This window comes from Rhodococcus sp. BH5 (genome assembly GCF_027583855.1).
GTDB lineage: Bacteria > Actinomycetota > Actinomycetes > Mycobacteriales > Mycobacteriaceae > Rhodococcus_F > Rhodococcus_F qingshengii.
The window spans coordinates 802,255-917,597 of record NZ_JAJHVW010000001.1 but is presented as its reverse complement, the minus strand read 5'-3'; the positions used below and the strand labels follow the sequence as shown (position 1 = coordinate 917,597).

Annotated in this window: 106 protein-coding genes, 2 tRNA genes and 1 pseudogene (2 of these 109 only partly in view); 73 read left to right on the top strand and 36 right to left on the bottom strand. The window is 63.4% G+C overall.

Features of this window, described 5'->3' with window-relative positions; genetic code table 11:
- Positions 1-911, bottom strand: partial view of an alpha/beta fold hydrolase gene (locus RhoBH5_RS04180; RefSeq protein ID WP_270007971.1) — the 5' end (the start) only. 1,624 nt of this gene lie to the left of the window's left edge; only the first 911 of its 2,535 coding nucleotides appear in the window; the start codon lies at positions 909-911; its stop codon lies off the left edge, out of view.
- A gap of 178 nt (positions 912-1,089) precedes the next feature.
- Here RhoBH5_RS04180 and RhoBH5_RS04175 point away from each other — a divergent pair, with 178 nt between their 5' ends.
- The 3 genes from RhoBH5_RS04175 (at position 1,090) to bluB (ending at position 3,452) form a co-directional block, all read left to right on the top strand.
- Positions 1,090-1,692: a lipocalin family protein gene (locus tag RhoBH5_RS04175; RefSeq protein ID WP_007731307.1), complete on the top strand. Its 603-nt coding sequence runs from the start codon at positions 1,090-1,092 to the stop codon at positions 1,690-1,692.
- Positions 1,693-1,773: 81 nt separating this feature from the next.
- On the top strand, positions 1,774-2,826 hold the full coding sequence (locus tag RhoBH5_RS04170) for a CobW family GTP-binding protein (RefSeq protein ID WP_064112641.1): 1,053 nt from the start codon (positions 1,774-1,776) through the stop codon (positions 2,824-2,826).
- A complete protein-coding gene (gene bluB, locus RhoBH5_RS04165) occupies positions 2,823-3,452 on the top strand; it encodes a 5,6-dimethylbenzimidazole synthase (RefSeq protein WP_270007970.1) in 630 nt (209 codons plus the stop codon). The genes RhoBH5_RS04170 and bluB overlap by 4 nt, the downstream gene beginning before the upstream one ends.
- Before the next feature lie 40 nt (positions 3,453-3,492).
- On the opposite strand, the gene RhoBH5_RS04160 is transcribed toward bluB, so the two are convergent.
- The 4 genes from RhoBH5_RS04160 to RhoBH5_RS04145 form a co-directional block, all read right to left on the bottom strand.
- Positions 3,493-4,932 (bottom strand): DEAD/DEAH box helicase, encoded by a 1,440-nt coding sequence (locus RhoBH5_RS04160; protein WP_042450056.1) that lies wholly within the window; start codon positions 4,930-4,932, stop codon positions 3,493-3,495.
- 228 nt (positions 4,933-5,160) lie between these two features.
- On the bottom strand, positions 5,161-5,574 hold the full coding sequence (locus RhoBH5_RS04155) for a molybdenum cofactor biosynthesis protein MoaE (protein WP_003944730.1): 414 nt from the start codon (positions 5,572-5,574) through the stop codon (positions 5,161-5,163).
- Positions 5,567-6,553 carry a bifunctional molybdenum cofactor biosynthesis protein MoaC/MoaB gene (moaCB, locus tag RhoBH5_RS04150; RefSeq protein ID WP_165638280.1) on the bottom strand — a complete coding sequence of 329 codons (987 nt, stop codon included), beginning with the start codon at positions 6,551-6,553 and terminating at the stop codon, positions 5,567-5,569. The genes RhoBH5_RS04155 and moaCB overlap by 8 nt, the downstream gene beginning before the upstream one ends.
- Before the next feature lie 28 nt (positions 6,554-6,581).
- Positions 6,582-7,784: a molybdopterin molybdotransferase MoeA gene (locus tag RhoBH5_RS04145; protein ID WP_003944714.1), complete on the bottom strand. Its 1,203-nt coding sequence runs from the start codon at positions 7,782-7,784 to the stop codon at positions 6,582-6,584.
- A gap of 111 nt (positions 7,785-7,895) precedes the next feature.
- Between RhoBH5_RS04145 and moaA the strand changes: the two genes are divergently transcribed.
- The 3 genes from moaA to RhoBH5_RS04130 all read left to right on the top strand — a co-directional run bounded on the left by moaA (position 7,896) and on the right by RhoBH5_RS04130 (position 10,273).
- A complete protein-coding gene (gene moaA, locus RhoBH5_RS04140) occupies positions 7,896-8,954 on the top strand; it encodes a GTP 3',8-cyclase MoaA (protein WP_047271625.1) in 1,059 nt (352 codons plus the stop codon).
- Positions 8,947-9,204: a MoaD/ThiS family protein gene (locus tag RhoBH5_RS04135; RefSeq protein ID WP_003944706.1), complete on the top strand. Its 258-nt coding sequence runs from the start codon at positions 8,947-8,949 to the stop codon at positions 9,202-9,204. Before moaA ends, RhoBH5_RS04135 begins: the two co-directional genes overlap by 8 nt.
- A 313-nt stretch (positions 9,205-9,517) precedes the next feature.
- Positions 9,518-10,273 (top strand): hypothetical protein, encoded by a 756-nt coding sequence (locus RhoBH5_RS04130; RefSeq protein WP_270007969.1) that lies wholly within the window; start codon positions 9,518-9,520, stop codon positions 10,271-10,273.
- Between the two features lie 25 nt (positions 10,274-10,298).
- Here RhoBH5_RS04130 and nadE read toward each other — a convergent pair whose 3' ends face one another.
- Positions 10,299-11,123 carry an ammonia-dependent NAD(+) synthetase gene (gene nadE / locus RhoBH5_RS04125; RefSeq protein WP_003944695.1) on the bottom strand — a complete coding sequence of 275 codons (825 nt, stop codon included), beginning with the start codon at positions 11,121-11,123 and terminating at the stop codon, positions 10,299-10,301.
- 68 nt (positions 11,124-11,191) lie between these two features.
- Here nadE and RhoBH5_RS04120 point away from each other — a divergent pair, with 68 nt between their 5' ends.
- A complete protein-coding gene (locus tag RhoBH5_RS04120) occupies positions 11,192-11,746 on the top strand; it encodes a nucleosidase (protein ID WP_030534959.1) in 555 nt (184 codons plus the stop codon).
- Between the two features lie 19 nt (positions 11,747-11,765).
- On the opposite strand, the gene RhoBH5_RS04115 is transcribed toward RhoBH5_RS04120, so the two are convergent.
- A complete protein-coding gene (locus RhoBH5_RS04115; RefSeq protein WP_007736061.1) occupies positions 11,766-12,545 on the bottom strand; it encodes an META domain-containing protein in 780 nt (259 codons plus the stop codon).
- Between the two features lie 35 nt (positions 12,546-12,580).
- The gene (locus tag RhoBH5_RS04110) at positions 12,581-13,180 is read right to left on the bottom strand and encodes a TetR/AcrR family transcriptional regulator (protein WP_003944690.1); all 600 of its coding nucleotides are present in this window, start codon (positions 13,178-13,180) and stop codon (positions 12,581-12,583) included.
- A gap of 106 nt (positions 13,181-13,286) precedes the next feature.
- On the opposite strand from RhoBH5_RS04110, the gene RhoBH5_RS04105 reads away from it, so the two are divergent.
- Positions 13,287-13,853 (top strand): NAD(P)H-dependent oxidoreductase, encoded by a 567-nt coding sequence (locus RhoBH5_RS04105; RefSeq protein WP_030534957.1) that lies wholly within the window; start codon positions 13,287-13,289, stop codon positions 13,851-13,853.
- Between the two features lie 55 nt (positions 13,854-13,908).
- Here the strand turns inward: RhoBH5_RS04105 and RhoBH5_RS04100 are convergent, their stop codons facing one another.
- A complete protein-coding gene (locus tag RhoBH5_RS04100; RefSeq protein WP_042450048.1) occupies positions 13,909-14,736 on the bottom strand; it encodes a siderophore-interacting protein in 828 nt (275 codons plus the stop codon).
- 291 nt (positions 14,737-15,027) lie between these two features.
- On the opposite strand from RhoBH5_RS04100, the gene nrdH reads away from it, so the two are divergent.
- From nrdH to nrdE, 3 genes are all read left to right on the top strand, one after another.
- Positions 15,028-15,258 (top strand): glutaredoxin-like protein NrdH, encoded by a 231-nt coding sequence (gene nrdH / locus RhoBH5_RS04095; RefSeq protein WP_003944717.1) that lies wholly within the window; start codon positions 15,028-15,030, stop codon positions 15,256-15,258.
- An 82-nt stretch (positions 15,259-15,340) separates the two neighbouring features.
- The gene (gene nrdI / locus RhoBH5_RS04090; RefSeq protein WP_042450045.1) at positions 15,341-15,820 is read left to right on the top strand and encodes a class Ib ribonucleoside-diphosphate reductase assembly flavoprotein NrdI; all 480 of its coding nucleotides are present in this window, start codon (positions 15,341-15,343) and stop codon (positions 15,818-15,820) included.
- A complete protein-coding gene (gene nrdE, locus RhoBH5_RS04085) occupies positions 15,778-17,961 on the top strand; it encodes a class 1b ribonucleoside-diphosphate reductase subunit alpha (protein ID WP_003944756.1) in 2,184 nt (727 codons plus the stop codon). The genes nrdI and nrdE overlap by 43 nt, the downstream gene beginning before the upstream one ends.
- 61 nt (positions 17,962-18,022) lie before the next feature.
- On the opposite strand, the gene RhoBH5_RS04080 is transcribed toward nrdE, so the two are convergent.
- Both RhoBH5_RS04080 and RhoBH5_RS04075 read right to left on the bottom strand, forming a co-directional pair.
- Positions 18,023-18,235 carry a hypothetical protein gene (locus RhoBH5_RS04080; RefSeq protein ID WP_003944723.1) on the bottom strand — a complete coding sequence of 71 codons (213 nt, stop codon included), beginning with the start codon at positions 18,233-18,235 and terminating at the stop codon, positions 18,023-18,025.
- Between the two features lie 12 nt (positions 18,236-18,247).
- Entirely contained in the window at positions 18,248-19,165 is a 918-nt protein-coding gene (locus tag RhoBH5_RS04075) for an SPFH domain-containing protein (RefSeq protein ID WP_003944699.1), read from the bottom strand.
- A gap of 170 nt (positions 19,166-19,335) precedes the next feature.
- Here RhoBH5_RS04075 and nrdF point away from each other — a divergent pair, with 170 nt between their 5' ends.
- Positions 19,336-20,301 carry a class 1b ribonucleoside-diphosphate reductase subunit beta gene (nrdF, locus tag RhoBH5_RS04070; protein WP_270007968.1) on the top strand — a complete coding sequence of 322 codons (966 nt, stop codon included), beginning with the start codon at positions 19,336-19,338 and terminating at the stop codon, positions 20,299-20,301.
- Between the two features lie 75 nt (positions 20,302-20,376).
- On the opposite strand, the gene RhoBH5_RS04065 is transcribed toward nrdF, so the two are convergent.
- The 3 genes from RhoBH5_RS04065 to RhoBH5_RS04055 all read right to left on the bottom strand — a co-directional run bounded on the left by RhoBH5_RS04065 (position 20,377) and on the right by RhoBH5_RS04055 (position 23,056).
- Positions 20,377-20,850 carry an NUDIX hydrolase gene (locus RhoBH5_RS04065; RefSeq protein WP_083059848.1) on the bottom strand — a complete coding sequence of 158 codons (474 nt, stop codon included), beginning with the start codon at positions 20,848-20,850 and terminating at the stop codon, positions 20,377-20,379.
- A 66-nt stretch (positions 20,851-20,916) separates the two neighbouring features.
- Positions 20,917-22,011, bottom strand: coding sequence for an iron-siderophore ABC transporter substrate-binding protein (locus tag RhoBH5_RS04060; RefSeq protein ID WP_270007967.1), 1,095 nt, complete (start codon positions 22,009-22,011; stop codon positions 20,917-20,919).
- A 49-nt stretch (positions 22,012-22,060) separates the two neighbouring features.
- Positions 22,061-23,056 carry an ABC transporter substrate-binding protein gene (locus RhoBH5_RS04055; protein ID WP_019747891.1) on the bottom strand — a complete coding sequence of 332 codons (996 nt, stop codon included), beginning with the start codon at positions 23,054-23,056 and terminating at the stop codon, positions 22,061-22,063.
- A gap of 350 nt (positions 23,057-23,406) precedes the next feature.
- Here RhoBH5_RS04055 and ctaD point away from each other — a divergent pair, with 350 nt between their 5' ends.
- The 4 genes from ctaD to yczE all read left to right on the top strand — a co-directional run bounded on the left by ctaD (position 23,407) and on the right by yczE (position 28,148).
- On the top strand, positions 23,407-25,197 hold the full coding sequence (ctaD, locus tag RhoBH5_RS04050) for an aa3-type cytochrome oxidase subunit I (protein WP_020907234.1): 1,791 nt from the start codon (positions 23,407-23,409) through the stop codon (positions 25,195-25,197).
- 116 nt (positions 25,198-25,313) lie between these two features.
- Positions 25,314-26,534, top strand: coding sequence for a phosphoserine phosphatase SerB (gene serB / locus RhoBH5_RS04045; RefSeq protein WP_042926136.1), 1,221 nt, complete (start codon positions 25,314-25,316; stop codon positions 26,532-26,534).
- On the top strand, positions 26,531-27,316 hold the full coding sequence (locus tag RhoBH5_RS04040) for a peptidyl-tRNA hydrolase (RefSeq protein WP_082661439.1): 786 nt from the start codon (positions 26,531-26,533) through the stop codon (positions 27,314-27,316). The genes serB and RhoBH5_RS04040 overlap by 4 nt, the downstream gene beginning before the upstream one ends.
- 37 nt (positions 27,317-27,353) lie before the next feature.
- Entirely contained in the window at positions 27,354-28,148 is a 795-nt protein-coding gene (gene yczE, locus RhoBH5_RS04035) for a membrane protein YczE (RefSeq protein ID WP_306673537.1), read from the top strand.
- Here the strand turns inward: yczE and glgX are convergent.
- Positions 28,061-30,103 (bottom strand): annotated as a pseudogene (gene glgX, locus RhoBH5_RS04030) (glycogen debranching protein GlgX); the annotation flags it as partial. The gene yczE and the pseudogene glgX sit on opposite strands and share 88 nt — an antisense overlap.
- Before the next feature lie 51 nt (positions 30,104-30,154).
- On the opposite strand from glgX, the gene RhoBH5_RS04025 reads away from it, so the two are divergent.
- Genes RhoBH5_RS04025 through RhoBH5_RS04005 form a run of 5 tightly spaced genes read left to right on the top strand, consistent with a single transcriptional unit; the run spans position 30,155 to position 34,870 of the window.
- Positions 30,155-30,976: an ABC transporter ATP-binding protein gene (locus RhoBH5_RS04025; RefSeq protein WP_003944728.1), complete on the top strand. Its 822-nt coding sequence runs from the start codon at positions 30,155-30,157 to the stop codon at positions 30,974-30,976.
- A gap of 56 nt (positions 30,977-31,032) precedes the next feature.
- Positions 31,033-31,851, top strand: a complete 819-nt coding sequence (locus tag RhoBH5_RS04020) for an NUDIX hydrolase (protein WP_029255094.1) — start codon at positions 31,033-31,035, stop codon at positions 31,849-31,851.
- Between the two features lie 10 nt (positions 31,852-31,861).
- Positions 31,862-32,641: an enoyl-CoA hydratase/isomerase family protein gene (locus RhoBH5_RS04015; RefSeq protein ID WP_003944701.1), complete on the top strand. Its 780-nt coding sequence runs from the start codon at positions 31,862-31,864 to the stop codon at positions 32,639-32,641.
- A gap of 53 nt (positions 32,642-32,694) precedes the next feature.
- A complete protein-coding gene (locus RhoBH5_RS04010; RefSeq protein ID WP_270007966.1) occupies positions 32,695-33,711 on the top strand; it encodes a class I SAM-dependent methyltransferase in 1,017 nt (338 codons plus the stop codon).
- A gap of 1 nt (position 33,712) precedes the next feature.
- The gene (locus tag RhoBH5_RS04005) at positions 33,713-34,870 is read left to right on the top strand and encodes a THUMP-like domain-containing protein (RefSeq protein WP_030535400.1); all 1,158 of its coding nucleotides are present in this window, start codon (positions 33,713-33,715) and stop codon (positions 34,868-34,870) included.
- A 1-nt stretch (position 34,871) separates the two neighbouring features.
- Here the strand turns inward: RhoBH5_RS04005 and RhoBH5_RS04000 are convergent, their stop codons facing one another.
- Positions 34,872-36,179, bottom strand: a complete 1,308-nt coding sequence (locus tag RhoBH5_RS04000) for an outer membrane protein assembly factor BamB family protein (protein WP_030535401.1) — start codon at positions 36,177-36,179, stop codon at positions 34,872-34,874.
- 137 nt (positions 36,180-36,316) lie between these two features.
- Here RhoBH5_RS04000 and RhoBH5_RS03995 point away from each other — a divergent pair, with 137 nt between their 5' ends.
- Entirely contained in the window at positions 36,317-37,081 is a 765-nt protein-coding gene (locus tag RhoBH5_RS03995) for an acyltransferase (protein ID WP_003944741.1), read from the top strand.
- 97 nt (positions 37,082-37,178) lie between these two features.
- Positions 37,179-37,814 (top strand): maleylpyruvate isomerase family mycothiol-dependent enzyme, encoded by a 636-nt coding sequence (locus tag RhoBH5_RS03990; protein ID WP_065455553.1) that lies wholly within the window; start codon positions 37,179-37,181, stop codon positions 37,812-37,814.
- Between the two features lie 10 nt (positions 37,815-37,824).
- Here RhoBH5_RS03990 and RhoBH5_RS03985 read toward each other — a convergent pair whose 3' ends face one another.
- The 3 genes from RhoBH5_RS03985 to RhoBH5_RS03975 are packed head-to-tail and all read right to left on the bottom strand — an operon-like array spanning position 37,825 to position 41,401.
- Entirely contained in the window at positions 37,825-39,069 is a 1,245-nt protein-coding gene (locus RhoBH5_RS03985) for a glycosyltransferase family 4 protein (RefSeq protein ID WP_003944732.1), read from the bottom strand.
- Entirely contained in the window at positions 39,066-40,592 is a 1,527-nt protein-coding gene (locus RhoBH5_RS03980; RefSeq protein ID WP_065455790.1) for a 1,4-alpha-glucan branching protein domain-containing protein, read from the bottom strand. Before RhoBH5_RS03980 ends, RhoBH5_RS03985 begins: the two co-directional genes overlap by 4 nt.
- 29 nt (positions 40,593-40,621) lie before the next feature.
- Entirely contained in the window at positions 40,622-41,401 is a 780-nt protein-coding gene (locus RhoBH5_RS03975) for a class I SAM-dependent methyltransferase (RefSeq protein WP_042451468.1), read from the bottom strand.
- Positions 41,402-41,672: 271 nt separating this feature from the next.
- On the opposite strand from RhoBH5_RS03975, the gene RhoBH5_RS03970 reads away from it, so the two are divergent.
- The 9 genes from RhoBH5_RS03970 to RhoBH5_RS03930 all read left to right on the top strand — a co-directional run bounded on the left by RhoBH5_RS03970 (position 41,673) and on the right by RhoBH5_RS03930 (position 51,461).
- Positions 41,673-42,473: an electron transfer flavoprotein subunit beta/FixA family protein gene (locus RhoBH5_RS03970; RefSeq protein ID WP_003944754.1), complete on the top strand. Its 801-nt coding sequence runs from the start codon at positions 41,673-41,675 to the stop codon at positions 42,471-42,473.
- 48 nt (positions 42,474-42,521) lie between these two features.
- Entirely contained in the window at positions 42,522-43,478 is a 957-nt protein-coding gene (locus RhoBH5_RS03965; protein WP_003944698.1) for an electron transfer flavoprotein subunit alpha/FixB family protein, read from the top strand.
- Between the two features lie 135 nt (positions 43,479-43,613).
- Positions 43,614-44,450: a GNAT family N-acetyltransferase gene (locus RhoBH5_RS03960; RefSeq protein WP_064075199.1), complete on the top strand. Its 837-nt coding sequence runs from the start codon at positions 43,614-43,616 to the stop codon at positions 44,448-44,450.
- Positions 44,450-45,349 (top strand): lysophospholipid acyltransferase family protein, encoded by a 900-nt coding sequence (locus RhoBH5_RS03955; RefSeq protein ID WP_054827837.1) that lies wholly within the window; start codon positions 44,450-44,452, stop codon positions 45,347-45,349. Before RhoBH5_RS03960 ends, RhoBH5_RS03955 begins: the two co-directional genes overlap by 1 nt.
- A gap of 52 nt (positions 45,350-45,401) precedes the next feature.
- Positions 45,402-46,631, top strand: coding sequence for a cysteine desulfurase family protein (locus RhoBH5_RS03950; protein WP_058038603.1), 1,230 nt, complete (start codon positions 45,402-45,404; stop codon positions 46,629-46,631).
- Positions 46,631-47,743 (top strand): tRNA 2-thiouridine(34) synthase MnmA, encoded by a 1,113-nt coding sequence (gene mnmA / locus RhoBH5_RS03945; protein ID WP_042447455.1) that lies wholly within the window; start codon positions 46,631-46,633, stop codon positions 47,741-47,743. The genes RhoBH5_RS03950 and mnmA overlap by 1 nt, the downstream gene beginning before the upstream one ends.
- Positions 47,740-48,762: a methionine synthase gene (locus tag RhoBH5_RS03940; protein ID WP_118602671.1), complete on the top strand. Its 1,023-nt coding sequence runs from the start codon at positions 47,740-47,742 to the stop codon at positions 48,760-48,762. Before mnmA ends, RhoBH5_RS03940 begins: the two co-directional genes overlap by 4 nt.
- A gap of 81 nt (positions 48,763-48,843) precedes the next feature.
- A complete protein-coding gene (ligA, locus tag RhoBH5_RS03935) occupies positions 48,844-50,925 on the top strand; it encodes an NAD-dependent DNA ligase LigA (RefSeq protein WP_442972450.1) in 2,082 nt (693 codons plus the stop codon).
- A 47-nt stretch (positions 50,926-50,972) separates the two neighbouring features.
- Positions 50,973-51,461, top strand: coding sequence for a GNAT family N-acetyltransferase (locus tag RhoBH5_RS03930; RefSeq protein WP_054828365.1), 489 nt, complete (start codon positions 50,973-50,975; stop codon positions 51,459-51,461).
- Positions 51,462-51,474: 13 nt separating this feature from the next.
- Here RhoBH5_RS03930 and RhoBH5_RS03925 read toward each other — a convergent pair whose 3' ends face one another.
- The gene (locus RhoBH5_RS03925; protein ID WP_003944719.1) at positions 51,475-52,125 is read right to left on the bottom strand and encodes an amino acid-binding protein; all 651 of its coding nucleotides are present in this window, start codon (positions 52,123-52,125) and stop codon (positions 51,475-51,477) included.
- Positions 52,126-52,405: 280 nt separating this feature from the next.
- Here RhoBH5_RS03925 and gatC point away from each other — a divergent pair, with 280 nt between their 5' ends.
- Both gatC and gatA read left to right on the top strand, forming a co-directional pair.
- Positions 52,406-52,705 (top strand): Asp-tRNA(Asn)/Glu-tRNA(Gln) amidotransferase subunit GatC, encoded by a 300-nt coding sequence (gene gatC / locus RhoBH5_RS03920; RefSeq protein ID WP_003944747.1) that lies wholly within the window; start codon positions 52,406-52,408, stop codon positions 52,703-52,705.
- Positions 52,702-54,180, top strand: coding sequence for an Asp-tRNA(Asn)/Glu-tRNA(Gln) amidotransferase subunit GatA (gatA, locus tag RhoBH5_RS03915; protein WP_030535403.1), 1,479 nt, complete (start codon positions 52,702-52,704; stop codon positions 54,178-54,180). The genes gatC and gatA overlap by 4 nt, the downstream gene beginning before the upstream one ends.
- 57 nt (positions 54,181-54,237) lie before the next feature.
- Here gatA and RhoBH5_RS03910 read toward each other — a convergent pair whose 3' ends face one another.
- Together RhoBH5_RS03910 and RhoBH5_RS03905 are read right to left on the bottom strand one after the other, a co-directional pair.
- Complete coding sequence (locus tag RhoBH5_RS03910; RefSeq protein ID WP_047271263.1) at positions 54,238-55,626, bottom strand: alpha/beta-hydrolase family protein; 1,389 nt, start codon at positions 55,624-55,626, stop codon at positions 54,238-54,240.
- On the bottom strand, positions 55,623-56,297 hold the full coding sequence (locus RhoBH5_RS03905; RefSeq protein WP_204855695.1) for a hypothetical protein: 675 nt from the start codon (positions 56,295-56,297) through the stop codon (positions 55,623-55,625). The genes RhoBH5_RS03910 and RhoBH5_RS03905 overlap by 4 nt, the downstream gene beginning before the upstream one ends.
- A gap of 164 nt (positions 56,298-56,461) precedes the next feature.
- Between RhoBH5_RS03905 and RhoBH5_RS03900 the strand changes: the two genes are divergently transcribed.
- The 4 genes from RhoBH5_RS03900 to gatB all read left to right on the top strand — a co-directional run bounded on the left by RhoBH5_RS03900 (position 56,462) and on the right by gatB (position 61,092).
- Positions 56,462-57,736, top strand: coding sequence for a sensor histidine kinase (locus RhoBH5_RS03900; RefSeq protein WP_270007964.1), 1,275 nt, complete (start codon positions 56,462-56,464; stop codon positions 57,734-57,736).
- Between the two features lie 9 nt (positions 57,737-57,745).
- Complete coding sequence (locus RhoBH5_RS03895) at positions 57,746-58,408, top strand: response regulator (RefSeq protein WP_003944694.1); 663 nt, start codon at positions 57,746-57,748, stop codon at positions 58,406-58,408.
- 115 nt (positions 58,409-58,523) lie between these two features.
- The gene (locus RhoBH5_RS03890) at positions 58,524-59,555 is read left to right on the top strand and encodes an ATP-dependent 6-phosphofructokinase (RefSeq protein ID WP_019747919.1); all 1,032 of its coding nucleotides are present in this window, start codon (positions 58,524-58,526) and stop codon (positions 59,553-59,555) included.
- Positions 59,556-59,580: 25 nt separating this feature from the next.
- A complete protein-coding gene (gatB, locus tag RhoBH5_RS03885) occupies positions 59,581-61,092 on the top strand; it encodes an Asp-tRNA(Asn)/Glu-tRNA(Gln) amidotransferase subunit GatB (protein ID WP_007729370.1) in 1,512 nt (503 codons plus the stop codon).
- Between the two features lie 88 nt (positions 61,093-61,180).
- On the opposite strand, the gene RhoBH5_RS03880 is transcribed toward gatB, so the two are convergent.
- The gene (locus RhoBH5_RS03880; RefSeq protein WP_270007963.1) at positions 61,181-62,227 is read right to left on the bottom strand and encodes an NAD(P)-dependent alcohol dehydrogenase; all 1,047 of its coding nucleotides are present in this window, start codon (positions 62,225-62,227) and stop codon (positions 61,181-61,183) included.
- A 127-nt stretch (positions 62,228-62,354) separates the two neighbouring features.
- Positions 62,355-63,485 (bottom strand): PQQ-dependent sugar dehydrogenase, encoded by a 1,131-nt coding sequence (locus RhoBH5_RS03875; protein WP_003944688.1) that lies wholly within the window; start codon positions 63,483-63,485, stop codon positions 62,355-62,357.
- A 90-nt stretch (positions 63,486-63,575) separates the two neighbouring features.
- Between RhoBH5_RS03875 and RhoBH5_RS03870 the strand changes: the two genes are divergently transcribed.
- Positions 63,576-64,403, top strand: coding sequence for a DoxX family protein (locus tag RhoBH5_RS03870; RefSeq protein ID WP_003944742.1), 828 nt, complete (start codon positions 63,576-63,578; stop codon positions 64,401-64,403).
- 68 nt (positions 64,404-64,471) lie between these two features.
- Here RhoBH5_RS03870 and RhoBH5_RS03865 read toward each other — a convergent pair whose 3' ends face one another.
- The 3 genes from RhoBH5_RS03865 to RhoBH5_RS03855 all read right to left on the bottom strand — a co-directional run bounded on the left by RhoBH5_RS03865 (position 64,472) and on the right by RhoBH5_RS03855 (position 69,210).
- Positions 64,472-66,007, bottom strand: coding sequence for an amino acid permease (locus RhoBH5_RS03865; RefSeq protein WP_003944693.1), 1,536 nt, complete (start codon positions 66,005-66,007; stop codon positions 64,472-64,474).
- 767 nt (positions 66,008-66,774) lie between these two features.
- Positions 66,775-68,616: a dihydroxy-acid dehydratase gene (gene ilvD / locus RhoBH5_RS03860; protein WP_007729361.1), complete on the bottom strand. Its 1,842-nt coding sequence runs from the start codon at positions 68,614-68,616 to the stop codon at positions 66,775-66,777.
- 72 nt (positions 68,617-68,688) lie between these two features.
- The gene (locus RhoBH5_RS03855; protein WP_039973093.1) at positions 68,689-69,210 is read right to left on the bottom strand and encodes a PH domain-containing protein; all 522 of its coding nucleotides are present in this window, start codon (positions 69,208-69,210) and stop codon (positions 68,689-68,691) included.
- 266 nt (positions 69,211-69,476) lie between these two features.
- On the opposite strand from RhoBH5_RS03855, the gene RhoBH5_RS03850 reads away from it, so the two are divergent.
- The 10 genes from RhoBH5_RS03850 (at position 69,477) to RhoBH5_RS03805 (ending at position 80,258) form a co-directional block, all read left to right on the top strand.
- A complete protein-coding gene (locus RhoBH5_RS03850; protein ID WP_030535411.1) occupies positions 69,477-71,417 on the top strand; it encodes an acetolactate synthase large subunit in 1,941 nt (646 codons plus the stop codon).
- Complete coding sequence (gene ilvN, locus RhoBH5_RS03845) at positions 71,414-71,917, top strand: acetolactate synthase small subunit (protein ID WP_003944718.1); 504 nt, start codon at positions 71,414-71,416, stop codon at positions 71,915-71,917. Before RhoBH5_RS03850 ends, ilvN begins: the two co-directional genes overlap by 4 nt.
- Positions 71,918-71,970: 53 nt before the next feature.
- The gene (ilvC, locus tag RhoBH5_RS03840) at positions 71,971-72,972 is read left to right on the top strand and encodes a ketol-acid reductoisomerase (protein WP_030535412.1); all 1,002 of its coding nucleotides are present in this window, start codon (positions 71,971-71,973) and stop codon (positions 72,970-72,972) included.
- A gap of 250 nt (positions 72,973-73,222) precedes the next feature.
- On the top strand, positions 73,223-74,815 hold the full coding sequence (gene serA / locus RhoBH5_RS03835; protein WP_003944758.1) for a phosphoglycerate dehydrogenase: 1,593 nt from the start codon (positions 73,223-73,225) through the stop codon (positions 74,813-74,815).
- A gap of 74 nt (positions 74,816-74,889) precedes the next feature.
- Positions 74,890-75,903 (top strand): 3-isopropylmalate dehydrogenase, encoded by a 1,014-nt coding sequence (locus tag RhoBH5_RS03830; protein WP_003944691.1) that lies wholly within the window; start codon positions 74,890-74,892, stop codon positions 75,901-75,903.
- Between the two features lie 84 nt (positions 75,904-75,987).
- Complete coding sequence (locus RhoBH5_RS03825) at positions 75,988-76,761, top strand: fumarylacetoacetate hydrolase family protein (RefSeq protein WP_003944722.1); 774 nt, start codon at positions 75,988-75,990, stop codon at positions 76,759-76,761.
- Positions 76,762-77,151: 390 nt separating this feature from the next.
- Positions 77,152-78,312 carry an alkane 1-monooxygenase gene (locus tag RhoBH5_RS03820; RefSeq protein WP_030535413.1) on the top strand — a complete coding sequence of 387 codons (1,161 nt, stop codon included), beginning with the start codon at positions 77,152-77,154 and terminating at the stop codon, positions 78,310-78,312.
- 73 nt (positions 78,313-78,385) lie between these two features.
- On the top strand, positions 78,386-79,861 hold the full coding sequence (gene gltX / locus RhoBH5_RS03815) for a glutamate--tRNA ligase (RefSeq protein ID WP_047271269.1): 1,476 nt from the start codon (positions 78,386-78,388) through the stop codon (positions 79,859-79,861).
- Positions 79,862-80,017: 156 nt separating this feature from the next.
- Positions 80,018-80,089: transfer RNA gene (locus RhoBH5_RS03810), tRNA-Gln, on the top strand.
- 96 nt (positions 80,090-80,185) lie between these two features.
- Positions 80,186-80,258: transfer RNA gene (locus tag RhoBH5_RS03805), tRNA-Glu, on the top strand.
- A 139-nt stretch (positions 80,259-80,397) separates the two neighbouring features.
- Here the strand turns inward: RhoBH5_RS03805 and RhoBH5_RS03800 are convergent.
- From RhoBH5_RS03800 to RhoBH5_RS03790, 3 genes are all read right to left on the bottom strand, one after another.
- Positions 80,398-80,595: a DUF5302 domain-containing protein gene (locus RhoBH5_RS03800; RefSeq protein ID WP_007729345.1), complete on the bottom strand. Its 198-nt coding sequence runs from the start codon at positions 80,593-80,595 to the stop codon at positions 80,398-80,400.
- Positions 80,596-80,678: 83 nt separating this feature from the next.
- A complete protein-coding gene (locus tag RhoBH5_RS03795) occupies positions 80,679-81,182 on the bottom strand; it encodes a pyridoxamine 5'-phosphate oxidase family protein (RefSeq protein ID WP_070162237.1) in 504 nt (167 codons plus the stop codon).
- A gap of 55 nt (positions 81,183-81,237) precedes the next feature.
- A complete protein-coding gene (locus RhoBH5_RS03790) occupies positions 81,238-81,939 on the bottom strand; it encodes an IclR family transcriptional regulator (protein WP_007729342.1) in 702 nt (233 codons plus the stop codon).
- A gap of 158 nt (positions 81,940-82,097) precedes the next feature.
- Here RhoBH5_RS03790 and leuC point away from each other — a divergent pair, with 158 nt between their 5' ends.
- From leuC to RhoBH5_RS03775, 3 genes are all read left to right on the top strand, one after another.
- Positions 82,098-83,519, top strand: coding sequence for a 3-isopropylmalate dehydratase large subunit (gene leuC / locus RhoBH5_RS03785; protein WP_003944727.1), 1,422 nt, complete (start codon positions 82,098-82,100; stop codon positions 83,517-83,519).
- Positions 83,520-83,547: 28 nt separating this feature from the next.
- Positions 83,548-84,156: a 3-isopropylmalate dehydratase small subunit gene (gene leuD / locus RhoBH5_RS03780; RefSeq protein WP_003944724.1), complete on the top strand. Its 609-nt coding sequence runs from the start codon at positions 83,548-83,550 to the stop codon at positions 84,154-84,156.
- 157 nt (positions 84,157-84,313) lie between these two features.
- Positions 84,314-85,015: an HU family DNA-binding protein gene (locus tag RhoBH5_RS03775; RefSeq protein ID WP_270007962.1), complete on the top strand. Its 702-nt coding sequence runs from the start codon at positions 84,314-84,316 to the stop codon at positions 85,013-85,015.
- A gap of 166 nt (positions 85,016-85,181) precedes the next feature.
- Here RhoBH5_RS03775 and RhoBH5_RS03770 read toward each other — a convergent pair whose 3' ends face one another.
- The 3 genes from RhoBH5_RS03770 to cofC are packed head-to-tail and all read right to left on the bottom strand — an operon-like array spanning position 85,182 to position 89,170.
- A complete protein-coding gene (locus RhoBH5_RS03770; RefSeq protein ID WP_270007961.1) occupies positions 85,182-86,108 on the bottom strand; it encodes a bifunctional NUDIX hydrolase/histidine phosphatase family protein in 927 nt (308 codons plus the stop codon).
- 17 nt (positions 86,109-86,125) lie between these two features.
- A complete protein-coding gene (locus tag RhoBH5_RS03765; protein WP_270007960.1) occupies positions 86,126-88,369 on the bottom strand; it encodes an RNA degradosome polyphosphate kinase in 2,244 nt (747 codons plus the stop codon).
- Positions 88,370-88,420: 51 nt separating this feature from the next.
- Entirely contained in the window at positions 88,421-89,170 is a 750-nt protein-coding gene (gene cofC / locus RhoBH5_RS03760) for a 2-phospho-L-lactate guanylyltransferase (protein WP_080552786.1), read from the bottom strand.
- A 126-nt stretch (positions 89,171-89,296) separates the two neighbouring features.
- Here cofC and RhoBH5_RS03755 point away from each other — a divergent pair, with 126 nt between their 5' ends.
- From RhoBH5_RS03755 to RhoBH5_RS03745, 3 genes are all read left to right on the top strand, one after another.
- Positions 89,297-90,295 carry an NAD(P)H-dependent glycerol-3-phosphate dehydrogenase gene (locus tag RhoBH5_RS03755; RefSeq protein ID WP_030535420.1) on the top strand — a complete coding sequence of 333 codons (999 nt, stop codon included), beginning with the start codon at positions 89,297-89,299 and terminating at the stop codon, positions 90,293-90,295.
- Entirely contained in the window at positions 90,292-91,443 is a 1,152-nt protein-coding gene (locus tag RhoBH5_RS03750; protein ID WP_270007959.1) for a cystathionine gamma-lyase, read from the top strand. Before RhoBH5_RS03755 ends, RhoBH5_RS03750 begins: the two co-directional genes overlap by 4 nt.
- A gap of 71 nt (positions 91,444-91,514) precedes the next feature.
- On the top strand, positions 91,515-92,621 hold the full coding sequence (locus RhoBH5_RS03745) for a D-alanine--D-alanine ligase family protein (RefSeq protein ID WP_042450837.1): 1,107 nt from the start codon (positions 91,515-91,517) through the stop codon (positions 92,619-92,621).
- On the opposite strand, the gene RhoBH5_RS03740 is transcribed toward RhoBH5_RS03745, so the two are convergent.
- Positions 92,622-93,314: a DUF3515 domain-containing protein gene (locus tag RhoBH5_RS03740; RefSeq protein WP_003942765.1), complete on the bottom strand. Its 693-nt coding sequence runs from the start codon at positions 93,312-93,314 to the stop codon at positions 92,622-92,624.
- A 77-nt stretch (positions 93,315-93,391) separates the two neighbouring features.
- On the opposite strand from RhoBH5_RS03740, the gene RhoBH5_RS03735 reads away from it, so the two are divergent.
- Genes RhoBH5_RS03735 through RhoBH5_RS03725 form a run of 3 tightly spaced genes read left to right on the top strand, consistent with a single transcriptional unit; the run spans position 93,392 to position 95,643 of the window.
- Positions 93,392-94,441 carry a thiamine-phosphate kinase gene (locus RhoBH5_RS03735; protein ID WP_211920394.1) on the top strand — a complete coding sequence of 350 codons (1,050 nt, stop codon included), beginning with the start codon at positions 93,392-93,394 and terminating at the stop codon, positions 94,439-94,441.
- Between the two features lie 9 nt (positions 94,442-94,450).
- Positions 94,451-94,972 (top strand): gamma carbonic anhydrase family protein, encoded by a 522-nt coding sequence (locus RhoBH5_RS03730; RefSeq protein ID WP_042450835.1) that lies wholly within the window; start codon positions 94,451-94,453, stop codon positions 94,970-94,972.
- Positions 94,972-95,643 (top strand): uracil-DNA glycosylase, encoded by a 672-nt coding sequence (locus RhoBH5_RS03725; protein WP_042450832.1) that lies wholly within the window; start codon positions 94,972-94,974, stop codon positions 95,641-95,643. The genes RhoBH5_RS03730 and RhoBH5_RS03725 overlap by 1 nt, the downstream gene beginning before the upstream one ends.
- A 66-nt stretch (positions 95,644-95,709) precedes the next feature.
- Here the strand turns inward: RhoBH5_RS03725 and RhoBH5_RS03720 are convergent, their stop codons facing one another.
- Together RhoBH5_RS03720 and rpmB are read right to left on the bottom strand one after the other, a co-directional pair.
- Entirely contained in the window at positions 95,710-96,504 is a 795-nt protein-coding gene (locus RhoBH5_RS03720; protein ID WP_042450830.1) for an enoyl-CoA hydratase-related protein, read from the bottom strand.
- A gap of 159 nt (positions 96,505-96,663) precedes the next feature.
- Positions 96,664-96,855, bottom strand: coding sequence for a 50S ribosomal protein L28 (gene rpmB / locus RhoBH5_RS03715; RefSeq protein WP_003942669.1), 192 nt, complete (start codon positions 96,853-96,855; stop codon positions 96,664-96,666).
- A gap of 333 nt (positions 96,856-97,188) precedes the next feature.
- Between rpmB and RhoBH5_RS03710 the strand changes: the two genes are divergently transcribed.
- From RhoBH5_RS03710 to ftsY, 15 genes are all read left to right on the top strand, one after another.
- On the top strand, positions 97,189-98,898 hold the full coding sequence (locus tag RhoBH5_RS03710; protein ID WP_054187765.1) for a DAK2 domain-containing protein: 1,710 nt from the start codon (positions 97,189-97,191) through the stop codon (positions 98,896-98,898).
- 73 nt (positions 98,899-98,971) lie between these two features.
- Positions 98,972-101,233 (top strand): ATP-dependent DNA helicase RecG, encoded by a 2,262-nt coding sequence (gene recG / locus RhoBH5_RS03705; protein WP_003942757.1) that lies wholly within the window; start codon positions 98,972-98,974, stop codon positions 101,231-101,233.
- 120 nt (positions 101,234-101,353) lie between these two features.
- Positions 101,354-104,758, top strand: coding sequence for a pyruvate carboxylase (locus tag RhoBH5_RS03700; protein ID WP_270007958.1), 3,405 nt, complete (start codon positions 101,354-101,356; stop codon positions 104,756-104,758).
- Positions 104,755-105,321 carry a 16S rRNA (guanine(966)-N(2))-methyltransferase RsmD gene (gene rsmD, locus RhoBH5_RS03695; RefSeq protein WP_030535425.1) on the top strand — a complete coding sequence of 189 codons (567 nt, stop codon included), beginning with the start codon at positions 104,755-104,757 and terminating at the stop codon, positions 105,319-105,321. The genes RhoBH5_RS03700 and rsmD overlap by 4 nt, the downstream gene beginning before the upstream one ends.
- Positions 105,318-105,812 carry a pantetheine-phosphate adenylyltransferase gene (gene coaD / locus RhoBH5_RS03690; RefSeq protein WP_003942776.1) on the top strand — a complete coding sequence of 165 codons (495 nt, stop codon included), beginning with the start codon at positions 105,318-105,320 and terminating at the stop codon, positions 105,810-105,812. Before rsmD ends, coaD begins: the two co-directional genes overlap by 4 nt.
- 131 nt (positions 105,813-105,943) lie before the next feature.
- Entirely contained in the window at positions 105,944-106,705 is a 762-nt protein-coding gene (locus RhoBH5_RS03685) for a DivIVA domain-containing protein (protein WP_003942696.1), read from the top strand.
- A gap of 189 nt (positions 106,706-106,894) precedes the next feature.
- Positions 106,895-107,455, top strand: a complete 561-nt coding sequence (locus RhoBH5_RS03680; protein ID WP_007729319.1) for a YceD family protein — start codon at positions 106,895-106,897, stop codon at positions 107,453-107,455.
- A 2-nt stretch (positions 107,456-107,457) separates the two neighbouring features.
- On the top strand, positions 107,458-107,640 hold the full coding sequence (gene rpmF / locus RhoBH5_RS03675) for a 50S ribosomal protein L32 (protein WP_007729318.1): 183 nt from the start codon (positions 107,458-107,460) through the stop codon (positions 107,638-107,640).
- Between the two features lie 19 nt (positions 107,641-107,659).
- Entirely contained in the window at positions 107,660-108,433 is a 774-nt protein-coding gene (gene rnc, locus RhoBH5_RS03670) for a ribonuclease III (protein WP_003942759.1), read from the top strand.
- Positions 108,434-108,441: 8 nt separating this feature from the next.
- Positions 108,442-109,311, top strand: coding sequence for a bifunctional DNA-formamidopyrimidine glycosylase/DNA-(apurinic or apyrimidinic site) lyase (gene mutM, locus RhoBH5_RS03665; protein WP_003942752.1), 870 nt, complete (start codon positions 108,442-108,444; stop codon positions 109,309-109,311).
- Positions 109,312-109,353: 42 nt separating this feature from the next.
- Positions 109,354-109,806, top strand: a complete 453-nt coding sequence (locus RhoBH5_RS03660) for an OsmC family protein (RefSeq protein WP_003942740.1) — start codon at positions 109,354-109,356, stop codon at positions 109,804-109,806.
- Positions 109,806-110,729, top strand: coding sequence for an SMP-30/gluconolactonase/LRE family protein (locus RhoBH5_RS03655; protein ID WP_064444395.1), 924 nt, complete (start codon positions 109,806-109,808; stop codon positions 110,727-110,729). The genes RhoBH5_RS03660 and RhoBH5_RS03655 overlap by 1 nt, the downstream gene beginning before the upstream one ends.
- 5 nt (positions 110,730-110,734) lie before the next feature.
- A complete protein-coding gene (locus RhoBH5_RS03650) occupies positions 110,735-111,019 on the top strand; it encodes an acylphosphatase (RefSeq protein ID WP_054187763.1) in 285 nt (94 codons plus the stop codon).
- Positions 111,020-111,045: 26 nt separating this feature from the next.
- Positions 111,046-114,633 carry a chromosome segregation protein SMC gene (gene smc / locus RhoBH5_RS03645; RefSeq protein WP_270007957.1) on the top strand — a complete coding sequence of 1,196 codons (3,588 nt, stop codon included), beginning with the start codon at positions 111,046-111,048 and terminating at the stop codon, positions 114,631-114,633.
- A 42-nt stretch (positions 114,634-114,675) separates the two neighbouring features.
- On the top strand, positions 114,676-115,343 hold the start of the coding sequence (gene ftsY / locus RhoBH5_RS03640; protein WP_030535428.1) for a signal recognition particle-docking protein FtsY. Its footprint extends 760 nt past the window's final position; only the first 668 of its 1,428 coding nucleotides appear in the window; its start codon is at positions 114,676-114,678; the stop codon falls past the right edge of the window.

Sequence of the window (115,343 nt, the reverse complement as noted above, 5' to 3'; positions counted from 1 at the left end):
TACGCGACGACACCGGTCTCGGTGGTGGCCAGCCAGTTGACGTACGTGACGCGAGCGAAGCCGTGACTGCGATGGCGCGCGTAGTCCTCGCCGTGAACTGCTTCCCCGTACGTTACGACGACGCGTAGGGAACCGATCGAATCATCATTTGCTGCACCGCAATCGAGATCTGACCACGCCCGCAGAAAAGACGGCGCACAGTGCGTGGTCGTGATCGAATTCTCGATCAGCCAGTCGTCGATTCCCGAGACGCCGTCGATACGTGGATCCCAGCAGTAGACCGTGACTCCGTTCATAAGCCCCATGATCAGGGCCGTGATTCCGGCTCCGAAACTGACGGGCAACAGGTTCCCGATGTGATCGTCGGGTCGCAGGTCGATTGCTGCGGCGAGTTCGTCGGCCTTGTTCAGGCACATGGAGTGGCTCAACACGACTCCCTTGGGTGCCCCGCTGGTGCCTGACGTGAACGCGATCATGGCAGGGTCGGAACTCGATGGTTCCAACGCGCTGTCGAATCTGAAGCCCGTCGCAGCAGACTCGTCGAGTATCGACTGCAGCGGGACTGCACCCGAGGTGCTCATGATGTGCGCTCGGCGGGCCTCGGGGAGTTGTGGGTCGATCATGACCAAGGGCCGACCGGAAATCAGAGTGGCGAGGATGGCGGGCACCGACTCGGCCGTTGGTTCGAGATCGACCGCAACCGGGCGTGCCCCGTGTGACCCACGTAGGCGAAGTTCGCGGACCAATGCGTCGGTCCGGAGTTCGAGTTCGGCGAAAGTGATCCGGTCGCGCGGAGTCACGACGGCAACGGCGTCGTGCTGCATAGAGGTGACTCGGCGCCACCTCGACTCGATCGTCTCGTCGATGACTGCATAGCGAGTGCGTTCTAGACCTAAGTCGACAACCTTCATCACAGTAGCTCCGTCCGACTTTCAGCTATCTTTTAGCAAAGACTACATAAGGTTTGTGAAGTAGGTCCATAACAAACCAAAAGTAGTTTTACATACCTCCCCATCCTCCAGTCCGTCAGCTCCGAATGTCTTGAGGAACCAATGCCGATCGAGCGTTGTACAGACGAGGAGCAGTGACATGAAGTGGTCGGGGCGAAGTGCGATTGCGATTGCGGGAGTGTGCGCCGCAGCGACGATGTTTTCGGGAACCGCGCAGGCGAGCCCAATCTGGGAACCCTTGCAGCCGGTGGCGAACCTGGACGTCGCGCGCTACGTAGGGGAATGGAACCAGGTGGCGGCGATTCCTCAGCCCTTCAACCTCGCGTGCGCGAAGGACACCCGGGCGAGTTACGGGATTGTCGATTCCACGAACGTGAGCGTGAAGAACACGTGTACGACGTGGACCGGTCAAGCCAACGAGATCGTCGGGAATGCCCGAGTTACCGATCCAGCAACGGGTGCCCAGTTGCATGTGAGCTTCCCCGGGGTGCCCTCACAGGAAAGCTTGGACGGCCCACCCAACTACATCGTCACCTACATTGCCGACGACTATTCGTGGGCACTGGTGGGCGATCCGCTCAGGCTTTCCGGGTTCGTGCTCTCACGGTCGGCGGTCATCGACGCGGCAGGCTGGAGTGAGATCCGCCGGGTCGCCGAATCCCGTGGATACAACGCATGCACGATCCTGACGTCACCGACCACCGAGGGCACGTCGGACATCCGTCCGCTCTGCACGGTGTGAGTCTGCTGTCAGCGTGAACCTTCCGGAGCCACACTCCACTACGATCACTGATCGGTACGTGTGGTTTCGGAAGGTTGTGTGGTGGCGAAGAAGCAGATTCCCGTAATAGTCGTCGCAGGCTTTCTCGGTTCGGGCAAGACGACGCTGCTCAACCATCTTCTGCGTAACAACGACGGTGTACGCATCGGCGTGATCGTCAACGACTTCGGCTCCGTCAACATCGACTCGATGATGGTCGCCGGTCAGGTCGATTCGATGGTCTCTCTCAGCAACGGCTGTTTGTGCTGCGCTGTCGACGTCTCGGACATGGACGAGATGCTGAACAAGTTGGCGCACCGGCAGTCCGGGATCGACGTGATCGTCATCGAGGCCAGCGGGCTTGCCGAGCCGCGGAACATGATTCGACTCGTCCTCGGAAGTGAGAACCCGTCTGTCGTCTACGGCGGCCTGGTAGTCCTGGTCGACGGAGCCAATTTCTCCACCGTTCGCCGCGAACATCCCGAGCTCGATCAACATGTCCGCCTGGCAGACCTGGTGGTAGTCAACAAGATCGACAGCGTTCCGGTCGCCGAACGCGAGCGATTCACGGCCGAAATTCGTGAGTTGAATCCGCGAGCGCCGATGGTGGAAACCTCGCACTCGCGGATAGACCCCGCTCTGTTGTTCGATACCGGCGAGGTGACCCCTCCGGCTCCGGGCGATCAACTGAGCCTCGACGAGCTCCTGCGCGACGGGCACGACGACGATCACGAGGACGGCTCGTGTCATCACGATCACCTGCACCATCGCTACGAATCGGTTGATTTCGCATCGGAGACGCCTCTCGATGCCAGGGCTCTGACGCACTTTCTCGAGAATCAGCCGTCGGGTGTTTACCGCATCAAGGGCTTCGTGAACTTCGAGATTCCGGGCCACACAGGAAAATTCGAGATCCAATCGGTGGGTGATCATGTCCGGATCACGCCGCTGCGATGGAAGTCGGGCGAACCTCGAACCACGCAACTGGTCGTGATCGGTACCGGGATGGATTCGGGGGCGGTCGGCAGCGCGCTCCGCGCCTGCGTGCGCGAAGAAACGGTCGAACCGCACCCCGACGCCATGCTGGGATTGCACCGCTATACCGTCGGGGCGTGAGTGAATCAGCTGTATCCGTGTACGAAGCGATTCGGCGACGGCGAGACGTTCGCGCCGAGTTCTCGGGAGAGATCGTCCCCGACGAAACTCTGATGCGCATTCTCGACGCCGCCCATCGCGCGCCGAGCGTGGGAAACACGCAACCGTGGGATTTTGTCGTCATTCGTAATCCGGAGACGCTCGACACCTTCGCGGCACACGTCGCCGATGCCCGGGTGAAATTCGCGCAGTCCTTGCCCGAGGATCGCCGCTCGACGTTCGACCCCATCAAGATCGAGGGAATCGCCGAGAGTGGTACCGGCATCGTCGTCACTTACGACCCGTCGCGCGGTGGCCCGAACATCCTCGGCCGTCATACCGTCGACGACACCGGGCTGTTCTCGGCGGTACTGGCAATTCAGAATTTGTGGCTCGCCGCGGTAGCCGAGGAGATCGGCATCGGCTGGGTTTCGTTCTACGACGAGAAGTACCTCACCGAACTCATGGGCATTCCGTCACCCGTTCGCCCCATTGCGTGGCTGTGCGTCGGCAAGGTGACCGAGTTTCAACAGGTTCCGGATCTCGAACGCTTCGGATGGCGACAGCGCCGGCCACTGGCCGACGCTGTCCATTACGAAACCTATTGAGTTGTACCGGGCGGTGTTGCGCGCGGGGCGGCGGTGTGGCCTAGCGTGCGGGACGGCCACCGGTGGAGCCTGCGGTGCGAGCGCCGCCGCCGGTGCGGGGACGGCGAGCGCCACCACCGGCATGTTCCTGACGGGCAGCTCCGCCGGTGCGAGCACCGCGTGACTGACCGCCCTGTCCGGAGCGAGCCTGACCCGAACGTGCTGCGCCGCCGCGTCCACCCTGGCCGGCGGGACGCTGCCCGCGTCCACCGTTCGGCTGGGCAGGAGCCTTCGGAGCCGGCGTGACGTGCGGTGCGATGTCGCCGACCAACTTGACGACGTGCTCGGAATTGGCAGTCGAACGGACCGGGGTCACCTTGATGGCTGCCTTGCGCATGAGGATCGCAAGATCCTTACGCTGCTCGGGCAGAACCACGGTGACCACGTCGCCGGCGCTGCCTGCGCGAGCGGTGCGACCACTGCGGTGCAGGTAAGCCTTGTGCTCGGCCGGCGGATCGACGTGGACGACCAACTCGACGTCGTCGACGTGGACGCCACGCGCTGCGACGTCGGTGGCGACGAGGACGCGCGCTTCACCGGCGGAGAATGCCGCCAGGTTACGGTCGCGAGCAGCCTGCGAGAGGTTGCCGTGAAGGTCAACGGACGGGATGCCCGACTCGGTGAGCTGGCGAGCCAACTTGCGAGCCTGGTGCTTGGTGCGCATGAACAGGATGCGACGACCGGTACCGGAAGCGAGCTTCTCGACCAGAGCCTTCTTGGCTTCGACGCCGTCGACGTCGAACACGTGGTGCGTCATTGCGGCGACGGGGGAGTTGGCCTCGTCGACCGAATGCATGACCTCGTTCTTGAGGAAACGCTTGACGAGCTTGTCGACGCCGTTGTCCAGCGTTGCCGAGAACAGTAGACGCTGCCCGTCCTGCGGGGTGGACGAGAGGATGCGGGTAACGACGGGCAGGAAGCCGAGGTCGGCCATGTGGTCGGCCTCGTCGAGCACGGTGATCTCGACGGCGTCGAGACTTACGAACTTCTGCTTCATGAGGTCTTCGAGGCGACCGGGGCAGGCGACGACGATGTCGACTCCGGCCTTGAGAGCCTGAACCTGGCGGTGCTGCGAGACACCACCGAAGATCGTGGTCACGCGCAAGTCGTATGCGGCGGCCAACGGTTCGAGGGTTGCGGTGATCTGGGTGGCGAGCTCACGCGTGGGTGCGAGCACCAGGCCGAGCGGTCGACCCGGACGACGCTTTCCTCCGGACAGTTCGCCGGCGAGGCGGGAGACCATGGGGATGGAGAACGCGAGGGTCTTGCCGCTTCCGGTCTTTCCGCGGCCCAGTACGTCGCGCCCCGAGAGAGTGTCGGGGAGGGTGTCGATCTGGATCGGGAACGGAGAAGTGATTCCGCCGTCTTCGAGAGCTTTCACCAGCGGTGCGCGCACACCGAGGGCTGCGAAGGTGGTAGCGGGCGTAGAGATGTCAGACAAGTGTGTTCAGAGCCTTTCGGGCACGTGTTCGTGCCCGGATGCCGACACGGGAATTAACCGGTCGAACAATCAAGCACAGTGGTGGCGGCGCTGCCGGTCGGCAGGCTTCTTCGCCGTAAGAAGAGCGGGTGCATTGAGCACTCAGCAAGAAAATTTGCGTTCTACGACGCTGGATGCCCGATTTCAGGCACCTAGTGATCGCAACTCTACCTTCCCGGAGCGTTCGACCTACAACCCGACCCATTCGGAGACGCCGTTCGCGAAGTGTTGCCGCTTCCAGATCGGTACCTCGTGCTTGATGCGCTCCACCAGTTCGGCGCACGCGGCAAACGCCTCCGCTCGATGCGGCGCGGCGACGGCGGCGACCAGTGCGAGATCACCGATCTCGAGGTGACCGACGCGATGGATCGCAGCAACCGGCAGGCCGGTCGAGGCCGCAACCTCTTGGCAGCACGTCTCGAGGAAGCGTTCGGCATCCGGATGCGCTTGGTACTCCAACGCCGAAACCGCTTGACCTCCATCGTGATTGCGCACCGTTCCCGTGAACACCACAACAGCGCCGTTCTTCGGACCGGCAACGGCGGCGTCGACGGTGTCTGCGTGAATCGGTTGCTCGGAGATCCGAGCCAATAGCTCACTCATCGTGCGCTCCTCCGCCTGCGACCTGCGCGAGCAGGTGATCGATGATGGGTCCGAGGACGGCGAGACCGTCCTTCACTCCACCGGGAGAACCCGGAAGATTGACGACGACCGTCGTACCTGTGAGACCTGCCACACCACGGCTCAGCGACGCGTGTGGTGTCTTCTCGAGGCCCTTGGTCCGGATCGCTTCTGCGACGCCGGGCAACTCACGGGTCAAGACTGCCCGGGTAGCTTCCGGGGTGGCATCCGTGGGGGAAGCCCCGGTGCCGCCGGTACTGATGACGAGTGACGGGGAGCCCTCCTTGGCGTCAGCGATGCCCGCCGCGATGTCTGCGTCGGCGTACACAAGCGGTCCACGTACCTCGAAGTCCCGTTCACGTAGCCAGGTCGCGATCGTGGGTCCGGTGGTGTCGGGTCTGGTGCCGTTCGCACCGCCGGTGGAAGCCACGAGGACGGTCGCGGACCGTGCCGAGGTGAAGGTGTGCGCCGGAGCTGTCTGTGCGTTCTGAGTGTCGCGGGTCCAATGTCCGCGCTTACCACCGTCTTTGGTGAGCAGACGAACACCGTTCATGGTAGCTCCGGGGTCCACCGCTTTGACCATGTCGTGCAAGGTCAGGCCGGCTACCGCGACGGCGGTGAGTGCTTCCATCTCGACGCCGGTCTGTCCGCGAGTCTTCGCCGTCGCCTCGACGGTGATCGATGTTTCGGTGAACCCGAATTCCACCTTGACCGACGAGAGCGCGAGTTGATGACACAGCGGGATCAGTTCGGAGGTCTTCTTCGCACCGGCGATTCCGGCGATGCGCGCGGTTGTGAGGACATCAGCCTTGGGCATGCCGTCGGCGCGGACGAGGCGAACTACCTCGGCGGTCGTGACGAGTTCGCCGGCAGCGACGGCGATACGCGTCGTCTCGGCCTTGGCGCTGACGTCGACCATGCGCGCTCGGCCCTCGCTGTCGACGTGTGTCAATTCGGTCATCAGTGTCCTTTGAATCAGATCGAGTGAATCAGATCGAGGAAGTCGAGAGCGGGACGACGTCGACGAGATCGCCCGCGCCGAGCTCGGTCACGGCGGCGGGGATGTCGATCAGGACGTCGGCCCACGCCATGGCTGCAACAAGGTGCGATCCGGGTCCGGCAACGAGTTCGATTCCGTCCGCAGTTCTGCGTGCCCGCAGGAACTGCCGCTTGCCGTCCACCGAACGCAGCGGTGCAGTCAACGGGAGTCGCTCGCGTGGGATCTCGGGCAGGCCCGCGGCCCGGCGCAGTTCGCCCCGTGCGAAGACCTCGAAGGAGACCATCGTGCTCACCGGGTTGCCCGGGAAGCTCAGTACCGGCACTTCGTTCACCACTGCAGTGCCTTGCGGACCGCCCGGCTGCATTGCGACGTGGCCGAAGTGTGCTCCCAGAGGCGTGAGAGTTTCCTTCACCACCTCGAAGTCGCCCATGGACACTCCGCCGGAGGTGAACACCAGATCAGCGACCGAGGTTGCGTACGAGAGCAATTCGCGGAACTCGGCGGGGTCGTCGCTGCTTCGGGCGACGGATACGACATCGGCGCCGTTGGCTTCGGCCAATGTTGCCAAAGCTGGACCGTTGGAATCGTAGATCTCACCGGGTTCGAGAGTTGTTCCGGCACTTTTCAGTTCGGCGCCCGTCGTAATTATCGCGACCCGTGGCTTCGTGTAGGTGTCGAGCGAGGCCAGGCCCACAGCACTCAGCGCGGCGATATGGCGAGGTTCCAAGTGCGTTCCGGCCGTGACCAGTAGCATTCCGGCGGTGATGTCGCTGCCACGTTCGCGTACGAATTCGCCTACCGACCTGCCCCGTTCGATCGTGACGACGTGCTCGGTGACACCCGTTGTGTCCTCGACCGGAACAACGGCGTCGGCACCCTCGGGGAGCGGAGCACCGGTCATGATGCGAAATGCCGATCCTGGAAGGTGTTTCGGTGGTTTTCCGCTTCCAGCGGCGATCACGCCTCGAACCGTCAGTGTGGTCGGAACCGAGGCCACAGAAGCAGCATCGACGGCATACCCGTCCATCTGCGAGTTGCGGAAGAGTGGCAGGTCTACCGGCGATGCGATATCCGAGCAAGTTATGCGCCCCAACGCTTCTGCCGTCGGAACTGCCGTCGGAGAGAGGGTGTGCAGGCCGGTGAGCAATCCGGAGATGTGCGACGCGTGTTCCTCGACCGAACGCGCGCTCATGACAGTAACCTCGACAACCTCGACATGTTTTGATCCTAGGCGGTGTGGTCCGTCCGACACACGGAGTACGGCTTTCGGTCATACTGGAGCAATACGGAAGTTGGTGAAGTGATGACAGTGGTCTCGATGGGAATTCCCACCGTGCGGTTCGACGCTGCCTCCCTCGCCGGTCGTCCCGAGACGGATCTCCTGGTCGACAGGTTCGGGCGTGTTGCCAGAGATCTGCGAGTCTCGATCACCGAGAAGTGTTCACTTCGTTGCACGTATTGCATGCCGGAGGAAGGCTTGCCGGCCATCGCTGCGGAAGATCTTCTGAGTGCCGACGAGATCATTCGAGTAGTCGGAATCGGCGTCGAACGAGTCGGTATTCGCGAGGTGAGATTCACCGGCGGCGAACCGCTGATGCGTAGTGACCTCGAAAAGATCATCGGGGGGTGCGCCGCGCGCGTGCCAGGAATTCCACTTTCCATGACTACCAACGCCGTTGGGCTCGAACATCGTGCCGCAAAGCTGGCTGCAGCTGGTTTGACTCGCGTGAATGTTTCCCTGGATTCGGTTGATCGCGCCCATTTCGCTGAATTGACGCGTCGAGACAGGTTGCCGTCCGTTCTCGCGGGAATTCGAGCGGCAGCTGCGGCCGGGCTCGCGCCACTGAAGATCAATGCGGTGCTGATGCGTGAAACGCTCCACGGCGCGGCGGATCTTTTGCAGTGGTGCCTCGAAGCCGGCGTCGAATTGCGCTTTATCGAGCAAATGCCTCTGGACGCAGACCATGCATGGGCACGCGAGAACATGGTGACCGCGGCTGAATTATTGTCCGTTTTGGGAAGCCGTTTCGAATTGGAAGCAATCGGCCGTGAAGATCCGTCGGCTCCTGCCGAAGAATGGCGTGTCGACGGGACCACGATGACGGTAGGGATCATCGCTTCCGTGACCCGCTCGTTCTGCAGTGAATGCGATCGGACGCGAATGACCGCAGAGGGAACAATTCGGTCATGTCTGTTCAGTGACCGTGAAGTTGATCTGCGTGCCGCGCTCAGGGCCGGAGCAAGTGACGACGAACTAGCGGATTTGTGGCGCGGTGCGATGTGGAACAAGTGGGCTGGGCACGGCATCGACGCCGCGGACTTCGTTCCGCCGGAAAGAAGTATGGGAGCGATTGGTGGCTGATCCGCATTCGATCTCGGTTCGTTACTTTGCTGCTGCAGCGGATGTATCCGGTTGCCGTAGCGAGGTAGTCGCCATCTCGCCTGACAACACACTTGCCGAGTTGGTGGCGGTGCTGGTCGGGCGATACGGACCGGAGATGGAGCGAGTGCTGTCGGTCTCGGCTTTCCTCGTCGGTGACGAGTTGACCCGCGACGTCTCTCGAGCCTCCGGTAGCGCTGTCGATATTCTTCCGCCTTTCGCTGGAGGCTAGTCCGAGAATTGCCGGCGTAGCTATTTGTGGGCTGCCGACGTATTATCCTTTTTCGGTTTGCCGGTCCAAATATTCATATCTTGATCACTCCAGCTCAAGTGGCATCTATCTCCGTTTTCTCCATTGTTGGTCAATTGCCCAGCATTGGTCGTTTTGTTTAGTTTCTCCTACTTTTGGGGGAGCGAATGCACTTCGAATTGCCAAGGTGAATTGTCATCTGTTTGGATGACAAAAGAAATACCTTCGCTGTTGGTAATTGTCGACATGTGTTAATTTGGCGCAATTCCACTCGGGATATGTGAAAGGTATTTCAATGTCGATTAATTCCACGCGCCGTGTCGGAGTCGTCGTAGCGCTCCTCGGGGCAGCTGCACTCACCGCTCCGGCAATTGCTACTGCGCTTCCGTCCACCGGTTCTCTCGGCTCGTCTGCGCCGGAAGCCTCGTGCTCGACCCTGTCCACCGCAGCGACGCCGAACGGGTGGGGCATCCCGTTCACCGACGAGAAGGATCAGACCGCGTCGTACTCGGCCGACAACGTTCTCGACAAGGACGGTTCACTGAAGCTGGCCGTCGACGGTACCGGCGATCGTTCGGTTTCCTACCATTCGGCCGGCGGTATCAAGTTGTCCGACGCAGTCGACAAGGCGATCGGCTTTGCCGAGCGCGCCGCCACGCCGACTGCGGCGTTCCAGCTCCGCCTCACCGGAACGACCGGCGGAAAGTTCGAGAACGGATTCACCACCCTGGTGTGGGTCCCGGGACCCGACGCCACGCCGACGGCTGACGGCGGCGTTCACGCGGATCTCCAGAAGGGCGTGTGGTGGAGCACTCAGAACATCGACGGCGCCAAGGACCGCGTGTCAGTGCCTTTGGCTGACATCGTCGCCGCGAACCCGAACGCGGTAGTCGACCACTACGGCGTCAGCGTGGGCACCGGTTCCGCCGCCACGTCGACGCTGGTCGATGCAGTGCAGTTCAACGGATGCACCACCAACTTCGCGAAGAAGGATCCGGCTTCGGGAACGGGTTCGCTGGGCGACGTCTTCGGCAGCCTGTTCGGTAGCTAGTCGCTTGTAAGAGCTCTGGTAGGAGTTACTTCCACCAGTCATCGAGGGGTGTGACCGGCACCGTGCGCTTGTGACGAGTGTTGGTGAACATCTTCTCGAGCTTCTCGGCTACCTCGGAGGAAACGTCCTTTCCTTCGAGGTAGTCGTCTATCTGTGAGTACGTGACGCCGAGGGCAACTTCGTCGGGTAGCGCGGGTCGGTCGTCCTCGAGGTCGGCGGTCGGCACCTTGCGCCACGTGCTCTCGGGTGCGCCCAATTCCTGCAGCAATGCAGCGCCCTGGCGTTTGCTCAAGCCGGTGAGCGGCGTGATGTCGACACCGCCGTCACCGAATTTCGTGAAGAAGCCGGTAATCGCTTCTGCGGCGTGGTCGGTACCGATCACGAGGTAGCCGAGCTGACCGGCAATCGCATACTGGATGACCATTCGTTCGCGCGCCTTGATGTTGCCGCGGACGAAGTCGCGTAGTTCGCCGTTTCCCAGCGCCTCGGAGGCCTCACGGGCCGTGGCGTCGGCGCCAGGCTTGACGTTGACCGTGAGAGAGCGGTCCGGCTTGATGAAGCCGAGCGCGATCTGAGCGTCGGATTCGTCGGCCTGCGCGCCGTAGGGGAGTCGAACGGCGACGAACTCGGCCTCGTGGCCTTCTTCACGAAGTTCCGTGACCGCGCGTTGGGCGAGGGCTCCGGCGAGCGTGCTGTCCTGACCGCCGCTGATTCCCAGAACGAACCCTTTGGCGGGGGTCGAGCGCACGTAGTCCTTCAGGAACTGGACTCGCGCGCGAACCTCCGCTGCGGCGTCGATTGTCGGCTTTGTGCCGAGTTCTTCGATGATGCTTTCACGCAGTGTGGCCATGAATGGACTCTAGCGATGTGAGCAGGCGCGTGCAGTGCCACCGTATCCAGGGCGGTACGGTCGCGCACATGAGTGCGAACAACGTTCTGGTGGTCAGTGCGACGAAGTCGGAAGCGGCATACGTGCCGCAAGGATACGAACTGCTGATCACGGGGATTGGAAAGGTCAGTGCTGCAACAGCAGTCGCCTCTGCTCTCGCGCGGTACGAGCGGGATGATCTGCCGCTGGTCGTCAACATCGGGACAGCCGGTGCGCTGCACGCGCACCACGGCGGCCTCTATATTCCCGGCGTCGTCATCAATCACGACATCAGCAGCACCGCGATCCGAGCGCTGGGGCACGACGTCGCGGACCGTTTGGAGCTCGCCGGCGGTGACGACTCGGTGTTGGCGACCGGCGACGCATTCATCGCCGACGCTGCAACCCGGGACGCCCTTGCGCAGCGAGCCGATCTGGTCGACATGGAGGGGTTTGCCATCGCATTCGCCGCACAAGCTGCGGGTGCTACCTGCCGACTCGTCAAACATGTCAGCGATCACGCGGACGACTCGGCCTTGGACTGGCCCGCGATGATCGATGCCAGCGCCCGCGAATTGGGGCGCTGGCTGCTCGACAACGTCTGATCGAGCCTGCAGCGTCTGGTCAAGCCTGCGCAGTCAGTATCAATCCGGTGTCGTCGGGCTTGCGCAGGGTCAGCGTGTCGGCGTCGACGGTGTAGCTCACTTCGCCGTCGAGCACCGCCAGGATCTGGCGCTCGATGTCCATGTTCTCCTCGGGGCAAGCCATACGCGTGGTTGCCATCGGCGTGAACGTGACTGTGGTGTCGGACGTCTGGGCGCTTCCGGTCATGCGATTGCATCCGGTGCTCCCGCTGACCGAACCGTCTGCGGCAATCGTCAGTTCGGGAGCTGACGTCTCCAGAGCCAGGCTCGTACTGATCGCATCGGGACTGATGAGGGACGTGACAGTCCACGTCGTGCCCTGCAGCGGTCGATCCGGCGTGACGATTTTCTTGTCCTGCAGGGTGACTGTGGCGTCCTTCGATGTCAGGACGAGGGTGTCGCCATCGAGGCTCCACGCCGGCGCGGCGGTCAGCAATGTTGTTGTCCAGGAGTCGGACTCGGCGATGCCGGGAGGGCAGCCCATCATGGTCGACGCCATGGTGCCGGTGGTCAGCGTGCCGTCGTTGAACTCGACCGAACCGTTTGCCGTGTTGCATCCGGCGCTCGCGGACACTCGACCGGCCTGGCTGAAGTCGAGAGTCAGCGGGCCGCCGCCGGGAATTTGTGTTCCATCCACGGAGGTCGAGATGAACACACGACCGGAGGGATCCGTCTTGTCCTCGGGGGAGTCGGACGAAGCGGAGCAACCACTTACCGCGGCGATGGTCAGGAGGCCGATGACGGCTGCAGCGATGCGCATGGGCTCACATTAAGTGGTGGGACGGATCTGGGGAGTCAACATCGAGTAACGCGCCGGGCAAGGTCTTCCCAGCCGGCCGCCAGGCGCTCGGTGGTCATCCCGAGATCGCGCACCTGATGAAGGACGAGCGACGCTTCGAGCGGTGCCAACAGTGCTGAAGCGAGCAGATCGAGGTCGCCCTCGACGCCGGCTCCTCGAAGAAGCCCGATGACGTGAGCGATGCCGAGAGCCCGGGCCGGACCGCCGAAGCGGTATTCAGGAGCGTTTTCCGCCGCTCGGAGGACTTCGCCCTGTACTTCCACCATGGCAATCCGGGCTCGTCCGAACGCGATGAGGCGCTCGATCGGCGGCGCGCCCGGACCCAACGGTGGGGGGCCGAACATGAATGCCTGCTGCAGTTCTCGCTCGGTGTGATCGAGCAGTGCCTGCATCAGTCCCGATCGATTGCCGAAGCGCCGAAAAACTGTGCCCTTGCCCACACCGGCCCGGCACGCGACAGCATCCATCGTCACCGCGTCGACACCTCGCTCGGCAACGAGGAGGGCTGCGGCGTCGAGCAGAAGTACGCGGTTACGTGCTGCGTCACCGCGCTCGACCGGCGCGGCGCCGATCTGGGGGAGGGGGATTGCGCTCACGGGATCAGGTTACAGGGCCGGGGAATGTAAGTGGACCGCGGTCCGTTTAGTTGATATAACTTTCAACCGGAGCCACCAACCGCACCACTCTCGAAGGAAACTCGCTATGTCACAGACCAATGTTCTCGTTCTCGTCGGCAGCCTGCGCGCCGGATCCGTCAACCGCCAGCTTGCCGAGACGGCTGTGTCCGCCGCACCCGAGGGTGCCACGCTGACGGTCTTCGAAGGCCTCGCCGACGTCCCCTTCTACAACGAAGACATCGACGTCGAGGGTGCTTCCATCCCCGCTGTCGACGCACTGCGCTCCGCTGCGAGCGACGCGGACGCGTTCCTGCTCGTCACCCCCGAGTACAACGGCACCATTCCCGCAGTTCTGAAGAACGCCATCGACTGGATCTCGCGTCCGTACGGTGTCGGTGCAGTCAAGGACAAGGCTGTCGCAGTCATCAGCGCTTCGCCCAGCGGCAACGGCGCCAAGTGGGCACACGAAGACACCACCAAGGCGGTCCGTATCGCCGGCGGCAAGGTCGTCGAGGACACTGCACTGAGCATCGGTGGAACCGGCGCACTGTTCGGTGAGCTGCACCCGCGTGAGAACGCAGAGGTGCTCGCTCAGGTCTCCAAGGTCGTCTCCGACCTCGTCGACGCCGGCAAGCAGCTCGTCAACGCGTAATCCGTTTCACGAATGAGGGCCATGCCGGAAGGTGTGGTCCTCACTCGTATGCGCGCTAGAGCCCTTCGCGTTCCATCGCGTCGTCGACCGCGTCGCGAACCGACTCGAAATCCTTGCCGGCCATCATCGCTTCGCCCATCGCAGCATCGATACGGTCGGCGACGGCGGCGTACCGACGCTCCCAGTTCTCCTTGTCCTCCCGCCAGTAACCCATGACGTGCATGCGGTTTGCCGGGATTTCCCATGTTCGACGCAGGTGGGTGCGGATGCGTCTGGCGGCCGCGGCCTCGACTGCACACCAGATGTAGCCCTCGCCGGGAGGCAGGGCAGCGCCGGCCAATTCGGCGAGCAGCGAGTCCGATTCCTCGATCCATCGGTAGTGAGCGTCGGCGCGCGTCGTGAACGTCTGCTGTTCGCTCGGCGCGGGTACCTGCGTGATGACGTGGATCGGTAGACCGTCGGGTGCTTCTTCGAGAATTCGCCCGATCGCGGGCAGAGCGGCGTGATCGGCGACCATCAGCAGCCAGTCGCAACCTGCCGGCGGCGTGAACCACCCGGTCGCCGTCGAGAGGTGAACGGTCTCGCCCGGTTGCGCAGTCGCGGCCCAGAGTGCCGCGCCGCCGTGGCCGTGGAGAACGAAGTCGATCTCCAGTTCGTTCTTCGACGGCTGCCAGCGCCGGACCGTGTAACTGCGGGCGTGAGGGGGAATGAGAGGGAATCTGACGAGCACCCGTTCGTCCGGGCTACCACTCGTCTCGAAGTCGCTCAGACCCTCCCCACCGAAGGTGATTCTGCGCATCAACGGTGTCACCTGCTGTGTTCTCGTCACGGTTGCCTGGTGGCGTGGAGCCTCGTCCTTCGGGGGTGTTTCCACGACGCTCATGGTAGGTCCGTGGCGCGGCTCCGAGAGGCCGGCGAGCAAAAAAATAGACTGTGACGCGCGACACGCCGACGCGCCGGGAAATGAAGGCGCTGAACAGGGGCGACCTGGGAATTCCAACGATGTGACTCACAACATCTCGCGTTATGTGTTTCTGTCGGCCACTAGGTGTAGTGTCTTGAGCACTGAGAGACCACAACGCGGAACGCTTCGAGCGAGACTCCGGCAATCGGTCGTATCGGTGCTGAACATCACTACATCGGCCTTTGTTGGCTAAGCGAAAGAGGGACTCTCATGAGCATCACCGTCTACACCAAGCCCGCTTGCGTTCAGTGCAATGCCACCTACCGCGCCCTGGACAAGGCCGGTCTCGAATACAACGTCATCGACATCACCGAGGATGCCGAAGCCCGCGACTACGTCATGGCTCTCGGGTACCTCCAGGCACCCATCGTGGTTGCCGGTGAAGATCACTGGTCGGGCTTCCGTCCCGATCGCATCAAGACCCTGACCGTCGCTGCTTGAAGCGCCGCAGTGTCGGCGGTGGACACCTCCGCCGACACATCTGAGTAGTTCCGGGCACCGTACAAGAAAATGGTGACAACCGATGACTTCGCTGGTCTACTTTTCCAGCGTGTCGGAGAACACCCACCGATTCGTTCAACGTCTCGGCCTGCCTGCGACACGTATACCTATCCATGACCGTGACGGCTCATTTCGTGTACACGAGCCCTATGTGCTGATTCTGCCCACCTATGGTGGCGGGGTCACCGTGACAGGGCGCGACACCAGTTATGTACCGAAGCCGGTCATTCGTTTTTTGAACAATCCACACAACAGGTCGTTGATCAGAGCAGTGATCGCGGCGGGAAACACCAATTTCGGTGAGTCCTTTTGCTATGCAGGAAACATCATTTCCCAGAAATGCCACGTTCCTTTTCTGTACCGGTTCGAACTCATGGGCACTGCCGAGGACGTCGACCGGGTACGAGAAGGCTTGGGGGAGTTCTGGAATCATCTCGAAACAGAGAAGGAGCACGGGCAGTGGCGCCAACCATCACTGACACGATCGCGGCAGGAAGCGTAGAGCGTGATGCGCGCGGCGGCGATTCCACCAACGGTCTCGACTACCACGCACTCAACGCCATGCTCAACCTGTACGGCGCCAACGGTGAGATCCAGTTCGAGATGGATGTCGCTGCAGCCCGTCAGTACTTCTTGCAGCACGTCAACCAGAACACCGTGTTCTTCCACAACCTCGACGAGAAGCTGGACTACCTCGTCGAGGAAAACTATTACGAGCCCGAGGTTCTCGATCAGTACTCACGTACTTTCGTGAAGTTCCTGATCGATCACGCGTACGCCAAGAAGTTCCGCTTCCCGACGTTCCTGGGTGCATTCAAGTACTACACCTCCTACACGCTCAAGACCTTCGACGGTAAGCGCTACCTGGAGCGTTTCGAAGATCGTGTCTGCATGGTTGCGCTCACCCTGGCCGCAGGCAACGAAGACCTGGCCGTCGAACTCGTCGACGAGATCATCGCCGGACGCTTCCAGCCCGCCACCCCGACGTTCCTGAACTCGGGCAAGAAGCAGCGCGGTGAGCCCGTGTCCTGCTTCCTGCTTCGTATCGAAGACAACATGGAGTCCATCGGTCGCTCCATCAACTCGGCACTGCAGCTGTCCAAGCGCGGTGGCGGAGTTGCCTTGCTGCTCACCAACGTTCGTGAGCACGGCGCACCGATCAAGAAGATCGAGAACCAGAGTTCGGGTGTCATCCCGATCATGAAGCTTCTCGAGGACTCGTTCTCCTACGCCAACCAGTTGGGTGCGCGTCAGGGCGCCGGTGCTGTGTACCTGCATGCGCACCACCCCGACATCTACCGGTTCCTCGACACCAAGCGTGAGAACGCCGACGAGAAGATCCGTATCAAGACGCTCTCACTCGGCGTCGTGATCCCGGACATCACGTTCGAACTGGCGAAGAAGAACGAGGACATGTACTTGTTCTCGCCGTACGACGTCGAGCGCATCTACGGAGTTCCGTTCTCCGACATCAACGTCTCCGAGAAGTACTACGAGATGGTCGACGACAAGCGAATTCGCAAGTCCAAGATCAAAGCTCGCGAGTTCTTCCAGACCGTCGCCGAATTGCAGTTCGAATCGGGCTACCCCTACATCATGTTCGAGGACACGGTGAACCGGGCAAACCCGATCGAGGGCAAGATCACGCACTCGAACCTGTGCTCGGAGATCCTGCAGGTTTCGACGCCTTCACTGTTCAACGACGACCTGTCCTACTCGAAGGTCGGCAAGGACATCTCCTGCAACCTGGGTTCGCTGAACATCGCGAAGACCATGGACTCGCCCGACTTCGCCAAGACCATCGAAGTGTCGATCCGCGGATTGACGGCGGTGTCCGATCAGACGCACATCTACTCGGTGCCGTCGATCGAGCAGGGCAACAACGACTCTCACGCCATCGGCCTCGGTCAGATGAACCTGCACGGATACCTTGCTCGTGAGCGGATCTTCTACGGCAGCGAAGAAGGCATCGACTTCACGAACATCTACTTCTACACCGTGCTCTTCCACGCACTGCGTGCGTCGAACAAGATCGCCATCGAGCGCGGCTCGTACTTCAAGGGTTTCCCGGAGTCGAAGTACGCCTCGGGTGAATTCTTCGACAAGTACACCGACCAGGCCTGGGAGCCTGCAACCGACAAGGTTCGCGGACTCTTCGCCGATGCGAAGCTGCACATCCCCACCCAGGACGACTGGCGTGAGCTGAAGGCTTCGGTTCAGAAGCACGGTATCTACAACCAGAACCTTCAGGCCGTCCCGCCGACCGGCTCGATCTCGTACATCAACTACTCCACCAGCTCCATCCACCCGGTGGCGTCGAAGATCGAGATCCGCAAGGAAGGCAAGATCGGCCGCGTCTACTACCCGGCGCCCTACCTGACCAACGACAACCTGGAGTACTACCAGGATGCCTACGAAATCGGGTACGAGAAGATCGTCGACACCTATGCTGCCGCAACGCAACACGTCGACCAGGGCCTGTCGCTGACGCTGTTCTTCAAGGACACCGCAACCACCCGCGACATCAACAAGGCGCAGATCTACGCGTGGCGTAAGGGCATCAAGACGCTGTACTACATCCGTCTGCGTCAGATGGCACTCGAAGGCACCGAGGTCGAGGGCTGCGTTTCCTGCATGCTGTAGAGGGCTCCGCCCCCGTGCGCCTTTTCGGTAGTGGTTACTACCAAAAAGGCGCACAGGGGTATCAGGCCGGCGGACGGCCGGGACCGTGCATCTTGCCGGCATTCTTCGGCATTCGACCGTGCTCGGTGAGTGCGCGCCGAAGGAGAAACTCGATCTGGGCGTTGGTACTTCGGAGATCGTCGGCGGCCCAGCGGGCGAGGGCGTCGTGTACCGCTGGGTCCAACCGAAGAAGGATCTTCTTACGCTCGGATCGCGGAGCTGGATCCGTGGCCATGTGGCCTTTCCTTTACTGGTAGAGCGAACCGGTGTTGAGCACCGGTTGTGCGTCGCGGTCGCCGCACAGCACGACCAGAAGGTTACTGATCATCGTGGCCTTGCGTTCCTCGTCGAGTTCGACGACGTGCTTTTCCTCGAGCTGCTTGAGTGCCATGTCGACCATGGACACCGCGCCTTCGACGATTTGCTTGCGGGCGGCTATCACAGCACCCGCTTGCTGGCGCCGAAGCATCGCGCTGGCGATCTCCGGTGCATACGAGAGCCTGTTGATGCGTGTCTCGATAACTTCGACACCCGCCGCACGCACGCGGGCGTGAACCTCCTCCGACAAGGTGGTGGTGATGATATCGGCGTTCTCGCGCAACGAGACTCGGCCTTCGGCGTCGTACGGGTAGCTACCGGCGATATGGCGGACGGCCGCCTCGGTCTGTACGGAGACGAACTCCTCGTAATCGTCCACCTGGAACGAGGCGAGCGCTGTGTCGGCCACCTGCCAGACGACCACCGCCGAGATCTCGATGGGATTGCCGTCGGCGTCGTTCACTTTCGCCTGACCGGTCTCATGGTTTCGGATGCGCGTCGAGATCGATCGACGGACCGTCAGCGGATTTGTCCATCGCAGTCCCGGCGTGCGCAAGGTGCCGCTGTACGAGCTTCCGAGAAGTTGCAGAACTCGGGCTTGATTCGGTTGCACCAAGGTCAGGCCCATCAGGAGGGGGAGTGACGCGATGAACAGCACCACTCCGACCGGAATCAGGGCGAAGAGTCCCAGAACTCCGCCAACGACGGACAGCGCGATTCCGGCCAGGAAGAGAAGGACGCCGCCGAGGAGCATCCAGCTGCCGGACAGGTCCCAGCCTGGGCGTTCGGCGATCGTTGTGGTGGCGACACCGGTCGGTTTCTCGGCCACGGTGGGTGTGCTGGTCATGCGAGACTCGCTTTCCATCGGTAAGTGATATTTAATTGATATCACATTTTTTGTACTCGTGGAGGGGCGCGTGCGACACATGTTGTTGTGTTGGCATCGCGGACCCGACACAACGGGTAGTGTTCAGGCAAGCCAACATTCGGCAGTATCTCTCTCGCTAGGTAGGAATTATGGTCAAGCTGGTCAGTCGCGTTTCCGCCATCAACTGGAATCGCGTCCAGGACGAGAAGGACGCCGAGGTATGGGATCGCCTCGTCAGCAACTTCTGGCTGCCCGAAAAGGTGCCGGTCTCCAACGACATCCCGTCCTGGGGAACGCTGACCGCGCAGGAGCAGCAGCTCACCATGCGCGTCTTCACGGGCCTGACGCTGCTCGACACCGTCCAGGGAACCGTCGGCGCCGTCAGCCTCATCCCGGACGCGATCACTCCCCACGAAGAAGCGGTGTACACCAACATCGCCTTCATGGAATCGGTGCACGCGAAGAGCTACAGCTCTATCTTCTCGACGCTGTGCTCCACCCCCGACATCGACGACGCGTTCCGCTGGTCGGAGGAGAACCCCAACCTGCAGCGCAAGGCGCAGATCGTTCTCGACTACTACAACGGCGAGTCGCCGCTCAAGCGCAAGGTCGCATCGACGCTCCTCGAGAGCTTCCTCTTCTACTCCGGCTTCTACCTGCCGATGTACTGGTCCTCGCGAGCCAAGCTCACCAACACCGCAGACCTCATCCGCCTCATCATCCGCGACGAGGCCGTGCACGGGTACTACATCGGCTACAAGTACCAGAAGGGCCTCGAACAGCTCACCGAGGCCGAGCGTGAAGAGCTCAAGAACTACACGTTCGAGTTGCTCTTCGAGCTCTACGAGAACGAGGTCGACTACACCCAGGACCTCTACGACGGCGTCGGTCTGACCGAGGATGTCAAGAAGTTCCTGCGCTACAACGCCAACAAGGCGCTCAACAATCTCGGCTACGAAGGCCTCTTCCCGAAGGACGAGACGGACGTCAATCCGGCTATCCTGTCGGCACTTTCACCGAATGCGGACGAGAATCACGACTTCTTCTCCGGCTCGGGTAGCTCCTACGTCATCGGCAAGGCAGTCAACACCGAAGACGACGACTGGGATTTCTAGAGCGACCCTGCACCCAACGAGGCCCGACTCCTGCACACGCGGGAATCGGGCTTCGGTCGTCGATGGGGGAGTGGGTCAGCGCTGAAACCACGCTTCCGGCTTGTCCAGCAATGCTTTTGCGAGGCGCAGACGCGAGGTTTCCGTCATGTCCGAAGGCAATCCGCTCGGCGCGAACCACGCGACCTCGAGGTTTTCGTCGTCCGCCACGTGTGCATCTCCGCCGGTCCACCTGGCCAGGAAGCAGACGTCGAGGTACTGAGTCACGTCACCATTGGGGTACGTAATGGGTTCTGTGACATCGACACTCGTGATCCGAATCAATTCGGCGTCGACGCCGGTTTCTTCCTTCGCCTCCCGCACCGCCGCCGCCGACGGTTCCTCTCCGGGCTCGAGAACGCCGGACACGACGGCCCACTGACCGTTGTCGGCGCGGCGGGTGAGAAGGACCCGGCCGTCGTCGTCGCGGATCACGACGCTCACGCCGGACAGCCAGAGCGGCGCATGACCGACCTTCTCGCGCAAAGCGACAATGAATTCCGGGATCGGCATGATCAGAACCCGACCGTCACAGTTGTGGCGAGCCGCCTCGAATGTGGGAGTAGTGGTTCGTTCCAGTCAGCTCGCATATCCGTTCAAGGTTCCCTCCAAGTCCGCCAATACGGCACGGGCGGCAGTCATCCCGTTTCCGTTCCAGATTTCGTCTTCAGCGACGAACACACGCCGGTCGGTGGCGGCGGCGAGGTCCTGCCACTGGTCGCTCTTCATGATCTCGGTGCCGTAGGTACGGCCGTTCGGCCCGTCGAAGAGGACGTAGATCAAGTCCCCTTCGGCGGCGCTGAGATCGTCGGCCGGAATCGGTGCCGTGGTCGCATCGGTCAATCGCTGCGCCGGTGGGCGCCGGACGCCGACGTCGCTGAGGATCTGTCCGGCGAAGGATGCAGGGCCCTCGATCTGCAGGTCCTTCGAACCGAACCGAACCACTGATGCCTGCGTCTGCGATGCATTCAATGCGTCGCCGAGCTGCACGACGTCCTGCTGGTAGCGGTCCAGCTCCGTTGCAGCCGCGGACGAACGGCCCAGTGCCTGGCCGGCGAGGGCGAACTGCGCTTTCCAGTACACGGGATCCGAGCCCGCGAACACGGTGGGGGCGATGGCGTCGAGTTGCCCGTACAAGCCGTCGGACGCCGGACTGGACCCGAGGATCAAGTCCGGCGCGGCGGCCTTCACGGCGTTGACGTCAGGTGCGCTCACGGGGCCGACACTCGGAATCTCCGAGATGCCGAAACCCAGGTACGACGGTTGAGGTGAGTCGACACCGGTCGCGGCGCCCACTACCCGCTCCCACAGGCCGAGGGCGCACACGGCGTCCATCGAGACGCTGTCGAGGACCACGATCCGTTGGGGATCGGAAGGAACCTCGGTTTCACCCGCAGTGTGTACGACTCGACGCTTCACCCCGGGGCCCGCTCCCGGGTCGGCTTGCGTCGGCGTCGGGCACGCGGTGGCGGTGTCGCGTTCGATACCCATCACGCCGGCACCGGCGATCGACGTAGTGGTCCGGACGATGGTGCTCGCGGGATCGTCCGACGAGTCGGACGAGCAACCACCGAGGACGAGCATCGTGGCGGCGATCCCCAGGATCGAGACACGACGAACGGACGTGCGGGCGGTCGTGCGTGAGAGAACAGACGTGCGTGAGAGAACAGACAAGTCGACGGCTTCCTGTGTGAGCGGGCGCCGTTCAGGTTAGCTGTTCGACTCAGCTGTTCTGCTTGTCCACCTCGAACGTGTCCGAGAGGTCGTCGAGGATCATGTGGGCGCCCTGGATGCTGACCGGCGACATCCAACGTGAATCGTCCACGTCGACCTTGCGTCCTCGAAGGGTCTGCCACAGCGGGCTCTCGAGGAACGGCTTCGCAGCTTCGGCGCTCTTGCCCTCGGCGTCTTGCCAGGTGCTGATGAAGATGACGTCCGCGTCGGCTTCGTTGATCAGCTCGGGGCTGATCTTCATCATGATGTTTCCGGCATCGGCGGGGTCAGGTCCCTGGTTGTCCGGGCGCTTCAATCCGGCGTCCTGAAGGACGATGCCGCTGAACGAGGTGGTGCGGTAGAGGCGTGCCGTCGGTTCACCGGCGAATCGGACTACCGAGATGACCGGGTTGTTCGCCTTCTCGTTGATTTCCTTGCCGACGGTGGCTGCGCGGGTTTCGTACTCGGTGATCTTCGCCTCGGCCAGTGACTCCTTGCCCAGCGCTTGACCGACCAGGCGGATGTTGTCCTTCCACGTCGGGCCGGTCGTCTGAGTGAAGACGGTGGGTGCGATTGCGGAGAGCTGCTCGTAGTTCTTCCCGTCGCGGACCTCGGCGGAGATGATGAGGTCTGGCTGCAGTGCGGCGATCTTCTCGAGGCTTGCACTGCTGACCGTGCCGACCGAGACGGCGTCCGCGGCGAATTCCTCCCGCGAGGATCCGAGGTAGTCGGGAAGACCGGGCTCGCGGTAGTCGACGTAGCCGACGAGCGGGGATTCGAGGAGAAGGACGGCGTCGGTGAAGCTGTTGTCGAGCGCGACGATCCGCTGGGGTGCTGCCGGGATTTCGGTGCTTCCACGGAAGTGTTCGATCGTGCGGGGGAATGCGCCCGACTCGGTCGAGGTGGTGGTTGCAGCGGGCTCGTCGTTACTCGAGCAGGCTGGAACGACCAAGGCGATCGAGGCTGCGACGGCTACCAGCGCGGCGCGGCGGGGAAAGAATTTCACTGATTGGCTCCTGAGATGAGTTAGGCGAGGGTGACCTTATCAGTGGAGGGGTTGGCCGAAAACGGACACCGACCGAATTCTTCGACGCGCACGACACGCCGATTCGGAAGTGGGTTCGGACTCCCGGGGGAACATAAACCGCAGGTCGTTCGTTCGGTGCCGTGAAAAACGGATGCTCGAGTACGACGCAGAGTAGGACCGGGTCGCGGTGCCTCGGAGTCACGGTCTACGATTCGATGAGCGCAAGCCAGAAGCCGTTGTCCGCAGCCCGGGCGACGGACCCTGCGGGCGCAACCAAGGGCTCTTTGACGGAGTCTGCGGAGCGACCAAAGGCACATTCAGGAGGATCAGTGACTGCCGTAGCGCCCCAGCCAGTCCCCACGATAGCGCCGGCCAGGCCTTACCCGCCGCGGCAGGGACCCAAGGGCTCATTCATTTTCAAGATGATCACGACCACCGATCCCAAGGTGCTCGGAATCATGTACTTGGCGACTTCCATCGCCTTCTTCCTCATCGGTGGCCTCATGGCACTGATGATGCGTGCCGAACTTGCTGTACCCGGCATGCAGTTCCTTTCCAACGAACAGTTCAACCAGCTGTTCACCATGCACGGCACGATCATGCTGCTGCTGTACGCGACCCCGATCGTCTTCGGCTTCGCGAACTACATTCTTCCGCTCCAGATCGGTGCACCCGACGTCGCGTTCCCGCGCCTGAACGCGTTCAGCTACTGGCTGTACCTGTTCGGTGCGATCATCACGACGGCCGGATTCGTCACGCCCGGTGGCGCAGCAGACTTCGGTTGGACGGCATACACGCCGCTGACCAGCGCGCTGCACAGCCCCGGCGTCGGCGCCGACCTGTGGGTCTTGGGTCTGGCCGTCGCCGGCCTCGGCACCATCCTCGGTGGCGTCAACATGGTCACCACCGTGATCTGCCTGCGCGCACCCGGTATGACCATGTTCCGCATGCCGATCTTCACCTGGAACATCTTCATCACCAGCATCCTGATCCTGCTGGCGTTCCCGCTGCTGACCGCTGCATTCATGGGCTTGTTCGTCGACCGCCATCTCGGTGGGCACATCTTCGACCCGGCAACGGGCGGTGTGCTCCTGTGGCAGCACCTGTTCTGGTTCTTCGGTCACCCCGAGGTGTACATCATCGCGCTGCCGTTCTTCGGCATCGTCTCGGAGATCTTCCCGGTCTTCAGCCGTAAGCCGATCTTCGGCTACAGCGGCCTGGTGTACGCAACGTTGGCCATCGCCGCTCTGTCGATCGCAGTGTGGGCCCACCACATGTACGCAACCGGCGCTGTTCTCCTGCCGTACTTCTCGTTCATGACGTTCCTGATCGCTGTGCCGACAGGTGTGAAGATCTTCAACTGGATCGGCACGATGTGGAAGGGGCAGTTGACCTTCGAATCGCCGATGTTGTTCTCGATCGGCTTCCTGATCACCTTCCTTTTCGGTGGTCTGTCGGGTGTCATCCTCGCGAGCCCGCCGCTCGACTTCCACGTCACCGACAGCTACTTCGTCGTCGCCCACTTCCACTACGTGGTCTTCGGCACGGTCGTGTTCGCCACGTACGCCGGTATCTACTTCTGGTTCCCGAAGATGACCGGTCGCATGATGGACGAGCGTCTCGGCAAGTGGCACTTCTGGACCACGTTCGTCGGTTTCCACGGCACGTTCCTCGTTCAGCACTGGCTCGGTGCCGAAGGTATGCCGCGTCGTTACGCCGACTACCTGCCCTCGGACGGGTTCACGGTTCTGAACTCGGTGTCCACGATCTTTGCCTTCGTACTCGGTGCCTCGACGCTTCCGTTCATCTGGAACGTCTTCAAGAGCTACCGCTACGGCGAGGTGGTCACCGTCGACGATCCGTGGGGTTACGGAAACTCGCTGGAGTGGGCAACCACCTGCCCGCCGCCGCGTCACAACTTCACCGAGTTGCCGCGCATCCGCAGCGAGCGTCCGGCGTTCGAGCTGCACTACCCGCACATGGTGGAGCGGATGCGCGCGGAAGCGCACGTCGGCCCCGGCCACGGCGGGAAGAACGCCAGCACCGTGCTCGAAGATGCTCGTCACGAGCCGCTCACGGTCGGGGACGAAGGCGACCCCGGAACCGACAGCCGCTCCTGAGCGAAGTAACACACTGAAGTAATCAGCGAAGGCCCCGCCCGAGTAACGGGTGGGGCCTTTCGCTTGGCACAATAGTGACGATCAAGACGCGAACGAAGAAACGATCGGAGTTTTCGGTGGGTGCCTCTGACACCACTGTTCTGGTGACTGTGACCGGGCCGGACCGCCCTGGCGTCACCTCGGTACTGTTTGCGGCGCTGTCGCGGCACGATGTGCGTCTACTCGACGTGGAGCAGGTGGTGATTCGAGGTCGACTGACACTCGGTGTCATGGTTGCCTGCCCGAACGATCCCGAAGCGCTTCAGGAAGAACTCGAACAGGCGATGGCGACGGTCGGAATGAACGTCGACATCGAAATCGGTGCCGATCCCGGACGGCCCGCGGTGTCCACCCACGCGGTCGTTGTTCTCGGTAGCCCGGTCAATGCTCGCGCAATGCGATCGGTGGCACGCGAACTCGCGAAGCAGGGCGCAAACATCGATTCCATCCGTGGTGTCGCCGACTATCCGGTCACCGGCCTCGAACTCAGCGTCAGCGCGGCCGATACGACCGACGGCGACGCGAAGCTGCGCACCGGACTCGCCGAGGTCGCCGCACTCGAAAACGTCGACATCGCGGTCGAGCGCGCAGGTCTCGCTCGACGGGCCAAGCGTCTGATCGTGTTCGACGTGGACTCGACGCTCGTCCAGGGCGAGGTCATCGAGATGCTGGCCGCGAAGGCCGGCGTCGAGGACGAGGTCCGCGCCGTCACCGAAGCTGCGATGCGCGGCGAGATCGACTTCACCGAATCACTGCACCAGCGTGTGGCGACACTCGCCGGTCTCGACGCCTCCGTCATCGACGAGGTGGCAGAGAGCATCGAACTGACGCCGGGTGCGCGAACCACGATTCGCACCCTGCGCCGTCTCGGATTCCACTGCGGCGTGGTGTCGGGTGGCTTCCGGCAGGTCATCGAAGGCCTCGCACACGAACTCGAACTGGACTTCGTGCACGCCAACACCCTCGAAATCGTCGACGGCAAGCTGACCGGACGTGTGATCGGTGAAATCGTCGACCGCGCCGCGAAGGCCGTTGCGCTGCGCAAGTTCGCCGATCAGGTCGGTGTGCCGATGGAACAGACCGTCGCCGTCGGTGACGGTGCCAACGACATCGACATGCTCAACGCCGCGGGCCTGGGCGTGGCGTTCAACGCCAAGCCTGCGTTGCGGGAGGTCGCAGATGCTGCGTTGTCGCATCCCTTCCTCGACGCTGTGCTGTTCATTCTCGGTGTGACCCGCGACGAGGTCGAGGCTGCGGACGCCGTCGACGGTGGCGTGCGACGCGTACCGATTCCATGAGTTCCGATCCAGCATTCAGTTCCGATCCAGCTGTGATGTCCGGCCCCGATTCGCGCTGGCGCGAGCGCCACGCGGTGCTGGCTGCTGGGTACGGAGGGCGAGACGATCCCGCGGATCCGGCGCTGGTGTTGGCGATGCCGATCGTTCTGCACATTCCGAAGGCAGACCCGCCCAAGCGCACCGCACTGCTCGAGGCTGCGGCAACGGCGGCTGTGGCGCTGTGTCTGGACGAACGCGTCGGGTTCACCGAAGACGGGGAACCCGGCCCCTGGCACGAGGACTATTCGGCGTGGGTGGGTGCCCGGATTCGGAAGGTGTCTCGTCGAGCGCGAGGAGCGCAGTGGCTCGCCGCGCAGGAGGTACCGGGAATCACCGTCGATGTGGATGGCGCGCAGGCGCGGGCTCTGGTTCCCGGGCCGGTCGGAGAACTGGACCCGCGAATCAAGAAGTTGCAGATCGGTGGGACCGATCTCGAGCACGACGAGCCTGGCCCGCCGGAGCCTGGTCTTCCGGTGCTGTGGATCGACTCGGCGCTCGAGATGACGGTTGGCAAGGCTTCGGCACAGGTCGGGCATGCCTCGATGTTGTTGGCGGCGGCCATGTCCGAGAAACAGTGCTGGGCCTGGACGCAGAACGACTTTCGCTGCTCGGTGCGCGACGCGAGCCCGGAACAGTGGGCCGAAGCAGTAGTTCGGCTGAAGAAGTCGGAGGCCGTCGCGGTTCGTGACGCTGGTTTCACGGAAGTGGCACCAGGCTCCATGACAGTCATCGCGGTTCCGTAGAGACGCAACCGACCAGTCCAGTATCGGTAACTTGGCTATGGATGAACAGTCCAGTGGCCATCAAGATGGTCGAGTGTTGATACGGAGATTCGCCTCGCTGTTCGTTGGTCTGTGGTTGTACGGCTTCTCGATGGCCATGATGATCACAGCCGGTCTTGGTCTGGATCCCTGGGACGTTTTTCATCAGGGTGTGGCCGAGCACGTTTCGCTCAGTTTCGGCGTGATCACTGCGATTACCGGTGCGGTGGTACTGCTGCTCTGGATTCCGATCCGTCAGCGGCCGGGATTCGGAACGGTCGCCAATGTCGTTGTCATTGCCATCTCGGTGGATACCTCACTGGCCTTCTTGCCCGTCTTTGATTCCATGCCAGTTCGAGCCGTGATCATGGTCGCGGGAATCCTCCTCAACGGACTGGCCAGCGTTCTCTACATCGGCGCGGGCATGGGGCCGGGCCCCCGCGACGGATTGATGACCGGACTGGTCGCTCGCACAGGTCTGTCGGTCAGGCTCGTGCGTACCAGCATCGAGATCGCGGTCCTCGCTACCGGATGGCTCCTCGGTGGAACGGTTGGCATCGGAACCGTGTTGTACGCCTTCGGGATCGGGCCGACCATTCAATTCCTGATCAAGTTGCTGCCGGATTCCATGACAGCAGCGGTTACCGGAGGACGTGTCACGGAACGTAAGGCCAAGACCGTGGGTCCGGTCAGTGAAATCTCGGTGCCGACGGGAACTTCGGCCGTGGAGGCAGGTTCGCCGGTCGGTGACGCCGAATCGAACGATGCAGTCAAGGTGCCGTCGAACCATTCCGGAGTGCCGACGGTGACCTGAACCGGTCCACCGGAATGCAGGATCAGGAGCCAACTGTCGTCACCGAGTGGGCGCCCGGTTCGAGTGTGAGACCGAACGTCGGCTCCGTCGATCCAGGCCTGCAGCGTTCGGTGACTCTCGTCGTACCATGCGGTGTCGTCGAACTCGACGCCGGCAGCGTCGAACCAGACGAGGTCCGGGTGCTCCAGTCTTCTTCTGCCTTCGAAGAATTCGGGCTGACGCAACGCCGGTGCTGCTCGGCGTAGTCCGAACGCTCGGGAGACGAACTGCATCAACGACTGATCGGCCGTAGTCCAGTCCAGTGCCCACGACTCGGCTGGGGAGGCAACTGCTGGAACACAATACGCGTTGTTGTTCCCGCCGAGGCTGTGGCCGAACTCGTCACCGGCGGTGATCATCGGGGTACCTGTCGACAGCACGAGTGTGGCCAGTAGCGCCCGTACGTGACGTGCCCTGGCGTCCTGAATCTCGGGATCGGTGCTCGGGCCTTCGATTCCGTGGTTGAACGAATCGTTGTGATCGGCGCCGTCACGATTGTCTTCACCGTTGGCCTCGTTGTGTTTGCGGTTGTATGCCACGAGATCGGCGGCGGTGAACCCGTCGTGCGCTGTGACGAAGTTGATCGACGCCCAGGGGCGACGGCCGCTGCCGGCAAAGATGTCCTCGGAACCGGCGAGGCGCGACGCGACCTTCCGGACGCTGGATCCGCCGTTCCAGAACTGGCGAATGGTGCTGCGGTACTTGTCGTTCCATTCGGACCACTGGAGTCCGAAGTTTCCGACCTGGTAACCGTCGGCAGTGGCATCCCACGGTTCGGCGATGAGCTTGCACCGAGTCAGTACCGGATCGGAGGAGATGGCGGACAGGATGGACGCCCGCTGGTCGAAGCCTCCGCCGCGCGGCCTACCCAACGCGCTCGCAAGATCGAATCGGAAGCCGTCGACACCCATTTCGGTGGCCCAGTAACGGAGGCTGTCGGTGATCATGCGGACGGCGATGGGGGAGCAGGCGTCGACCGTGTTGCCGCACCCGGTCAGGTCGATGTCGCGGCCGTCGCCGTCGAGAAGGTAATAGCCGGGGCCGTCCAAACCTCGCCAGCTGACACTGATTCCGTCGACACTCTGCTCGCAGGTGTGGTTGTAGACGACGTCGAGGACGACCTCGATGCCTGCCGCGTGTAGTGCGTCGACCATGATCCGGAACTCGGTGACTTCGCCGCCCGGAGTTGCCGCGTATCCGGGATGCGGGGCGAAGTACGACGCCGTCGAGTATCCCCAGTGGTTGCGCATCCCTCGCTCGCGGACGCTGTGTTCGGTCAGAAATGCCTGTACGGGAAGCAGTTCCACGGCAGTGACGCCGAGTGAGACGAGGTGATCGATCACGGCCGGTGCCGTCAGGCCGAGGTACGTTCCGCGGTGGGCGGCGGGTACTCCTGGATGACTGGCGGTGTACGCGCCCACATGCAGTTCGTAGATGACGCTTTCCTCCCACGGCGTCTCGAGGCGGGCTCCGGCGGGCGCGAGGCCGGGAGTCACCACGGACAGCGGCACGTGGCCGAGCGAGTCGACCGTCGACGGGTCGCCGAAGGGATCGTCGGCGTACGACAGGAGGGCACGGTGATCACCGAGATCCCCCTCGATGCGGCGCGCCCACGGATCGACGAGCAGCTTGTGTGGATTAAGTCTCAGCCCGGCGCGCGGATTCCACGGGCCGGACGCCCGAATTCCGTAACGCTGCCCCGCACCGATCCCGGAGATGATTCCATGCCAGATTCCGTACGTGTGTTGCCGAAGTTCGACGCGATCTTCGTTTCCGTCCTGGTCGATCAGGCAGATGTGGACGCTCGACGCAGCTGGGGCGTGGACCGCGAACTGGGTTCCGGAGTCCACGATGTTGGCGCCGAGTGGGAACGGAGACCCTGGCGTCGGGGTGTGAGTTTCGATGAGAGGCGACACGCAAGATGATCCTGCCGTGAACGGCCGGAGAATGTGCGGGAAGATGTTCGGGTGCCGCTACCTGATCCAGATCTGCTCATCGATTTCGACAACGTACTCATCCGTCGGGGAGGGTCCACTCTCGTGGGGCCCGTCACCTGGAAAGTGGAGCTGGACGAGCGATGGGTGGTGCTCGGACCCAATGGTGCCGGCAAGACCTCGCTGCTGCGCATCGCGGCCGGTGAGACTTTCCCGACCAGTGGTTCTGCCCACCTCCTTGGCGAAGTTCTCGGCAAGGTCGACGTCAACGAGTTGCGCCCGCGAATCGGTTTGTCCTCGTCGTCGTTGGCGAACCGCGTGCCCGGCGACGAGAAGGTCAGCGACCTCGTCGTGTCGGCGGGCTACGCCGTTCTCGGTCGGTGGCGCGAGGAGTACGAATCCATGGACACCTCGCGCGCTGTGGAGATGCTCGAAAGCCTCGGCGCCGAGCACCTGGCGGATCGGACGTACGGGACGCTTTCCGAAGGCGAGCGCAAGCGCGTCCTCATCGCGCGAGCCTTGATGACCGATCCCGAACTTCTTCTCCTGGACGAGCCCGCCGCCGGGCTCGACCTCGGTGGCCGTGAGGAACTTGTGGCCAGACTCGCCGAACTGGCTGCCGATCCGGACGCCCCGGCAACCGTCCTGATCACCCATCACGTCGAGGAAATCCCGCCGGGATTCACCCACGCACTCCTTCTCAAGGAAGGGGAGGTCGTCTCCCAGGGGCTTCTGGACGACGTCATCACCGCCGAAAATCTGAGCGCGGCATTCAGCCAGTCCATCAGCCTCGACAAGGCGGACGGCCGATACTTCGCGCGCCGCGCGAGACCGTCCGGAGCTCATCGCGCGTGAGCTTCAGTGGGACCTGAAATGCGTCCCAGATCACAGATCGCGTAGGTTCGCGAAGCATGGCTAACGAGAATACAAACGCTGTCCCCGAGCCCAAGGATGCGTCGACCGTCATCTTGGTGCGCGATGCCGAATCCGGGATCGAGATCTTCCTGCTTCAACGAGTACAGGGGATGGCGTTTGCCGGGGGCATGACGGTCTTCCCCGGCGGCGGCGTCGACAAGTCCGATGCGACGGCCGAGGTCGAGTGGGCCGGACCGTCGGTCGAGTGGTGGGCCGAGCGGTTCAGCACGGATGTTGCTCGGGCGAAGGCTCTCGTCTTGGCTGCGGTGCGGGAAACTTTCGAGGAGTGCGGTGTCCTGCTGGCCGGCCCCACGGCTGACACGGTCGTCGCGGACACGGCCGGCTATGCACAGGACCGAGTAGCTCTCGAAAAGCACGAGCTGTCGTTCAGCGATTTCCTGAAGAAGGAGAACCTGGTCCTGCGCACGGATCTGCTGCGGCCGTGGGCGAACTGGATCACGCCGGTGGGCGAGACCCGCCGCTACGACACGCGCTTCTTCGTCGCAGCGTCACCGACCGGACAGATCGCGGACGGGGTCACCTCCGAGGCCGCCGAGGTGCGTTGGCAGAGCCCGCAGGACGCGCTCGCGCATTGGCGGGAGGGTGGCAGCATCCTGTTGCCGCCGACGTGGAGTCAGCTGACCGAATTGGCCAAGTTCAGTTCGGTGGCGGAGATACTCGCAGCCGAGCCGGAGATTCCCGTCATCCTGCCTACGTTGATCACCGACGAGGAAACGCTGCGCGTCGAGTTCCCGAACCAGGACGGTTACTACGTCGCCGGGCCGCATCCGTGGTCGGTCAAGGCGGCAAAGTAACCTCTCGACCATGGCTGAATTTGTGACTCTCGAGGTTTCCGAAGGCATCGGCACCATCCGTCTGGCGCGTCCGCCCATGAACGCTCTGAACCGTCAGGTTCAGGACGAGTTGGCTGCTGCCGCACACGCTGCGACCGTCGACAAGGCAGTCAAGGCCGTCATCGTCTACGGCGGCGAGAAAGTCTTCGCAGCCGGTGCCGACGTCAAGGAAATGGCCGAGATGGACTACGGCCAGATCCGTGACGCGATCGGCGGCATGCAGGCCGGACTCGGCGCCGTGGCGTCCATCCCGAAGCCGACCGTTGCCGCGATCACCGGATACGCACTCGGTGGTGGACTCGAAGTTGCACTCTCGGCCGATCGCCGGATCGTCGGAGACAACGCCAAGCTCGGAGTTCCGGAGATTCTGCTCGGAATCATTCCCGGTGGCGGCGGAACGCAGCGCCTGGCTCGCCTGATCGGTCCGGCCAAGGCCAAGGATTTGGTCTTCACCGGCCGTTTCGTCGGGGCTGACGAGGCGTTGGCCATCGGTTTGGTCGACGAGGTCGTCGCTCCCGACGACGTGTACACCGCGGCCCGGACATGGGCCTCGCAGTTCGTCGGGGGAGCGTCACGTGCGTTGGCTGCTGCCAAGGCGGCCATCGACGAGGGTCTGAACACCGACCTGGAATCCGGGCTCAAGATCGAGCAGCATCTGTTCGCCGGATTGTTCGCGACCAAGGATCAGGCGATCGGCATGGAGTCGTTCATCGCCAACGGTCCGGGCAAGGCCGAGTTCACGGGCGAGTAGGCTCCCCTAAACTAGAACTTGTTCATCTCTTACCAGCGAGTAGGATAGCCGCCATGACAGCCAGCCCGAATGACGACGCAACCGTCACGCCGCCCGCCGCTACCGACACCTCGGTAGTCGACCCCGCGCCGCGGCCGCACGCCACGGCCGAAGAGGTCGAGGCCGCTCGTAAGGACACCAAGCTCGCCCAGGTGCTCTACCACGACTGGGAAGCCGAAACCTACGACGACAAGTGGTCCATCTCGTACGACGAGCGCTGCATCGACTACGCACGTGGTCGTTTCGACGCCGTCGCGGGCGATCAGCCGCTCCCGTACGAGCGCGCGCTCGAACTCGGTTGCGGCACCGGATTCTTCCTCCTGAACCTGATGCAGGGTGGAGTCGCCAAGACCGGTTCGGTCACCGACCTCTCGCCCGGCATGGTCAAGGTCGCACTGCGCAATGCCGAAAGCCTCGGCCTTCCGGTCGACGGCCGTGTTGCCGATGCCGAGACCATTCCGTACGAGGACAACACCTTCGACCTGGTGGTCGGCCACGCCGTGCTGCACCACATTCCGGACGTCGAGAAGTCGCTGCGTGAGGTCCTTCGTGTCCTCAAGCCCGGCGGACGTTTCGTCTTCGCCGGTGAGCCCACCACTGTCGGCAACTTCTACGCCCGCTGGCTCGGCCGCGCGACGTGGGAAGCAACCACACGCGTGACCAAGCTGCCGTTCCTCGCAGACTGGCGTCGTCCGCAAGAGGAACTCGACGAGTCTTCTCGTGCAGCAGCTCTCGAAGCTGTCGTCGACATCCACACGTTCGACCCCACCGACCTCGAGAACATGGCGAAGTCTGCGGGCGCCGATCAGGTCCACGCTGTCACCGAGGAATTCGCCGCGGCGCTTCTCGGCTGGCCTGTCCGTACCTTCGAAGCGGCTGTTCCGCCGGAGAAGCTCGGTTGGGGCTGGGGGCGTTTCGCTTTCGGTGGTTGGAAGACACTCAGCTGGGTCGACGAGAAGGTGCTCCGCCACGTCGTTCCTCGCGGATTCTTCTACAACGTCATGATCACCGGCGTGAAGCCCGGCAACTGAATTGGGTTATGACTTCACCCTCGGCGACGTCGACTATCTCGGAAGTGATTCCGGCGTAGCTGCCTTGGCCGAGGTGGATCAGCTCGAACTGTCCACGCGTACGCGTCTGGCCGACATCGGCCGGGCGCGTACGCGTTTCGGTGATCACATGCCTGCGCTCGTGGACACCGTCCTGCTTCGACGTAAAGCCGCCGCCAAACTGCCGGGCAGTGAGCAATGGTTGTTCACGGACGACGCGATGCAACAAGCCACTCCCGGCGTTGTCGCGGCCCACCGCGCGCAGCGTCTGATCGGGCGCGACGTCCACGACGTGACGTGCTCCATCGGCGCCGAACTGCATGCCTTGACCGGAGTTGCGCATCGCGTGATCGGCAGCGACATCGATTCCGTTCGCCTGGCGATGGCGCAGCGCAATGTGCCGAGCGCAGCGTTGCTGCGGGCCGACGCGCTCCGCCCGACGACACGCGACACCGTCGTACTGGCAGACCCCGCACGGCGATCGGGCGGTCGCCGCACTCACGATCCGGCAGCGTTGATGCCACCGTTGCCGGACCTCATCGAGGCGTACTCCGGCCGTGATCTCGCGGTGAAGTGCGCTCCGGGACTCGATTTCGACAAGCTGGGCTGGGACGGGGAAGTCGAGGTCGTCTCGCTCGACGGCGGCGTCAAGGAAGCCTGCCTGTGGTCGACGGGGCTGGCCGAGTCCGGCGTCACGCGTCGAGCTTCGGTGCTTCGCTCCGACGGGAGCGGGTGGGCGATCACCGACGCCGAGGACGACGTGATTCCGGAGCAAGCGCCGGGGGAGTGGATCATCGACCCGGACGGAGCGGTAGTGCGCGCGGGCCTCGTGCGCCACTACGCGGCCAGACATGGCCTCTGGCAGCTCGATCCACGCATCGCTTATCTGACCGGTGACAGCGTCCCTGAGGGAGTTCGCGGATTCCGGATCCTCGAGCAGATCAAGTACTCCGAGAAACTGCTCAAACAGACACTGTCCAAGCGGGACTGCGGTGTGGCCGAAATCCTGGTGCGAGGAGTCGACGTGGACCCGGCAGTGCTGCGTCCACGGCTCAAGCTCAAGGGCTCGCTTGCGCTGAGCGTCGTGATCGTACGGATCGGGCGATCGGCGTCGGCCTTCATCTGTGAGGCATCCCGCTAGCTCACTTGAAGACGAACAGCTCACCGATTGCGCTGGGCGTCAACACTTCGCCCTTGGGGCCGATCGAGGTGCCGACGGTGAAGCCGACTGCTCCCGGCAACGTGTCCTGATCCACCGTCTCACCGGTTTCGGTGTCGAAGGTGATCAGGCTCAGTCCGTTCTCACCCTCGCGTACGACGGTGTATCCGGTGTTGCCGGCGGTCTGCGCCGGAACGCCCAGTTGCAGAAGGTCTTTACGTTCCCAGGCCAGTTCGGCGTGATCTCCCTCGTCGCGCACGGCAAGGAGGTGGCCCTTGTCGCCGCCGGCGGGAATGATCAAACCGTCGTCGGACGTCGAGGCACTACCGGCCGAGTTGAAGCCGATGTCGTAACTCCACCTGGTGTCACCGGTTTCAGCGTTCACTGCCCAGAGAGATCCGTTGTTGTCGGTGGCGTAGACGGTCTTGCCGTCCTTCGACAGGTCCGGGCTCGACGCCGTTCCACCGGGAAGCGCGTCGGTGGACCACTCGCGGGTGATGGACGGATTGTCGCCGCCCGTGTACTTCATGGCGACCAGATCGGCTGCCCGAGAACTGGGTCCGTAGAAGGTGAAGTAGAACTTGCCGGTGCCCAGGTCCACTGCCGGGGTATTGGCCACCGGGCAGCCGGACGTGCCGAGGAAGCACTCGTTCAAACCCTTGTTGTCGGGAATGAGTTCTGCATTCGCGCCCTGGTCGATCGACGGCGGTGGGATCAGGTCGAACGACGGAACCACTTTTGCGCCGGTCTGCGGGTTGAGCACGTTGATCTGACCCAATTGGGTGATGAACAACAGGTTTCCGTCGCCGGTGAACTGTGACGAGAGAGGAGTGCCCACAACGAGCGTGCGCCAACGCAATTGACCAGTCTCGGTGAAGGACATCATCGCGCCGCTCTCGCCGACGTAGACATTGGTGGCAGTGTCGACGATGGGCGTCGAGGCGACTACTCCGTCGTTGAGTCGAGCGCACCACTTCTTGCGACCCGAATCCATCTGGAACGAGAAGAGATTGCAGCCGTTCTCGGTGCGGGCGGTGACGAAGCTCTGGCCGTTCGCGGCCACCGAGGCGTACGCGGCAACCGGACCGCCGAGAGGGCGTGACCATGCGAACTCGACATTGCGTGATCCGGTGACCGGGCTCGTGTCGCTGTTGCGGGCGTCGGCATGCATGGCCGGCCAACCCGCCGACGCGTACCGGTCCACCCGTCCGTCGTCGCTGCCGCAACCGGCGATCAGGGCCGCAGCGATCGCCGTCGACACCATCACGGACGACCGTAGGACCCGCCGCATCACAATCTCCCTGCCTTCACTTGATCAAGAGCCCTCGGTAACTGCACAAGCCCGGACCAGAGACTATCCCGACCGGGGCAACGTGACGGGGCACACCCCGAGGGTCGGTGAGTCGGCCCCACGTAGGCTGAACACTCATGACGAGCATGTGGGGCGCACCGTTGCGCACTCGATGGCGGGGATCACGCCGAGGCGACAGCGATCAGGCCAAGTTCTTGACGGTCGATTCCCTCAAATGGGTTCTGGCGAACAAGGCGTACACACCCTGGTATCTGGTGCGGTACTACCGTCTCGCCAAGTTCAAGATGGCCAACCCGCACGTGATCCTGCGCGGCATGGTGTTCCTCGGCAAGAACGTCGAAATCCATTCCACCCCCGACCTGTCCCGCCTCGAGATCGGGCGCTGGGTGCACATCGGTGACGGCAACGCGATCCGCTGCCACGAAGGCTCGCTGCGCATCGGCGACAAGGTCGTCTTCGGCAAGGACAACGTCGTCAACACGTACCTCGACATCGAAATCGGTGCGTCGACGCTCGTAGCCGACTGGTGCTACATCTGCGACTTCGACCACCGCATGGACGACATCAACACACCGATCAAGGACCAGGGCATCGTCAAGGGCCCCGTCCGTATCGGCCCGGACACGTGGGTGGCAGCGAAGGTCACCGTGCTGCGAAATACCCGCGTCGGACGCGGTTGTGTCCTCGGGGCGCACGCCGTCGTCAAAGGCGACATCCCGGACTACAGCATCGCGGTCGGCTCGCCCGCGAAGGCGGTCAAGAACCGCAAGTCCGATTGGGAAGCCGGCGCTGCCGATCGCGCGAAGTACATCGCGGCGCTCGAAGACATCGCGCGCAAGAAGGCCGCCGCAGACGCTGCCGACGCGTCGTCGACGTCGTAGCTCACTTTTTGGCAGAACCAGCGATTACTTTCGGCGCCGCAACCGGTCTGTATCGGTATCGGCGCCGAAAGTCTGCGCCGGTGAAAGGAGTGCCGACATGAGCGAACAGACACCCGAATGGGTCGTGGCGCAGCGCCGCGAACTGGTGGGATTTCTCGAAGGCCTGAGCACGGAGCAGTGGAACGCGCCGACCCTGTGCGAGGGGTGGCGGGTCCGCGAAGTGATCGCGCACATCACCATGCCCTACCGATACTCGGCGCCGCGATTCGTCGTGGAAATGGTCAAGTCACGCGGAAACTTCAACAAGATGTCGAACCGGCGAGCGCTCGCCGATGCGTCCGAAGTCGGTGAGCGACAACTGCTTGCCTCGCTTCGCGACAACGTTGCACACCCGTGGAAGCCTCCAGGCGGCGGCTTCGAGGGTGCGCTCTCGCACGACGTGATCCACGGTCAGGACATTCGCGTGGCACTCGGCGACGACTACGTGGTGCCCGAAGACCGGCTCACTCGCGTGCTCAGCGGACTCTCGCCCAAAACCCTGAAGTATTTCGGGACGGACCTCGACGGCGCTCGGCTGCGCGCCGACGACCGAGACTGGACGTACGGTGCCGGCGCCGAGGTTCACGGGGCGGCGCAGGATCTCCTGCTCGTGCTGTGCGGCCGGATGATGCCACCAGGCCATCTGCTCGGGGATGCGAGTTCTCGTTTCACCGCGCCCCTCCCGACCCGCTGAGGTCAGCGCGTCAGCGACCAGGGAGCGGCCGCTCGGGAATCTGTGGCCGTGCCAACGGCTGCCGCACCCGACGCTTCGCGCCCGCGTAGACGTGAGCAGTCTCCTCGGCGACCTGATGCCAGTCGAAGTCCGATGTCAGGCGTGCGCGGGCGGCCACTGCCCGTTCCTGCGCCCCGGCGGGATCGTCGAGTACCTCGCGGACAGCCGAGGTGAGCCCGGCGATGTCGCCCGGTTGGAAGGACATCCCCGTCACCCCGTCGACGACGGCTTCGCCCAGTCCGCCTGCGGTGGACGTGATCAGCGGAGTGCCGGCCGCCGCCGCTTCGAGGGCGATGATTCCGAACGGCTCGTAGCGCGACGGCAGGACGATGGCGTCCGCTCCGTGCAGCCAGCTGAGCAGTTCCGTGTGATCGAGGTTGCCGAGAAAGTCCACCGCTCGCGCGACGCGATGCGTGCGTGCCTGTTGGTAGAGCCAGGTGAACTGGGTGCCTTCGCCCGCGATCGCGAGGGTCGTGCCGGGGTGGCTACGACGGATTCGGGGGAGTGCTGCGATGGCGTCCTGCACGCCCTTCTCGTATTCCAGGCGGCCGACAAAGAGGAGTTTCGGCGGTCCGGATCGCGGTCCACGTTCGCGAAAGTTCCACGTGGTCACGTCGATTCCGTTGCGGATGACGGTGATCGGCGGCAGCGTCGGGCCGTAGAGCTCGGTCACTTCTTCCTGCATGGACGCCGAACAAGTTATGAGAGAGTCGGATTCGTTTGCCAGCCACCACTCGACGGAGTGGACCTGGCGGTTGATGCGTCCGGAGATCCAGCCGCTGTGGCGACCCGCCTCGGTGGCGTGAAGTGTGGAAACCAGTGGGACGTCATAGAATTCGGCCAGGGCGATCGCCGGATGTGCGACCAGCCAGTCGTGCGCGTGCACGACGTCGGGCTGCCAGCCCTCGCCCACTCCTGGCTTGTGCAGCGCCATCCCGGCACGGACCATCGCGTGACCCATCGCGAGGGTCCACGCGAGCATGTCCTCGCCGAAGACGAAGTGCGCGGGGTCCTCGGCCACTGCGACGACAAGGACGCCCTCGGAAATGTGCGTGATCGTCGGGTGCGTCGACGCATCCGTGCCGGAGGGGCGACGCGAGAGAACAACGACCTCGTGGCCTGCAGCCGCCAACTCGGTGGCGAGATGGTGGACGTGTCGGCCGAGGCCGCCGACGACGACCGGTGGGTACTCCCACGAGACGATGAGAATTTTCACGACGGACTCAGTTCTGTGTCAGGTAGACGGCGAGCATCCAGTCCCGGGAACAACCCGTCGGCGCGATTCCAGCCTTCGGCGAGTCGCTCGGCGACGGCATCGCGGCCGGAAACGAGCGCTTCGGAGATTTCCCTGGTCGCGTGGGCGTGCTTGTGTGCGCGTTCGCGGGCGTACCCCGCGGCCGAATCCTTGCTCACCATGAATGCCCAATCGCTCGAAACTGTCATCAGTGTCTCGCGAAGTACCTGATCGTTGACCCGGTTTCGCAGTTCCGGTCGTCCGGGTGCGTTGTTGCGTCCGCGAGACTTGTCCACGGTGCCGAGCGCGGTCTCCACCACTTCGGAGTTCAGTTGCACCAGGTCGGACACCTGATCGCCAGCCCAGACACGCCAGTCCTTACCCGATCCCCAGGACGAATCCTCGAGTTGAACGGGTTCGCCGACGTATCCCGATGCCTTGGCGTCGGCGAGGGTGCCGACGCGAATTCCGGCCTCGGGAAGCGCGCGCAGGAGTTTTTCGAGCCACTGCGGACCTTCGTGCCACCAGTGCCCGAACAGTTCGGTGTCGAAAGCTGCGACCACGAGGGCGTCGCGGCCGATGCGGGTGGATTCACTGCGCAGACGCGCGCGAACGGTTTCGACGAAGTCGGCAACATGCTTGTCGACGGCGGCCGCAGCGAGTTCGGGGTCGTACGGCAACTTGTCGGCGGAGTCGACGGTCCGTCCGGTGACTCGCGACGGCTTGAGACCCGTCTCGTGGTCGTAGGTGTGGAAGTCGCGGTAGGCGGCGTGACCCGGATATCCGGACTTGGGGGACCAGACGCGGTAGCTGACCTGCAGGTCGCGGCCGAATGCAACTACGTCGGATTCTCGAACCGGGCGGCCGAGGGACGTGTCGCCGCGCAAGGCGGGGCCGTCGACCATGAAGTGGGTGACGCCCGCTTCGGCGTACCCGCGCTCCATGCCCGGGGTGTACCCGCACTCGGGTCCCCAGATCCCGGTCGGAGTGTGATTCCACCGGGCATGCGCATCGGCGAGACCTTCGCGGAGGGAGAACGCCCGCAAGCGAGGATCGAGCAGCGGTTGGAACGGGTGGGCCAGCGGCCCGCCGAGAAGCTCGAAGGCCTCGCGATCGATGAGGTCGCGGAACACCGGTGAGGCGCCGTGCTGCCAGTGAGTCTCGAAATCTGCGAGAGCGGCAGCTGACGCCCGGTGTTCGCGCGCGCCGAGTTCGCGGTGCGCCGCGTCCGGCATGCCGGCAGCCTCGTGGGCGCGGATCTGCCAGTTGCCGAGCCAGTGATGCATCCCGGCGAGGCAGTGGGGATCGTCCAACTGGGCCGCGAGTACGGGCGTGATTCCCAGCGTCAGCAGGTGCGATCGGCCCTCGTCGGCCAGGCGTCGTAGCGCGGCGGCGAGCGGAATGTACGACGCAGCCCAGGACTGGTAGATCCATTCCTCGCCGACTGGCCATCTGCCGTGGTTGGCGAGCCACGGCAGATGGGAGTGCAGAACCAGGGCGAACATCCCCGGTTCGGTGACGGGTGTTGCGTTACTCACTCGCCGGTTTCCTTCACGGCAATAGCGACGAGGTCGAGGCTGTCGTCGATGTCGGGTTCGCTGATGCTGAAGTCGTCGACGGTGATGCCCTCGACGTCGCGGGTGAGATCTTCCGGCCAGGGCTCGCCGGCCAACGCGCGGTCGATCTGCGCATTGATGAACGATCCGCCGTGCTTGGCGTCGAGTTCCTTCAGGCGCGAACCGTGGTGGACGCCGGTCATCAACTGAACGCGGAATCCGGCGTCTTCGAGCAATTCGGTCATTTCGGAGGCGTTGAGCTCACGAGTGTGGAAAGGGTTGAGCGGCGTGTCGCGGCCGGGGGAGAAGGTGATCCGGTTGGGGGTGCTGATGAGAAGTTCACCGCCGGGAGCGAGAACTCGGAAGCATTCGCGCAGGAACTGACCCTGATCCCACAGGTGCTCGATCACCTGGAAATTGACGACGACGTCAACCGAGTTGTCCGCCAGTGGAAGCTCGGCGAGGTTGCCGTGGAGCATCTCGACGCGGGGGTAGCGGGCACGGACGTGCTCGACCGCGGAGATGTCGTAGTCGAGGCCGGTAACCTTTGTTGCGACGTCCGCAATCATGTTGGCGCCGTAGCCTTCTCCGGAACCGGCCTCGAGGACTCGGCGGTCCGTGCAGCGCTCCAGAAGTGCGCGGTACACCACTTCGTGGCGTCGGAACCAGTAGTTCTCCTCGGGGATTCCTGGCACGGTTCGTTCGCCCGTCAAGGGCAGGGGTGCGTCCTCGTGGTTGCTGACACTCGTTTCACTCACCCGTGCGAGATTAGTGCCATCCGAGTAGAACGTGTTCGCCGTGGTCCAGATCACTGCTGTCAATTCCTGTTCGTGCCGTTATGGTGGACGAGGTTCCACGTTAAGTTACCCACCGGTAACTTAACGTGGGGTAATCTAACGCACAGCCGACGTGAACCGAGAAATTCGCCCGTAGGGAGACCTGTCGGACTCTCTTATCGGACGCTCGGACTGCGCGAGCACCACAGACGATTTATCAGGTGAATTACACACAGGAGGTCGACGAAGACCCATGACGAATATCGTTGTTTTGATCAAGCAGGTCCCCGACACATGGTCCGAGCGCAAGCTGACCGACGGCGACTACACGCTTGACCGTGAAGCCGCCGACGCAGTCCTCGACGAGATCAACGAGCGCTCCGTCGAAGAAGCACTCCTTATCAAGGAAGCTCAGGGCGGTGAGGTAACGGTGCTGTCCGCAGGTCCCGACCGCGCCACCGACGCGATCCGCAAGGCTCTCTCGATGGGCGCCGACAAGGCCGTCCACATCAACGACCCGGCACTGCACGGCTCCGACGCGATCCAGACCGCATGGACGCTCGCTGCTGCTCTCGGACAGATCACCTTCGAGAACGACGAGCCTGCCGACCTGATCATCGCCGGCAACGAGGCCACCGACGGCCGCGTCGGCGCTGTTCCGGCCATCATCGCCGAGTATCTGGGCATCCCGCAGCTCACGCAGCTGCGCAAGGTCGTCGTCGCCGACGGCAAGATCACCGGTGAGCGCGAGACCGACGAGGGCGTCTTCGGCCTCGAGGCTTCGCTGCCCGCGATCGTCTCGGTCACCGAGAAGATCAACGAGCCGCGCTTCCCGTCCTTCAAGGGCATCATGGCCGCGAAGAAGAAGGAAGTTCTCGTCTACACGCTGGCCGACCTCGGAGTCGACCCGGAGACCGTCGGAGTTGCCAACGCCGGCACCACCGTGACGTCCTCCACCCCCAAGCCCCCCCGTACCGCTGGTGAGCGCATCGTCGACGAGGGAGACGGTGGCACCAAGATTGCCGCGTACCTCGTCAGCAACAAGGTCATCTGATCGCGCCCTTCTAGACATCCAGCAGAAGAACTCAGGGAGAGTTAAGTCATGGCAGAAGTACTTGTGCTCGTAGAGCACGCAGAGGGTGCGCTGAAGAAGGTCAGCACCGAACTCATCACCGCTGCACGCGCACTCGGTGAGCCGTCGGCAGTTGTCGCCGGCCCCGCGGGCACCGCAGCAAAGCTCGCCGACGCTCTGGCAGCAGCCGGCGCCGAGAAGATCTACGTCGCCGAGTCCGACGACATCGACGGCTACCTCGTCACCCCCAAGGTCGACGTTCTCGCCGCTCTGGTCGAGTCCACCAGCCCGGCAGCAGTCATCACCGCAGCCGGCACCGAGGGCAAAGAGGTTGCCGGTCGTCTGGCTGCACGTCTGGGCTCCGGATTGCTGACCGACGTCATCGAGATCAAGGCTGACGGCACCGGCGTCCACTCCATCTTCGGTGGCGCGTTCACCGTCGAGGCCAAGGCCAACGGCGACGTTCCCGTCTACTCGGTTCGTCCGGGCGCAGTCGAGGCTGCTCCGCAGGCCGGCGCAGGCGAGCAGATCACCGTCGAGGTTCCGGCCCAGGACGAGAGTGCCGTCAAGGTCACCTCGCGTGAGCCCATCGTCGGCGGCGACCGCCCCGAGCTCACCGAGGCGTCGGTTGTCGTCTCCGGTGGACGTGGTGTCGGCAGCGCGGACAAGTTCTCCGTCGTAGAAGAGCTGGCCGACTCCCTCGGCGCTGCAGTCGGTGCTTCGCGTGCCGCTGTGGACTCGGGTTACTACCCCGGACAGTTCCAGGTCGGTCAGACCGGTAAGACGGTCTCGCCGCAGCTGTACATCGCGCTCGGCATTTCCGGTGCCATCCAGCACCGTGCCGGCATGCAGACGTCCAAGACCATCGTCGCGGTCAACAAGGACGAAGAGGCACCCATCTTCGAGATCGCCGACTTCGGCATCGTGGGCGACCTGTTCAACGTCGCACCGCAGCTCACCGAAGCTGTGAAGTCCCACAAGGGCTGAAAAGCACAAACTGCTGTGCGCCTTTATCAACCCCCCGCGGTTGATAAAGGCGCACAGTGCTTTATTCACCCGGCCTGCATCGGCATGTCACTTCGTCGATACCGAGACGCCGTTCGCGCTCGATAAACCTTGCGCATGACAATTACGTCAGTCCTTCGCTCCGCGAGTGACAATCTCGGCCGTGAGGTCGCCCAGCCGAGATATTCCCTGATCGTCTCCTCCGACCGCGAGCATCGTGTCGCTGCGCAGCGCCTTCGATACCGAGTGTTCGCCTCCGAGCCAGGCTTCTCCCTCCCCGCTTCGGCCGGGGTGTTCGAACTCGACGCCGACGCCTTCGACGAATTCTGTGATCATCTACTCGTTCGTGACAACATCACCGAGGAGTACGTCGGCTGCTACCGAATGCTGCCGCCGGATTCCGCCGCGGCGGCGGGTGGGTATTACACCGCAACCGAATTCGACATCTCCGCGCTCGATCCGGTGTCGAACAGGATCGTCGAAATGGGTCGCGCGTGCGTCGATCCCGCGCACCGCACCGGATCCGTCCTGAGCCTGATGTGGTCGGGCATCCTGCACTATCTCGAATTGACCGGATACGAGTGGGTGATGGGCTGCGTCTCCGTGCCCGTCTTGCCGAGCCCCGATTCAATCGCCGGCGCCGATGTCCGCGGCGTCCGTGACTTCGTGATGAACAAGCACGCCAGTCCGGGGTCGCGGCGGGTGATCCCACGAAACCCGGTGGTCCTCGGGGGTCTGACGCTCGACGAGATCGCCGCACCGGAACGCGTGACGATGCCGCCGTTGCTCCGTGGTTACTTGCGGATGGGCGCGATGATCTGCGGGGAGCCCGCCCACGATCCCGAGTTCGGTGTGGCCGATTTTGTTGCGCTGCAAGGCCTTCACTCCGCCAACAAGCGGTACCTCGAACGGCTGCGATCGGCGGCCGCCGCACACGAGTCGGGGATCGGCTGATGACCGCGGCGGTGCCGTACTGGGTGCCGACGAGCCCCTGCGGCGACGGGTGCCTACCCGCGGACGCACCCGGTGTGTCGAGTATCACCGTGATGGCCCGCGGGGTCATGGTCGGTGCCGCACTGTTGACTGCGCCTGTGCTTTCGGCCGGCTGGCTGCTCCCGCGCACCTGGCGTACTGAGATGCAACGCGGATACTCGCGCGCGTTGCTTCGTTGTCTGGGGATGAAGCTGACGGTCGACGATCAGCGGTTGGGGCGCGCGGAACCTGACGGGGTCATGGTTGTCGCCGGTCACGTGTCCTGGACCGACGTCCTCGTCGCGAGCGCCGTTGCTCCGGCCAACTTCGTCGCCCGCGCCGACCTGCTCGACTGGGCAGTGCTCGGCGGTCTCGCGCGCCGGATGCGCGTCGTCCCCATCGACCGCGCTCGCCTGCGTGAACTCCCCGGAACCGTCGACGTCGTTCGCGAACGCCTGCAGCGAGGTGTCCGGGTGATGGTGTTTCCCGAGGGGACGACCTGGTGCGGGCGGGCGTACGGCGGTTTTCGTCCGGCGATGTTCCAAGCAGCCGTCGACGCCGAATGCCCGGTTCAGCCGATGGCGATCCGCTACGAGAACGCCGACGGTTCCCTGTGCACCGGACCCTGCTTTGTCGGCACCGAAACGATCGGTCAGTCCATCCGTCGGATCCTGCGTCAGAAGAACGTCGAGGTGAAGGTCAGGCTGGCTCCGCTCGAGGAGGCAGGGGAGTGTCGAGCCGATCTCGCGCAGCGATGCGAGAGCGCCGTACGCGGCGTCGACATCATCGATCTGGCAGCTCACGACATCTTCGACCCCGCACCGGAACTCGTGACACAAGCCATGGGACAAATCGATCCTTCCCCGGCGATGAGCGCTTAGCCTGCTGAGCGAGGCTGGTCGAACTCTCGTGCTGGGCTATCCTTGTCAAGCCATGACTCTGCCTGCACACAGTGCCCACGCCGGATTTCCGGTGTACCTCGATCATGCCGCCACGACTCCGATGTCGGCAGCCGCTATCGAGGCGATGACCGATACCTTCAAAACCGTGGGCAACGCGTCCTCGCTGCACGGCTCCGGCCGTGCGGCCCGGCGCCGCGTCGAGGAATCGCGCGAATCGATCGCCGCCAGCCTGGGTGCGCGGCCGTCGGAGGTCATCTTCACCTCCGGAGGCACCGAGAGCGATAATCTCGCGGTCAAGGGCATCTACTGGGCTCGCCGTGACGCAGACCCGCGACGCACTCGCATCCTGGCCAGCTCCGTCGAGCATCATGCTGTGCTCGACGCCGTCGAGTGGCTCGAGCAGCACGAGGGCGCGCGCGTGACGTGGTTGCCGGTCGACGAGAACGGTGTCGTCGACCCGCAGACCTTGCGTGACGAGCTTTCCGTCCACGCCGACGAGGTAGCACTCGTGACGGTGATGTGGGCCAACAACGAGGTCGGCTCGATCATGCCGATCGTGGAGTTGGCGGAGATTTCGGCTGAGTTCGAGATTCCGATGCACAGCGACGCGGTTCAGGCAGTTGCACAATTGCCGGTCGATTTCGCGGCGAGCAAATTGGCCGCGCTGAGCATCGCGGCGCACAAGTTCGGTGGTCCGCACGGCGTCGGCGCGCTTCTGCTCGGACGCCAGGTTCCCTGTGTGCCGCTCCTTCACGGCGGCGGACACGAACGTGATCTGCGTTCGGGGACGCCGGACACCGCGGGAGTTGTCGGGATGGCTGCGGCGCTGCGCGCGAATGTCGCGAACTTCGATTCGAGCACAAGGGAATTGGCGAAGCTGCGTGACCGTTTGATCGGCGGGGTCCTGGAGATCCTTCCCGAGTCGGTGCTCAACGGCCCGACCGGTTCCGATCGGCTTCCCGGTAACGCGCACTTCACCTTCCCCGGTTGCGAGGGCGATTCGTTGTTGATGCTGCTCGACGCTGCCGGTATTGAATGTTCCACCGGTTCGGCCTGCACCGCCGGTGTGGCCAGGGCCAGCCACGTCTTGATTGCGATGGGCGTCGAATCGCCCGTCGCGCGTGGCTCACTGAGATTTTCGCTCGGACATACGTCGAGTGTCACCGATGTGGACGCGCTCATCGCTGCGCTTCCACAAGTAGTAGAGCGCGCTCGGGCCGCCGGTCTTGCCGGTGCCGGTTCGCGTGGAGGGGATCGCTGATGCGAGTACTCGCAGCCATGAGCGGAGGTGTCGACTCCGCTGTCGCCGCCGCCCGCGCTGTCGCCGCCGGACACGACGTCGTCGGCGTTCATCTTGCTTTGTCCACGGCGCCGGGCGCATTGCGGACGGGTTCGCGTGGATGCTGCTCGAAGGAAGATGCCGGCGACGCCAGGCGCGCCGCCGACGTTCTCGGAATACCCTTCTACGTCTGGGATTTCGCCGATCGCTTCAAGGAAGACGTGATCGACGACTTCGTGGCGTCGTACGCAGCGGGTGAGACCCCCAATCCGTGCCTGCGCTGCAACGAGAAGATCAAGTTCACCGCACTCGCCGACCGTGCAGTCGCTCTCGGCTTCGACGCCGTGGCGACCGGTCACTACGCGCGCCTCGAAGACGGCGTCCTGCGCCGGGCGGTCGACGCTGACAAGGACCAGTCGTATGTCCTCGGTGTGCTGACGGCTGAGCAGCTTTCGCGAGCGATGTTCCCGATCGGTGACACACCGAAAGAACAGATCCGCGAGGAAGCCGCCGAGCGCGGTCTGGCTGTGGCGAACAAGCCTGACAGTCACGACATCTGCTTCATCCCGACCGGCGACACACGAGCATTCCTGGGTGCGCGCATCGGCGTTCGTCCGGGAAGCGTCGTCGACGCCGATTCGGGTGAAGTCCTCGCTGCACACGACGGCGTACACGGCTTCACGATCGGACAGCGCAAGGGTCTCGGCGTCGAAGGTCCGGCGGGTGACGGCCGTCCGCGGTACGTGACCGCGATCGAGCCCGAAACCGGAACGGTCCGAGTGGGTTCGGCCAAGAATCTCGACGTCTGGGCCATCTCGGCGCAGCGTGCGATCTGGACCTCGGGCCAGGCGCCGGAGGGCCCCGTCGAATGCATGGTGCAGGTTCGTGCGCACGGTGGACTGGCGCAGGCCGTTGCGGAGGCCGTCGACGACGGTACTTCGAGCGGCGGTATCTCGATCTCGTTGCGCGAACCACTGACCGGCGTCGCAAAGGGACAGGCCGTCGTGTTGTATCGCCCCGACCGAGAACTGGGCGACCAGGTTCTCGGCAGTGGCACCATCTCGGGCACCGAATCCGAGCCGAACACACTGTGACGCAGCAGGTTTCCATCGGTGGTCTCGTCACCGGAATCGGATCCTGGCCGGGCACGGATGCCCGCGAAAGTGCCGCAACCATCCTCGGTGAGCTGGGTGGTTTCCCGCATCTGGTGGAGTTGCCGAGCCGCGGTCTCGGCGCTGACATGGTCGGCCGGGCGGGGGCAATTCTGGTCGACATCAACCTCGACGCCTCGACCCGTGCCTATCGAGTCGTGCCTCGGCGGGGCAATGTCGCGAAGCGAGCCGAGGACTTTCTGAATCAGGATCTCGATGCGCTCGAGGAAGCCTGGGAGTCGGCGCGCTTGGTCGGCGGAGACCACGTCGTCAAGCTTCAAGTCGCCGGCCCGCTGACACTCGGCGCCGAGATCGAAGTCGCAAACGGTTCGCGAGTTCTCGTCGACCGCGGTGCGCTCCGCGACATCGCAGAATCACTCGGTGAGGGTCTCGCGCGTCATGCGGCAGAGGTCACTCGCCGCACCGGCGCCGCAGTGGTGATCCAGTTGGACGAGCCGCAGATCGCGGCAGTTCTGGCCGGTTCGCTGCCTGGGCGCACCAAGATGGAGAGCGTTCCGGCACTGCCGGAACCCGAGGCACTCGCCGTACTCGACTCGACGATCAGCGGTTGCGGACTGCCCACAATCGTCCACAGTTGCGGCACAGACATGCCGTGGGATCTACTGAGGCGAAGCCAGGCGTTCGGCGTGAGCTTCGACATGTCGCTCATCGGCTCACGCGATCTCGACGGTATCGGCCAGTTGTTCGACGCCGGCAAGGAATTGGCGCTCGGTCTGGTTCCGTCCGCCCCGCCGGAAAAGCCGGTGACGTGGAAAGAGTGTGCGATGCCCGCCGTCACACTGGTAGATCGTCTCGGCTTCTCTCGTGAACTCCTGCAGACCCAGGTCGCGATCACTCCGCGTTGCGGTCTTTCGGGTGCGAACCTCGACTGGGCTCGTGCCGCCCTTCGGCTGTGTACAGACGTCGGCAAGGCATTGGTGGACGATCCGTCGGCGTTCTAGTGTGTGCGTTCCGATGTGGAGTCGTGTGGTGTGTCGGTGTGAACCGATAATCTTCTAGCTGTGACTGAAACCGCGGATGCAATGCAGCCAGCGCCCAACGAGGCGCGCGAGCAGTGGACGGAGCTGGCCGAAGAGGTACGCCAGCATCAGTTCCGCTACTACGTTCGTGATGCGCCCGTCATTTCGGACGGTGCATTCGACACATTGCTCGGGCAGCTCAATGCTCTCGAAGAGCAGTACCCGGATCTGCGAACTCCCGACTCTCCGACGCAACTCGTCGGTGGCGGATTCGCGACGGACTTCACGTCCGTCGACCACCTCGAGCGGATGCTCAGCCTCGACAACGTCTTCGACGAGTCGGAGCTCCGAGCATGGATCGCCAAGGTCGAGCAGGAAACCGGGCCGGAACTGCACTATCTCTGTGAAGTGAAAATCGATGGTGTCGCCCTCAATCTCGTCTACGAGAACGGCAAACTCGTTCGTGCCGCAACCCGCGGTGACGGTCGTACGGGCGAGCTGGTCACGCTCAACGCTCTGACGATCAACGACATCCCGGAGCGCCTTACCGCCACGGACGAGTACCCGATTCCGAGCCTGCTCGAGGTGCGTGGCGAGGTGTTCTTCCGCCTCGAGGACTTCGCAGCACTCAATGCCTCCCTGGTGGAGGAGGGGAAGGCGCCGTTCGCCAATCCGCGCAACTCCGCGGCGGGCTCCCTGCGTCAGAAGAATCCTGCCGTCACCGCGCGTCGCCGCCTCGGAATGATCTGCCACGGGTTCGGGCGCATGGAAGGTTTCGAGCCGGCCTCGCAGTACGACGCCTACGCGGCCCTCGCCGCCTGGGGTCTGCCGGTGTCCACGCACACCTCACGGGTGGTCGGCGCCGACGCCGTGGTCGAGAAGATGAAGTACTGGGGAGAACACCGCCACGACGTCGAGCACGAGATCGACGGATTGGTGGTCAAGGTAGACGAGATGTCGTTACATCGACGTCTGGGCACCACGTCGCGCGCACCACGGTGGGCTATCGCGTACAAGTACCCGCCGGAAGAGGTCACGACCAAGCTCCTCGACATCCGGGTCAGTGTCGGACGTACGGGTCGTGTGACGCCGTTCGCGTACATGGAACCCGTCACGGTGGCGGGTTCCACTGTGTCCTTGGCCACGCTGCACAACGGATCCGAGGTCAAGCGCAAGGGTGTGCTGATCGGCGACACCGTGGTGTTGCGTAAGGCCGGAGACGTTATCCCCGAGGTCCTCGGGCCCGTGGCAGACGTTCGTGACGGTACCGAGCGCGAGTTCGTCATGCCGACGCATTGTCCCGAGTGCGGCACGTTGTTGGCACCCGCGAAAGAGGGCGACGTCGACGTGCGATGCCCCAATCAGCAGTACTGTCCGGCGCAGTTGCGCGAGCGCGTGTTCCACGTCTCGGGGCGCGGTGCATTCGACATCGAGGTGCTCGGGTACGAGGCCGCGACCGGGCTGTTGGAGGCGAAGGTCATCGGTGACGAGGGTGATCTCTTCTCACTCGACGCCGAGAAACTGATCGAAGTTCCGATCTTCCGCACCAATGCGGGATCCCTGTCCGCCAACGGAAAACGCTTGCTGGCCAACCTGGATTCGGCAAAGGACAAGCCGCTGTGGAGAGTGCTTGTGGCACTGTCGATTCGGCACGTCGGCCCCACTGCCGCGAGGGCGTTGGCCGGCGAATTCGGCTCGCTGCAACGCATTCGGGAAGCTTCGGTCGACCAGTTGGCTGCAGTCGACGGCGTCGGATCGACTATCGCCGCCGCCGTCGTGGAGTGGTTCTCCGTCGACTGGCACCAGCAGATCGTCGACAAGTGGGCGTCGGCCGGAGTACGCATGGAGGACGAACGCGACGATTCGATTCCGCGCAATCTCGAGGGTCTCTCGATCGTCGTCACCGGTTCGCTCGAGACCTACTCGCGTGATCAGGCGAAGGAAGCGATTCTGGTGCGCGGCGGCAAGGCGGCAGGGTCGGTCTCGAAGAAGACTGCGTTTGTCGTCGTCGGTGAAGCGCCCGGTTCCAAGCACGACAAGGCGGTCGAATTGGGTGTGCCGGTGCTCGACGAAGACGGCTTCCGGCGGTTGCTCGAAGATGGCCCGGATGCGGTCGCTCCCACCGATTTGGACGAATCAGAGTGACTTTGTCCGATTTCTGAGATTGGTGTGCTGGGTGCGATAGTGACGCCATGATCGAGATTCGTGAAGTTCTACCGGCTGAGTTCGAGACCGTCGGGGAGCTGACTGTGGAGTCGTACGTGGGTGGCGGATTTGTCACCGGCGGATCGCCGTACGCGGAGCGCCTGCGCGACACCGCAACTCGGGTGGAGCAGGGGCGGGTGCTGGTTGCGGTTCTCGGTGACGAAGTCGTGGGCTCGTTGACGATCGCAGAACCCGGCACGCCCTTCGCGGATGTTGCGCAGAAGGGCGAACTCGAGTTCCGCATGCTCGCAGTCTCGCCGCAAGCTCGGGGATCGGGCGCCGGAACCGCATTGGTTCGCGCAGTGATCGCCGAAGCCTACGACCGCGGCGATCACTCGGTGGTCATCTCGACGCAGCCCGAGATGGTCGATGCCCGTCGTATCTACGACCGCAACGGTTTCGTCCCCGATCCCGAGCGGGCGTGGGAGCCGATTCGCGGTATGGAACTGACCGTCATGGTTCGCGGCCTGGCCTGATCAGCCAGCCTGGTCAACCCAGTACCGTCGCCACGATTCCTGCGAGGTAGCCGAGGCGGGCTATCTCCGAAGGGCGGAATTCGGGCCCACCGGGACGACCGAGCATGAGGACTCGATTGCCGGAGCCGAGAGGTGCGGCAGCGAGGCTGGTGTTCATGTCGCGCCATACGTCCGGAACCCAGTCGGCCTCGCCGTCGAGGGCGGTGGGCTTGTCCAGTGGCATCCACGGAATGTCGGTGGCGTGGGTTTCCGGCGCGCCGGCGCTACCGACGACGCGGTACGCACCGTGCTTGCCGATGTCCGCGACGACGCACCAGCCGACTCGCAGTACACGCGGCGCGCCGTCGACGAGGACCTGTAGTCGATCGTTTCGGGCCGTCGCAACGGAATCTATGAGTTCGAGCTCGCGGTGAGTGTCGAGAATCCCGGCGTAGGGGCGGATCGAATCGACCAGCACGTCCGGTAGATGCTCGGCAGCGGTGATCAAGGTGTCGGGCAGCGCGCCCGGTTCGACGTCGACCACGAGGTCGTCGATGGCAAAACCGTCACCTCGTTCCACGACGTCGAGGGAGAGGATGTCTGCGCCCACGGATCCGAGAGCTACGGCGAGCGCGCCGAGGCTGCCTGGTCGATCGGGCAGTTGGACGCGAAGCAGGTACGACACGTGCGTGCCTTTCGCTGATCGGTTCTCGCCCGGATCACGTCGACCCGGGCCTGACTCATCTTTGCACTTGCCCAACCTGCGATGGTGGGCGCCGCGGCGGCGTCACGCCGGATGCACATGCTTGTCACACGAGCGAAACACACCGCGGGCATCCGGCGTGGCGATCGACACAGTGAGCGTGCTCGTCGTTCGATACAGCAGGCGTGCTTACAGGTCTGTCGCGGCGAGCAACTAGGCTGGACCGGCAATGTTCACGTCCTCTTCCGAAAGGGGCCCCGCGGTGCCTGCCATCTCCCGTGACGAGGTCGCGCACCTCGCGCGGCTGTCCAGACTCGCCCTGTCCGATGCCGAACTCGACGAGTTCGCCGGTCAGTTGGATTCGATTCTCAACCACGTCAAGGTGGTCACCGAGGTTGCGGCCGACGACGTCCCGCCCATGGCGAATCCCAATGCCGTCACCAACGTGACGCGCCCCGACGTGATCGTGCCCGGGTTGACCCCCGAGCAGGCATTGTCCGGAGCACCCGCAGTCGAACAGGATCGCTTTGCGGTTCCGCAGATCCTTGGAGAGGGCGAATGACCGATCTGACCACGCTGGACGCCGCTGAGCTGGCCGGCAAGATCCACTCGCGTGAGGTGTCCTCCGTAGAGGTCACGCAGGCGCATCTCGACCGCATCGCGGCCGTCGACACCGAGTACCACGCCTTCCTGCACGTTGCAGGCGAACAGGCTCTCGAAGCCGCCGCAGCAGTGGACAACTCGCTCGCAGGCGGAAACGAACCTGCTTCGGCACTCGCCGGCGTTCCGATCGCGTTGAAGGACATCTTCACCACGACGGACATGCCGACCACCTGTGCGTCGAAGATTCTCGAAGGCTGGGTCGCGCCGTACGACGCGACTCTGACCTCCAAGCTGCGCGCTGCCGGCATCCCGATCCTCGGCAAGACGAACCTCGACGAGTTCGCGATGGGCTCTTCGACCGAGAACTCGGCCTTCGGCCCGACGCGTAACCCGTGGGACGTCACCCGCATCCCCGGTGGTTCGGGCGGCGGCAGTGCGGCTGCGCTCGCGTCCCGTCAGGCCCCGCTGGCCATCGGCACTGACACCGGCGGTTCGATCCGTCAGCCCGCTGCGGTCACCGCGACAGTCGGAACCAAGCCGACCTACGGAACCGTCTCGCGCTTCGGACTCGTCGCGTGCGCGTCCTCGCTCGATCAGGGCGGCCCCTGTGGTCGCACCGTGCTCGACACCGCTCTGCTGCACGAGGTCATCGCCGGACACGATCCGCGTGACTCCACGTCCATCGACGCCCCCGTGCGTCCGGTCGTCGCCGCCGCACGCGAAGGTGCAAACGGCGACCTGCGCGGCGTCAAAGTCGGTGTGGTCAAGGAACTTCACTCCGACAGCTACCAGCCCGGCGTCATCGCTTCCTTCGATGCTGCCGTCGAGCAGCTCAAGGCACTCGGTGCCGAGGTTGTCGAGGTCTCGTGCCCGAGCTTCGAGCACGCGCTCGCGTCGTACTACCTGGTGCTGCCCAGTGAGGTCTCGTCCAACCTGGCCCGCTTCGACGCCATGCGCTACGGACTGCGTGTCGACGACGGCAACATGAGTGCCGACCAGGTCATGGCGGCAACCCGCGCCGCCGGTTTCGGTCCGGAGGTCAAGCGCCGCATCATGATCGGTACCTACGCACTGTCCTCGGGATACTACGACGCCTACTACGGTTCGGCGCTCAAGGTCCGTACGCTCATCGCGCGCGATTTCGACAAGGCCTACGAGAAGGTGGACGTACTGGTCTCGCCGACCAGTCCGTTCACGCCGTGGAAGTTGGGGGAGAAGGTCGGCGATCCGTTGGCCATGTACCTCTCCGACCTGTGCACGCTGCCGACCAACCTGGCCGGACACTGCGCGATGTCGGTGCCCTCGGGCCTGTCCGCGGACGACAACCTGCCGGTGGGCTTGCAGATCATGGCGCCCGCCATGGCTGACGAGCGCCTCTACCGTGTCGGTGCGGCCTACGAAGCTGCACGCGGCCCGATAGCGACTGCAGTCTGACCTGTTTGCTGTGCGCCTTTATCAACCCCCCGCGGTTAATAAAGGCGCACAGCAGTTTCAGGAGCAAGTTCTCAGGGCCGTCCCCTGATCGGTTCCGTAGCGATGGCCGTGACCGGCGGGGACACCGAGCGAACCGAGCATGTCGACGGTGGTCTGCAAGAACGTGACACCCGGGATCCACTGCGGGATCGGTGCATCTTGCACGGCACGGCTCAGATCCGGCTTCTGCGTCGCGAGGGCGGGGGACCACCACACCACCGGGTCAGACGTGTTCGCTAGGACGGTTGCGCCGTCCGTCCGTGTCGCGCCGGCCGGGGGACCTGCCCACAACACGTCGCACGGGACGATGGGACTGCCCTCGGACAGTGCGGCGCTGCCGCCGACGGCGCCGAGGCTCTGTCCGTAGAGGAACAGGTCCGGTCGATCCTCGGCGGGCATAGCGGCAATGTGGCTGCCGACGGCGGTGAACAGAGCGGTTGCCGATTCTTCGGCGTCGTCGCGGCTGAACAGGAATGTCGCCCAACTGGGTGCGTCGGAGTATTGCTGCCCGACTATTGCGACGTCGCCGCCGAACCGTTGCTCGATACCGTCGACTGCATGCGTGTCGATCCACCCCGATCCGGTCGGAACGGCCACTACGACGCTGTTGCGGGTAAAGCCGCCGACGCGATCGAGTTCGCTCACCGCGAGCGCGGCACGTGATGCAGTGTCGGGTGCCGAATCCAAACCGGCGTAGACGCGCACCGAGTCTTCGCCTGCTGCGACGAACTTGCGTCCCTCGGCACCCATCGAGGTCCACGAGATGAGCGATTCGGAGCTGCCTGTCGCGGAGGCCGAAAGTGGCTGTGTCAGAGCGGTGTCGATGTACGCGTTGGACTTGTCGAACGAATCGGAAAGACCGTTCCACACGGCGGGACCGACTACCAACTGCACTCCGAGAACACCCATGACCAGTGCGCCAACACTCCGCGCGAAACCCATCCACCGCAGCGCCTTCGAAAGTCCGACCCCGAGGCCCCAGAGTGAAAGGGCGGTCAGTGCTGCAATGCAACCCGCCTCCGCCCAGTGGAGAAGTCCGGCAGACGGTGCGCCCATCGCCGCTCGCAACGAGTTCTGCCAACCGGCGGCGGCGAACATCGCAACTGCGGTGCCGGCAGTCGACAACCCGAACGCGGTGATGCGCCAATGACGTTCGTCGAATCGGGCCTTGACCCGGTCGGGGACGAGCCGACGGGCTACCGCGGAGAACGCCCACATCGCCAGTAGTCCGGCCGCGACGAGCAGACCGCTGAACACCCCTTGTAGTACGGCTGATCGCGGCAGGAGTCCGGGAGCCAGCGAGATGGCGGACATCGCTGCCACGGCGACGCTCGTGGACACGCGGGGGAGTGCGAGCGCCCCGACTCGGGCGAGGACGGGGGTCCGTGACGCATTCAGAACGCTCATGCTGCAATCGCTTTCGGGGAGTAGGAGAACTCGTTCGACGGATCGAGGCGCCGCGATCGCATCAGGGTGAAGCCCAAGGCGGAAACTGCCAGAACACCGGCCGTGCCGTAACCGAATCCCGATTCCGTGACCGGCGTCAGATAGCTTTGGCGCCAAGAATTTCCGTTCACAGCCGTGACGGCTACATCGGCCATCGCGAAGCAATACCCTCGTGAGAGAAAGGACGTGCGGTCTTCACACGCGGCATGCATTCGCTGGTCGAGCTGACCGTCGAGGACCTGACGTGCCCACGGCCCCAGTTCCGTTCCGTGCGAATGCGCGTAGCGGAGTAGGTCGTAGCCGAGATCGTGCGCTTTGCAGGCCGAGTCGAATTCGTCGGGAAGTGGGACCGGCGACGAGCAGTCGCCGTGGGGATTGGCGAGGTATCCGTCGACGACGGCGGGGGTGTAACCGGCGAATGCCGCAAAGTCCGCCGGGATGGTGGTCGCAGCGTCAGCGGCATCCGCAGTAGTCACGGTGGCGATCGCCCTGGATGCGTTCGAATTCTCGGTGCGGGGCGACTGGGCTCCGCTCGCTCCGGCAGTGACCGTGATCGCTGCCGTTGCAGCCAGCGCCAGGGCAGCCCAGGTGCCGGCGCTTCGAGAGAGGTCTTTCACCCGTGTGATCCGCATGCCGTTCACGCTATGAACGGACAATCCTGACGGTCATCGCTCTGTGGAGGGGTTCTCCGACGCGCATTCGGGTGAGAATTCCCTCCCCTGTGATACCTCGGAGGTAGGGGGATCTCACTCTGCAGTATGAGGACTTTCGGGGTTCGCCTTCATAGGCTTGACGAGTGATCAAGGTCCGTAGGAAGAACAAGGGTGCACCGGATGTGCCCGCGCCGACATACGCCACCGCCGGGTCGATGCTGTCCGGCCTCGACGGGGCGGTCGTTCATTCGGAGAAAGTGCGTCGGGCAACCAGTTTCGTGGCCCGCGGTCAGTTCTGGAACATCGTCACCGTAGCGATCACCCTGATCCTCTATTCGATTGCCTGGCCGACACTGCAACTGACGCATCATGTTTCGCCGCCGATCATGCCCTTCGTCGCCGCGTTGGCTGCATTTCCGTTCGTCCTGATCCGGATCAACGCTCCGTTGGGGTGGGCGGTGTCGGCGGTGTCGGCACTGATCATCCCGTTGGTGTTCGACAACACTCCCGGTTACGACTACCCGTGGCAGGTCGTCCACATCATCGTGCTGATGTCGTTGCTGGCCGCAGTGAGTCTGCGGGCGCCCATTCAGGTTGTCGGTGTCGCCTGGATCGCCACAGTGCTGCTCTTTCTCGGCAACGCCCCGGGAAGCGACGGCGCCGGTTGGGCTGTCGGGCTGAGTGCCCTGGTCGTCTTCTGCCTGTTGATCCGCTGGTTGGTTCTCTCGCGCCGCCAGTTGGCCAAGCAGGAGGAAGTCAGTGAACTCGAACGCACTCGACGCACGATCCTCGAGGAGAAGGCGCGGATCGCCCGCGACTTGCACGACATCGTGGCCCACCACATGTCGATGGTGGTCGTTCAAGCTCAGAGTGCGCCGTACAGACTCGATGCAGTCACTCCGGAGATCCGAACCGAATTCGAATCGATAAGTGAGACAGGGCGAGCAGCGCTCAACGAGATCCGCGGCCTCCTCGGAGTCCTGCGCAGCGACGGGGACACCGTGGTGACGGCTCCACAACCGGGCGTCGACCAGTTGGACGAACTGTTGCTCGGCAGTACCCGTGCCGGTTTGCCGGTATCGTGGCGAGTCGACGGTGATCGAGCGTCGGTCTCGGAATCCACGGGCCTTGCGCTCTACCGGATCATTCAGGAGTCGATCACCAACGCGGCCAGGCATTCGCCAGGCGGACCCATCGAGGTCGCCGTGGCCTTCGGTCCGCAATCGGTGAGCGCGCTCGTGAACAACGGACCTTCGCCATTGGGTGGCAATCAGCACTCGGCGTCGGAAACCACTGGTGGCAACGGAATCCGCGGAATGCGAGAGCGGGCTTCGGCGGTGGGCGGCATGCTGCTGGCAAACCGGCGACAGGACGGAGGGTTCGAGGTCCGGGCCGAGTTGCCGTCGATGCCCGCCTAGGCTGTCCGAGTGCCCATCACAGTATTCATCGCAGACGACCAGGCGATGGTTCGACAAGGGTTCGGAGCCCTACTCTCCGCCCAGTCCGACATCAGCGTGATCGGCGATGCGCCGGACGGCAAGATCGCCGTCGCCGAGGTCGCGCGATTGCGTCCGGACGTGGTGTTGATGGATGTTCGTATGCCCGAGATGAACGGACTCGACGCTGCCCGCCAGATTCTGTCCGCCGGATGGGAACCGCCGGTGCGAGTCCTCATGCTCACCACTTTCGACATCGACGACTACGTCTACGAGGCCCTGAGCGTCGGAGCGAGCGGTTTCATGCTCAAGGACGCACCGGCTGAGGAACTGATTCGGGCGGTACGCGTCGTTGCCGAAGGGCAGGCTTTGCTGGCGCCGACGGTGACTCGGCGTCTGATTGCCGATGTGACCAGCCGGCGGGCGGCCCCGCGCGCACGGCCTGCAGCGCTGGACGCCCTGACCCCGCGTGAGCGCGAGGTACTCGAACTGATCGCCCGCGGATTGTCCAACGTCGAGATCGCCGAGCGGCTGTTCGTCGCCGAGCAGACCGTCAAGACCCATGTCGGGAAGGTGCTGTCGAAGCTCGATCTGCGCGATCGCGCCCAGGCAGTCGTGTTGGCGTACGAAAGCGGGCTCGTCACGCCAGGTTAGTGATCCCGTACGGCGCGGCGTTGTGGCTCGGCAACGCCGCTATCCTGCGGCAATACGGTGACTGGGGGAAGATGGACACCAAGATCCACAATCCGGTCACGAGAGGTGCTGCACTATGCGAATCGGAATCCTCACGGGCGGCGGCGACTGCCCGGGCTTGAACGCGGTCATCCGCGCCGTCGTACGTACGTCGGCCGGTCGTTACGGCAGTACCGTGGTCGGATTCCGGGACGGCTGGCGAGGATTGCTCGAGGACCGCAAGGTCCCGCTCGACTCCGATGACCGCATCAACCGCATCCTCACCCGCGGCGGCACGATCCTCGGCACCGCTCGCGTGAACCCAGACAAACTCCGTGCGGGCCTCGATCAGATCAAGCAGACTCTCGACGACAACGGGATCGACGTCCTGATCCCGATCGGCGGCGAAGGCACACTCACCGCGGCCAGTTGGCTTTCCGAGAGCGGCGTACCCGTGATCGGTGTGCCCAAGACGATCGACAACGACATCGATTGCACTGACGTGACTTTCGGTTTCGACACCGCATTGGCTGTCGCCACCGACGCCATCGACAGGCTCCATACCACGGCCGAATCGCACCAGCGCGTCATGCTCGTCGAGGTCATGGGCCGGCATGCGGGCTGGATCGCGCTGCAGGCCGGGCTGGCGTCGGGGGCACACCTGACTCTGGTTCCGGAACAGCCGTTCGACGTCGACGAGGTGTGCGCGATGGTCAAGAAGCGCTTCCAGCGTGGCGACTCCCACTTCATCTGCGTCGTGGCTGAAGGTGCGATGCCCGATCCCGCGTCGATGACCCTGCGCGAAGGTGGCATAGACGAGTTCGGCCACAAGATCTTCACCGGTGTCGCGCAGCAACTCGGAAACGAGATCGAGCGCCGGATCGGCAAGGAAGTTCGCACCACCGTCCTCGGGCACATTCAGCGCGGTGGCACCCCGACGCCGCACGACCGCATCCTCGCCACTCGCTTCGGCGTTCATGCCACCGACGCAGCTCACCGCGGAGATTTCGGTCAGATGGTCGCGTTGCACGGAACGTCCATCGACCTCGTTCCGCTCGCCGAGGCGACCCGCAAACTCAAGACGGTGCCCAAGGAGCGCTACGAGGAGGCAGCCGCATTCTTCGGCTGAGCCGCAGACGCATAAACTGATCACCATGACTGCTGTCGATGCGCCCGACATCCTCGATTACGACGAAGTACTGACCAAGTACGAGCCTGTGATGGGTATGGAGGTGCACGTAGAACTCGGCACCGCGACCAAGATGTTCTGCCCGTGCCCCACCGAGTTCGGTGCCGAACCCAATACCCAGGTGTGCCCGGTCTGTCTGGGCATGCCCGGTTCGTTGCCGGTGGTGAACGCAGCCGCTGTCGAGTCCGCGATCCGGATCGGCCTTGCGCTCAACTGCTCCATCACGCCGTGGGGCCGATTCGCACGCAAGAACTACTTCTACCCGGATCAGCCGAAGAACTACCAGATCTCCCAGTACGACGAGCCGATCGCAACCGAGGGTTACCTCGACGTGATCCTCGACGACGGCACGACGTGGCGCGTCGAGATCGAGCGCGCCCACATGGAGGAGGACACCGGTAAGTCCCTCCACGTGGGTGGCGCTACCGGTCGTATCCACGGTGCCAGCCATTCGCTGCTCGACTACAACCGTGCGGGCGTTCCCTTGGTGGAGATCGTCACCAAGACCATCCACGGTGCCGGTGAGCGCGCCCCCGAGGTTGCTCGCGCGTACGTCACGGCGCTTCGTGATCTGCTGAAGTCCCTCGACGTCTCCGACGTCCGCATGGATCAGGGATCGATGCGCTGCGACGCCAACATCTCCCTCATGCCGATCGGTTCCACCGAACTGGGGACCCGCACCGAGACCAAGAACGTCAACTCCCTCAAGAGCGTCGAGGTCGCAGTTCGCTACGAAATGCGCCGTCAGGCAGCAGTTCTCGACGCCGGCGGTGAGGTCATCCAGGAGACCCGCCATTTCCAGGAAGGCGACGGCACCACCGCAGCGGGACGCCGGAAGGAAACGGCCGAGGACTACCGCTACTTCCCGGAACCGGATCTCGAGCCCGTCGCTCCGAGCGCCGAGTGGGTCGAAGAACTGCGCGGTACCTTGCCGGAGCTTCCCTGGATTCGCCGTGCGCGGATCCAGAAGGACTGGGGAATCTCCGACGAGGTCATGCGCGACCTCGTCAACGCCGGTGCCATCGATCTGGTGATCGCGACCACCGAGGCCGGTGCTTCGCCCGAGGCAGCGCGCTCCTGGTGGCTGTCCTACCTGTCACAGCAGGCGAACACCCGTGGCGTCGAACTCGGCGCTCTGCCGATCACCCCGGCGCAGGTTGCCCAGGTCGTAGCTCTCATCGACAGCGGCAAGCTCAACAACAAAGTGGCTCGCCAGGTCGTCGATCACGTCCTCGACGGCGAGGGTGACCCGGAGCAGGTTGTCGCGGCCCACCCGGAGTTGGTCGTCGAACGTGACGAAACCAAGCTCAAGGCAGCCGTCGACGAAGCGCTCGCAGCGAACCCCGACATCGCGGACAAGATTCGCAGTGGCAAGGTGCAGGCCGCCGGAAAGATCGTCGGCGACGTCATGAAGGCCACTCGTGGACAGGCAGACGCGGCTCGTGTGAAGGAACTTGTCATCGAGGCGTGCAGCTAGCGCACACTGAATTTCTGACACTGATGCCCGGCCGAATCGAATTCGGCCGGGCATCAGTGTTTTTCGCTGTCGTTTTGCCGCTGTCGGTCTACAGACCAGGGACCACAACCGCGCGGCCGCTGAGCGTTCCGGCGGCCAGTCGTCGATACGCTTCGGCGCCGTTGTCGAGACTGAAGGTCTCCACCGCGATGTCGAAGATGCCGGCGTGCGCCAGGTCGATCAATTCGATCAGCTCGTTGCGGGCACCCCAGTACGGAACTGTCACAGAAGCCTCGTAAGGACTTTGGAAGAACCCGACTTTGGCATGGGCCTGCCCGTCGCCGATCCCGACGATCGTGACGTCCGATCCGACGCCGGCGACAGCCATCGCGGTGTCGATGGTGGGCTGATAGCCGACGAAGTCGAGAACCAGTGCGGCGCCCTGACTTCCGGTGATCCTGCGGACGTTCTCGGCCGCGTCCTTGTCGGACAGAACCACTTCGTGAGCGCCTACCTTGGTTGCCAGTTCGAGCTTGTCCGCGCTCAGGTCGAGTGCGATGACGGTTGCTGCCGAGAGGTGGCGGAGGAGTTGGATGGCGACATGGCCGAGACCGCCGGTACCGATGACGACGGCGTACGAGCCACCGCGAAGTTTCGGCAGTGAACGCTTGATCGCGTGATACGGAGTCAGACCGGCGTCGGTCAGCGGCACCGTCTTGACCGGATCGAGGTCGCCGATCGGGACGAGGTGGCGAGGTGAATCGACGATCATGAATTCGGCCAACGCGCCGGGTGCACCGAGACCAGGAGGATTGATGCCGAGTTCTTTTGCTCGAGAACAGTAGTTTTCGAGTCCTTGCGAGCAGTGCCAACAGCTGCCACAGCCCCAGGGTCCGTAGACGACGACATTGGTTCCGATGTCGAGCCCTTCGACGCCCTCGCCGACGGCGGCGACCCGGCCGGCGCCCTCGTGGCCGAGCGTGAGAGGAAGGCCGTAGGTGTACTGCACCTCGGGCAGGCTCATGATGAAGTCGTCCGAGTGGCAGACGCCGGCAGCGGTGACTTCCAGGAGCACTTCACCTGGACCGGGCTCGGGTTTGGGAATCTCCGTGAGTTCGGGTTCTGCGCCGATTCTCGTGTACTGGATTGCCTTCATACCGACTCCTTTGTCGTGGTTGGGCCAACCGGTCCTGGCAAATGCGTGGTGTTTAGCCCCGCTAACAAAAGAGTACGCATCTGTGCATGTTCGGTCACGGGATCCGTGACCGAACAGACATGGCGGCTCAGTCGATCCCGCCGCTGCCACTCGGCATCGGGATCTTGACCACCTTGTCGTCGTTCGGACCCGGCTCGCCCGCGGTTTTGTTTATCGTGCTCGCCCACATCAAACCGTCGGATCCGAGTGCCAAACCGCCCAGCTGGCCGTACGTGTCTTTCGCCACTGCCGACGGCGCGGTCGTGACGGCACCTGTTCCTGGATCTGCGGCCAGCGCCGAGATCGCTTTGCCGGCCCCCAGCGCGACAGCTACCACTCCCTGCGCCGCGATGCACCCGCCGACTCCGGGTCGGTCGGGCCACGTCCACGCGGGGGATGTCACCGTGCCGTCGGCGCCGACGCGTTGGAGGCGATCCTCGAGAGTGGTTCGGTCCGTGACCCACGTCGCGATTCCCGGATCGACGCACACGCCGCCGCCGTTTCCGATTCCGGACAGAACTACTTCCGGGCGAGGCGGCGCAGCGTTGGGTGTCAGCGATCGGACCCGCAAGAGTTTCCCCGCCAACGAGGCGGGATCCTGAGCAACCGCGGGGTTTCCGGTATCGCCTGTCAGAACCATGAGCTGGTCCGGGGCCGCGAACTCCAGTGACCCGCCGTTGCCGCTCGCGCCGCGCGGGATTCCACCGAGTACTTCCTTGGCGGTGTCACCCGGAGCGATGCGGACCACCCGGTTGTCCGTTCCGGTGGTGACGTAGGCATAGATCAGGTTGTCTTCGACAAACGTGGGGGAGAGTGCGATGTCGAGCAGGCCGCCGTCACCGCTGCCGTCGACGTCGATCTTGGCTACCTCGACCGGTGTCGTGTTGGGAGCTACCTGCATGATCCGGCCGGTCCGCCGTTCGGCAACCAGTCCGGAGTTCCCGTCCGGGAGTGTGACGAGCCCACCCGTGGTGTCGAGACAGGTTGCGATCACGGCGGTGTCGGCATCCTGACACGGTCCGAGGGGGCCGGTCCGCGGCGCCGGCGGCGTGGTCGACGGCGGCGGGTTCTCCGGCTGCACTTCCGCGCTGGCCTGGTTGGTCGGTTCGGGTGTGAACGGCGAGGCAGTCGATTCGTCGAAGTCGGCGCAACCTGCGAGCAACGATGTCCCGAGCACCAGCGCCAGTGCGCCCAGCGCTGCATGCCTACCCGTAGTCATGCCCAAGACGTTACGTAATGCACGGCAGATGCCGCCACGCCGGACCAAGGTTCCCCGTCGAGTTCGTGAATCGGTCATAGGCTCACCTACGTGACTGACGAGCGAAAAGATCCCAGCGAGTTGTCGGATGCGGACAAGCCGACGGGCAATGTGTCCAGTCCGTATGATTCGCCCACCGAACAATTTCCGACGGTGAGCGCCAAGAATCCGTTGCCGCGGACCGACGACGATCTCGATTTCGGTTCCACGAACGCCAACTCCCTGACCGAACAGATACCGACATACCGAGCACCTGGCGCGGATCAGCCGACCGTGGCTCTCGAGCGTGAGACGGCGTACGACGCTCCGATCGCCGCCGTTCCCACCGCCGAAGCCGTGGCAGGTACAACTGAGTCTCCGCGGGGCCGAGGCACTCTCGACCTCGGGTTGCTTGCACTGCGATTGGCCGTCGGTGGAACTGCGTTGGTGCACGGTCTGCAGAAGTTGACCGGTATCTGGAACGGGCCGGGGCTGAACGGGTTCGAGTCGATGCTGGCGGACGCCGGGTTCCAGCAGGCGAAGTGGATGGCGATACTCGGCGCCGTCGGTGAAGTCGCAGGTGGCGCCCTCCTGATCCTCGGGTTGCTGACTCCCGTTGCGGCAGCGTCGGTTCTGGCGGTGATGATCAATGCGTGGGCGCTGCGTCAGGCGAGCGCACCCGGCCTGGAGTACTTCGCCCCGGCCGGGACCGAGTACGAGATGCTGCTCGGAATCTGTGCGGGCGTCATCATTTTGACGGGACCAGGTCGTATTGCGCTCGACGGTCGTCGTGGCTGGGCAACTCGTCCGTTTATCGGATCGCTCGTGGTTTTGATCCTCGGTATCGCTGCCGGCGTCTGCACCTGGATCTTCCTGAACGGTGCCAATCCGCTCATCTGAAACTCGCGCCGTCGAACCAACGAACCGCCGCTCTCCGAATCGGAGAGCGGCGGTTCGTTGGTGAAGGATCAGTCCTTGACGAGTACCGGGTCGGCGTTCGCGGACGGGATGGCCGTTCCGTCCTTGAGCTTGCGACCGAGGACCGACTTGCGGTGACCGTAGGCGAAGTACACGAGCACACCGATGGCCATCCAGACGAGGAACCGGATCCAGGTCTCGACCGAGAGGTTGAGCATCAGCCAACCGCAGGCGAGCACGGCGACGATCGGAACGAACGGCACCAGCGGGACGCGGAATCCGCGCGGCAGGTCGGGGCGGGTGCGGCGAAGGACGATGACACCGACACAAACCAGGACGAAGGCGAACAGCGTTCCGATGTTGACCATCTCTTCGAGCGTGCCCATGGGGAAGAACGCTGCCAGGACGGCAACGATGCCACCGACGATCAACGTGATGCGCATCGGGATGCCCTTGGCGTTGGTCTTGGCCAGGCTGCGCGGCATGAGGCCGTCACGGGACATGGCGAAGAGGACGCGGGTCTGACCGAGCATCATGACCATGACAACTGTCGTGAGGCCGGCCAGGCCACCGAAGTTGATGGCGGTTTGTGCCCAACCAATGCCGTTGGCCTCGAATGCGGTTGCGAGGGTGGCGCTGGAATCGCCGACCAACGGACTGCCGTCCTTGAGTTCGGTGTACTTGACCATGCCGGTCAGTACGAGCGTGACGGCAACGTAGAGAACCGTGACGATGGCGAGCGAGCCGAAGATTCCTCGCGGCAACGACTTCTGCGGGTTCTTGGTTTCCTCGGCGGTGGTGGCGACGACGTCGAAACCGATGAAGGCAAAGAACACGAGGCTGGCTGCGGCGAGCAATCCGTAAGCGCCGTAGCTACTTCCGCCTGCGCCGGTCAGCCAGGAGAACAGGGTCTGATGGATTCCGCTTGCAGAACTCTCGGTTCCTTCGGACGGCGGGATGAAGGGGGAGTAGTTCTCCTTCTTGATGTAGAACGCGCCCACGACGATGACGAGCAGGACTACTGCGATCTTGATCGCGGTGATGATTGCGGAGACTCGCGAGGAAACCTTGGTGCCGATCGCGAGGATCAGCGTGATCGCGCCGATGATGAGCAGAGCGCCCCAGTCGAAGCTGATCGAACCGATGTGGGCGGTGGTGCTTCCGCTGGCCCCGATGACGTTGCCGAGGTACAGCGACCAGCCCTTGCCGACGACGGCGGAGGCGAGAGCGAACTCGAGAATGAGGTCCCAGCCGATGATCCAGGCGGCGAACTCCCCGAACGTGGCGTAGGAGAACGTGTATGCGCTGCCTGCGACGGGGACGGTGGAGGCGAACTCCGCGTAACACAGCGCGGCGAGGCCACAGGCGATGGCAGCGAGAACGAATGCCAGTGAAATGGAGGGTCCTGCGACATTGCCTGCGGTTCGAGCAGTCAGCGTGAAGATGCCTGCGCCGATGACGACGGCGACTCCGAATACCGTGAGGTCCTTCGCGGTCAGTTCCTTCTTGAGCTTTGTCTCAGGCTCGTCGGTGTCCGCGATCGATTGCTCGACGGATTTGGTGCGCCATATGCCGACTCCGGGCATGTATTGCTCCTTGGTTGTTTCCCGTCGACCTTGTGGGTGACGGGCGGTGGCTGACTGTCGTCGTTGTGATGTGCGTCTCAGCGACCTGATGAGGGAACCACTGGTGAGCGCCGTGTGCAAGTCGGCTCGCTCGAACTGACCGAAATGATCACCTGACTGAAAGTCATCCCCCCTCATGTATCTGAATTGATCAGCTGGTGTCTGAAACCCTACGTCCAAGTGAATTCGCTCACGAGCCGGACGCGCGATTCGGTCTGAAATGTCTGATAGCTCATATCGTTCCGTTGGTGCTCCGCGTGTCGCCCGGTTATTCGGTACCTGTCGGTCGGTCTTGCTGTCGATGAGTTGCACTGTCGCTGTGCCAGCACGTCCCATTTCACCCGTATCGGGGCGGTAGGCGAGAGGACCACCGCGTACCTGGATGCACTCGAGCGTCGATCACGCGTCGTGGCAGAGTGTGTCGGCGACGGGATGATCGGATTAGGTTGTGGTTCAAGCTCATACAACACCGGAGGAAGTATGGCGTGTTCTGACTCAGTCGGTCCCGCGTTCTTCTCCGAGGTGACATGAACCCGACTCTGTCGACCCTCTGTCGTGGCCCGTTGGCGAGCATTCTCGTGGAGCTGAGTTGGTTGCCGCACGTGCGGCTGCCCGAAAACCTTGTGTGACTGTCACATCGGCTACGCGCGTCTCGAGCCGCACGCACGCTGACAGAAATAATCCCCGGCCGAAAAGCGGCCGGGGATTATTTCGATTCGTGGCAGAACTTACGGAACGTAGCGAACCGCGCCCTTGTCGGCGGACGTCGCCAGAGCGGCGTAGGCGCGCAGTGCTGTCGTCACGGTGCGCTGACGATCGACCGGCTGCCACGGGCGCTCCGAGGCCTCCATCTTCGCGCGTCGCTCGGCGAGGACGTCGTCGTCGACCAGGATCTCGAGCGTGCGCGAGGCGACGTCGATGCGAACCTGATCGCCGTTCTGGACGAGACCGATGATTCCGCCTGCGGCAGCCTCGGGGGAGATGTGACCGATGGACAGCCCGGAGGTTCCGCCCGAGAAACGACCGTCGGTGATCAGCGCGCATTCCTTACCGAGGCCTGCGCCCTTGAGGAAGGCAGTGGGGTGCAGCATTTCCTGCATGCCGGGGCCACCCTTGGGGCCTTCGTAGCGCACGACGAGAACGTCGCCGGCCTTGATCTTCTTCTGCAAGATGACCGAGACGGCTTCTTCTTGGGATTCGACGACGAGCGCCGGGCCCTGGAAGGAGAACAGTTCCTCGTCGATGCCGGCCGTTTTGAGTATTGCGCCGTCGAGTGCGATGTTGCCACGCAGGACAACCAAGCCGCCTTCGACGGTGTAGGCGTTCTCGACGTCGCGGATACAGCCGCCGGCCGCATCGGTGTCGAGGGCAGACCAACGGTTGTCCGTGGAGAACGGTTCGATGGTGCGCACGCCGCCGGGAGCCGCGTGGAAGAGTTCGATTGCCTCGTCGGTTGCCTTGCCGGAGCGGATGTCCCAGTCGTCGAGCCACTGGTCGAAGCTCTTGGTGTGCACGGTGGACACGTCGGTTTCGAGGAGTCCGCCGCGGCGAAGCTCACCGAGCAGGGCGGGGATTCCGCCGGCGCGGTGGACGTCTTCCATGTGGTAGTCCGAGTTGGGAGAGACCTTGGACAGGCACGGAACCTTTCGGCTGATCGCGTCGATGGTGTCGAGGTCGAAGTCGACCTCGCCTTCCTGCGCCGCAGCCAGCGTGTGCAAGACGGTGTTGGTGGAACCGCCCATGGCGACGTCGAGAGCCATCGCGTTGCGGAACGCTGCCGGGGTCGCGATGTTGCGTGGCAGCACCGACTCGTCGCCGTCGCGGTAGTACTTGAGGGCAGCCTCGACCACGGTGGTGCCCGCACGAGAGAAGAGTGCGTGACGAGCCTTGTGAGTTGCCAGCGTGGAGCCGTTGCCCGGCAATGCGAGGCCGAGGGCCTCCGTCAGGCAGTTCATGGAATTGGCGGTGAACATTCCGGAGCAGGACCCGCATGTCGGGCACGCGCTGCGCTCGACCTCGTCGAGGCCCTCGTCGGACACGGCATCGTTGGCAGAGGCGGAGATCGCGGTGATGAGGTCGGTGGGGGCTTGGGCCACGCCGCCGACGACCACTGCCTTACCGGCCTCCATCGGACCGCCGGAGACGAAGACGGTCGGGATGTTGAGACGCATTGCAGCGTTGAGCATGCCGGGAGTGATCTTGTCGCAGTTGGAGATACACACCAGTGCGTCGGCTGTGTGGGCGTTTGCCATGTACTCGACCGAGTCGGCGATGATCTCGCGGCTCGGGAGCGAGTAGAGCATTCCGCCGTGGCCCATTGCGATGCCGTCGTCGACTGCGATGGTGTGGAACTCACGAGCGACGCCGCCGGCCGCACTGATGGCCTCGGCAACGATCTCGCCCACGTTCTTGAGATGCACGTGGCCGGGTACGAACTGGGTGTACGAGTTCGCTACGGCGACGATCGGCTTTCCGAAGTCGGAATCCGTCATTCCTGTGGCGCGCCACAGGGATCGGGCTCCGGCAGCATTACGTCCGATGGTGGTGGTGCGTGACCTCAACGGGGGCATGGGCGTGTTCCTTATGTGATCGTTGCTGGTCCACTCAAATAGAAGCGAGGGCCTTTCAACGCTACTCGCGTGCTACGGGCGCTTCTCTTCGGGCTGGTCCTGTGTGTTCTCGACGAGCTCGGATTCTGCTTCTGCTTCTGCAGCTGCTTCTTCCTCTTCGGCTTCCTTGGCGGCGAAGGCTTCTGCGGCGGATGCGTAGGGATCGGTAATGCGGCCACCGCTGGCGATCGCGATCTCGGGAAGCCTGACGAAGCTGACCGCAGGCAGGGTCACCTCGGTTCCGTCGGTGAGTTCCGCGCGCGCCCAACTCCGCTTCGGGAAGCGGAAACCCTTGACGTCGTCCCAGGCGAGGGTGCGCTTGGAGAACGTCGAGCGGACCTCGAGGCCGTCAGGGCTGACGGTGGTGCGCAGTCGCGCGACGAGATAGACGGCGATGATCGGAAGGATCAGCAACCAGCTGAAGGCGACGGGCCACCCGAAGATCGGGAAGCTGACCGCGAACAGAAGGAACGCGCACGCCATGTAAGCGAGCTGCGAAATGCGGATGACGTGCCGAAGTGGTTTCGGCGTGTGGGATGATTGAGCCGGTGGCACGGGCTGCTGCGAAGTTGACACCTCTACATCTTCGCATTGCAGCCGATGTATCTCAGATTCTGGGACGGTCGACTCACCAAGTTTGCCGTTCGCGACTAGCGCCTCTACTGTCGAGTGCGTGAAACAGAATGAGTTGCTCGTAATCGGCCGGCGCGTCGTCGCCTGAGTCGATTTTTCAACTCACCAGATAACGACGCGCCACCCTCGCTCAGCAGATGCTGACGGGGGTTTTTTGTTGCCCGGAGCCAGAATCAGAGGATTTCCCAGTGAGCGCACCAACAGCACGGCCTCAACCCACGCCGCGCAAGTCAGGGACACCGAGCCCGACAACCGCGGCTGCCGCAACCCAGACGGCCAACCGTCGCCAGCTCCCGCCTGAGCGGGTAACCGGCGCGCAGTCTGTGGTTCGAGCCCTCGAAGAGCTCGAGGTCGACACGGTATTCGGCATTCCCGGCGGTGCCGTGCTCCCGGTTTACGACCCACTCTTCGATTCGGTCAAGGTTCGCCACGTGCTCGTGCGCCACGAGCAGGGTGCAGGCCACGCTGCCACCGGTTACGCCCAGGCGACCGGCAAGGTCGGCGTCTGCATGGCTACCTCGGGTCCCGGTGCGACCAACCTGGTCACGCCGCTGGCCGACGCGCAGATGGACTCCGTTCCGATCGTGGCGATCACCGGACAGGTGGCGCGCTCGCTGATCGGTACCGACGGCTTCCAGGAAGCCGACATCTCAGGCATCACGATGCCGGTCACCAAGCACAACTTCCTGATCACCGACGCGATCGACATCCCGCGCATCATGGCCGAGGCCTTCTACCTCGCGGCCAGCGGTCGCCCCGGCGCCGTCCTGGTCGATATCCCCAAGGACATCCTGCAGTCGCAGACCACGTTCTCGTGGCCGCCGGAGATGCGTCTGCCGGGCTACCGCCCGGTGACCAAGCCGCACGGCAAGCAGGTTCGTGAAGCTGCACGTCTGATCGCCGACGCCAAGTCGCCGGTTCTGTACGTCGGTGGCGGCGTCATCAAGTCCGACTCCTCGCCGGAGCTGCTCGAATTGGCCGAGCTGACCGGTATCCCCGTCGTCACCACGCTGATGGCCCGCGGCGCGTTCCCGGACAGTCACGACCTCAACTGCGGTATGCCGGGAATGCACGGCACCGTTGCCGCAGTCGCCGCTCTGCAGCGTAGCGATCTACTGATCACCCTCGGTGCGCGTTTCGACGACCGCGTGACCGGTCAGCTGAATTCCTTCGCGCCCGACGCCAAGGTCATCCATGCCGACATCGACCCGGCCGAGATCGGCAAGAACCGCTACGCGGACGTCCCGATCGTGGGCGACTGCAAAGAGGTCATCACCGAACTCATCGAGGCGATCCGTGCCGACATGGCCACGGGCACCACGTTCGACCTCACCGAGTGGTGGGCGTACCTGAACGACATCCGTCGTACGTACCCGCTGAGCTACGACCGTCCCACCGACGGTCAGCTGAGCCCGGAGTACGTGATCCAGACCGTCGGCAAGCTCGCCGGACCGGATGCCATCTACTGCGCCGGCGTCGGTCAGCACCAGATGTGGGCCGCGCAGTTCGTCGGCTACGAGAAGCCGCGCACGTGGCTCAACTCGGGCGGGCTCGGCACCATGGGGTACGCGGTTCCCGCAGCCATGGGCGCCAAGATGGGTATGCCCGACACCGAGGTGTGGGCGATCGACGGCGACGGCTGCTTCCAGATGACCAATCAGGAACTCGCAACCTGCGCACTCGAAGGTATTCCGATCAAGGTTGCCCTCATCAACAACGGCAACCTCGGCATGGTGCGCCAGTGGCAGACACTCTTCTATGAAGAGCGCTACTCCAACACTAACCTCGGAACGCACGGCGCCATCCGCATCCCGGACTTCGTGAAGCTCGCAGAAGCATTGGGCTGCCACGGAATTCGTGTCGAGCGTGAAGAAGATGTCGAAGCTGCGATCCGTGAGGCGCAGTCCATCAACGACAAGCCTGTCGTGATCGACTTCATCGTCACCGCCGACGCACAGGTGTGGCCGATGGTCGCTGCCGGAACGAGCAACGACGAAATCATGGCGGCCCGGGGCATCCGGCCGCTGTTCGACGACGACGAGGCAGTTGCCGAGCCCGCCGTCATCCACGAAGCCATGTCACGCGAGCAAGCCGGACCCGCCGCGGGCACAGGGGAGGATCAGAAGTGAGCACCAGTCACACCCTCAGTGTTCTCGTCGAGGACAAGCCAGGCGTGCTGGCTCGCGTCTCCGCACTTTTCTCCCGCCGCGGATTCAACATCGAATCCCTTGCGGTGGGCGGAACCGAGATCCCCGAGATCTCACGTATGACCATCGTCGTCACGGTCGACGAGTTCCCTCTCGAGCAGGTGACGAAGCAGCTCAACAAGCTGATCAACGTCATCAAGATCGTCGAGCAGGACGGTGAAGCATCCGTCGCTCGCGAGCTCGTGCTCATCAAGGTGCGCGCTGATGCAAGCGTGCGCACGCAGGTCATCGAAACGGTGAACCTGTTCCGCGCCAAGGTGATCGACGTCTCTCCGGAGTCCGTCACCATCGAGGCGACCGGTACTCGGTCCAAGCTGGATGCACTGCTGCGGATGCTTGATCCGTACGGTATCCGGGAGATCGTTCAGTCCGGGGTCGTGGCAGTCGGTCGAGGGCCGAAGTCGATCACGGCCACCCGTTAGTACTTTTAGACACGTAAAAATCCAAGGAGAGGTTGAGAACTGTGGCAGTCGAGATGTTCTACGACGACGATGCCGATCTGTCGATCATTCAGGGCCGCAAGGTTGCTGTGATCGGCTACGGAAGCCAGGGCCACGCCCATTCGCTGAGCCTGCGTGACTCGGGCGTCGATGTGCGCATCGGCCTCAAGGAAGGCTCGAAGTCGCGTGAGAAGGCTGAAGAGCAGGGGCTGACGGTCGGTACGCCGGCCGAGGTTTCCGAGTGGGCCGACGTCATCATGGTGCTCGCACCTGACACCGCGCAGGCGAGCATTTTCACCAATGACATCGAGCCGAACCTCAAGGACGGCGACGCGCTGTTCTTCGGTCACGGCCTGAACATTCACTTCGACCTGATCAAGGCTCCGGAGTTCGTCACCGTCGGCATGGTCGCCCCCAAGGGCCCCGGCCACCTGGTGCGTCGTCAGTTCGTCGACGGCAAGGGCGTTCCCGCGCTCATCGCCATCGACCAGGATCCCAAGGGTGAAGGACAGGCTCTCGCTCTGTCCTACGCCAAGGGCATCGGCGGAACCCGCGCAGGCGTCATCAAGACCACGTTCAAGGAAGAGACCGAGACGGACCTCTTCGGCGAGCAGGCCGTGCTCTGCGGCGGCACCGAGGAACTGGTCAAGACCGGTTTCGAGGTCATGGTCGAGGCCGGCTACGCACCCGAGATGGCGTACTTCGAGGTTCTGCACGAGCTCAAGCTCATCGTCGACCTCATGTACGAGGGTGGCATCGCCCGCATGAACTACTCGGTGTCCGACACCGCTGAGTTCGGTGGATACCTCTCCGGCCCGCGCGTCATCGACGCCGACACCAAGGAGCGCATGAAGGCGATCCTGGCCGACATCCAGTCCGGCGAGTTCACCCGTCGTCTGGTTGCCAACGTCGAGAACGGCAACACCGAGCTCGAGGGCCTGCGCAAGGCCAACGCCGAGCACCCCATCGAGGTCACCGGCAAGAAGCTGCGCGACCTGATGAGCTGGGTCGATCGTCCGATCACCGAAACCGCGTAATTCGCAGTTTCACGCTCCACGTCTCCACTGGCCTGATGCCGCGCCGGTTCAATTACGTTGAACCAGCGCGGCATTGGGCCGGAGTCGTTTTCCGGGTCGTCTGAGTCCGGATTCATATTCCGTCGAGAATTTGCCCGCGAAAGTGTCCACTATGTGGTATTGCCTACCGCGTTGTGGATTCCAAGTGAGCGCGCACTAAACTATCGGTGGTTAAACCACCTTCACACCCACCTAATCAGGGAGTTTGCACGTGAGCCAGCCTGGCCGTCCCGTTGTTCTGATCGCCGACAAGCTCGCGCCGTCCACAGTCGAGGCGCTCGGTGACGGTGTGGAGGTGCGTTGGGTCGACGGACCCGACCGCCCGGCGCTGCTCGCCGCGGTACCCGAGGCCGACGCGATTCTCGTCCGTTCCGCCACTACCGTCGACGCCGAGGTTCTGGCTGCCGGCACCAAGCTGAAGATCATCGGCCGCGCCGGTGTCGGCCTGGACAACGTCGAGATCCCCGCGGCCACCGAGCGCGGCGTGATGGTCGTCAACGCACCGACCTCCAACATTCACTCCGCTGCCGAGCACGCTGTCGCGCTCCTCATGTCGACCGCTCGCCAGATTCCCGCAGCAGACAAGACCCTGCGTGAGAACACCTGGAAGCGAAGCAAGTTCAACGGTGTCGAGATCCTCGGCAAGACCGTCGGTGTCGTCGGACTCGGCCGCATCGGCCAGCTCTTCGCGCAGCGTCTCGCTGCGTTCGAGACCACGATCATCGCGTACGACCCCTACCTGCCCGCAGCGCGCGCAGCGCAGCTCGGCATCGAACTGGTCACCATCGACGAGCTCGTCGAGCGCGCCGACTTCATCTCCGTGCACCTGCCCAAGACCAAGGAAACGGCCGGCCTGATCAACGCCGAGCGCCTCGCCAAGGCCAAGGACGGCGTCATCATCGTCAACGCCGCTCGCGGTGGTCTGATCGACGAAGATGCGCTCTACGACGCACTCGTCTCCGGCAAGGTCCGAGGCGCCGGTCTCGACGTGTTCAGCACCGAGCCGTGCACCGATTCCAAGCTTTTCGAGCTCGACAACGTCGTTGTCACCCCGCACCTCGGAGCATCGACGTCCGAGGCTCAGGACCGCGCAGGCATCGACGTGGCCAAGAGTGTTCTCCTCGCTCTGGCAGGCGAATTCGTTCCCGAGGCTGTCAACGTCTCCGGCGGCCCCGTGGGCGAAGAAGTTGCTCCGTGGCTCGAGCTCGTCCGCAAGCTCGGTCTCCTCGCTGCGACGTTGTCGCCCGAAGCTGTGCAGACCGTGCAGGTTGTCGCCACCGGCGAGCTGTCTGCCGAAACCGTCGACATCCTCGGCCTGGCTGCACTACGCGGCGTGTTCTCCGCCAGCAGCGATGAGGCCGTCACGTTCGTCAACGCTCCGGCACTGGCCGAGCAGCGCGGCGTGACCGTGTCGGTCGAGAAGCACTCCGAGGCTCTTGCTCACCGCAGCGCGGTCGAGGTGCGTGCAGTTGCCGCCGACGGCACGGTCACGTCGGTCACGGGCGCACTCACCGGTCTGCAGCAGGTCGAGAAGATCGTCAACATCAACGGACGCAGCTTCGACCTGCGCGCCGAGGGCCACAACATCGTCGTTCACTACAGCGATCGCCCGGGCGTTCTCGGTGTCCTCGGCACCGTCCTCGGAAACGCGGGCGTCGACATCCTCGCAGCAGCACTGAGCCAGGATGCCGAAGGCGAAGGCGCAACTGTCATCTTGCGCGTCGATCGCGTCGTCGGTGACGCCGAGGTCGAGGCAATCGTCTCGCAGCTCGACGCTCGCGTCGCCCAGGTCGACCTTTCCTGATTGTTTTTGCTGTGCGCCTTTATCAACCGCCCGCGGTTGATAAAGGCGCACAGTTCTACTGAGATGAGGACTCCATGAAGCTTGCGGTCATTCCGGGTGACGGAATCGGCGTCGAGGTCACTGCCGAGGCGCTCAAGGTGCTCGGCAAGTTGGTTCCGGATCTGGAAACCACCGAATACGATCTCGGTGCCCGTCGCTACAACGCCACCGGCGAGTTGCTCCCGGCGGACGAGCTGGACCAGATTCGTCAGCACGACGCAATCCTGTTGGGCGCCATCGGTGATCCGCGGATCGTCGCACCCGGCATCCTCGAGCGTGGTCTGCTGCTGAACATGCGCTTCCAGCTCGATCATCACGTGAATCTTCGCCCCGCACAGCTGTATCCGGGTGCGCTGTCGCCGTTGGCGGCCCAGCCGGAGATCGACTTCGTCGTGGTTCGTGAAGGCACCGAGGGTCCGTACACCGGAAACGGTGGAGCGATCCGCGTCGGCACCGATCACGAGATCGCAACCGAGGTGTCGATCAACACCTGGTTCGGGGCCGAGCGCGTGGTGCGTTACGCATTTGCCTTGGCGCAGACCCGGTCCAAGCACCTCACCTTGATTCACAAGACCAACGTGCTCTCCAACGCGGGCGCAATCTGGACGCGTGCAATCGAGACCGTCGGTGCCGAGTTCCCGGACGTCGAAACCGCGTACTGCCACATCGATGCGGCCACGATCTACATGGTCACCGACCCGTCGCGCTTCGACGTGATCGTCACGGACAACCTCTTCGGTGACATCATCACCGACCTCGCCGGCGCCGTAACCGGTGGCATCGGTTTGGCCGCAAGCGGAAACATCGATGCCTCGGGTACCAACCCGTCGATGTTCGAGCCCGTTCACGGCAGTGCTCCGGACATCGCCGGCAAGGGAATCGCTGATCCCACCGCCGCGATCCTCTCGGCCGCACTGCTTCTTCGCCATCTCGGACGCGAGGACGACGCCGCTCGGGTCGAGGCTGTGGTCGCTGCCGACCTGGCTACCCGCGGCGAAGGTCCCATCTCCACAACGGAGATCGGCGACCGGATCACTGCAGCGCTGTAAGGAATTCTTTCACGAGACTGACGCGCGTGAGCCTTTCGGCTTGCGCGCGTCAGTCGTTTCCGGCACCCCGATAGACTGGCCGGCATGCGTCTTGGTCGAATTGCCAGTCCCGATGGTGTTGCGTTCGTCAGTATCGAAGGTGAAGAGGATGCCCTCGTCGCCAAGGAAATTGCGGAGCACCCGTTCGGGAACCCCACATTTACCGGCCGAAGTTGGCCGCTCGCCGATGTTCGTCTGCTGGCTCCGATTCTCGCCAGCAAGGTGATCTGCATCGGCAAGAATTATGCAGATCACATCGCGGAGATGGGCGGAGAGGCTCCCGCGGACCCCGTGATCTTCCTCAAGCCAAACACGTCCATAGTTGGCCCGGGTGCCCCGATCGTCTTGCCTCCCACCTCGAACGAGGTGCACTTCGAGGGTGAACTCGCGGTCGTCATCGGTCAACCGTGCAAGGACGTTCCGGCGGCGAAGGCGTTGAGCGTGGTCCTCGGTTACACGATCGCCAACGACGTGTCGGCGCGAGATCATCAGCGTCACGACGGGCAGTGGACGCGCGCGAAGGGCCACGACACTTTCTGCCCACTCGGCCCCTGGATCGAAACCAGTCTGGATGCGTCCGACGTCGATATCAAGACCGAGGTGAACGGCCAGGTCAAGCAGGACAGCAGCACGGCTTTTCTCCTCCACGACATTCCGAAGATCATCGAGTGGATCTCGGCGGTGATGACTCTCTTGCCTGGCGACGTCATCCTCACCGGCACCCCCGCCGGAGTAGGCCCGATCGTCGACGGCGATTCCGTGTCGGTCACGGTCTCGGGGATCGGCACGCTCACGAACCCGGTGACCGCCAAGAGCTGATCTGACCCGGTTCGTTCAGTCACGCGACTACGGAGGCCCCATCCAACCGGATGGGGCCTCTGTCGTGGTGTGAGGTCGAGAGGTGTCTGTCGCAGAAAAGTTGCAAGATGGTAACTATCGCCAGTGGATTGATCGGGATTGCCAACCGACTCGAAGAAATCAGGCTCCGGGACTGACCTGCGGGTTTCATGACCCAGGCGAAGCTTCGCCTCTGATCCTCCTGGCGTTATGTCGGATTTGGCCAGGTTGGGAGAGTTCGCCATACGGTTTGCTGTCGCGGCCCGTAACAGACCAAATTCCCTGAAATGTAACGCTGAGCAGTAGGGTGACCGATAACTGGATAGAAGCCGATGGGGCAATCGAGTGGATTGCGCAGAAACGTGGTGATACATGACGACCTTCGCGGAAGCCTCCCGGACAGCGGCAGGGCAAGCGCGGAACGGGCAGCGGCCGGTGTGGCGAGACAAGAAGCGCTACCTGTGGCCACTGGGTTTGCTGGTTCCTCTCAGCCCGTTCGCTGCGTGGTTCCTGGTCGACAAATTCAGTCTCGGGCTCTTCTGGGCCATCGGGGCGTGGCTGATCGTCATCGTCATTCCCCTGATCGATCTCCTGGCGGGCGAGGACGGTAACAGCCCACCGGACGAAGCGATCCCTGAATTGCAAGAGGATCGTTTCTACCGCTGGTGCACGTACTTGTTCCTGCCCCTCCAATACGTCGGGCTGGTGTTCGTCGCGTGGTGTTGGGTGAACGCGCCGATGGCGGCGGGGGAGAAGTTCGCGCTCGCGATGACTGCCGGCGTGGTTGCCGGTGTGGGGATCAACGCGGCGCATGAATTGGGGCACAAGAGTGAGAAGCTCGAGAAGTGGCTCGCGAAAGTAGCGCTCGCGCAGTCCTTCTACGGCCATTTCTACGTCGAACACAACCATGGTCATCACGTCCGCGTCGCGACGCCGGAGGATCCGGCCAGCTCGCGGTACAAGGAAAACTTCTGGTTCTTCTTGCCTCGCAGCGTCATCGGCGGCCTGCGCTCGGGATGGCGGATCGAAAGCGCTCGTCTGAGGCGTCAGGGGAGACGGACGTGGAGTTACCGCAACAACATCCTGAACGCGTGGGCGATGAGTGTGGTTCTGTTCGGCAGTCTGATCGCCGCGTTCGGCTGGGAAATTGCGCCGTGGCTCGCCGTTCAGGCAATTGCAGGCTTCACGTTCCTCGAGACCGCCAACTATCTCGAGCACTACGGCTTGCTACGTGCGAAGCGGCCTGACGGCTCGTACGTCCGGTGCTCGCCCGAGGACAGCTGGAACAGCGACCACGTCGTCAGCAATCTGTTCCTCTATCAACTTCAGCGTCACAGCGACCATCACGCGAATCCGCGTCTGCGGTACCAGAGCCTGCGAAGTGCGGCCGAAGCGCCGCAACTTCCAGCGGGTTACGCAGTCATGATCGTCTGCGCGTGGGTGCCGCCGCTGTGGCGAAAGGTCATGGACAAGCGACTGCTGGCCTACTACGACGGCGACATGACACGCATCAACGTCCTGCCGGGTAAGTGATCGGCCGGATGGAGGAAGGGCTGCCGGACTAACCTGTAGTACGACCATCCATCATCGCCGAGCCAAGTGAGCCATGACCAACAGCGAAGTACGCGTCCGTTTCTGTCCGTCACCCACCGGAACCCCGCACGTGGGTTTGGTGCGCACCGCCTTGTTCAACTGGGCATTCGCACGACACCACGGCGGCACATTCGTGTTCCGTATCGAAGACACCGATGCGCAGCGCGACAGTGAAGAGTCCTACCAGGCCATCCTCGACGCCCTCCGCTGGTTGGGGCTCAATTGGGACGAAGGCCCGGAGGTCGGTGGGCCGCACGCACCGTATCGCCAGTCCGAGCGTCGCGACCTGCATCTCGACGTTGTTGCCAAGTTGCTGGCCGCGGGCGAGGCCTACGAGTCCTACTCGACCAACGAGGAGGTCGAAGCGCGACACAAGGCGGCAGGACGCGATCCGAAGCTCGGATACGACAACTTCGATCGCGAGCTCAGCGACGAGCAGCGCGCTGCCTACATCGCCGAGGGGCGCAAGCCCGTCGTCCGCCTCCGGATGCCCGATCATGATCTGACCTGGAACGACCTGGTGCGGGGCGAGACCACGTTCAAGGCAGGCACCGTTCCGGACTTCGCGCTGACTCGCGGCAACGGCATTCCGCTGTACACCTTGGTCAACCCGGTCGACGACGCGTTGATGAAGATCACCCATGTACTGCGCGGCGAAGATCTGCTGTCCTCGACTCCGCGTCAGCTCGCGTTGTACGAGGCATTGATTCGTATCGGTGTCGCCGATTTCACACCGTCGTTCGGGCACTTGCCTTTCGTGATGGGTCAGGGCAACAAGAAGCTTTCCAAGCGCGATCCCGAGTCCAACCTCTTCATCCACCGCGATCGGGGCTTCATTCCCGAGGGATTGCTGAACTACCTGGCTCTGCTCGGGTGGAGCATCGCCGACGATCACGATGTCTTCTCGCTCGACGAGATGGTTGCGGCCTTCGACGTCTCCAAGGTCAACTCCAATCCTGCCCGCTTCGACCAGAAGAAGGCCGACGCGATCAATGCCGAGCACATTCGTCTGCTCGAGCCGGCCGACTTCGCCGGTCGTCTGAAGTCGTTCCTGGTGGAGCACGGACACATCGGCGCCGACGTCGACGAAGCGACGTTCACTGTTGCGGCGGACCTCGTGCAGACGCGCATCGTCGTCCTGTCCGACGCGTGGGATCTGCTGAAATTCCTGTTCGTCGACGAGGCGTCGTTTGCTCTCGATCCGGCCGCGACGGCAAAGAACTTGAAGGAAGATGCCGGTCCGGTTCTGGACGCGTCTCTTGCGGCGCTCGATGCCATCTCAGAGTGGTCGGCGGCCAGTATCGAGGAAGCACTCAAGAAGGCCCTCATCGAGGATCTGGAGCTCAAACCGCGTAAGGCCTTCGCTCCGGTTCGGGTCGCGATCACGGGCTCTCACATCAGCCCTCCGCTGTACGAGTCGATGGAATTGCTCGGTCGTGAGGTCTCGCTCGCTCGGTTGCGCGCCGGTAGGGCAGCGGTAACCGCCTAGATCGGACGGTCTTCCGGCCGAAAATGAAGCAAAAACCTCCTGTGACCATACGATTTGGTATTTGGGGCAGGGGTACTGGTAATCTTCTTTTCGGCCGGAGACGAGCCGCCGAGCACAACAGCGAAGCGGATCGAGCAAGGCTGGTGAGCAAGACCTTGGGGTATGGTGTAATTGGCAACACAGCGGTTTCTGGTACCGCCATTCTAGGTTCGAGTCCTGGTACCCCAGCGGAAATCCGGTCGATTTTGTGGCCGGACTCAGACAAGCTAAGCTTGCTGAGCATCCAAGAGCAAGACTGAAATACCACGTTTAAAAGCGTGTCCTGGCCCCGTCGTCTAGCGGCCTAGGACGCCGCCCTCTCAAGGCGGTAGCGCGGGTTCGAATCCCGTCGGGGCTACAAAGGAAAGACCCTCCGATCATTGATCGGGGGGTCTTTTCGTGTGTGCGGGAAATGTTTCCGGCGATGCGAAAAACGATCACCCCCAGTCGAATTCGACTGGGGGTGATCGTCATCTCACTCTGTTGTCCGCGATCGGTTATCCGCTCTTACGGCGGAACTCTCGCTTGTGATCGGCGGGGCCATGCGTGTTGTGGACCTTGGACTGTCCGTCGCGATGGTCGGTCGATTTGGCGTTCTGATGATTCTTCCGTTCGAGGGCCTCACGGAACTTTCGTTTGGTTTCCTCCGATTGGGATTCGGGTTCGGACGGGGTGTTGCTGTCGAGATCGCTCATATGCTCACTCCTTGTTGTTGGGCCTGTTGGTGAAACTACGCCGGCCCGAATTCGATTGCTCGTGATTTTTCCGCTCACGAATCTCAGGGCTGCGGCGGCGGTGCGGTAGAGCCGGAAAGAGGCATCGCAGGCATCCCGAGCTTGCGGTGATCCCACGAACGAGTTCGATCGGGAACGAACCGTACCGCGACGCGCTTGTGGAGCATCGCGTCGACGGCCGGGCGGAGATCGTCGGTGTACGGGCCCGTGTATCGCTCCCAGACGCTGATTCCCACAGCGAAGAGGGCTTCCGGATCTTCGACGATGACCCCGGTACCCTCCATCGAGACTCCTCGGAGCGTGTCGTACGTCTGACCGTCTTCGATCAGGACGGACATTCGGGCGTCCCGGCGAAGATTGACGGCCTTCTGAGACTTGGCTTTGGTCTCGAACCAGATTTCGCCCTCGACTATCGCGAACCACATCGCGATCAGGTGAGGCATTCCGTCGGCGCTCAACGTCGCCATCGTTGCCGTACGGCTCTTTTCGACGAAGCTCGAGATTTCGGCCTCGGTCATCGTGATCTGACTACGCTGCTTTCCTGCCATGGTCGCGTCGTACTCCTACGTGCTCGAGGATCTGAAGGCCTTACTGTGTCACGAATTACAGACGCTTGTGGAGCGCTTCGGCAGCTGCGAGAAGGTCCGCCGCCCAGCGGGCTCCCGGTCGTCTACCCATCCGATCGATGGGGCCGGAGACCGAAATCGCGGCAATGACAGCGCCTGCCGAGTCGCGGACGGGAGCCGCGACGCTGGCGACACCGGGCTCACGTTCGGCCGCGCTCTGTGCCCAGCCGCGCCGGCGAACCTCGAGGAGCACTCGTTCGCCGAAGGACGCATCGGCGAGGACGGTCCGTTGGGTTTGTGGATCTGCCCATGCGAGAAGGACCTTGGCGCCGGATCCGGCGTTCATCGGCAGTCGGGCTCCGACGAGCACCGTGTCACGCAGGCCCGTCGGTGGTTCCATCGACGCGACGCAGATGCGTTGTGTGCCTTCGCGACGGTACAGCTGGACGCTTTCGCCGGTGATTTCGCGAAGGCGGGGGAGGATGAGTCCGGCCGCAGCAATGAGTGGATCATTAGCGGTGGCAGCGAGTTCGGCGAGTCCGGGCCCTGGGCACCACTGACCGTCCGAGTCGCGAGTGAGGAGTCGATGGACTTCGAGACCGACGGCGAGTCTATGGGCGGTCGCGCGCGGCAAACCGGTTCGTGCACAGAGTTCGGTGAGGCTGCACGGTTCCTCAGCTACTGCATGAAGCACGCCCATTGCTTTGTCCAGGACGCCGATGCCGCTATGCTGTCTCATAGGTCGATACCAGATTCTCGCATAGTGGGATGCTACCGCATTTCCTGGAGGGATAGCGCATTTCCTCGGGACAGTCTGCATCTGCTGTGAAGGCTGGGGACCTACTTCACGCGCGGCGGGCCAGCCCGTAGTCCGCCGACGCGAGGCTACGTACAGAGGTGGAAGACATGGCACAGAAAGCACGCACTCTCGCCGAGAAGGTGTGGGACGACCACGTTGTCGTGAAAGGGGAGGGGCAGGATCCCGACCTCATCTACATCGATCTCCACCTCGTTCACGAAGTGACGAGCCCCCAGGCATTCGACGGACTTCGCCTGGCGGGACGCCAGTTGCGCCGTCCCGACCTGACGATTGCCACCGAGGACCACAACGTTCCGACGATCGACATCGACAAGCCGATCGCAGATCCTGTGTCCAAGACTCAGGTCGACACCTTGCGCCGAAATTGCGAGGAGTTCGGAGTTCGCTTGCACCGCATGGGCGATCTCGACCAAGGCATCGTGCATGTGGTCGGACCGCAGCTCGGCCTGACGCAGCCCGGAACCACCGTGGTGTGCGGCGACAGTCATACGTCGACGCACGGCGCATTCGGTGCGCTCGCAATGGGAATCGGCACCAGCGAGGTCGAGCATGTGATGGCAACGCAGACATTGTCGTTGCGCCCCTTCAAGACCATGGCGATCACGGTCGACGGCGAGCTGCCTCCCGGCGTCACGAGCAAGGACTTGATCCTCGCAGTCATCGCCAAGATCGGCACCGGCGGCGGCCAGGGCTACGTACTGGAGTACCGCGGCGAGGCCATTCGCAAACTGTCGATGGAAGCTCGTATGACCATCTGCAACATGTCGATCGAGGCCGGAGCCCGCGCGGGCATGATCGCACCGGACGAGACCACTTACGAGTTCATCAAGGGCCGTCCGCATGCACCGTCCGGCGCAGAGTGGGACGAAGCCGTCGCCGCGTGGGAGTTGCTCAAGACCGACGAGGGCGCGGAATTCGACAACGAGGTTCACATAGACGCAAGCGCATTGACGCCTTTCGTCACGTGGGGAACCAATCCGGGTCAGGGTGCGCCGCTCGGCGACCGTGTGCCTGATCCCGAACTGATCGTCGACGAGAGCGAGCGTCAGGCAGCCGAGAAGGCGCTCACCTACATGGGTCTCGACGCCGGTATGCCGCTTCGGGATGTTTCTGTCGACACCGTGTTCGTCGGTTCGTGCACCAACGGACGCATCGAAGACCTGCGCGCAGTGGCGGAGGTGCTCGAGGGTCGCCATGTCGCAGAGGGCGTTCGGATGCTCATCGTTCCCGGCTCGATGCGGGTGCGGGCTCAAGCCGAAAGCGAAGGTCTCGGTGAAATCTTCACAGCGGCAGGGGCTGAATGGCGCCAGGCCGGTTGCTCGATGTGCTTGGGAATGAACCCTGACCAGCTTGCTCCCGGCGAGCGTTCGGCATCGACGTCCAACCGGAATTTCGAAGGCCGACAGGGTAAAGGCGGCCGGACCCATCTGGTTTCCCCGCTCGTCGCGGCTGCCACGGCGGTCCGCGGAACGCTCTCGGCACCGGCCGATCTGGTCTGACCCACTTACCATCTCGAGGAGAATTTCGATGGAATCCTTTACCACGCACAAGGGTATCGGCGTCCCGCTGCGACGCTCGAATGTCGATACCGACCAGATCATCCCTGCCGTGTACCTGAAACGGGTGACGCGCACCGGATTCGAGGACGGGCTGTTCGCAGGCTGGCGTACCGACCCCAACTTCATTCTCAATCTGGCTCCGTACGACAAGGGAAGTGTCCTCGTGGCCGGTCCCGATTTCGGCACGGGCTCTTCGCGTGAGCATGCCGTGTGGGCTCTCTCCGACTTCGGATTTCGGGTCGTCATCGCTTCCCGGTTCGCCGACATCTTCCGCGGAAACGCCGGAAAAGCCGGTCTCGTAGCGGCACAGGTCGAGCAGAGCGACGTCGAATTGCTCTGGAAGTTGCTCGAAGAGCAGCCCGGACTGGAATTGACAGTAGATCTCGAGAATCGGACCGTCAGCGCCGGAACTACGGTGGTGCCGTTCAATATTGACGACTACACACGGTGGCGTCTGCTGGAGGGTCTCGACGACATCGGACTGACATTGCGGCAGGTAGACGCGATTTCCGAGTTCGAAAAGTCAAGGCCTTCATGGAAACCGACTACCCTTCCAGCCCGAATTTCACAGGGCTGAACCGAAATCCGCAACTCCGCGCGGGAAGAGAAATAGGTCACCATTTCGCAGTCACGTTGAATGAGAATTGGCGTGGCACATAGACTCTTGCCGTTATCAGGTTTACCGTGGTTCTCAGTCGGTCCGACGGTGGACCACAATTAGCGGAGGAATTTCAATGAACAAGGCAGAGCTCATCGATGTTCTGACTGAAAAGCTGGGTTCGGACAGGCGCACAGCGACCGACGCAGTGGAGCACGTCGTGGACACCATCGTCCGCGCCGTCCACCGTGGCGAGAGCGTGACCATCACCGGCTTCGGAGTCTTCGAGCAGCGTCGTCGTGCAGCACGTGTTGCACGCAACCCGCGTACGGGCGAGACCGTCAAGGTCAAGCCGACGTCGGTTCCGGCTTTCCGTCCGGGTGCGCAGTTCAAGGCTGTTATCGCTGGTGGACAGAAGCTTCCGGCCACCGGCCCGGCAGTCAAGCGTGGCGTAGCAGCACCGGCCACCAAGGCTGCAGCCAAGAAGGCTGCTGCCAAGAAGACCGCAGCCAAGAAGGCTCCGGCCAAGAAGGCTCCGGCCAAGACCACAGCCAAGAAGACGGTTGCCGCGAAGGCTCCCGCCAAGAAGGCTCCCGCCAAGAAGGCTCCGGCCAAGACCGCAGCCAAGAAGACGGTTGCCACCAAGGCTCCCGCCAAGAAGGCTCCGGCCAAGACCGCAGCCAAGAAGACGGTTGCCACCAAGGCTCCCGCCAAGAAGGCTCCGGCCAAGACCGCAGCCAAGGCTCCGGCCAAGAAGGCTCCGGCCAAGAAGGCCCCCACCAAGACCGCAGCCAAGAAGGCTCCGGCCAAGAAGGCTCCGGCCAAGCGCGCAAAGTAGTCGCGTTCGGGTGAAAAACCCGATGCCGTAAGACAAAGAGGTGCAGCCGCGGATCAGATCCGCGGCTGCACCTCTTTTTGCTGTCTGGGAGAAGTGTGAATTCTCCTGTGTTTCAGTGCTTTGCAAAACTACCGAATCGAGCTGGGTGTTGGTTGGTCCAAATCCCTCAGGAGGTGGCGACTTTGGGGAGCGGGCTGTCGAGGTGATCCGCGGCTACCAGACGGCCGTCGAGGAACGAGAGCACCCAAGTGCTCGCCTTACGGTTGCGCGCCGAGGGCAGTGTTACACCGGCCGTATCAGCCCACCAGCGCATCAAATCGGGGATGACGCCTCCTTGGCTGCAGATTACGGGAGTGCCCTCCAGTGCGGCGATCTGCAGCGCACGCGCCCTGGCGGCGTCGGGATCGGCCTCGTAACCTTCTTCGGTCAGAAGAGGTTCCGTCGAAATCTCTACACCCAATGCCTCCGCCAATGGCATCACAGTGTCGATGCAGCGCGTACGGTCAGCCGCGAAAACCGAATCGGCTCCGAAGATTTTCAGCTGTTCGACCAAGGCGGCGGATTGCTCTTTGCCCTTGGCGTCGAGTGGACGCACATTGTCGTCGCCCTTGTATCGCTTACGGCTTCCAGCTTTTGCGTGGCGGACGAGTAATACCGTTTTCGTGTCAGGCCGAAGGGAAACGAAGCGGCGAAGAATCATTCGATCCATCGGGTAGGAAAGATGATCGGCTACCTCGGTGACCGGAAGCCAATAGAGAACATCCACTTCGCTATTCGGCCCGAAATCTCCGTCCACTGCTTCGGCCGACCAGTATTCGACCCGTTTGAGTTTGCGATGTCCCGGGATCGGGTACGTCACGCCACCGAGGTGCCTTCCGAAACGTCCGGTGATCGAGGTCTCTTCGCGGACCTCGCGAACTGCTGCGGTCAAGAAGGTCTCGCCGGGATCGAGCTTTCCTTTGGGGAATGACCAGTCGTCGTACTTCGGTCGATGTACGACGGCGATCTCGATGGCGGAAGGATCCTGAGGAGCCCTCCGCCACAGAACCGCGCCTGCGGCAAAGATGTTGGCTTTGACCGGCTTGTCGCTCATTGTGTGATCCGAGCCCGTCAAGACCCGCTGGCGGTGCGGCTGCGCATCAACGACTGTTGATGCTCACGTACGTCCTCACCGCGTTCGGGGGCAGCGACCCAACTCCCGTCCGGATGCAGTACCCAGCAGCGAGTTCGGGGATCGAGCGCGGAGTCGAAGATGTCACCGAGTTGCTTCGACAGTTTCGGGTCCTTGACCTGCACCATGACCTCGACGCGGCGATCGAGGTTGCGGTGCATCATGTCTGCGCTGCCGATCCAGAATTCGTCGGCCGAGCGGAAATGGAACATTCGCGAGTGTTCGAGGAAGCGTCCGAGAATGGAACGTACTTCGATGTTTTCGCTGAGGCCGGGAACGCCCGGCTTGAGCGCGCAGATTCCGCGAACCACGATCTCGACGGGGATACCGGCCTTGGATGCGCGGTACAACGCGTCGATGACCTGCTCGTCGACCAATGCGTTGGCCTTCAAGCGGATACCGGCATCGCGGCCTGCGAGCTTGTGAGCGATCTCGTTGTCGATCCGCTCGATGATCCCGCGGCGAACCCCGTACGGCGCTACGAGAAGGTTGCGGTAGCTCGTCTTTCGGGAGTATCCGGTCAGCGAGTTGAAGAGGTCGGTGAGGTCTGCACCGATCTCCGGTGCTGCGGTGAGCAATCCGACGTCCTCGTACATGCGCGCGGTCTTCGGGTTGTAGTTGCCCGTGCCGATGTGGCAGTAACGAAGAATGGTCGAGCCCTCTCGTCTGACGACGAGGCACGTCTTGCAGTGAGTCTTGAGACCGACGAGACCGTAGACGACGTGAACGCCGGCCTGCTCGAGTTTGCGTGCCCACTTGATGTTGGCCTGCTCGTCGAAGCGGGCCTTGATCTCCACCAGCGCGACAACCTGCTTGCCCGCTTCGGCGGCGTCGATCAGTGCATTGACGATGGGGGAGTCGCCGGAAGTGCGGTACAGGGTCTGCTTGATCGCGAGCACCTGCGGGTCGGCGGCGGCCTGTTCGATGAAGCGTTGAACGCTTGTGGAAAACGAGTCGTATGGGTGGTGGACGAGCACGTCGCCTTCGCGCAGGGTCGAGAACACGCTCTTCGGAGTCTCGCGTTCACCGAACGCAGGATGCGTCGCCGGGACGAACGGAGCGTCTTTGAGAGCGGGGCGGTCGACGGCGTAAACCTGCCAGAGGCAGGACAAGTCGAGGAGACCGGAAACCTCGATCACGTCGGCCGGATCGACGTCGAGTTCACGCAGAAGCAGTTCGAGCATGTGCTCGGTCATGTCGTCGGCAACTTCGAGGCGAACGGGTGAACCGAAACGACGACGCGCCAATTCACGTTCGAGTGCCTGCAGCAGATCCTCGTCCCGATCTTCTTCGACCTCGAAATCGGCGTTGCGTGTGATTCGGAAAGCGTGATGTTCGACGATTTCCATTCCAGGGAACAGCACGTCCAGATGAGCCGAAATCAGTTCTTCCATCGGGAGGAAAGAATCGATGGTGGACGAAGATGTCGTGCTCTTGACTCGCACGAACCGGCCGACGTTGTCGGGAACCTTGACGCGAGCGAAGTGTTCGCCGCGGGTGACGGAGTCCTTCACCGTCACGGCGAGGTTGAGGCTCAGTCCGCTGATGTAGGGAAACGGGTGAGCGTGATCGACTGCCAACGGCGTCAGTACCGGGAAGACCTGCTCGTGGAAATGCGCCGAGAGTCGGCCGTGATCGTCGGCGCTGAGGTCGGCCCATCGAACGATTGAAATGCCTTCTGCCGCCAGGGCAGGGCGGACCGAGTCGAGAAACACGTGCGCGTGCTTGTCGGCGAGTTCCTGGGTGCGACGCGCGATGAGCGCCAATTGTTCGCGTGGGGAGAGGCCGTCGGCGGACCTGACCGACAGTCCCGTCTCGTCGCGGCGCTTGAGTCCGGCGACCCGGACCATGAAAAATTCGTCGAGATTGGAAGCGAAGATGGCGAGGAACTTTGCGCGTTCGAGCAACGGCAGTGACTCGTCGGCGGCCAATGCGAGAACACGGGCATTGAAATCGAGCCAGCTGAGTTCGCGGTTGAGGTAACGATCCTCGGGAAGTCCGACGAGCAATTCGGGTAGCTCTGCCTTGGTAGCTGCAGGGGGAGCGCCCGGGATGTTGGTGGCGACCGCGACGGCCTGAGATCGCGGCGAGGTGGCCGCGCCGTTCTCGTGGCGGCCGGAGCTGTGGTCTCCGTCCGACTGGTCTTCGGAAATACGGTTTTCGAGTGCTTCGCCATTGCTCACTCGTCGATCATCCCCCACAATCGCGCGGTCCGACAATCGATGAAAGAAAATTCATCGACTGTTCGACGGCGTGGCCTTGAGTCTGGTCAACGAAGCCGATGTCGCGGGGCCTACTCCCAGTGCTCTCACAGTGCCGAGATCGGCATGGGTGTCGACGTCGGTGCGCAGTCCCGGCCATTGGCCATTGAGTGGACGAGCACCTGAATTGGCATGTCCAAGTGCGGATTCCGGCCCGAACCGAGGGTCGAGTGCGCTTTCGCCGCACGCAAACAATGCGGAAGTGCCGGTGCCGTGGTGATCGACGACGACTGAACGTCCGCCGCTTCGGGCCGCGGCCACGGCCTCCGTCAGTTCGCTCGGTTGCATGGCGGGCAAGTCGGCTTGCAGCACAACGAGGTCGACCACTCCGCGCTTGGCTCGGATATCGGCGGCCGCTGCACTCAACGCCGCGTTGAGGGTTTCCTCCGTGCGCGGTGTTGCGCCGTTGGTTCGGGCGCCGTCGGGAGCTGGATCGGCGTAGACCGTCACGCCGACGGAATATGCAAGGGCGGCAACGGTGGGGTCTGGGGTGACCACTGTGACGCTGTCGATGGCCGAGACGGCTGCAACTGTGGCGAGGGTGTCGTGAAGCATGGCCAACACGAGGTCTGCACGCGCGTCCGAGTCGAGTTCGCCCGCGAGGCGGGACTTGGCCGATCTCAAGGACTTGACGGCCACTATCGCATGCATGGGGCGTTCGATCTCCGTGCGCGCATGCGGTGTCTCCACGGCGTGTGGGTACGGGGGTTCCGCGCTGTCCATCCCTCGATCTTGCCAGTCATCACGCTCGGTGTCCGCGGCTGCCCACCGCAGTGCACCACAGGCGATACTCTGTGCAGACGATTTTTCTGGCGGCGACCCGCTTCGCCGGGTAGACGGGGTGAGCGTGTGAGTAAGGCAGCTGTATTGGGCGCAGGTTCGTGGGGAACGGCGTTGGCGAAGGTGATGGCCGAGGCCGGAACCGACGTGACGATGTGGGCCAGGCGTGAAGAGGTCGCGAAGCGCATCGACACCACGCACGAGAACAGCGACTATCTGCCAGGCATTGCTTTGCCTTCGTCGATTCGCGCGACCCACCACCACGAGGAGGCGATGGCAGGTGCTGACTTCATCGTGCTGGCGGTTCCCTCGCAGTCGCTACGAGCAAACCTGGAGCAGTGGAAAGGCTCGATCGGACCCGATGCGACTCTGCTGAGTCTGGCCAAGGGAATCGAGACCGGGACGCTCATGCGCATGAGCCAGGTCATCGTGTCGGTGACCGGCGTGGAACCGGGGCGCGTCGCGGTGCTCTCGGGCCCGAACCTTGCACACGAGATCGCCGGCGGGCAGCCCGCGGCGACGGTGATCGCCTGTTCGGATTCCTCGCGTGCCCTCGCTCTCCAGGATGCTTGTGCTACCGGCTATTTCAGGCCGTACACCAACTCCGACGTCATCGGATGCGAGATCGGTGGTGCGTGTAAGAACGTGATCGCGCTGGCCTGCGGCATGGCCGCCGGCAGTGGATTCGGCGACAACACGGTTGCCAGCATCATCACCCGTGGGCTCGCCGAGACGATTCGTCTCGGCGTTGCGCTCGGCGCCAAGGCGTCGACTCTTGCAGGCTTGGCGGGCGTCGGTGACCTGGTAGCGACCTGCACGTCCGAGTTGTCGCGAAACCGGACGTTCGGAGAGCGGCTCGGACGAGGCGGGTCGATGGAGTCGGCACAGAAGGCAACCAACGGTCAGGTCGCCGAGGGCGTGAAGTCGTGCACGTCGGTACGCGCACTCGCTGCCGGATACGACGTGGAGATGCCGTTGACCGACGCGGTCCACCGGGTGTGCCACGAAGGCATGGCCGTCAGCGATGCGATCGGTCAGTTGCTCGGACGCCGGACGAAGCCGGAATGAGTGAAATCGGTGTGGGTCGCTTCGAGGATTACGGGGATTCGACGCGCAGCGTGAGCGCCGTCGCGCGCGAACACGCCGCGGGTCAGCCCATGCAACTGGGCCCGATATTCGCTGCGCCGTACCAACTTTCGGCGGACGAAGGTTCCGAGTCCGATACCTATGCACGTGCATCGAACCCGGGTTGGCGCGGACTCGAATCCGCGCTCGCGGCGCTCGAGAGAGCGGACCACGCCCTCGTCATGGGATCGGGGATGTCCGCGATCACCGCTACCTTGCGCAGCGTCCTCGTCGCGGGGGATACCGTCGTCGTGCCCTCGGACGGGTATTACCAAGTGCGGTTGTACGCGAACGAGCGCCTCGCGCCGTTGGGAATCACCGTTCGCGAGGTTTCGACTCTGCAGATGGGCGACGCGAGCTTCATAGATCTGCTCGACGCGTCACCGGGCCGCGTGGTCGTCGTCGCCGAGACGCCGTCCAACCCGGTGCTGGACGTGGTCGACCTTCGCGTGCTCGCCGACGTGTGCCACCGTTCGGGTGCGCTGCTGATCGTCGACAACACGACCGCGACACCGCTGGGTCAGCGCCCGCTCGAATTGGGTGCCGACGTCGTGGTGGCCAGCGGTACCAAGGCTCTCAGCGGGCACAGTGACCTCCTGATGGGTTACGTCGCCACCTCCGATACGGCGGTGAGTCGGCAAATCGAGCGTGAGCGACTTCTCTCGGGAACGGTGCTCGGCCCCTTCGAGACGTGGCTTGCGCACCGGAGTCTCGGCACGGCAGGCCTGCGATTCGGGCGTCAGTGCGACAACGCGCTGGCGCTTGCCGAGATGTTGGTGGATCACAAAGCAGTCCGGTCCGTTCGTTACCCCGGCCTTCGCGGTGACCCGTCCTATGCAACGGCATCCGGTCAGATGAATCGATTCGGTGGATTGGTGAGCGTCGAGTTGGATTCGGCTCAGGCATTCCACTCGTTCGTCGAAGCGAGCGCTCTCGTCACGGCTGCTACCAGCTTCGGCGGGATCCACACGACGGCGGATCGCCGTGCGCGCTGGGGCGATCCGGTCAGTGCGGGGTTTGTCCGAATCGCTTGTGGCATCGAGGACACCGCCGATCTCCTGGCCGACATCGAGAGCGCACTCGACGCGTAAACGGGCCGGGTCGACGAAATCGGTCCGGCCCGATCGCGTGCCGCAGTCGATTCGGCGGTACGGTTTGACGCGTGAACAGCAGTCGTACCCGCGTGGCCGTGATCTTCGGTGGCCGGAGCAATGAGCATTCAGTGTCCTGTGTTTCCGCCGGAAGCGTCCTGAGCAACCTCGACCCCGATCGGTACGACGTCGTACCGATCGGCATCACCGTCGACGGTTCCTGGGTGCTCGGTTCGAGCGACCCCAGCTCCCTCGCGATCAGCGGGCGCGCGCTGCCGTCGGTCGACAAAGACGGAACGTCGGTGGTCCTCAGCGCGGACCCCACCCGCGAGGGCGAGGTCATCTCCTTCGACGGCTCCGACGCCGGTGCTGTGCTCGCGTCGGTCGACGTCGTGTTCCCCGTTCTTCATGGGGCTTACGGCGAAGACGGCACGATTCAGGGTCTGCTCGAACTTGCCGGGGTTCCGTACGTCGGACCCGGAGTTCTGGCCAGCGCCGCCGGCATGGACAAAGAGTTCACGAAGAAGCTTCTTGCTGCTGAAGGACTTCCCGTTGGAGTGCAGGTCGTGCTTCGACCGGGAACCGCAACGCTGACCGAAGAGCAGAAGGCGGAATTGGGCCTTCCGGTTTTCGTCAAGCCCGCTCGTGGAGGCTCGTCCATCGGCATCACTCGGGTGAGCAATTGGGACGGTCTGGACGGGGCGATCGCTCATGCACGCCTGCATGATCCCAAGGTGATCGTCGAAGGCGCGATCATCGGCCGCGAGGTGGAATGCGGCGTCCTCGAATTCCCGAACGGCGACGTCAAGGCGAGTGTGGTCGCCGAGATCCGGATGCCGGATTCCGACGCCGATTCGGACGCGTTCTACGACTTCGACACCAAGTACCTCGACGACGTCTGTGAATTCGACATCCCCGCGAAACTCGACGAGTCGGTGAGCGACCAGATCAGGGAGCTTGCTGTCCGCGCGTTCAAGGCACTCGATTGCCAGGGACTCTCGCGGGTCGATTTCTTCGTCACGGCTGACGGCCCGGTGATCAACGAGATCAACACGATGCCCGGGTTCACTTCCATCTCGATGTACCCGAAGATGTGGAACGCCACCGGAATCGATTACCGCACTTTGATTTCGACTCTGGTCGACACCGCCGTCGCTCGCGGCACCGGCCTTCGCTGATCAGGGAACCGCGACCGGCGCCGGGTCGAGAGGCTTCTGTTCGAGAGTCGCCGTGATGGTGTCGGAGATTTCCTGAATCGGCGTCGGACCGGTCCCGTCGGGGATCGTGATACCGATGTATTCACCGCGGTCTACGGCAAACCAAGTGCTCGCCGCCAAACCGATGTCGGTTCCCGAGACCTGGAACCACTGGACACCGTTCACGACCTGTAGTGCTGCAGCCTGGTCGAACTCGGACGGACGGTCGAGTCCGCAGCGCAAGACGATCGGCTCTCCTTCGCTGCGCTGCCACGCTGCCGCACCGGCCGGAGCAGGTTCTACCAATTCGGCTTTCGTGAAGTCGTCGATCTTGTCGGGGAGCGCGCCGAGAAGGGAAACGCAGGCCGGCGACTCCGCTGCCGGTGCCGGCACGGGTCCCAATGCAACCGGCGAGAGTTCAGGGTTGTTTCCCGCGACGACGGCCGCGATCACTACTCCGACGATCAGGGCTACCGGGAGTGCGATGGCGGTGGCGATCAGCGCCGGACTGCGGCGCTCTGACGGATCGTCGTCGCCGTCGGGGTCGATGTCGGCGTTGTCTGCGGTGGAGGTGTTTTCTGCCATGCTCAGTTCTTCGCTCGGGTCCTGGTCCAGTCGATCAGCGGTCTTGTCACTTCTGAGAGCATGTCGGTGAATCGGTAGGATTGCCGACACACGCGTGAGCTTGCAGAAGCATTCACGACCACAGCTAGAAGGTACCGCAGGCCGCTTACGAGCGAATTGCGTCGGCATTGGAGAGACTCATCGCATCATCGGAGTTCACTGCATCATCGGAGTTCACTGCATCATCGGAGTTCGGGTCGGAGCCCACTGTCGAGCAGGTGGGGGAGTTCGACGTGATCGCGCGATCTCTTCTCGGCCGAATCCAACCGGTCACCACTGAATTGGGGCCGGGTGACGATGCCGCCATCGTGACTTCCGGAGACGGCCGTGTGGTTGTCTCGTCCGACATGTTGGTCGAAGGTCGACATTTCCGAATGGATTGGTCTTCACCACGCGACATCGGCCGGAAGGCAGTGGCACAGAACGCTGCTGATGTGGTCTCGATGGGAGCGCGGCCGACGGCCTTCACGGTGTCTCTGGGGTGCCCGCCTTCGACACCCGTCGACGTGGTCGACGCAATCTCCGCGGGAATCTGGGACGCGGCAACCGATCTGGGTGCCGGTGTGGTCGGCGGTGACCTGGTCCAGTCACCGGTGATCGTGGTGTCGGTGACCGTGCTCGGCGATCTCGGTGGCCGTGCGGCAGTTCTGCGTTCGGGAGCAAAGATCGGTGACAAGATCGCGGTCGCCGGGTTGTTCGGTTGCTCGGCAGCAGGGTTGGCACTACTGCTCGACGAAGCCGTACTGCTCGACAAGCCCGCAAACTTTCCAGATTTGCTTGCCTCCCATCGCGTTCCGAATCCGCCGTATCAATCGGCATGGGACGCCGCAGAATCAGCACATTCCATGACGGACGTGTCCGACGGATTGATCGCGGACCTTCGACATCTCGCAGAGGCCTCGCACGTGCGGTTCGACATCTTCTCGGCTGCGGTTCCGACCTCACCGGATGTCGCATCGGCGGCCGAGGCGCTCGACGTCGATCCGCTGGACTGGATCCTCTCCGGTGGTGAAGATCACGGATTTGCAGCAACTTTCGGGCCTGAGGTCGAGATTCCGTCGGGTTGGATCGTGATCGGTGAGGTTGCCGCCGGTTCGGGCGTGAGCGTCGACGGTTCGCTTCGCGAGAGCGGCGGGGGCTGGCACAGCTTTTCGACCACCGGTACCACCGCGGTATAGGTTGCTTTCATGGCTGTATACGCACTTGGAGACAGAGTTCCGGACATTCATCCGGACGCATACGTCCACCCGGACGCGGTGGTGATCGGCGCCGTGACTCTCGCATCGGGTACCTCGATCTGGCCGCAAGCGGTATTGCGTGGTGACTACGGAACCATTTCGGTGGGAATCGGATCGAACATCCAGGACGGAACCGTCATCCATTGCACCGCCGTCGATGCGACTGTCATCGGTTCCGGTTGCGTCGTGGGCCACAACGCGCACATCGAGGGATCGACCATCGAGGACCATTGCCTGATCGCGTCGGGGTCAGTTGTTCTCAACGGAACGGTGATCGGGACGGGGTCGATCGTCGCCGCTGGTGCGGTGGTGGCCAACAAGATGCAGGTTCCGCCGCGCAGCATGGCACTCGGTGTCCCCGCCAAGGTCCGTGCGGGATACGAGGTTCCGCTCGGTCACCTCGACGGCAACGTCAAGATGTACGCAGCCAATGCGGCGTACTACCGCGACGCGTTGCGCAGGCTCGACTGATGGCGCCGCTTGCAGAGATCGTCGACCCAGGGTGGGCGCGAGCACTCGAACCGGTGTCGGAGCAGATCACCGCGATGGGTAAGTTCTTGCGCGAAGAGATCGCTGCGGGACGGGAGTACCTACCGGCGGGGGAGAACGTCTTGCGTGCGTTCACGAACCCTTTCGAGGACGTTCGAGTGCTCATCGTCGGTCAGGACCCTTATCCGACGCCCGGTCACGCTGTCGGGTTGAGCTTTTCGGTTGCACCGGACGTGCGGCCGGTTCCGCGAAGTCTCGGCAACATCTACAAGGAGTATCACCAGGATCTCGGGTTGCCGATACCGCCGAACGGCGATCTGACGCCGTGGTCGAAACAAGGTGTGCTGCTTCTCAATCGCGTTCTCACCGTGCAGCCGGGTCAAGCCGCTTCTCATCGTAAGAAGGGCTGGGAGCCGGTGACCGAGCAGGCTATCCGCGCTCTGGTCGCGCGGTCGTCGCCGATGGTGGCGATCTTGTGGGGTCGTGACGCGGCCACTCTCGCGCCGATGCTCGGCGACACACCGATCATCGAATCCGCGCACCCGTCACCGCTTTCGGCCTCGCGTGGCTTCTTCGGTTCGCGCCCCTTCAGTCGTGCGAACGAACTCTTGACCGGACTCGGAGCCGATCCGGTCGACTGGAATCTGGGCTGATCGAACGGTGTCTGCACGAACCGGCCTGCCGAACGTCGAGTCGCGACGTTCGGCACGGCAGTTCGACTAGCCCTGCTTTGCGGAAGTGAAATCGGGCCGACGCTTGTCGACGAACGCGTCGACGCCCTCGCGTCCGATCGGGCTGTTCGCTGCGATGGCGATGGACGCGGCTTCGGCGTCGAGTTGCTCGGCGAGCGAGTTCGTCCGCGACGAACGCAGCAGTGCTTTGATTCCCGAGTACGACGTACTCGGTCCGTTGGCCAGAGCGCGGGCGAGGCGAGCTGCCTCTTCTTGGACCTCGTCGTCGCCGACGAGTCGGGTGAGGATCCCCAGGCGGACGGCTTCGTCGCCACCGATCACCGAATCGTTGAGAAGAATCTCGCGAGCGCGTGCCACGCCGACGATGCGTGGAAGCGTCCACGACATTCCGCCGTCCGGGGTGAAACCGATGGAGGGGTACGCGGGGCGAAGCTTGGTGCCGGTGCCGCCGATTGCGACGTCGGCGAGGCAGACCAGGCTCATTCCGGCGCCGGCAGCCCATCCGTGGACCCCGGCCACCACTGGAGCGGTCGCAGCGTCGAGCGCGCGAACGAACACGTGGAAGACGCGGGCAACCTCGGCGACGTACTCGCCGCGGTCAGGGGCTGCGGCGAACGCACGGACGTTGCCGCCGGCACAGAAGTTTGCGCCTTCGCCGACCAGAAGGATGCTCCCGATGTCGTTTCCGACTGTCTCGAGCGCCTGCGCGCCCTGAACCAGTCCTTCGTCGTCGAGGGAGGTGCCGTTGGCGGCGGTGGAAATGGTGATGCGGAGTACGCCCTCGTCGAGGGTCACTTTGCTCAGGTCATCGATGGAAGTCACTCAACGCACATTACGGGTGTCGGACAGCCATGCGAAACACGGGGACACATAGATACAGCCACATAGATACAGCCACATAGATACAGCCACATAGATACAGCTCTGCCCCCGTCACCGAAGTGACGGGGGCAGAGCCTGCAATAGTTTGTGCTCGGGCAATCAGCCCCGAGCGACCTTGCCTGCCTTCAGGCAGGAGGTGCACACGTTGACCTTACGGGTGTTACCCGGGGCAACCTCGGTACGAACAGACTGAATGTTCGGGTTCCAGCGACGATTGGTACGCCGGTGCGAGTGCGAGACCGACTTACCGAAGCCGGGCCCCTTGGCGCATACGTCGCAGACGGCAGCCATAGTCGCGAACTCCTTGTTAGAAATGAATATTGAAGTGGTTACCCTACACGGTAGGGCAGCCAGAATTACAATCCGAATATACTCGACTTCGAACCGATCCTTGACCGCTCACTGTGCAGTCGAACGTGAAAACAGTCAATCAGCAACAAACAAAGTGCAGCATTATTTCGTGTAGCCCGTTCGAGGCAACCGTGTAAGAGTAACCGCTTCCGGCCCGAATGGCCAAACCGCCCGGTAATGACGGTTGCGCAGAAGCGTCGGACTACCCTCGACTGCACCGATCACCGATCTCTTTTTCATCGTCAGTCTTTCCATCGTCGAGGGGAACCGTCAGTGGGGGAAGTGCAACGCGTCGCCGAGGAAGCGGAATCCGTCGCGGACGGACATCTGCTGCGGCGCTGGGCCCGCCGGGCGGTCGACAGCCTCCAGAAACGTCGCGGTGAGATCAACAGCCTCAACGTCTTTCCCATCCCTGATTCGGATACCGGCACCAATCTGCTGTTCACGATGCGGGCTGCACTCGATTCCGCCGAGACGATCGAGGACGACGTCCGCAGTGCGGGCCGCGTCGCCAACGCTCTGGCTCGGGGCGCCGTGTCCGGTGCTCGCGGTAATTCCGGAGTGATCCTCTCCCAGGTGATCCGGGGCATCGCCGAGAGCGTTCAAGGTGAGCACATCGACGGCCGTAGCTTCGCGAACTCGCTGACCACGGCGACGACGCTGGCCTCTCGGGCTGTCTCCGATCTGGTGGAAGGCACCATCGTCACGGTATTGCGCGCATCGGGAGAAGCAGCGCAGGAGTGCGTCGACACCAGGACACCGAGCGGCGAGGATCTTGCATCCGTGGTTGCCGCCGCTGCCGACGCCGCTGCGGTCGCACTGAACAAGACGCCGGAGCAACTGGACGTTCTCGCGTCCGCCGGGGTGGTCGATGCCGGGGGATTCGGTCTGGTTCTGATCCTCGACGCTTTTGTCGAGGTGCTGACCGGGAAGCCGCAGGTTCGCGAAGATCTGGGGACGCCGGACCCGAGGTCGAGCGCAGTTGTCGACGTCAGCGCATTCGATCACGATTGGGCTCACAAGAGCCCGATCGAATGTGGTGATCACTCGGAACAGGATTTCGAGGTCATGTACCTCGTCGACGACTCCGACGACGATCGCATGACGGCGCTGCGCACGCGGCTGTCCGTCCTCGGAGATTCGACGGTCATCGTCAGCGACGGTTTCGGCGGCTGGTCGGTGCACGTGCATTGCTGCGATGCCGGTGCAGCCGTGGAAGCCGGCCTCGAGGCCGGGAAGGTGCACGGTATTCGCATCAGCAGTTTTCTCGTCGACGAACGCGACCAGTTGGTGGCACGGGCGGAGAGGCGATTCCCCGGGGCCGGCGCGCGCGGCGTACTGGCCGTCGTTGCCGGTGACAGCGCGGCGGCGTTGTTCGAGAGTGAGGGTGCGACGGTTCTTCGGTGCGACGATGCGCCGGTGACACGCGCACAACTGCTCGGCCGCATTCGTCAGATGGAACGCAGCGAAGTTCTGGTGCTTCCGAACGGAGCTTTGACCGCTCAGGAACTCGTCGCAGTCAGTGCCGCTGCACGCGATCCGCTTCACCAGGTTCTGCTGCTGTCGACGTCGTCGATGGTCCAGGGCTTGGCAGCACTTGCCGTTCACGACCCTCAGCGCAACGTCGCCGACGACGGCTTCACGATGTCCGAGGCGGCGGCCGCCACGCGCTGGGGATCGTTGCGGATCGCGGTCGAGCGTTCGCTGACCTACGTCGGGACATGTGATCCGGGTGACGCGATCGGTCTGATGGGGCACGAGGTGGTGCTCATCGGTCCCGACGTCGCGGAGTCGAGTGCGCGACTGGTCGACCTTGCGCTCGGATCCGGTGGCGAACTCGTGACCCTACTCATGGGCGCAGACGCGCCGGACGACCTGGCCGGGCAGCTCGAGGCGCACGTCATCGCGCACCACCCGGGCGTCGACGTGCTCGTCTATCAGGGTGATCAGCCGGGTGACCTGTTCCAGTTGGGTGTGGAGTGATCGAACCGGGTCTGTCGGTGACTGCTGATATACGAACACATGTGCTTACCGCGACACTGTGCTGGAGGAACTGATGGCGACGCTCGCCGACCCACTCGATCGGCTGCTGGGAAAGAAGACCGCGGACGCGCTCGACGAGGCATTCGAGATCCGCACCGTCGAGGACCTGCTGCGTCACTACCCACACCGGTACGCGTCGGCAGGCAAGGAACTTGCCGAGAAGGAGCCGCCCGAGGGTGAGCACATCACCATCATCGCGCGTGTGGCGTCGGCCGCCGTCGTGAAGATGAAGAACCGTCCGGGGCAGATGTTGCGAGTATCGCTGGCGACTGATTCGCAGACCGTGGACGTCACGTTCTTCAACCCGCAGAAGGTGCGGCACGTCATCAAGCCCGGCGTTCGGGCGATGTTCTCCGGGACGGTGAAGTACTTCCGCGGCAAGTGGTCTCTCACTCATCCGAGCTACCTGATTCTCCCGGAACCTCGTGTCGGCGAAGAGGATTCGGTAGTTCCGCTTGCGTCCATCAAGGGAGCCGGTGACCTTGCGGGCCTGGCTCGCGCAAATCAGGATCCCGGCGCCGAACTCGATCTGTCCGTCTTCGACCGCGCATTGATCCCGCTGTACCCGGCGACCCGCGAGGTCGAGAGCTGGACCATCATGCGGTGCGTGCGGCAAGTGCTCGACCAACTCGATCCGATCGAGGAGCCGTTGCCCGCCGAGACTCGGGCCGAGCACGGATTCATCGGTTTGGACGAGGCGCTGCGCACCGTTCACCTGCCAGATACCAAGGAAGACATCGAACGAGCACAGGATCGTCTGCGTTTCGACGAGGCGCTGTCTCTGCAGTTGGTCCTCGCGATGCGTCGTCACGACAATTCCGAGCGTGTGGCTCCGGCCTGCGCTCCGGTCGCCGGCGGGATCGCGGACCAGTTCGAGGAGATGCTCCCGTTCACTCTGACGGAGGGACAGCAAGCAGTCGCGGAGGAGATCTCCACCGACCTTGCCCGCCCACACCCGATGAGCCGCCTTCTTCAGGGCGAGGTCGGGTCAGGCAAGACGATCGTGGCTCTGCGCGCGATGCTGCAGGTCGTCGATGCGGGTTATCAGTGCGCGTTGCTCGCACCCACCGAGGTCCTGGCAAATCAGCACGCGCGATCACTGCGCAAGATGATGGGCTCGCTGGCTGCAGGTGGTGAACTCGGTTCTGCCGAACATTCCACCCGTATCGCCCTTCTTACCGGCTCGCTGCCAGTCGCTGCGAAGCGCGCAGCTCTGCTCGAAGCCGTGACCGGCGACGCCGGGATCGTCATCGGTACCCATGCGCTCATTCAGGACAACGTCGAGTTCTTCAACCTCGGCATGGTTGTCGTCGACGAGCAACACCGCTTCGGCGTCGAGCAACGTGATCAGTTGCGATCACGTGCCCGTGAAGGACTGAGTCCGCATCTGCTGGTGATGACGGCAACGCCGATTCCGCGAACCATCGCCATGACCGTGCTCGGCGACCTCGAGGTCTCGACCCTGCGAGAGCTTCCACGTGGGCGAACCCCGATCAAGAGCAGTGTCGTGCCCGCGAAGCAGAAGCCGCAGTGGGTCGATCGCGCATGGGAACGAATCCGTGAGGACGTCGCCGACGGCCGTCAGGCGTATGTCGTGTGCTCGCGGATCGGTGACGGCGAGCAGGGTGCAGGCGAAGATCAGTTCACCGAGGAGAAGCAGCCCGAGACCAAGTCGGCGGTTGACGTCTTCGAAGAGCTGTCGAGTGGTCCGCTGGCCGATCTGCGAGTCGGGTTGCTGCACGGTCGACTGCCTTCCGACGAAAAGGACGTGGTGATGAGCGCGTTCAACGTCGGTGACATCGACGTCCTCGTCTGTACGACCGTTGTCGAAGTCGGTGTCGACGTTCCGAACGCGACGGTGATGGTGATCGTCGACGCCGAGAGGTTCGGCGTCAGTCAGCTCCATCAGTTGCGTGGCCGCGTCGGTCGAGGGAAACATCAGGGACTGTGCATCCTCGTCACCGGAAGCAATCCCGGGGGACCGGCGTACGAGCGGCTCTCGGCGGTGGCAGCGACCAACGACGGGTTCGAACTGGCTCAACTCGACCTCGCGACCAGACGTGAAGGAGACATCCTCGGTGCGGCGCAGTCGGGCACAACCTCGAATCTGCGGCTGCTTTCCCTCATGGCCCATGGAGACATCCTCGAGTCCGCCAGGGAGTTCGCTCAGGGAATCGTCGACTCCGATCCGTCGCTCGACGGTCATCCCGCCCTCGCTTCCATGGTGACCGCTGCCCTGGACTCCGACCGGATCGAGTACCTCGAGAAGTCGTGAAGGGTATGACGACAAGCTGAAATCGAATAGCACGAGGACCGCCGGGTTGGTTTCTCGATTCAGTCCGAAATATGAGACTCCGCATGTAGACGCAAGATGAAATCGGGGTAGTTTTCTCGAATGTTCTCCAAAGTGCTCGTCGCGAACCGCGGCGAAATTGCGATCCGTGCCTTCCGCGCCGCCTACGAACTAGGTGCCGGAACCGTCGCGGTGTTCCCGTACGAGGATCGGAATTCGATCCACCGTCTCAAGGCAGACGAGAGCTACCAGATCGGGGAGAAGGGTCACCCCGTTCGCGCGTATCTCTCGGTCGAGGAAATCGTCGCCGCCGCCAAGAGCGCCGGAGCCGACGCCATCTACCCCGGTTACGGCTTCCTCTCCGAGAACCCGGACTTGTCGGCGGCGTGTGCCGAGGCAGGCATCAAGTTCGTCGGCCCGTCCGCCGAGATCCTCGAGTTGACCGGAAACAAGGCTCGGGCCATCGCAGCGGCAAAGGCCGCCGGTCTCCCGGTGCTCGCGTCTTCGGAGCCGTCAGCGGACATCGACGAGTTGCTCGCAGCCGCCGAGGACATGACCTTCCCGCTCTTCGTCAAGGCTGTCGCAGGCGGCGGTGGGCGCGGAATGCGCCGCGTTGCGGAGCGCTCACAGCTCAAGGAATCGATCGAAGCCGCAGCACGCGAAGCGGAATCGGCCTTCGGCGATTCGACGGTCTTCCTCGAGCAGGCCGTCATCGACCCCCGGCACATCGAAGTGCAGATCCTCGCCGACGAGCAGGGCAACGTCATCCACCTCTTCGAGCGTGACTGCTCGCTGCAACGTCGCCACCAGAAGGTGATCGAGCTCGCTCCGGCGCCCAATCTCTCGGAAGAGTTGCGCGCCAAGATCTGTGCCGACGCCGTCGCCTTCGCGAAGGAGATCGGATACACGTGCGCGGGCACCGTCGAGTTCCTTCTCGACAAGCGCGGCAACCACGTCTTCATCGAGATGAACCCGCGAATTCAGGTCGAGCACACCGTCACCGAAGAAGTGACGGACGTGGACCTGGTCCAGTCGCAGCTCAAGATCGCGTCCGGTTCGACGCTTGCAGAACTTGGTCTGTCACAAGAGACGATCAAGCTTCGCGGCGCGGCGCTGCAGTGCCGCATCACGACCGAGGATCCGGCAAACGGATTCCGCCCGGACACCGGCCGTATCACCGCGTACCGCACCCCGGGCGGAGCCGGTATCCGCTTGGACGGTGGCGCCACACTCGGCGCCGAGGTCGGAGCGTACTTCGATTCCATGCTGGTCAAACTCACTTGTCGCGGTCGCGACCTAGAAGCCGCTGTGGCGCGAGCTCGCCGCGCGGTCACCGAGTTCCGCATTCGTGGTGTCTCGACCAACATTCCGTTCCTGCAGGCGGTTCTCGACGACCCGGACTTCCGGGCCGGACGCGTGACAACCTCCTTCATCGAGGAACGTCCTCAGTTGTTGACTCTGCGTTCTTCGGCAGACCGCGGCACGAAGATCCTGACCTACCTCGCGGATGTGACTGTCAACAAGCCGCACGGGGAGCGTCCCTCGGCGGTGTACCCGCAGGACAAGCTGCCCAAGATCGATCTTTCGACACCCCCTCCTGCCGGTAGCCGTCAGCGCCTGCTCGAACTCGGACCCGAAGGTTTCGCGAAGGCACTGCGTGAGCAGAAGGCCGTCGGCGTCACCGACACCACCTTCCGTGACGCGCACCAGTCGTTGTTGGCCACGCGAGTTCGAACCAGCGGACTGCTCGGAGTTGCCGGGCACGTTGCGCGGTTGACGCCGGAACTGCTCTCGATCGAAGCCTGGGGCGGCGCGACCTACGATGTGGGACTTCGCTTCCTGCACGAGGATCCGTGGTACCGGCTTGCCGCATTGCGCGAGGCGATTCCCAACATCTGCCTCCAGATGCTTCTTCGCGGTCGAAACACGGTGGGCTACACGCCGTATCCCGAAAAGGTCACGCGCGCATTCGTTCAGGAAGCCACCGACACCGGCATCGACATCTTCCGAATCTTCGACGCGCTCAACAACGTCGACCAGATGCGCCCTGCCATCGACGCGGTGCGTGAGACCGGAACGGCCCTCGCCGAGGTGGCGTTGAGCTACACCGGCGATCTGTCGGATCCGAACGAAACGCTGTACACGCTCGACTACTACCTGAAGTTGGCAGAAGAGATCGTCGATGCGGGCGCTCACGTGCTCGCGATCAAGGACATGGCGGGCCTGCTGCGCGCTCCGGCGGCCACCAAGCTCGTGACGGCGCTACGCAGCAACTTCGATCTTCCGGTTCACGTCCACACGCATGACACCCCCGGTGGACAGTTGGCCACGTATTTCGCCGCGTGGCAGGCGGGCGCCGACGCAGTCGACGGTGCTTCGGCGGCACTGGCCGGAACCACCAGTCAGCCTGCGCTCTCGGCCATCGTTGCCGCCGCTGCGCACTCCGAGTTCGACACCGGACTGAACCTGCAGAACGTGTGCGACCTCGAACCGTACTGGGAGGCGCTGCGAAAGGTGTACGCGCCGTTCGAATCCGGACTGCCGGCGCCGACGGGACGTGTGTACACGCACGAGATGCCGGGCGGCCAGCTCTCCAATCTCCGGACCCAGGCCGTTGCTCTCGGTCTCGGCGACCGGTTCGAAGAGGTCGAAGCCAAGTACGCCGACGCGGACCGCATGCTCGGGCATCTCGTGAAGGTGACGCCGTCGTCGAAGGTCGTCGGCGACCTCGCCCTCCACCTTGTCGGCGCCGGCGTGCCTTCGGAGGAGTTTGCCGCAGATCCGGCGAAGTTCGACATTCCCGACTCCGTGGTGGGCTTCCTGCGCGGTGAACTCGGTACGCCTCCCGGTGGTTGGCCGGAACCGTTCCGCAGCAAGGCACTCGAAGGACGTGGCCAGGCCAAGCCCGAAGCGACGTTGTCCGCTGAGGACGAGGTGCTGCTCGAGGGCTCGTCGAAGGACCGTCAGGCGACGCTGAATCGTCTGCTGTTCCCCGGCCCGACAAAGGAATTCCTCGAACACCGCGAGAAGTACGGTGACACGTCGCGGCTTTCGGCGAACCAGTTCTTCTACGGTTTGCGGCGCGGCGACGAACACCGCGTCGAGTTGGCTCCCGGCGTTGAGCTGATCATCGGTCTCGAAGCGATCTCCGAGCCCGACGAGCGCGGCTACCGCACTGTCATGTGCATCCTGAACGGCCAATTGCGCCCGGTCTCGATCCGCGATCGCTCCATTGCCAGTGACGTACCGGTGGCGGAGAAGGCCGACAAGAACAACCCGGGCCACGTGGCTGCACCGTTCGCGGGCGTCGTGACGCTCGCGGTGAAGGAAGGCCAGAAGATCGAGGCCGGCGACACCGTGGCCACGATCGAAGCAATGAAGATGGAAGCGGCGATCACCTCGCCGCGCGCCGGCGTCGTCTCTCGGATCGCGATCAGCGCCGTCCAACAGGTCGAGGGCGGAGACCTGCTGGTAGTCGTCTCGACGGGGGAGAGCGCCGCAGAGTGACACGCATCATCTCGGGACTCGCGGGCGGTCGACGCCTGCGAGTCCCGCCGAGCGGCACCCGTCCGACGTCGGATCGGGTTCGTGAGGCGCTGTTCAGTGCTCTCGAAGCGCGCATCGATCTCGAAGGGTGCGCGGTTCTCGACCTCTTTGCGGGTTCGGGTGCTCTCGGCCTCGAGGCGCTCTCGCGGGGAGCCGAGCACGTTGTTCTCGTGGAATCGGATGCCAAGGCTGCTGCCGTCATCAAGGCGAACATCGGCACTGTCGCGTTGCCTGGGGCGACGGTTCGCGCCGCTCCGGTTGCGGCCGTGGTCTCGGGTCCGAGCGCGCGTGAATACGACATCGTGATCGCGGACCCACCGTATGCGGTGACCGACGAGGCCGTCGTGTCCATGCTCACCGATCTGCAGGCCAACAAATGGGTGGGGGAGGGCACGATCGTGGTACTCGAACGATCGTCGCGCTCGCCGGAGACCGTGTGGCCTCAGGGCTACGAGCCGATCAAGGCCAAGAACTACGGTGAAGCCCGCATCGAGCTGGCCACCTGCTACGGTCTGGACTCATGACTGGCGCCGTCTGCCCCGGATCCTTCGACCCTGTGACCAACGGTCACCTCGACGTAATCGGAAGAGTTGCTGCGCAATTCGACGAGGTCGTGGTCACCGTGCTGATCAACAAGAGCAAGCGTGGCATGTTCACGATCGACGAGCGGATCGAGATGCTCGAAGACGCGACGAGTCACCTGCCGAATGTTCGCGTCACGTCGTGGCACGGATTGTTGGTCGACTACGCGAAACAAGAAGGTCTCAGCGCGATCGTCAAGGGTCTGCGCGGCGCGAACGACTTCGATTACGAGCTGCAGATGGCTCAGATGAATCAGAAGCTCACGGGCGTCGACACACTGTTCGTCGCCACGAATCCGACGTACAGCTACCTGTCGAGTTCTCTGGTGAAGGAAGTCGCGACTTTCGGCGGCGACGTCTCCGACATGTTGCCGGCCAAAGTGCATTCTCGGCTACTCGCACGTATCGCCGAGCGAGCAGCCGAAAACAGCTGATCCCCGACACACCGACCACGACGACACCCCGTTGGCCGTTCTTCCGGCAAACTTGGACAGGAACGGGCACAGGTCCGAGTGGACCGGTGACGATGTGGGCCGATTTCGGCCGGTAGAGATTGGGGTTGCTTGTGTACCGCGTATTCGAGGCACTGGACGAACTGGTCGCAATTGTCGAAGAGGCGCGCGGTGTTCCCATGACCGCAGGGTGTGTTGTGCCTCGCGGTGACGTACTCGAGCTACTCGACGACGTCCGGGACGCAATTCCGAGCGAGCTGGACGACGCTCAGGACGTCCTCGATCATCGCGACAAATTGGTCGGTGACGCGCGAGCAAACGCCGAGAAGACGGTCAGCAGCGCCAATGCCGAGGCAACCTCGACTGTGGAGAACGCACGCGACGACGCCGACCGGATTCTGTCCGATGCCAAGGCTCAGGCCGATCGCATGGTTGCCGAAGCGCGTGCGCACGCCGATCAGTTGGTCGAGGACGCCGAAGCAGAAGCGGAACGGACCGTCACCGACGGCCGTCGTGAGTACGAGGCCGTCACCGGGCGGGCGCGTGCCGAGGCCGATCGGATGATCGAGTCCGGCCAGGCCTCGTACGAACATTCGGTGGCGGAGGGAACGGCGGAGCAGGCTCGTCTGGTGTCGCAGACCGAGGTTGTCCAGTCAGCTCACGCGGAATCCGCGCGAGTGATCGACGCCGCTCATGCCGAGTCCGACAGGATGCGTTCGGAGTGTGACCTGTACGTGGACACCAAGTTGGCCGAGTTCGAAGAGTTCCTCACCGGAACGGTTCGATCGGTCGGGCGTGGTCGTCAACAGCTTCGAACGGGTTCGGGGGTTCCCGACTACCAGGACGACGATCGTCGTTCCGAGCGGCGCCGATAGAGCAGACAAGTCAGTCGAGGGTGGGTCGTCCGATATGGGGCGGCCCACTTTTTCGTGGATCGAATTGGGATTTGCCTTGTAGCTGCCGTATTGTGGAGTGGTTGCCCATACCAGTTTCAACAGTTAGGTGAGTTCTCTTTGTCAACGCATCGTCGTAGTTCGTCGCATCAGTCAAGTGATGCGGGATTTTTGCTGGACACGGTCAAGCTCGGTCGTCGTCCAGGGTCGATGCGTACCGTCGAGAGAACAATTCAGTCCCCGAACCGTATCGGTCTCGATCTGATCGCGATCGAAGCGGGCGCGGACATAGATCTCGATCTTCGTCTCGAAGCAGTGTCCGAAGGCGTTCTCGTCACCGGAAACGTGCACGCACCCACCAAGGGTGAATGCTCGCGGTGCCTTGAACCTTTCACCGACACCGTGGACATCTATCTCACGGAGTTGTTCGCTTACCCGGACAGCACCACCGAGGAGACGACGGAAGAGGGAGAGGTCTACGCGGTCGAAGACGACGAAATCGACCTCGAACCGGTCATCGTCGATGCAGTCGGGCTGGCGCTTCCGCTCCAGCCTCTGTGCAGTGACGATTGCCTGGGATTGTGCTCAGAATGTGGCATTCGCCTGGCGATTGCGGAATCTGGGCATGGGCATGACATACTTGATCCTCGCTGGGCTGGTCTCGCGGCCAAATTTGGCGTGGAATCAAACACCAGCGAAAATCTTGTGATCACCGAAGCCGAGGAGAAGTAGAAGTGGCTGTCCCCAAGCGCAAAATGTCGCGATCCAACACGCGGTCGCGTCGTAGCCAGTGGAAGACCACTGTGCCCACCCTCGTTACCTGCCCCAACCGTGGCTGTGGCGAGCAGACCCTTCCCCACATCGCATGCCCGTCATGCGGTACTTACAAGGGCCGCCAGGTAACCGCTGCTGTCTAGTTCTCCCCGGAGAAAGACTATGACGAGCGAAAATACAGTTTCAGCCGCCGGCGGCGAGGGCAATCACGACAAGCTCCTCGCCGCTGTCGGCGTAGATATAGAGCCCGGTCTTCTGACCCTGGCTCTCACGCACCGCTCGTACGCGTACGAGAACGGCGGACTGCCCACGAACGAGCGCCTCGAGTTCCTCGGGGATTCCGTTCTCGGCGTCACGGTGACCGAAAATCTCTACCTGTCCCACCCGGACAAATCCGAAGGTGATCTGGCGAAGATCCGTGCCAGCGTGGTCAACATGCATGCACTCGCCGAGGTTGCCAGGACTCTGGGTGAAGGTGGACTCGGAGCACACCTGCTGCTGGGTAAGGGCGAGGAAATGACGGGCGGCCGTGACAAGCCGTCCATTCTCGCCGACGGTATGGAGTCGATTCTCGGCGCCATCCACCTGCAGCACGGCATCGAGACTGCGCGACGCGTCGTCCTCGATCTGTTCGACGATCTCCTCACTCGCGCACCGCTTCTGGGCGCGGGTCTGGATTGGAAGACGAGTCTGCAGGAACTGACCGCAGAACACGGTGCCGGAGTTCCCGTTTACGAGATCACCGCCACAGGACCCGATCACGACAAGGAATTCACGGCCACCGTTCTCATCAGTGGCAAACCCTTGGGTGTCGGTGTCGGTCGTTCCAAGAAGGAAGCCGAGCAGAAGGCAGCAAGTTCGGCATGGAAGACGATGTCGGAGAATGCCGCTGCTACCGCAGTCGCTGCTGACGACACGCCTGATCTTGCCGGCTGAGTTCACTCTTGCCTGAGCTTCCCGAAGTCGAAGTCGTTCGCCGCGGCCTACAGTCTCATGCTGTAGGTGCGGCGATCGAGGCCGTCGAGGTACTCCATCCCCGCGCGATCAGGCGCCACATTCTCGGTTCCGAGGACTTGATCGGCCAACTCACCGGGCAGACCATCGCTTCGGCAGAGCGTCGCGGCAAGTACCTGTGGCTGGTTCTCGAGCCTGCCGGTGTCGGACTGGTGGTTCATCTCGGGATGAGCGGACAGATGCTGGTCCAACCCCCGACAGTCGACTGGGAAAAGCACCTACGCATTCGGTTGGCCCTCGATTCCGGGGCCGATCTTCGATTCGTCGATCAGCGGACCTTCGGTGGCTGGTCGATTTCACCCCTCGTCGAGGTCGACGGAACGATGCTGCCCGAGTCGGTGGCGCACATCGCCCGCGATCCCATGGATGCGGCGTTCGATCTCGAATCCGTCGTGAAAGTCCTGCGGGGCAAGCACACCGAGATCAAGCGCGCGATTCTCGACCAGACGGTGGTCTCCGGAATCGGAAACATCTACGCCGACGAATCATTGTGGCGCGCCAAGATTCACGGCAACCGAATCGCCGAAACGCTTACCAGGCCCAAACTTCGAGAACTGTTGACCGCGGCACACTCGGTGATGGGTGAAGCGCTCGATCAGGGCGGTACGTCCTTCGACGCGCTGTACGTGAACGTCAACGGGGAATCGGGCTACTTCGACCGGTCGCTGTCGGCGTACGGGCAGGAAAACCTCCCGTGCCCGCGATGCGGCGCGCCGATCAAGCGTGAGAAGTTCATGAATCGATCGTCGTTCAGTTGCCCGCGGTGCCAGCCGACCCCGAGGGCACGGCGAATCGCCTAGGTCTCCCGCCCCTTCGGTTCGGCGGAGTGGCAAGATTGCGTCATGGCTGAACAGACTCCCGACACCACTGCAACCGCCCCGGCTCACACGGAGCTTTGGGTCGAACGAACCGGAACCCGCCTCTACACCGGCAAGAGTTCGCGCGGCGCAGAGGTTCTCATCGGCTCCGAATCGGTGCCAGGAGTCTTCACGCCCGGCGAACTCCTCAAAATTGCACTGGCCGCATGCACCGGGATGAGCTCCGACTTCCCGATCTCGCGCCGGCTCGGTGACAACTACGACGCGACGGTCCGAGTGTCCGGAGCCGCCGATCGTGAAAACGAGGTCTACCCGCAGCTCGACGAGGTCCTCGAGCTCGATCTCAGCGAGTTGGATGCCGAGGCACAGCAGCGCCTCATCACTCTCGTCGAGCGTTCCGTGGACAAGGTATGCACGGTCGGGCGCACGCTCAAGGCCGGAACCAAGGTCACTCTGTCGTTCGACACGGAAGCCTGATGTTCCGCGCCGGCAGCGTTGTCGCTGCGATCGCACTGGGTTCCGTTGTGGCGCTGAGTGCTCCAGCGCAGGCCTCGGTCCCGGCCGACGGCTCGGCCGGTAGTTGCGGCACATGGACGTCGAGCGTCGTGACGACTGGTGCCGGAATGCTCGAGAACCTCGAATTCGACGGCAACGGATCGATGGTGTTGTCGCAGTCGGCTCTGATCGGGCCGGGTGCACTGCTGAAAGTGGCGCCGGACGGAACACGGACAACTTTGGTCGGTGACGTCACCGGACCTGGCGGTCTGGTCGCGCGTGAGGGATCCGTGTACTTCACCACGGGCAACTCGACTGTCTCGGGACTGTTCGGAATCGCCGACGGCAGCCTCCGCAAGGTCGACGTCGCAGACGGGTCGGTGACAACGATCGCCGACGGTCTGGTGATGCCGAACGGGCTTGTGCAGCTGGACGATAACCGTTTCCTCACTGCCCGCACACTCACCAGGCCGGGGCTCACGGTCGTCAACAGTGACGGAAGCAGTTCGATCGTTCGTGAAGACCTCGGCACCGTCGACGGCCTCGCACGCTCCGGTTCGACGATCTACGTGAGCACGACCTTCGACATGGTCACCGCCGTCCACATCCTCGACGCAAACGATCTGGGCGGGCCGGTGCGAACGATCACGCTCCCCGGGTTCGGTCCGGCAAACATGGCGGACGATCTGACCGTCGGACCGGACGGCGCGTTGTACGTCGCATTCAATGCAGGCGGCAAAGTTGTTCGCGTCGATCCGGATTCGGGATCTTCGTGTGAGATCGCCTCGGGTCTGCCGTTCACATCTGCGGTCAAGTTCGGCGCCGGACCGGGCTGGGATCCCAACGCGCTCTACACCACCGGATTCCTGGGTGACGTTCACCGTCTCGAACGTGTGGCGGGCTGAGCGTCATGGCTGAAGCAGCGCCCGTGCGGTTGACGGCGTGGGTTCACGGATACGTTCAAGGCGTCGGGTTCCGGTGGTGGACCAGGGCCCGCGCTCTCGAACTCGGATTGATCGGATATGCGTCCAATCAGCGTGACGGTCGAGTGCTCGTCGTGGCGGAAGGCCAACGCACGCAGCTCGAGCGATTGGTGGAGATGCTGCGCTCCGGCACTACCCCGGGCACGGTGGATCTCGTGGTCGACAGCTGGGACACCGCCAGGGGCGACCTGACAGGGTTCGTCGAACGCTGACCGGTTTGGCGGTAAAGTTTCCCCCCATGCACCTCAAGAGTCTGACACTCAAGGGATTCAAATCCTTTGCGTCGGCAACGACTCTTCGGTTCGAGCCGGGAATTACCTGTGTGGTCGGCCCGAACGGCTCGGGTAAATCCAACGTCGTCGATGCGTTGACCTGGGTGATGGGCGAGCAGGGCGCCAAGGCCCTGCGCGGCGGCAAGATGGAAGATGTCATCTTTGCCGGCACCTCCGGCCGCGCGCCGCTGGGCCGCGCCGAGGTGACCTTGACCATCGACAACGCCGACGGGGCGCTCCCGATCGAGTACTCCGAGGTGTCGATCACGCGCCGGATGTTCCGCGACGGTGCGGGGGAGTACGAGATCAACGGCTCGTCCTGCCGTCTGATGGACGTCCAGGAACTGCTCAGCGACTCCGGCATCGGCCGCGAAATGCATGTCATCGTCGGGCAGGGACGGCTCGCCGCGATCCTCGAATCCCGTCCCGAAGATCGACGCGCCTTCATCGAAGAAGCCGCGGGAGTCCTCAAACATCGCCGCCGCAAGGAAAAAGCGGTGCGCAAACTCGATTCCATGCAGGCCAATCTCGCTCGCCTCAGTGACCTCACCGCGGAACTGCGTCGGCAACTCAAACCGCTGGGACGCCAAGCCGAGGTCGCTCGGCGAGCACAGACGGTCCAGGCTGACCTGCGTGATGCAAAGATGCGTCTGGCCGCTGACGATCTGGTGACCCGTCGAAACCAGTTGAACGACCAGGCGCAGGACGAGAAAGCGGCCCGTGAACAGCACAACCAGGTGGCGGCTGCGCTCGACGAGGCCAACCTCGAACTCGGGCGCCAGGAGCAAGCTCTCGCTCGTCTGACTCCGGGATCGGAAGCGGCTGCGCAGAGTTGGTTCCAGCTTTCCGCGCTTGCCGAACGCGTCAACGCCACCGTGCGCATCGCCCGCGAGCGTGCGCGTCATCTCGACTCCGAACCCGTCGGCAACCGCGGCCAGGACCCGGACGAGATGGAGGCGCGCGCCGAACGTCTTGCTGCCGAGGAGGCCGAACTCCTCGAAGGCGTCGAAATCGCGCGAGCGGCGTCGGACGCTGCTCGGGACCAGCTCGCAGCCACCGAAGATGCTGCAGCAGAAGCGGAACGGGCGCACATGGCGGAAGTTCGTGCCGTCGCCGACCGCCGTGAAGGTCTTGCTCGACTCTCCGGTCAGGTCGACACTCTGCGTACCCGCGTCGAATCCGTCGACGCGGAAGTGTCTCGGCTGACCGAGGCGATCGACGAGGCTCGTCTGCGTGGCGATGCCGCACAGGCCGAGTTCGACACGGTGCAAGAAAGCATCGGGGACCTCGACGCCGGTGAAGTCGGCCTCGATACCAATCACGAACGCGCCATCGAGGCTCTCGAGATGATCGACGCGCGCGTCGAAGAGCTTCGTGAGGAAGAAAAAACGAGCGGGCAACGCATCGCTTCGCTCCGGGCGCGCATCGAGGCACTGTCGATGGGTTTGCAGCGCAAGGACGGTGGCGGCTGGCTGCTCGAACACCGCGGCGACGACGGCATCACCTCGCTGGTCGGATTGATTCACGTCGAACCCGGCTACGAAGCTGCGATCGCTGCCGCGATGGGGCCGGCGGCGGACGCCGTCGTGGCGCAGTCGCTGGACTCGGCTCGCTCCGCTGTCACAGCACTGGCCGATCAGGACGGTGGACGTGCATCACTGATCGTGAGCGGTGAACCGGCGATCAAGCGCGAGGCCGAGATCGCGCCGGGTAGTCGTCCGGCCGTCGACGTCATCGACTGCCCTGACGAGTTGCGTGCCGGATTGACCGCCATCCTCGATGGCGTCGTCCTGGTCGAGACTCTCGATGACGCGATTCGAGTTGTTGCTGACCGCAAGGGAATTCGCGCAGTGACGCGTTCCGGCGATCTGCACGGTTCGGGGTGGATGATCGGTGGCTCGGATCGGCAACCGAGCACGCTCGAGGTGCAGGCGGCGATCGACGCGTCAGCAGCGGAACTGGCGGCAACGGAGAGCCGATCCGAGGAACTCGACGCTGCGCTGTCCGGCGCTCTGGCCGAACAAGCCGCTCGACGCGAGACCGCGGAGCAAACTTTGGCCGCGCTCAACGAGTCGGACGCCGCCATGTCCGCCATCTACGAGCAGTTGGGCAGATTGGGGCAGGCAGCACGAGTCGCCCACGCGGAATCCGAGCGGTTGACCGCCCAGCGAGTGCGTGCCGAGGAGGGCCGCGGTGAGTCGCTGACAAAGCTCGCGGATCTGGAGGAACGTCTGCGCGTCGCCGAAACCGACGGCAGTGCACCGGGACACGGTGCGGAATCGACCGCTGCCGATCGCGAAATGGCCGCAGCAGCGCTCGCGGAAGTGCGCATCGTCGAAATGGATGCTCGCCTTGCCGTGCGCACCGCCGAAGAGCGTGCGGAATCCGTACGCGGAAAGGCTGATTCGCTTCGCCGCGCCGCGGCCGCCGAACGAGAAGCGCGGATCCGCGCCGAACGGGCTCTGCGCGCCAGGGCGCACGCTGCGGAGGTCGCAGCTGCCGTGGCCGAATCGGGACAGCGTGTGGCGGCCGAACTCGAGACCGTCGTCGCCGCGGCTCTTGCTCACCGTGACGAGTTGGCTCGGGCCCGCACCGAGTGCACGGCCAAGCTGGATCAGGTCCGCGAGACAGTCCGAGCACTGACTGGACAACTCGCTTCGCTCACCGACGCCGTCCACCGCGACGAGGTAGCGAAGGCACAGGCAGCGCTGCGCATCGAACAACTCGAGGAGTCGATCCTCGATCAGTACGGTATCGGCCTCGACGATCTGATCGCCGAGTACGGGCCCGAGGTCGAACTGCCGCGGACCGCTCTCGAAATCGAGGAGTACGAGCAGGCCAAGGAGCGTGGGGAGCAGGTCACCGCCCCCGCTCCGCTTCCGTACGACCGCGCGACTCAGGAACGGCGCGCCAAGCGGGCCGAGAAGGACCTCGCCACCCTCGGCAAGGTCAATCCGCTGGCGCTCGAGGAATTCGCAGCTCTCGAGGAGCGGTACACCTTCCTCTCCACTCAGCTCGAGGACGTCAAGACCGCACGCAAGGACCTTCTTGCTGTGGTCGCAGACGTCGACGCACGAATTCTGCAGGTGTTCACCGAGGCCTATGCCGACGTCGAGCGTGAGTTCGTGGGAGTGTTCGAGAAATTGTTTCCCGGGGGAGAAGGGCGGCTGGTCCTCACCGATCCCTCGGACATGCTCACCACCGGCATCGAAGTCGAGGCGCGTCCGCCCGGTAAGAAGGTCAAACGGTTGTCGTTGCTGTCGGGCGGCGAGAAGTCGTTGACCGCGGTGGCCATGCTGGTCGCGATCTTCCGGGCACGCCCGTCCCCGTTCTACGTGATGGACGAAGTCGAGGCGGCGTTGGACGACACCAACCTGCGGCGGCTGATCGGACTCTTCGAACAATTGCGGGAGAAGTCGCAGTTGATCGTGATCACTCACCAGAAACCGACGATGGAAATCGCCGATGCGTTGTACGGCGTCAGCATGCGCGGCGACGGCATCACCACCGTGATTTCGCAGCGACTTCGCGGTCAAGACATGGCCTCGACGTAAGCCCTGCTCACTTTCCGGGTCGGAGCCTGAAACAATGGGCCGGTGACTACCCAGGCTTGGATCATCATCGCGGCTGTAGCGGCCGTACTACTCGTCGTTCTCGTTGCCGGATTCCTGCGCTACCGCAAGGGGCAGGTATCGCTGAAGGCGCCCGAGACGAAGCCGGAGCTCGGCGCCCCCGAGAAGGACAAGTCAGGCGGCTACAAGGCCGGTGGCGGGTTCAACTTCAGTCAGGGGTCGACGGCAACGGCGCCACCTCCGGTGGTTCCGACACCGCCGGTCGCCGAGATGCCGCCCGTCGTCGAAGAACCTGTCGTCGAAAAACCGATCGTCGAAGAACCGGTTGCGGAGAAGCCGGCCGTTGTCGAGGAGCCGGTTGTCGAAGAACCCGCTGTTGTCGAGGAACCGGTTGTCGAAGAGCCGGTAATCGAAAAGCCGGTCGTAGAAGAACCAGCGGTAGCAGAACCTGTTGTCGAAGAACCTGTCGTTCCCGAACCTGTCGTCGTTCCCGCGCCAGTCGAGCCTGCACCGCGCGTGCTGGACGAGATCGACCCGACCGAGGGTCGGTTGGACCGACTGCGCGGGCGCCTTTCCCGCTCGCAGTCAGCAGTCGGCAAGAGCTTGCTGGGTCTGCTCGGTGGCGGCGATCTGGACGAGGACTCGTGGGAAGAAGTCGAGGACACCCTCCTCATCGCAGACCTCGGCTCCGC

Coding starts and splice junctions, on each gene's coding strand:
- nadE (WP_003944695.1), bottom strand. CDS start 11,123: ATGGCCACACTGCGTGAAAGCATCATCGAAGAACTCGGCACAAAGCCG.
- rnc (WP_003942759.1), top strand. CDS start 107,660: ATGACGAGCGAAAATACAGTTTCAGCCGCCGGCGGCGAGGGCAATCAC.
- RhoBH5_RS03770 (WP_270007961.1), bottom strand. CDS start 86,108: ATGAGCGACAAGCCGGTCAAAGCCAACATCTTTGCCGCAGGCGCGGTT.
- recG (WP_003942757.1), top strand. CDS start 98,972: ATGGCGACGCTCGCCGACCCACTCGATCGGCTGCTGGGAAAGAAGACC.
- moaA (WP_047271625.1), top strand. CDS start 7,896: ATGACAGTGGTCTCGATGGGAATTCCCACCGTGCGGTTCGACGCTGCC.
- RhoBH5_RS03750 (WP_270007959.1), top strand. CDS start 90,292: ATGAGTGAAATCGGTGTGGGTCGCTTCGAGGATTACGGGGATTCGACG.
- smc (WP_270007957.1), top strand. CDS start 111,046: ATGCACCTCAAGAGTCTGACACTCAAGGGATTCAAATCCTTTGCGTCG.
- RhoBH5_RS03865 (WP_003944693.1), bottom strand. CDS start 66,007: ATGCCCGGAGTCGGCATATGGCGCACCAAATCCGTCGAGCAATCGATC.
- RhoBH5_RS03990 (WP_065455553.1), top strand. CDS start 37,179: ATGAGCGAACAGACACCCGAATGGGTCGTGGCGCAGCGCCGCGAACTG.
- yczE (WP_306673537.1), top strand. CDS start 27,354: ATGGATGAACAGTCCAGTGGCCATCAAGATGGTCGAGTGTTGATACGG.
- RhoBH5_RS03795 (WP_070162237.1), bottom strand. CDS start 81,182: ATGGCAGGAAAGCAGCGTAGTCAGATCACGATGACCGAGGCCGAAATC.
- RhoBH5_RS04015 (WP_003944701.1), top strand. CDS start 31,862: ATGGCTGAATTTGTGACTCTCGAGGTTTCCGAAGGCATCGGCACCATC.
- RhoBH5_RS04100 (WP_042450048.1), bottom strand. CDS start 14,736: ATGAGCGTCGTGGAAACACCCCCGAAGGACGAGGCTCCACGCCACCAG.
- ligA (WP_442972450.1), top strand. CDS start 48,844: ATGCAGCCAGCGCCCAACGAGGCGCGCGAGCAGTGGACGGAGCTGGCC.
- gatB (WP_007729370.1), top strand. CDS start 59,581: ATGACTGCTGTCGATGCGCCCGACATCCTCGATTACGACGAAGTACTG.
- RhoBH5_RS03905 (WP_204855695.1), bottom strand. CDS start 56,297: ATGCGGATCACACGGGTGAAAGACCTCTCTCGAAGCGCCGGCACCTGG.
- RhoBH5_RS04075 (WP_003944699.1), bottom strand. CDS start 19,165: ATGACCAGCACACCCACCGTGGCCGAGAAACCGACCGGTGTCGCCACC.
- RhoBH5_RS03820 (WP_030535413.1), top strand. CDS start 77,152: ATGACGACCTTCGCGGAAGCCTCCCGGACAGCGGCAGGGCAAGCGCGG.
- RhoBH5_RS03960 (WP_064075199.1), top strand. CDS start 43,614: ATGACAATTACGTCAGTCCTTCGCTCCGCGAGTGACAATCTCGGCCGT.
- RhoBH5_RS04115 (WP_007736061.1), bottom strand. CDS start 12,545: ATGCGCATCGCTGCAGCCGTCATCGGCCTCCTGACCATCGCCGCGGTA.
- moaCB (WP_165638280.1), bottom strand. CDS start 6,553: ATGACCGAATTGACACACGTCGACAGCGAGGGCCGAGCGCGCATGGTC.
- RhoBH5_RS04130 (WP_270007969.1), top strand. CDS start 9,518: ATGTCGATTAATTCCACGCGCCGTGTCGGAGTCGTCGTAGCGCTCCTC.
- RhoBH5_RS03650 (WP_054187763.1), top strand. CDS start 110,735: ATGGCTGAAGCAGCGCCCGTGCGGTTGACGGCGTGGGTTCACGGATAC.
- RhoBH5_RS03725 (WP_042450832.1), top strand. CDS start 94,972: ATGGCGCCGCTTGCAGAGATCGTCGACCCAGGGTGGGCGCGAGCACTC.
- RhoBH5_RS03965 (WP_003944698.1), top strand. CDS start 42,522: ATGGCAGAAGTACTTGTGCTCGTAGAGCACGCAGAGGGTGCGCTGAAG.
- nrdI (WP_042450045.1), top strand. CDS start 15,341: ATGACTTCGCTGGTCTACTTTTCCAGCGTGTCGGAGAACACCCACCGA.
- nrdH (WP_003944717.1), top strand. CDS start 15,028: ATGAGCATCACCGTCTACACCAAGCCCGCTTGCGTTCAGTGCAATGCC.
- RhoBH5_RS04155 (WP_003944730.1), bottom strand. CDS start 5,574: ATGAGTGAGCTATTGGCTCGGATCTCCGAGCAACCGATTCACGCAGAC.
- mnmA (WP_042447455.1), top strand. CDS start 46,631: ATGCGAGTACTCGCAGCCATGAGCGGAGGTGTCGACTCCGCTGTCGCC.
- RhoBH5_RS03800 (WP_007729345.1), bottom strand. CDS start 80,595: ATGAGCGATCTCGACAGCAACACCCCGTCCGAACCCGAATCCCAATCG.
- RhoBH5_RS04040 (WP_082661439.1), top strand. CDS start 26,531: ATGAGTTCCGATCCAGCATTCAGTTCCGATCCAGCTGTGATGTCCGGC.
- gltX (WP_047271269.1), top strand. CDS start 78,386: ATGACCAACAGCGAAGTACGCGTCCGTTTCTGTCCGTCACCCACCGGA.
- RhoBH5_RS04065 (WP_083059848.1), bottom strand. CDS start 20,850: ATGCCGATCCCGGAATTCATTGTCGCTTTGCGCGAGAAGGTCGGTCAT.
- RhoBH5_RS03910 (WP_047271263.1), bottom strand. CDS start 55,626: ATGAGCGTTCTGAATGCGTCACGGACCCCCGTCCTCGCCCGAGTCGGG.
- RhoBH5_RS03995 (WP_003944741.1), top strand. CDS start 36,317: ATGACGAGCATGTGGGGCGCACCGTTGCGCACTCGATGGCGGGGATCA.
- RhoBH5_RS03825 (WP_003944722.1), top strand. CDS start 75,988: ATGCGTCTTGGTCGAATTGCCAGTCCCGATGGTGTTGCGTTCGTCAGT.
- RhoBH5_RS04145 (WP_003944714.1), bottom strand. CDS start 7,784: ATGAGCGCGCGTTCGGTCGAGGAACACGCGTCGCACATCTCCGGATTG.
- RhoBH5_RS03660 (WP_003942740.1), top strand. CDS start 109,354: ATGGCTGAACAGACTCCCGACACCACTGCAACCGCCCCGGCTCACACG.
- RhoBH5_RS04175 (WP_007731307.1), top strand. CDS start 1,090: ATGAAGTGGTCGGGGCGAAGTGCGATTGCGATTGCGGGAGTGTGCGCC.
- leuD (WP_003944724.1), top strand. CDS start 83,548: ATGGAATCCTTTACCACGCACAAGGGTATCGGCGTCCCGCTGCGACGC.
- RhoBH5_RS03700 (WP_270007958.1), top strand. CDS start 101,354: ATGTTCTCCAAAGTGCTCGTCGCGAACCGCGGCGAAATTGCGATCCGT.
- nrdF (WP_270007968.1), top strand. CDS start 19,336: ATGGTCAAGCTGGTCAGTCGCGTTTCCGCCATCAACTGGAATCGCGTC.
- RhoBH5_RS04105 (WP_030534957.1), top strand. CDS start 13,287: ATGTCACAGACCAATGTTCTCGTTCTCGTCGGCAGCCTGCGCGCCGGA.
- RhoBH5_RS04010 (WP_270007966.1), top strand. CDS start 32,695: ATGACAGCCAGCCCGAATGACGACGCAACCGTCACGCCGCCCGCCGCT.
- RhoBH5_RS03880 (WP_270007963.1), bottom strand. CDS start 62,227: ATGAAGGCAATCCAGTACACGAGAATCGGCGCAGAACCCGAACTCACG.
- gatA (WP_030535403.1), top strand. CDS start 52,702: ATGACCGATCTGACCACGCTGGACGCCGCTGAGCTGGCCGGCAAGATC.
- RhoBH5_RS03970 (WP_003944754.1), top strand. CDS start 41,673: ATGACGAATATCGTTGTTTTGATCAAGCAGGTCCCCGACACATGGTCC.
- cofC (WP_080552786.1), bottom strand. CDS start 89,170: ATGGACAGCGCGGAACCCCCGTACCCACACGCCGTGGAGACACCGCAT.
- RhoBH5_RS04080 (WP_003944723.1), bottom strand. CDS start 18,235: ATGGCCACGGATCCAGCTCCGCGATCCGAGCGTAAGAAGATCCTTCTT.
- RhoBH5_RS04120 (WP_030534959.1), top strand. CDS start 11,192: ATGAGTGCGAACAACGTTCTGGTGGTCAGTGCGACGAAGTCGGAAGCG.
- RhoBH5_RS04020 (WP_029255094.1), top strand. CDS start 31,033: ATGGCTAACGAGAATACAAACGCTGTCCCCGAGCCCAAGGATGCGTCG.
- RhoBH5_RS03950 (WP_058038603.1), top strand. CDS start 45,402: ATGACTCTGCCTGCACACAGTGCCCACGCCGGATTTCCGGTGTACCTC.
- RhoBH5_RS03875 (WP_003944688.1), bottom strand. CDS start 63,485: ATGACTACGGGTAGGCATGCAGCGCTGGGCGCACTGGCGCTGGTGCTC.
- RhoBH5_RS03730 (WP_042450835.1), top strand. CDS start 94,451: ATGGCTGTATACGCACTTGGAGACAGAGTTCCGGACATTCATCCGGAC.
- RhoBH5_RS03655 (WP_064444395.1), top strand. CDS start 109,806: ATGTTCCGCGCCGGCAGCGTTGTCGCTGCGATCGCACTGGGTTCCGTT.
- RhoBH5_RS03830 (WP_003944691.1), top strand. CDS start 74,890: ATGAAGCTTGCGGTCATTCCGGGTGACGGAATCGGCGTCGAGGTCACT.
- rpmB (WP_003942669.1), bottom strand. CDS start 96,855: ATGGCTGCCGTCTGCGACGTATGCGCCAAGGGGCCCGGCTTCGGTAAG.
- RhoBH5_RS03775 (WP_270007962.1), top strand. CDS start 84,314: ATGAACAAGGCAGAGCTCATCGATGTTCTGACTGAAAAGCTGGGTTCG.
- RhoBH5_RS03790 (WP_007729342.1), bottom strand. CDS start 81,939: ATGAGACAGCATAGCGGCATCGGCGTCCTGGACAAAGCAATGGGCGTG.
- RhoBH5_RS03955 (WP_054827837.1), top strand. CDS start 44,450: ATGACCGCGGCGGTGCCGTACTGGGTGCCGACGAGCCCCTGCGGCGAC.
- ilvC (WP_030535412.1), top strand. CDS start 71,971: ATGTTCTACGACGACGATGCCGATCTGTCGATCATTCAGGGCCGCAAG.
- RhoBH5_RS04000 (WP_030535401.1), bottom strand. CDS start 36,179: ATGCGGCGGGTCCTACGGTCGTCCGTGATGGTGTCGACGGCGATCGCT.
- RhoBH5_RS03890 (WP_019747919.1), top strand. CDS start 58,524: ATGCGAATCGGAATCCTCACGGGCGGCGGCGACTGCCCGGGCTTGAAC.
- RhoBH5_RS03930 (WP_054828365.1), top strand. CDS start 50,973: ATGATCGAGATTCGTGAAGTTCTACCGGCTGAGTTCGAGACCGTCGGG.
- ilvD (WP_007729361.1), bottom strand. CDS start 68,616: ATGCCCCCGTTGAGGTCACGCACCACCACCATCGGACGTAATGCTGCC.
- RhoBH5_RS03980 (WP_065455790.1), bottom strand. CDS start 40,592: ATGTTCGCCCTGGTTCTGCACTCCCATCTGCCGTGGCTCGCCAACCAC.
- coaD (WP_003942776.1), top strand. CDS start 105,318: ATGACTGGCGCCGTCTGCCCCGGATCCTTCGACCCTGTGACCAACGGT.